Source organism: Winslowiella arboricola, assembly GCF_025527015.1.
Classification (GTDB): domain Bacteria; phylum Pseudomonadota; class Gammaproteobacteria; order Enterobacterales; family Enterobacteriaceae; genus Erwinia; species Erwinia arboricola.
In genome coordinates this window covers 1,094,150-1,207,816 of record NZ_JAODIM010000043.1, presented here as the reverse complement: position 1 = coordinate 1,207,816, position 113,667 = coordinate 1,094,150, and the positions used below count along the sequence as shown (strand labels likewise).

At 52.2% G+C, this 113,667-nt stretch carries 114 protein-coding genes, 5 tRNA genes and 3 pseudogenes (2 of these 122 only partly in view); 58 read left to right on the top strand and 64 right to left on the bottom strand.

What is annotated here, in order from left to right:
• Together hspQ and rlmI are read right to left on the bottom strand one after the other, a co-directional pair.
• Positions 1-46, bottom strand: the 5' portion of a protein-coding gene (hspQ, locus tag N5923_RS23125; protein ID WP_267144404.1) for a heat shock protein HspQ. 272 nt of this gene lie to the left of the window's left edge; only the first 46 of its 318 coding nucleotides appear in the window; it begins with the start codon at positions 44-46; the stop codon falls past the left edge of the window.
• Between the two features lie 61 nt (positions 47-107).
• Positions 108-1,298, bottom strand: coding sequence for a 23S rRNA (cytosine(1962)-C(5))-methyltransferase RlmI (gene rlmI, locus N5923_RS23120; protein ID WP_267144405.1), 1,191 nt, complete (start codon positions 1,296-1,298; stop codon positions 108-110).
• A 150-nt stretch (positions 1,299-1,448) separates the two neighbouring features.
• On the opposite strand from rlmI, the gene yccX reads away from it, so the two are divergent.
• A complete protein-coding gene (yccX, locus tag N5923_RS23115; protein ID WP_267144406.1) occupies positions 1,449-1,736 on the top strand; it encodes an acylphosphatase in 288 nt (95 codons plus the stop codon).
• Position 1,737: 1 nt separating this feature from the next.
• Here yccX and tusE read toward each other — a convergent pair whose 3' ends face one another.
• The gene (tusE, locus tag N5923_RS23110; RefSeq protein ID WP_267144407.1) at positions 1,738-2,064 is read right to left on the bottom strand and encodes a sulfurtransferase TusE; all 327 of its coding nucleotides are present in this window, start codon (positions 2,062-2,064) and stop codon (positions 1,738-1,740) included.
• A gap of 104 nt (positions 2,065-2,168) precedes the next feature.
• Positions 2,169-2,825 carry an FtsH protease modulator YccA gene (yccA, locus tag N5923_RS23105; RefSeq protein ID WP_017802514.1) on the bottom strand — a complete coding sequence of 219 codons (657 nt, stop codon included), beginning with the start codon at positions 2,823-2,825 and terminating at the stop codon, positions 2,169-2,171.
• 218 nt (positions 2,826-3,043) lie between these two features.
• Between yccA and N5923_RS23100 the strand changes: the two genes are divergently transcribed.
• From N5923_RS23100 to agp, 6 genes are all read left to right on the top strand, one after another.
• Positions 3,044-3,131 (top strand) — tRNA-Ser (locus tag N5923_RS23100).
• 402 nt (positions 3,132-3,533) lie between these two features.
• Complete coding sequence (locus tag N5923_RS23095) at positions 3,534-4,301, top strand: helix-turn-helix transcriptional regulator (protein ID WP_267144408.1); 768 nt, start codon at positions 3,534-3,536, stop codon at positions 4,299-4,301.
• Positions 4,271-4,654 carry a VOC family protein gene (locus N5923_RS23090; protein ID WP_267144409.1) on the top strand — a complete coding sequence of 128 codons (384 nt, stop codon included), beginning with the start codon at positions 4,271-4,273 and terminating at the stop codon, positions 4,652-4,654. Before N5923_RS23095 ends, N5923_RS23090 begins: the two co-directional genes overlap by 31 nt.
• Position 4,655: 1 nt before the next feature.
• Positions 4,656-5,873 carry an MFS transporter gene (locus N5923_RS23085; protein WP_267144410.1) on the top strand — a complete coding sequence of 406 codons (1,218 nt, stop codon included), beginning with the start codon at positions 4,656-4,658 and terminating at the stop codon, positions 5,871-5,873.
• A 197-nt stretch (positions 5,874-6,070) separates the two neighbouring features.
• Positions 6,071-6,158 (top strand) — tRNA-Ser (locus N5923_RS23080).
• A gap of 325 nt (positions 6,159-6,483) precedes the next feature.
• A complete protein-coding gene (gene agp, locus N5923_RS23075) occupies positions 6,484-8,088 on the top strand; it encodes a bifunctional glucose-1-phosphatase/inositol phosphatase (protein WP_267144411.1) in 1,605 nt (534 codons plus the stop codon).
• A gap of 207 nt (positions 8,089-8,295) precedes the next feature.
• Here agp and N5923_RS23070 read toward each other — a convergent pair whose 3' ends face one another.
• The 3 genes from N5923_RS23070 to wrbA all read right to left on the bottom strand — a co-directional run bounded on the left by N5923_RS23070 (position 8,296) and on the right by wrbA (position 10,614).
• The gene (locus N5923_RS23070; RefSeq protein WP_267144412.1) at positions 8,296-9,672 is read right to left on the bottom strand and encodes an NAD-dependent succinate-semialdehyde dehydrogenase; all 1,377 of its coding nucleotides are present in this window, start codon (positions 9,670-9,672) and stop codon (positions 8,296-8,298) included.
• Positions 9,673-9,761: 89 nt separating this feature from the next.
• Positions 9,762-9,992, bottom strand: coding sequence for a YccJ family protein (locus N5923_RS23065; RefSeq protein ID WP_267144413.1), 231 nt, complete (start codon positions 9,990-9,992; stop codon positions 9,762-9,764).
• Between the two features lie 22 nt (positions 9,993-10,014).
• Positions 10,015-10,614: an NAD(P)H:quinone oxidoreductase gene (wrbA, locus tag N5923_RS23060; protein ID WP_267144414.1), complete on the bottom strand. Its 600-nt coding sequence runs from the start codon at positions 10,612-10,614 to the stop codon at positions 10,015-10,017.
• Positions 10,615-11,144: 530 nt separating this feature from the next.
• Between wrbA and N5923_RS23055 the strand changes: the two genes are divergently transcribed.
• Both N5923_RS23055 and N5923_RS23050 read left to right on the top strand, forming a co-directional pair.
• The gene (locus N5923_RS23055; protein WP_071590531.1) at positions 11,145-11,309 is read left to right on the top strand and encodes a con-10 family general stress protein; all 165 of its coding nucleotides are present in this window, start codon (positions 11,145-11,147) and stop codon (positions 11,307-11,309) included.
• A 140-nt stretch (positions 11,310-11,449) separates the two neighbouring features.
• On the top strand, positions 11,450-12,379 hold the full coding sequence (locus N5923_RS23050; RefSeq protein ID WP_267144415.1) for a DMT family transporter: 930 nt from the start codon (positions 11,450-11,452) through the stop codon (positions 12,377-12,379).
• On the opposite strand, the gene rutG is transcribed toward N5923_RS23050, so the two are convergent.
• The 7 genes from rutG to rutA are packed head-to-tail and all read right to left on the bottom strand — an operon-like array spanning position 12,376 to position 17,949.
• The gene (gene rutG / locus N5923_RS23045; protein ID WP_267144416.1) at positions 12,376-13,707 is read right to left on the bottom strand and encodes a pyrimidine utilization transport protein G; all 1,332 of its coding nucleotides are present in this window, start codon (positions 13,705-13,707) and stop codon (positions 12,376-12,378) included. The two genes, N5923_RS23050 and rutG, sit on opposite strands and share 4 nt — an antisense overlap.
• 47 nt (positions 13,708-13,754) lie before the next feature.
• Entirely contained in the window at positions 13,755-14,279 is a 525-nt protein-coding gene (gene rutF, locus N5923_RS23040) for an NADH-dependent FMN reductase RutF (RefSeq protein ID WP_267144417.1), read from the bottom strand.
• Positions 14,280-14,289: 10 nt separating this feature from the next.
• The gene (locus tag N5923_RS23035) at positions 14,290-14,880 is read right to left on the bottom strand and encodes a malonic semialdehyde reductase (RefSeq protein ID WP_267144418.1); all 591 of its coding nucleotides are present in this window, start codon (positions 14,878-14,880) and stop codon (positions 14,290-14,292) included.
• Positions 14,865-15,692 carry a pyrimidine utilization protein D gene (gene rutD, locus N5923_RS23030; protein ID WP_267144419.1) on the bottom strand — a complete coding sequence of 276 codons (828 nt, stop codon included), beginning with the start codon at positions 15,690-15,692 and terminating at the stop codon, positions 14,865-14,867. Before rutD ends, N5923_RS23035 begins: the two co-directional genes overlap by 16 nt.
• Before the next feature lie 11 nt (positions 15,693-15,703).
• Positions 15,704-16,090 carry a pyrimidine utilization protein C gene (gene rutC / locus N5923_RS23025; RefSeq protein WP_267144420.1) on the bottom strand — a complete coding sequence of 129 codons (387 nt, stop codon included), beginning with the start codon at positions 16,088-16,090 and terminating at the stop codon, positions 15,704-15,706.
• Between the two features lie 21 nt (positions 16,091-16,111).
• A complete protein-coding gene (gene rutB, locus N5923_RS23020) occupies positions 16,112-16,858 on the bottom strand; it encodes a pyrimidine utilization protein B (protein ID WP_267144421.1) in 747 nt (248 codons plus the stop codon).
• A complete protein-coding gene (gene rutA, locus N5923_RS23015) occupies positions 16,858-17,949 on the bottom strand; it encodes a pyrimidine utilization protein A (protein WP_267144422.1) in 1,092 nt (363 codons plus the stop codon). Before rutA ends, rutB begins: the two co-directional genes overlap by 1 nt.
• Positions 17,950-18,257: 308 nt before the next feature.
• Between rutA and rutR the strand changes: the two genes are divergently transcribed.
• Both rutR and N5923_RS23005 read left to right on the top strand, forming a co-directional pair.
• Positions 18,258-18,893 (top strand): HTH-type transcriptional regulator RutR, encoded by a 636-nt coding sequence (gene rutR, locus N5923_RS23010; protein ID WP_267144423.1) that lies wholly within the window; start codon positions 18,258-18,260, stop codon positions 18,891-18,893.
• Between the two features lie 16 nt (positions 18,894-18,909).
• The gene (locus tag N5923_RS23005; protein ID WP_267144424.1) at positions 18,910-19,890 is read left to right on the top strand and encodes a metal-dependent hydrolase; all 981 of its coding nucleotides are present in this window, start codon (positions 18,910-18,912) and stop codon (positions 19,888-19,890) included.
• Positions 19,891-19,932: 42 nt separating this feature from the next.
• Here the strand turns inward: N5923_RS23005 and cycA are convergent, their stop codons facing one another.
• Positions 19,933-21,327: a D-serine/D-alanine/glycine transporter gene (cycA, locus tag N5923_RS23000; RefSeq protein ID WP_267144425.1), complete on the bottom strand. Its 1,395-nt coding sequence runs from the start codon at positions 21,325-21,327 to the stop codon at positions 19,933-19,935.
• Between the two features lie 329 nt (positions 21,328-21,656).
• Here cycA and N5923_RS22995 point away from each other — a divergent pair, with 329 nt between their 5' ends.
• From N5923_RS22995 to N5923_RS22985, 3 genes are all read left to right on the top strand, one after another.
• On the top strand, positions 21,657-22,355 hold the full coding sequence (locus N5923_RS22995; protein WP_407704517.1) for an extensin-like domain-containing protein: 699 nt from the start codon (positions 21,657-21,659) through the stop codon (positions 22,353-22,355).
• A 759-nt stretch (positions 22,356-23,114) separates the two neighbouring features.
• The gene (gene sdiA / locus N5923_RS22990) at positions 23,115-23,837 is read left to right on the top strand and encodes a transcriptional regulator SdiA (RefSeq protein WP_267144666.1); all 723 of its coding nucleotides are present in this window, start codon (positions 23,115-23,117) and stop codon (positions 23,835-23,837) included.
• A gap of 126 nt (positions 23,838-23,963) precedes the next feature.
• The gene (locus N5923_RS22985; RefSeq protein WP_267144426.1) at positions 23,964-24,578 is read left to right on the top strand and encodes an autoinducer synthase; all 615 of its coding nucleotides are present in this window, start codon (positions 23,964-23,966) and stop codon (positions 24,576-24,578) included.
• On the opposite strand, the gene N5923_RS22980 is transcribed toward N5923_RS22985, so the two are convergent.
• The gene (locus N5923_RS22980) at positions 24,579-24,914 is read right to left on the bottom strand and encodes a GlpM family protein (RefSeq protein ID WP_267144427.1); all 336 of its coding nucleotides are present in this window, start codon (positions 24,912-24,914) and stop codon (positions 24,579-24,581) included.
• 76 nt (positions 24,915-24,990) lie between these two features.
• Positions 24,991-25,215, bottom strand: coding sequence for a DUF2594 family protein (locus N5923_RS22975; protein ID WP_267144428.1), 225 nt, complete (start codon positions 25,213-25,215; stop codon positions 24,991-24,993).
• Between the two features lie 430 nt (positions 25,216-25,645).
• On the opposite strand from N5923_RS22975, the gene uvrY reads away from it, so the two are divergent.
• From uvrY to N5923_RS22940, 7 genes and pseudogenes are all read left to right on the top strand, one after another.
• Positions 25,646-26,305 (top strand): UvrY/SirA/GacA family response regulator transcription factor, encoded by a 660-nt coding sequence (uvrY, locus tag N5923_RS22970; RefSeq protein ID WP_267144429.1) that lies wholly within the window; start codon positions 25,646-25,648, stop codon positions 26,303-26,305.
• Positions 26,298-28,130 carry an excinuclease ABC subunit UvrC gene (gene uvrC / locus N5923_RS22965; protein ID WP_267144430.1) on the top strand — a complete coding sequence of 611 codons (1,833 nt, stop codon included), beginning with the start codon at positions 26,298-26,300 and terminating at the stop codon, positions 28,128-28,130. Before uvrY ends, uvrC begins: the two co-directional genes overlap by 8 nt.
• 71 nt (positions 28,131-28,201) lie before the next feature.
• Positions 28,202-28,750, top strand: a complete 549-nt coding sequence (gene pgsA, locus N5923_RS22960) for a CDP-diacylglycerol--glycerol-3-phosphate 3-phosphatidyltransferase (RefSeq protein ID WP_267144431.1) — start codon at positions 28,202-28,204, stop codon at positions 28,748-28,750.
• A 164-nt stretch (positions 28,751-28,914) separates the two neighbouring features.
• Positions 28,915-28,990 (top strand) — tRNA-Gly (locus tag N5923_RS22955).
• 53 nt (positions 28,991-29,043) lie between these two features.
• Positions 29,044-29,117: transfer RNA gene (locus N5923_RS22950), tRNA-Cys, on the top strand.
• 11 nt (positions 29,118-29,128) lie between these two features.
• Positions 29,129-29,214: transfer RNA gene (locus N5923_RS22945), tRNA-Leu, on the top strand.
• A gap of 219 nt (positions 29,215-29,433) precedes the next feature.
• Positions 29,434-30,715, top strand: a pseudogene (locus N5923_RS22940) (tyrosine-type recombinase/integrase).
• A gap of 77 nt (positions 30,716-30,792) precedes the next feature.
• Here N5923_RS22940 and N5923_RS22935 read toward each other — a convergent pair.
• Together N5923_RS22935 and N5923_RS22930 are read right to left on the bottom strand one after the other, a co-directional pair.
• The gene (locus N5923_RS22935; protein ID WP_267144488.1) at positions 30,793-31,392 is read right to left on the bottom strand and encodes a hypothetical protein; all 600 of its coding nucleotides are present in this window, start codon (positions 31,390-31,392) and stop codon (positions 30,793-30,795) included.
• Between the two features lie 196 nt (positions 31,393-31,588).
• Positions 31,589-32,443 carry an alpha/beta fold hydrolase gene (locus tag N5923_RS22930; protein ID WP_267144489.1) on the bottom strand — a complete coding sequence of 285 codons (855 nt, stop codon included), beginning with the start codon at positions 32,441-32,443 and terminating at the stop codon, positions 31,589-31,591.
• A gap of 98 nt (positions 32,444-32,541) precedes the next feature.
• Between N5923_RS22930 and N5923_RS22925 the strand changes: the two genes are divergently transcribed.
• Positions 32,542-32,904 carry a winged helix-turn-helix transcriptional regulator gene (locus tag N5923_RS22925; RefSeq protein WP_267144490.1) on the top strand — a complete coding sequence of 121 codons (363 nt, stop codon included), beginning with the start codon at positions 32,542-32,544 and terminating at the stop codon, positions 32,902-32,904.
• 231 nt (positions 32,905-33,135) lie between these two features.
• On the opposite strand, the gene N5923_RS22920 is transcribed toward N5923_RS22925, so the two are convergent.
• The 4 genes from N5923_RS22920 to N5923_RS22905 form a co-directional block, all read right to left on the bottom strand.
• Positions 33,136-33,540 carry a hypothetical protein gene (locus tag N5923_RS22920; protein ID WP_267144491.1) on the bottom strand — a complete coding sequence of 135 codons (405 nt, stop codon included), beginning with the start codon at positions 33,538-33,540 and terminating at the stop codon, positions 33,136-33,138.
• 663 nt (positions 33,541-34,203) lie between these two features.
• A complete protein-coding gene (locus tag N5923_RS22915; protein ID WP_267144492.1) occupies positions 34,204-34,923 on the bottom strand; it encodes a PAS and helix-turn-helix domain-containing protein in 720 nt (239 codons plus the stop codon).
• Between the two features lie 378 nt (positions 34,924-35,301).
• Positions 35,302-35,595 (bottom strand): hypothetical protein, encoded by a 294-nt coding sequence (locus N5923_RS22910; RefSeq protein ID WP_267144493.1) that lies wholly within the window; start codon positions 35,593-35,595, stop codon positions 35,302-35,304.
• Between the two features lie 94 nt (positions 35,596-35,689).
• Positions 35,690-36,361 carry a glutathione S-transferase family protein gene (locus N5923_RS22905; protein ID WP_267144494.1) on the bottom strand — a complete coding sequence of 224 codons (672 nt, stop codon included), beginning with the start codon at positions 36,359-36,361 and terminating at the stop codon, positions 35,690-35,692.
• A gap of 338 nt (positions 36,362-36,699) precedes the next feature.
• Here N5923_RS22905 and N5923_RS22900 point away from each other — a divergent pair, with 338 nt between their 5' ends.
• Positions 36,700-37,614: a LysR family transcriptional regulator gene (locus N5923_RS22900; protein WP_267144495.1), complete on the top strand. Its 915-nt coding sequence runs from the start codon at positions 36,700-36,702 to the stop codon at positions 37,612-37,614.
• A 400-nt stretch (positions 37,615-38,014) separates the two neighbouring features.
• Here the strand turns inward: N5923_RS22900 and N5923_RS22895 are convergent, their stop codons facing one another.
• The 3 genes from N5923_RS22895 to N5923_RS24885 form a co-directional block, all read right to left on the bottom strand.
• Positions 38,015-38,392 carry an Imm10 family immunity protein gene (locus tag N5923_RS22895; RefSeq protein ID WP_267144496.1) on the bottom strand — a complete coding sequence of 126 codons (378 nt, stop codon included), beginning with the start codon at positions 38,390-38,392 and terminating at the stop codon, positions 38,015-38,017.
• 157 nt (positions 38,393-38,549) lie between these two features.
• Positions 38,550-38,813, bottom strand: coding sequence for an immunity protein TriTu family protein (locus N5923_RS22890; RefSeq protein ID WP_267144497.1), 264 nt, complete (start codon positions 38,811-38,813; stop codon positions 38,550-38,552).
• Positions 38,804-38,935, bottom strand: a complete 132-nt coding sequence (locus N5923_RS24885) for a hypothetical protein (RefSeq protein ID WP_456119824.1) — start codon at positions 38,933-38,935, stop codon at positions 38,804-38,806. The genes N5923_RS22890 and N5923_RS24885 overlap by 10 nt, the downstream gene beginning before the upstream one ends.
• A gap of 140 nt (positions 38,936-39,075) precedes the next feature.
• Between N5923_RS24885 and N5923_RS22885 the strand changes: the two genes are divergently transcribed.
• Genes N5923_RS22885 through N5923_RS22875 form a run of 3 tightly spaced genes read left to right on the top strand, consistent with a single transcriptional unit; the run spans position 39,076 to position 39,996 of the window.
• Positions 39,076-39,297 carry a hypothetical protein gene (locus tag N5923_RS22885; RefSeq protein WP_267144498.1) on the top strand — a complete coding sequence of 74 codons (222 nt, stop codon included), beginning with the start codon at positions 39,076-39,078 and terminating at the stop codon, positions 39,295-39,297.
• 46 nt (positions 39,298-39,343) lie between these two features.
• Positions 39,344-39,583 (top strand): type II toxin-antitoxin system VapB family antitoxin, encoded by a 240-nt coding sequence (gene vapB, locus N5923_RS22880; RefSeq protein ID WP_267144668.1) that lies wholly within the window; start codon positions 39,344-39,346, stop codon positions 39,581-39,583.
• Entirely contained in the window at positions 39,580-39,996 is a 417-nt protein-coding gene (locus N5923_RS22875) for a type II toxin-antitoxin system VapC family toxin (protein WP_267144499.1), read from the top strand. Before vapB (N5923_RS22880) ends, N5923_RS22875 begins: the two co-directional genes overlap by 4 nt.
• A 269-nt stretch (positions 39,997-40,265) precedes the next feature.
• Here N5923_RS22875 and N5923_RS22870 read toward each other — a convergent pair whose 3' ends face one another.
• The 4 genes and pseudogenes from N5923_RS22870 to N5923_RS24745 form a co-directional block, all read right to left on the bottom strand.
• Positions 40,266-41,735, bottom strand: coding sequence for a glycoside hydrolase family 1 protein (locus N5923_RS22870; protein WP_267144500.1), 1,470 nt, complete (start codon positions 41,733-41,735; stop codon positions 40,266-40,268).
• An 11-nt stretch (positions 41,736-41,746) separates the two neighbouring features.
• Positions 41,747-43,690 (bottom strand): beta-glucoside-specific PTS transporter subunit IIABC, encoded by a 1,944-nt coding sequence (locus N5923_RS22865; protein ID WP_267144501.1) that lies wholly within the window; start codon positions 43,688-43,690, stop codon positions 41,747-41,749.
• A 105-nt stretch (positions 43,691-43,795) separates the two neighbouring features.
• A complete protein-coding gene (licT, locus tag N5923_RS22860; RefSeq protein ID WP_267144502.1) occupies positions 43,796-44,641 on the bottom strand; it encodes a BglG family transcription antiterminator LicT in 846 nt (281 codons plus the stop codon).
• A gap of 262 nt (positions 44,642-44,903) precedes the next feature.
• Positions 44,904-45,109: pseudogene (locus N5923_RS24745) on the bottom strand (IS256 family transposase); the annotation flags it as partial.
• A 225-nt stretch (positions 45,110-45,334) separates the two neighbouring features.
• On the opposite strand from N5923_RS24745, the gene vapB (N5923_RS22855) reads away from it, so the two are divergent.
• The 4 genes and pseudogenes from vapB (N5923_RS22855) (at position 45,335) to N5923_RS22840 (ending at position 47,526) form a co-directional block, all read left to right on the top strand.
• A complete protein-coding gene (vapB, locus tag N5923_RS22855; RefSeq protein ID WP_026111953.1) occupies positions 45,335-45,562 on the top strand; it encodes a toxin-antitoxin system antitoxin VapB in 228 nt (75 codons plus the stop codon).
• Positions 45,562-45,960 (top strand): type II toxin-antitoxin system tRNA(fMet)-specific endonuclease VapC, encoded by a 399-nt coding sequence (gene vapC, locus N5923_RS22850; protein WP_267144503.1) that lies wholly within the window; start codon positions 45,562-45,564, stop codon positions 45,958-45,960. The genes vapB (N5923_RS22855) and vapC overlap by 1 nt, the downstream gene beginning before the upstream one ends.
• Positions 45,961-46,325: 365 nt before the next feature.
• Positions 46,326-46,967: pseudogene (locus N5923_RS22845) on the top strand (transposase); the annotation flags it as partial.
• A gap of 286 nt (positions 46,968-47,253) precedes the next feature.
• Positions 47,254-47,526: a hypothetical protein gene (locus N5923_RS22840; protein WP_267144504.1), complete on the top strand. Its 273-nt coding sequence runs from the start codon at positions 47,254-47,256 to the stop codon at positions 47,524-47,526.
• A gap of 287 nt (positions 47,527-47,813) precedes the next feature.
• Here the strand turns inward: N5923_RS22840 and N5923_RS22835 are convergent, their stop codons facing one another.
• The 7 genes from N5923_RS22835 to N5923_RS22805 all read right to left on the bottom strand — a co-directional run bounded on the left by N5923_RS22835 (position 47,814) and on the right by N5923_RS22805 (position 54,559).
• Positions 47,814-49,424 (bottom strand): FAD-NAD(P)-binding protein, encoded by a 1,611-nt coding sequence (locus tag N5923_RS22835; RefSeq protein WP_267144505.1) that lies wholly within the window; start codon positions 49,422-49,424, stop codon positions 47,814-47,816.
• A 628-nt stretch (positions 49,425-50,052) separates the two neighbouring features.
• Positions 50,053-50,265, bottom strand: coding sequence for an EexN family lipoprotein (locus N5923_RS22830; RefSeq protein WP_267144506.1), 213 nt, complete (start codon positions 50,263-50,265; stop codon positions 50,053-50,055).
• Between the two features lie 351 nt (positions 50,266-50,616).
• The gene (locus N5923_RS22825) at positions 50,617-51,510 is read right to left on the bottom strand and encodes an alpha/beta fold hydrolase (protein WP_267144507.1); all 894 of its coding nucleotides are present in this window, start codon (positions 51,508-51,510) and stop codon (positions 50,617-50,619) included.
• A gap of 3 nt (positions 51,511-51,513) precedes the next feature.
• On the bottom strand, positions 51,514-51,957 hold the full coding sequence (locus tag N5923_RS22820; RefSeq protein ID WP_267144508.1) for a DUF1330 domain-containing protein: 444 nt from the start codon (positions 51,955-51,957) through the stop codon (positions 51,514-51,516).
• Positions 51,958-52,004: 47 nt separating this feature from the next.
• Complete coding sequence (locus tag N5923_RS22815; RefSeq protein WP_267144509.1) at positions 52,005-52,610, bottom strand: DUF2239 family protein; 606 nt, start codon at positions 52,608-52,610, stop codon at positions 52,005-52,007.
• Positions 52,611-52,949: 339 nt separating this feature from the next.
• Positions 52,950-53,585, bottom strand: a complete 636-nt coding sequence (locus N5923_RS22810) for a carbonic anhydrase (RefSeq protein WP_267144510.1) — start codon at positions 53,583-53,585, stop codon at positions 52,950-52,952.
• Positions 53,586-53,881: 296 nt separating this feature from the next.
• A complete protein-coding gene (locus tag N5923_RS22805) occupies positions 53,882-54,559 on the bottom strand; it encodes an RraA family protein (protein WP_267144511.1) in 678 nt (225 codons plus the stop codon).
• A gap of 293 nt (positions 54,560-54,852) precedes the next feature.
• Here N5923_RS22805 and N5923_RS22800 point away from each other — a divergent pair, with 293 nt between their 5' ends.
• On the top strand, positions 54,853-55,746 hold the full coding sequence (locus N5923_RS22800) for an ABC transporter substrate-binding protein (protein WP_267144512.1): 894 nt from the start codon (positions 54,853-54,855) through the stop codon (positions 55,744-55,746).
• A gap of 100 nt (positions 55,747-55,846) precedes the next feature.
• Positions 55,847-57,034, top strand: coding sequence for an NAD(P)/FAD-dependent oxidoreductase (locus N5923_RS22795; RefSeq protein ID WP_267144513.1), 1,188 nt, complete (start codon positions 55,847-55,849; stop codon positions 57,032-57,034).
• A gap of 82 nt (positions 57,035-57,116) precedes the next feature.
• Here N5923_RS22795 and N5923_RS22790 read toward each other — a convergent pair whose 3' ends face one another.
• Positions 57,117-57,578 carry a MarR family winged helix-turn-helix transcriptional regulator gene (locus tag N5923_RS22790; RefSeq protein WP_267144514.1) on the bottom strand — a complete coding sequence of 154 codons (462 nt, stop codon included), beginning with the start codon at positions 57,576-57,578 and terminating at the stop codon, positions 57,117-57,119.
• 98 nt (positions 57,579-57,676) lie between these two features.
• Here N5923_RS22790 and N5923_RS22785 point away from each other — a divergent pair, with 98 nt between their 5' ends.
• Both N5923_RS22785 and N5923_RS22780 read left to right on the top strand, forming a co-directional pair.
• Entirely contained in the window at positions 57,677-58,255 is a 579-nt protein-coding gene (locus N5923_RS22785) for a UbiX family flavin prenyltransferase (RefSeq protein ID WP_267144515.1), read from the top strand.
• A gap of 11 nt (positions 58,256-58,266) precedes the next feature.
• Positions 58,267-59,721, top strand: a complete 1,455-nt coding sequence (locus N5923_RS22780; RefSeq protein ID WP_267144516.1) for a UbiD family decarboxylase — start codon at positions 58,267-58,269, stop codon at positions 59,719-59,721.
• Positions 59,722-59,753: 32 nt separating this feature from the next.
• Here N5923_RS22780 and N5923_RS22775 read toward each other — a convergent pair whose 3' ends face one another.
• On the bottom strand, positions 59,754-60,752 hold the full coding sequence (locus N5923_RS22775) for an AraC family transcriptional regulator (RefSeq protein ID WP_323372752.1): 999 nt from the start codon (positions 60,750-60,752) through the stop codon (positions 59,754-59,756).
• Between the two features lie 63 nt (positions 60,753-60,815).
• Here N5923_RS22775 and N5923_RS22770 point away from each other — a divergent pair, with 63 nt between their 5' ends.
• The gene (locus tag N5923_RS22770) at positions 60,816-61,565 is read left to right on the top strand and encodes an SDR family NAD(P)-dependent oxidoreductase (RefSeq protein ID WP_267144670.1); all 750 of its coding nucleotides are present in this window, start codon (positions 60,816-60,818) and stop codon (positions 61,563-61,565) included.
• A gap of 55 nt (positions 61,566-61,620) precedes the next feature.
• Here the strand turns inward: N5923_RS22770 and katG are convergent, their stop codons facing one another.
• A complete protein-coding gene (katG, locus tag N5923_RS22765) occupies positions 61,621-63,795 on the bottom strand; it encodes a catalase/peroxidase HPI (protein ID WP_267144517.1) in 2,175 nt (724 codons plus the stop codon).
• Between the two features lie 163 nt (positions 63,796-63,958).
• Positions 63,959-65,470 (bottom strand): anion permease, encoded by a 1,512-nt coding sequence (locus N5923_RS22760; RefSeq protein WP_267144518.1) that lies wholly within the window; start codon positions 65,468-65,470, stop codon positions 63,959-63,961.
• Between the two features lie 490 nt (positions 65,471-65,960).
• Here N5923_RS22760 and N5923_RS22755 point away from each other — a divergent pair, with 490 nt between their 5' ends.
• Positions 65,961-68,738, top strand: coding sequence for a flavocytochrome c (locus tag N5923_RS22755; RefSeq protein WP_267144519.1), 2,778 nt, complete (start codon positions 65,961-65,963; stop codon positions 68,736-68,738).
• A gap of 44 nt (positions 68,739-68,782) precedes the next feature.
• On the opposite strand, the gene N5923_RS22750 is transcribed toward N5923_RS22755, so the two are convergent.
• Genes N5923_RS22750 through tkt form a run of 4 tightly spaced genes read right to left on the bottom strand, consistent with a single transcriptional unit; the run spans position 68,783 to position 72,956 of the window.
• Positions 68,783-70,147 (bottom strand): PTS ascorbate transporter subunit IIC, encoded by a 1,365-nt coding sequence (locus tag N5923_RS22750; protein WP_267144520.1) that lies wholly within the window; start codon positions 70,145-70,147, stop codon positions 68,783-68,785.
• 28 nt (positions 70,148-70,175) lie between these two features.
• Entirely contained in the window at positions 70,176-70,451 is a 276-nt protein-coding gene (locus N5923_RS22745) for a PTS sugar transporter subunit IIB (RefSeq protein ID WP_267144521.1), read from the bottom strand.
• Positions 70,452-70,501: 50 nt separating this feature from the next.
• Complete coding sequence (locus N5923_RS22740; protein ID WP_267144522.1) at positions 70,502-70,948, bottom strand: PTS sugar transporter subunit IIA; 447 nt, start codon at positions 70,946-70,948, stop codon at positions 70,502-70,504.
• Positions 70,949-70,961: 13 nt separating this feature from the next.
• Positions 70,962-72,956: a transketolase gene (gene tkt, locus N5923_RS22735; RefSeq protein WP_267144523.1), complete on the bottom strand. Its 1,995-nt coding sequence runs from the start codon at positions 72,954-72,956 to the stop codon at positions 70,962-70,964.
• Positions 72,957-73,301: 345 nt separating this feature from the next.
• On the opposite strand from tkt, the gene N5923_RS22730 reads away from it, so the two are divergent.
• Positions 73,302-74,036 carry a GntR family transcriptional regulator gene (locus N5923_RS22730; protein WP_267144524.1) on the top strand — a complete coding sequence of 245 codons (735 nt, stop codon included), beginning with the start codon at positions 73,302-73,304 and terminating at the stop codon, positions 74,034-74,036.
• Positions 74,037-74,077: 41 nt separating this feature from the next.
• On the opposite strand, the gene N5923_RS22725 is transcribed toward N5923_RS22730, so the two are convergent.
• Complete coding sequence (locus tag N5923_RS22725; protein ID WP_267144525.1) at positions 74,078-74,962, bottom strand: substrate-binding domain-containing protein; 885 nt, start codon at positions 74,960-74,962, stop codon at positions 74,078-74,080.
• Between the two features lie 98 nt (positions 74,963-75,060).
• On the bottom strand, positions 75,061-76,512 hold the full coding sequence (locus N5923_RS22720) for a sugar porter family MFS transporter (RefSeq protein WP_267144526.1): 1,452 nt from the start codon (positions 76,510-76,512) through the stop codon (positions 75,061-75,063).
• Between the two features lie 241 nt (positions 76,513-76,753).
• Between N5923_RS22720 and N5923_RS22715 the strand changes: the two genes are divergently transcribed.
• Positions 76,754-77,638: an Rpn family recombination-promoting nuclease/putative transposase gene (locus N5923_RS22715; protein ID WP_267144527.1), complete on the top strand. Its 885-nt coding sequence runs from the start codon at positions 76,754-76,756 to the stop codon at positions 77,636-77,638.
• A 49-nt stretch (positions 77,639-77,687) separates the two neighbouring features.
• On the opposite strand, the gene N5923_RS22710 is transcribed toward N5923_RS22715, so the two are convergent.
• Positions 77,688-77,912, bottom strand: a complete 225-nt coding sequence (locus N5923_RS22710) for a helix-turn-helix domain-containing protein (RefSeq protein WP_267144528.1) — start codon at positions 77,910-77,912, stop codon at positions 77,688-77,690.
• Between the two features lie 110 nt (positions 77,913-78,022).
• Between N5923_RS22710 and N5923_RS22705 the strand changes: the two genes are divergently transcribed.
• On the top strand, positions 78,023-78,244 hold the full coding sequence (locus N5923_RS22705; protein ID WP_267144529.1) for a helix-turn-helix domain-containing protein: 222 nt from the start codon (positions 78,023-78,025) through the stop codon (positions 78,242-78,244).
• Between the two features lie 91 nt (positions 78,245-78,335).
• Here the strand turns inward: N5923_RS22705 and N5923_RS22700 are convergent, their stop codons facing one another.
• Entirely contained in the window at positions 78,336-79,550 is a 1,215-nt protein-coding gene (locus N5923_RS22700; RefSeq protein ID WP_267144530.1) for a sugar transporter, read from the bottom strand.
• Positions 79,551-79,740: 190 nt separating this feature from the next.
• On the opposite strand from N5923_RS22700, the gene N5923_RS22695 reads away from it, so the two are divergent.
• From N5923_RS22695 to fetB, 4 genes are all read left to right on the top strand, one after another.
• Positions 79,741-80,475, top strand: a complete 735-nt coding sequence (locus tag N5923_RS22695; protein WP_267145271.1) for a YoaK family protein — start codon at positions 79,741-79,743, stop codon at positions 80,473-80,475.
• A gap of 133 nt (positions 80,476-80,608) precedes the next feature.
• The gene (locus N5923_RS22690; protein WP_267144532.1) at positions 80,609-81,301 is read left to right on the top strand and encodes a DUF421 domain-containing protein; all 693 of its coding nucleotides are present in this window, start codon (positions 80,609-80,611) and stop codon (positions 81,299-81,301) included.
• Positions 81,302-81,391: 90 nt separating this feature from the next.
• Positions 81,392-82,060, top strand: coding sequence for an iron efflux ABC transporter ATP-binding subunit FetA (fetA, locus tag N5923_RS22685; RefSeq protein WP_267144533.1), 669 nt, complete (start codon positions 81,392-81,394; stop codon positions 82,058-82,060).
• Positions 82,047-82,814, top strand: a complete 768-nt coding sequence (gene fetB, locus N5923_RS22680; protein WP_267144534.1) for an iron efflux ABC transporter permease subunit FetB — start codon at positions 82,047-82,049, stop codon at positions 82,812-82,814. Before fetA ends, fetB begins: the two co-directional genes overlap by 14 nt.
• A gap of 47 nt (positions 82,815-82,861) precedes the next feature.
• On the opposite strand, the gene N5923_RS22675 is transcribed toward fetB, so the two are convergent.
• A complete protein-coding gene (locus N5923_RS22675; RefSeq protein WP_267144535.1) occupies positions 82,862-83,194 on the bottom strand; it encodes a hypothetical protein in 333 nt (110 codons plus the stop codon).
• Positions 83,195-83,558: 364 nt separating this feature from the next.
• Between N5923_RS22675 and N5923_RS22670 the strand changes: the two genes are divergently transcribed.
• On the top strand, positions 83,559-83,726 hold the full coding sequence (locus tag N5923_RS22670) for a con-10 family general stress protein (protein WP_267144536.1): 168 nt from the start codon (positions 83,559-83,561) through the stop codon (positions 83,724-83,726).
• 229 nt (positions 83,727-83,955) lie between these two features.
• Here N5923_RS22670 and N5923_RS22665 read toward each other — a convergent pair whose 3' ends face one another.
• A complete protein-coding gene (locus N5923_RS22665; protein ID WP_267144537.1) occupies positions 83,956-85,773 on the bottom strand; it encodes a glycoside hydrolase family 15 protein in 1,818 nt (605 codons plus the stop codon).
• Positions 85,774-85,938: 165 nt separating this feature from the next.
• On the opposite strand from N5923_RS22665, the gene N5923_RS22660 reads away from it, so the two are divergent.
• Complete coding sequence (locus N5923_RS22660; RefSeq protein WP_267145270.1) at positions 85,939-86,442, top strand: CinA family protein; 504 nt, start codon at positions 85,939-85,941, stop codon at positions 86,440-86,442.
• Between the two features lie 19 nt (positions 86,443-86,461).
• On the opposite strand, the gene N5923_RS22655 is transcribed toward N5923_RS22660, so the two are convergent.
• Positions 86,462-86,857: a YgiW/YdeI family stress tolerance OB fold protein gene (locus tag N5923_RS22655; RefSeq protein WP_267144539.1), complete on the bottom strand. Its 396-nt coding sequence runs from the start codon at positions 86,855-86,857 to the stop codon at positions 86,462-86,464.
• 408 nt (positions 86,858-87,265) lie between these two features.
• Here N5923_RS22655 and N5923_RS22650 point away from each other — a divergent pair, with 408 nt between their 5' ends.
• Positions 87,266-87,520 carry a YdgH/BhsA/McbA-like domain containing protein gene (locus tag N5923_RS22650; RefSeq protein WP_267144540.1) on the top strand — a complete coding sequence of 85 codons (255 nt, stop codon included), beginning with the start codon at positions 87,266-87,268 and terminating at the stop codon, positions 87,518-87,520.
• A 105-nt stretch (positions 87,521-87,625) separates the two neighbouring features.
• Here N5923_RS22650 and ptrR read toward each other — a convergent pair whose 3' ends face one another.
• The gene (gene ptrR / locus N5923_RS22645) at positions 87,626-88,489 is read right to left on the bottom strand and encodes a putrescine utilization regulator PtrR (RefSeq protein ID WP_267144541.1); all 864 of its coding nucleotides are present in this window, start codon (positions 88,487-88,489) and stop codon (positions 87,626-87,628) included.
• Positions 88,490-88,591: 102 nt separating this feature from the next.
• Here ptrR and N5923_RS22640 point away from each other — a divergent pair, with 102 nt between their 5' ends.
• The gene (locus tag N5923_RS22640; protein WP_267144542.1) at positions 88,592-89,983 is read left to right on the top strand and encodes an aldehyde dehydrogenase family protein; all 1,392 of its coding nucleotides are present in this window, start codon (positions 88,592-88,594) and stop codon (positions 89,981-89,983) included.
• Between the two features lie 54 nt (positions 89,984-90,037).
• Here N5923_RS22640 and N5923_RS22635 read toward each other — a convergent pair whose 3' ends face one another.
• The 3 genes from N5923_RS22635 to ycgZ all read right to left on the bottom strand — a co-directional run bounded on the left by N5923_RS22635 (position 90,038) and on the right by ycgZ (position 91,041).
• Positions 90,038-90,292, bottom strand: a complete 255-nt coding sequence (locus tag N5923_RS22635; RefSeq protein WP_267144543.1) for a biofilm/acid-resistance regulator YmgB/AriR — start codon at positions 90,290-90,292, stop codon at positions 90,038-90,040.
• A gap of 85 nt (positions 90,293-90,377) precedes the next feature.
• Entirely contained in the window at positions 90,378-90,671 is a 294-nt protein-coding gene (locus N5923_RS22630) for a hypothetical protein (protein ID WP_267144544.1), read from the bottom strand.
• Between the two features lie 124 nt (positions 90,672-90,795).
• Complete coding sequence (gene ycgZ, locus N5923_RS22625; RefSeq protein ID WP_267144545.1) at positions 90,796-91,041, bottom strand: regulatory protein YcgZ; 246 nt, start codon at positions 91,039-91,041, stop codon at positions 90,796-90,798.
• 261 nt (positions 91,042-91,302) lie between these two features.
• On the opposite strand from ycgZ, the gene N5923_RS22620 reads away from it, so the two are divergent.
• Together N5923_RS22620 and N5923_RS22615 are read left to right on the top strand one after the other, a co-directional pair.
• On the top strand, positions 91,303-91,518 hold the full coding sequence (locus N5923_RS22620) for a hypothetical protein (protein WP_267144546.1): 216 nt from the start codon (positions 91,303-91,305) through the stop codon (positions 91,516-91,518).
• Positions 91,519-91,785: 267 nt separating this feature from the next.
• A complete protein-coding gene (locus tag N5923_RS22615) occupies positions 91,786-92,334 on the top strand; it encodes a DcrB/PsbP domain-containing protein (protein WP_267144547.1) in 549 nt (182 codons plus the stop codon).
• Between the two features lie 494 nt (positions 92,335-92,828).
• On the opposite strand, the gene N5923_RS22610 is transcribed toward N5923_RS22615, so the two are convergent.
• From N5923_RS22610 to N5923_RS22600, 3 genes are read right to left on the bottom strand one after another with little or no spacing between them, the layout of a single operon-like run.
• Positions 92,829-94,178 (bottom strand): NAD(P)/FAD-dependent oxidoreductase, encoded by a 1,350-nt coding sequence (locus tag N5923_RS22610; protein WP_267144548.1) that lies wholly within the window; start codon positions 94,176-94,178, stop codon positions 92,829-92,831.
• Positions 94,175-95,677, bottom strand: a complete 1,503-nt coding sequence (locus N5923_RS22605; protein WP_267144549.1) for an aldehyde dehydrogenase — start codon at positions 95,675-95,677, stop codon at positions 94,175-94,177. The genes N5923_RS22610 and N5923_RS22605 overlap by 4 nt, the downstream gene beginning before the upstream one ends.
• Before the next feature lie 10 nt (positions 95,678-95,687).
• Positions 95,688-96,590, bottom strand: a complete 903-nt coding sequence (locus N5923_RS22600) for a dihydrodipicolinate synthase family protein (protein ID WP_267144550.1) — start codon at positions 96,588-96,590, stop codon at positions 95,688-95,690.
• A gap of 408 nt (positions 96,591-96,998) precedes the next feature.
• Here N5923_RS22600 and yddG point away from each other — a divergent pair, with 408 nt between their 5' ends.
• Both yddG and N5923_RS22590 read left to right on the top strand, forming a co-directional pair.
• Positions 96,999-97,907 (top strand): aromatic amino acid DMT transporter YddG, encoded by a 909-nt coding sequence (gene yddG, locus N5923_RS22595; RefSeq protein ID WP_267144551.1) that lies wholly within the window; start codon positions 96,999-97,001, stop codon positions 97,905-97,907.
• A 193-nt stretch (positions 97,908-98,100) separates the two neighbouring features.
• Entirely contained in the window at positions 98,101-99,483 is a 1,383-nt protein-coding gene (locus N5923_RS22590; protein WP_267144552.1) for an MFS transporter, read from the top strand.
• 54 nt (positions 99,484-99,537) lie between these two features.
• On the opposite strand, the gene N5923_RS22585 is transcribed toward N5923_RS22590, so the two are convergent.
• Positions 99,538-100,560 (bottom strand): GlxA family transcriptional regulator, encoded by a 1,023-nt coding sequence (locus N5923_RS22585; protein ID WP_267144553.1) that lies wholly within the window; start codon positions 100,558-100,560, stop codon positions 99,538-99,540.
• 228 nt (positions 100,561-100,788) lie between these two features.
• Here N5923_RS22585 and hcp point away from each other — a divergent pair, with 228 nt between their 5' ends.
• The 7 genes from hcp to N5923_RS22550 all read left to right on the top strand — a co-directional run bounded on the left by hcp (position 100,789) and on the right by N5923_RS22550 (position 111,610).
• Positions 100,789-102,441, top strand: a complete 1,653-nt coding sequence (gene hcp / locus N5923_RS22580; protein ID WP_267144554.1) for a hydroxylamine reductase — start codon at positions 100,789-100,791, stop codon at positions 102,439-102,441.
• A 4-nt stretch (positions 102,442-102,445) separates the two neighbouring features.
• On the top strand, positions 102,446-103,471 hold the full coding sequence (gene hcr, locus N5923_RS22575; RefSeq protein ID WP_267144555.1) for an NADH oxidoreductase: 1,026 nt from the start codon (positions 102,446-102,448) through the stop codon (positions 103,469-103,471).
• Between the two features lie 156 nt (positions 103,472-103,627).
• A complete protein-coding gene (locus tag N5923_RS22570) occupies positions 103,628-105,370 on the top strand; it encodes an IucA/IucC family protein (RefSeq protein WP_267144556.1) in 1,743 nt (580 codons plus the stop codon).
• On the top strand, positions 105,370-106,317 hold the full coding sequence (locus tag N5923_RS22565) for a GNAT family N-acetyltransferase (RefSeq protein WP_267144557.1): 948 nt from the start codon (positions 105,370-105,372) through the stop codon (positions 106,315-106,317). Before N5923_RS22570 ends, N5923_RS22565 begins: the two co-directional genes overlap by 1 nt.
• The gene (gene iucC / locus N5923_RS22560) at positions 106,317-108,065 is read left to right on the top strand and encodes an aerobactin synthase IucC (protein ID WP_267144671.1); all 1,749 of its coding nucleotides are present in this window, start codon (positions 106,317-106,319) and stop codon (positions 108,063-108,065) included. The genes N5923_RS22565 and iucC overlap by 1 nt, the downstream gene beginning before the upstream one ends.
• The gene (locus N5923_RS22555; RefSeq protein WP_267144558.1) at positions 108,062-109,387 is read left to right on the top strand and encodes a lysine N(6)-hydroxylase/L-ornithine N(5)-oxygenase family protein; all 1,326 of its coding nucleotides are present in this window, start codon (positions 108,062-108,064) and stop codon (positions 109,385-109,387) included. Before iucC ends, N5923_RS22555 begins: the two co-directional genes overlap by 4 nt.
• Positions 109,388-109,417: 30 nt before the next feature.
• Positions 109,418-111,610 carry a TonB-dependent siderophore receptor gene (locus N5923_RS22550; protein WP_267144559.1) on the top strand — a complete coding sequence of 731 codons (2,193 nt, stop codon included), beginning with the start codon at positions 109,418-109,420 and terminating at the stop codon, positions 111,608-111,610.
• On the opposite strand, the gene N5923_RS22545 is transcribed toward N5923_RS22550, so the two are convergent.
• The 4 genes in view from N5923_RS22545 to N5923_RS22530 are tightly spaced (at most 1 nt apart) and all read right to left on the bottom strand, a layout consistent with a single transcriptional unit that may run on beyond the window.
• Positions 111,611-112,573 (bottom strand): HesA/MoeB/ThiF family protein, encoded by a 963-nt coding sequence (locus N5923_RS22545; RefSeq protein ID WP_267144560.1) that lies wholly within the window; start codon positions 112,571-112,573, stop codon positions 111,611-111,613.
• The gene (locus N5923_RS22540) at positions 112,570-113,334 is read right to left on the bottom strand and encodes a thiazole synthase (RefSeq protein WP_267144561.1); all 765 of its coding nucleotides are present in this window, start codon (positions 113,332-113,334) and stop codon (positions 112,570-112,572) included. The genes N5923_RS22545 and N5923_RS22540 overlap by 4 nt, the downstream gene beginning before the upstream one ends.
• Position 113,335: 1 nt before the next feature.
• Positions 113,336-113,533 carry a sulfur carrier protein ThiS gene (gene thiS, locus N5923_RS22535; protein ID WP_267144562.1) on the bottom strand — a complete coding sequence of 66 codons (198 nt, stop codon included), beginning with the start codon at positions 113,531-113,533 and terminating at the stop codon, positions 113,336-113,338.
• Positions 113,533-113,667, bottom strand: partial view of an FAD-dependent oxidoreductase gene (locus N5923_RS22530; RefSeq protein WP_267144563.1) — the 3' portion only. 795 nt of this gene lie beyond the right edge of the window; only the last 135 of its 930 coding nucleotides appear in the window; its start codon lies beyond the right edge, outside the window; its stop codon occupies positions 113,533-113,535. The genes thiS and N5923_RS22530 overlap by 1 nt, the downstream gene beginning before the upstream one ends.

Below are 113,667 nucleotides of genomic sequence, written 5' to 3'. Positions count from 1 at the left end.
GCCGGTGGCGGACTTGTTGGCCGATACCAAATTTACTGGCAATCATTGTGACCTCCTGAGAAACATTGCCCTGTCACCAATATGGGGACAGGGACCTTGTTTTCAAGTCACAGAACGCGACAGGCAAAGCCCTTCAGATACATACCTTCCGGATAGCTGGCGATCACCGGATGATCAGCCGCCTGACGGAACTGCTCTATAAATTGTACATCACGGCGCGCATCAAGGGCGGCGTCCGCGATAATTTTTTGAAATAAATCAGTTGCCATTAAGCCAGAACAGGAGAAAGTCAGCAACATGCCGCCCGGATTAAGCAGCTGCATTGCCAGCATATTAATGTCTTTGTAACCGCGGCAGGCACCCGCCAGCTGATTTTTGTTTTCGACGAATTTCGGCGGATCCATCACGATCAGATCGAACTTCTCGCCGCTGTCACGATAAGTACGTAAAAGTTTAAACACATCATCGCGCAGGAACTGGGCTTTTGACACATCAAGGCCATTCAGTTCGACATTCTGTCGGGCGATATCAAGCGCCGCCTGCGAGGTGTCAACGCTAATCACTTCGCTGCAGCCGCCCATCAGCGCAGAGACTGCAAAACCACCGGTATAGGAGAAACAGTTAAGCACGCGGCGATCTTTGGCATAACGACGTGTCGCCAGACGGCTGTCGCGCTGATCCAGATAGTAACCGGTTTTATGACCGCCCTGAATATCCACCAGCAGCTTCATACCGTGTTCGGTAATCGGCAGCAGCGGCGGTGGCAGTTCACCTGAAACCACGCCCTGTGTCAGCTCCAGCCCCTCTTTCTTACGTACCGATACATCCGAGCGATCGTAGATGGCGCAATGCGGATAACACTGCGTCAGTGCGGCAATCAGCGGCGCACGCTGGTACTCTGCACCGGCAGAGAGCAGTTGCAGCACAAGGAAGTTGCCAAAGCGGTCAATAGTCACACCTGGCATACCGTCGGATTCACCCGCAATCAGGCGATAGCTGTCGAGATCGTCACGCTGGGCCAGCCAGTCACGCAGCAGCTGCGCCGCCTGCAGGCGTCGGACAAAGAAATCGATATCAACAGACTCGTCCTGCTGCCAGCTCCAGACGCGCGCGCGGATTTGTGAGTGCGGCGAATAAGCCGCACGCGCCAGCCATTTACCCTGGCTGTCGCAAACATCAATGGTTTCGCCACTGGAGGCCTTGCCTTCCAGACGCGCGACAGCGCCGGAGAATACCCATGGGTGACGACGTAACAGGGATTTTTCACGGCCCTTAGCGAGAATCAAACGAACGGTCATATTTTGCTATGCTTACCTGGAGAAAATTTGGCGCCATTGTCCGGTGCTGGCCGCAAAAATGCAATAATTGCCGTAGTTGCAATGAGCATGCTGCGTCGGGCGACGAAAGGTGTCAGTTCAGGGTATTAAATCGCGTAACCGGAGGTCTGGATGAGTTCAGCGGACAATAAGTGCATCAAGGTATGGGTGCATGGCATGGTACAGGGTGTCGGCTTTCGTTATACCACTCAGGCGCAGGCAAAAACGCTGGGGTTAACCGGCTATGCGCGCAACCTGGATGATGGCAGTGTAGAGGTGCTGGCATGCGGTTCGCTGCCGCAAGTGGACGAGCTGGTGGCCTGGCTGAAGGCGGGCGGGCCACGCAGCGCGCGGGTCGATAAAGTGCTTACCGAGCCGCATCAGCCCGCTGAACTGCCGCGCGGCTTTACCACCGGTTAACTCAGAGACATTTTACCGGTTTAGGCAGGCCAGCAATTTTGGTTGCCTGCTTTGCCGGGCCTTCCGGGAACAGACGGAACAGATAACGGCTGTTGCCTTTCTCTTCACCAAACTTATTTGCCATCGCCTTGACCAGCATCCGCACCGCAGGTGAGGTATTGAACTCCAGATAAAATTCGCGCACAAAGCGCACCACTTCCCAGTGAGCATCGGTCATCGCGATCGATTCTTCTGTGGCGATATACAGCGCCAGCGCCTCGCTCCAGTCGCCGACATGTTTCAGATAACCCTGCGCGTCGCGCTCAATCTCTTTACCTTCAAATAACACGCTATTGCCTCGTTAACCGTTTACGTCGCGCAGTTTAGCAAACTTTTTCGCAGGCAAAAATAAAGCCCCGCATTTGCGGGGCTTTATCTGTTTATCAGGCTGGATTAGTTGCTACGGGCGAAGCCGAGAATACTTAACAGGCTGATAAAGATATTGTACAGCGAGACATACAGGCTGACGGTGGCGCGGATATAGTTAGTCTCCCCGCCGTGGATGATATTGCTGGTTTCCCACAGGATGGCGCCGGCGGAGAACAGAATAAACATCGCACTAATTGCCAGATGCAGCGCCGGGATTTGCAGGAACAGGTTAGCCACCACGGCCACCAGCAGCACCACAAAGCCTGCCATCATCATGCCGCCGAGGAACGACATATCTTTGCGCGTAGTCAGCACATAGGCAGAACAGCAGAAGAACACCAGCGCCGTACCGCCCAATGCCAGCGCAATGGTATCGCCCATGCCGGCGCTCAGGTAGCTGTTGAGAATCGGGCCGAGGCAGTAGCCAAGGAAGCCGGTAAAGGCAAAGGCGGCCAGAATACCCATCGGGCTGTCAGCCAGCTTGTGGGTCAGGAACATTAAACCGTAAAAGCCAACCAGCATCAGAATCAAGCCTGGCGATGGCAGAGCAAACACGGTGCTGGCAGTTGCCGTAATGGCCGAGAAAGTCAGCGTCATGCCCAGCAGGAAGTAGGTATTGCGCAGGACTTTATTCGTACTTATTAGCGAACTTTCGCGTGTGGAAGTAACAATGCGATCCATAAAGAGCCTCTTATCAGGTCACAAATATAGCTGTGACAATAGGGATTCAGGATAAACAAAGGAAGCCGTTTTACCCTTCTTTACGCGTTAAACCGCTGATAATCCGCACGTGGTGGCGATATTTGCGGCAAAAAAGCCGCGACTGGTGATTTTTCAGGCGAACGAATGAAAACAGGCTTTACAACTCTGAGGCACATGTTTATAGTGCGCCTCATTGCGGAGGGGTGGCCGAGTGGCTGAAGGCACCGGTCTTGAAAACCGGCGACGGGAAACCGTTCGAGAGTTCGAATCTCTCCTCCTCCGCCATCTTCTCTTAGCGTCCTGCTAAAATTGCATAATTCCTGAATAAACTCCTGAAATCATCCGCGGTACCACATCCGCAGCATACGCTCTTCAATGCAACCTTCTGCCTCTGCAATAAAACCCCTTTTTTGTTATATCAACTTCCCTGGTGCTGGCGACAGATAGCAACGGGCTACACTGTATAAAACCATGATATAACCCGTGATGAAAATTCGCATGTGGGGTAATTACCCCCTGTTCATGGCGTAAATAATCTGCTATAGAAATATTAAAGTAGCCGAAACTTAAAAAAGTTTAAGTATTTGTCTGGGTATGATATCAAGATGTTCTGCCTGTGTAATGTGGTTGTCTTTATCAATATTATAACTTTACTATAAGTTATCTCTCTAAGGATGGAGAAAGACAATGGAAATTCATACCCTCCAGCAAGCCAGCGCATCGTCAAAATTCCGTAATATAGTCAGCAACAGTGTTGATTTGTCTTATTACGACATTTCGTTCTCAATAATTGATACAGACTCATTGAGTGTGGTTGCGGTTACCTCAAATTATGAATGGCATCTCTGTTACTGGGGGCATGATCTCGATAAAGGATTAAACCAGCGGCTGATTACCGGTGTCAAAACGTGGAGAAATTACGATATCAACCACGCGAATATTTTTGCAAAATTTTTTCCTGAGAGAAAAACGAAAATAGATATCTGTACCCGGCATGGCGCTTGCTATGAAATTATGTCTGTCAGTAGTGGCAACGAACTGGAGTTTGCTCAGGTCGTCAGCCTGCTGCGACTTAAGCCTGCCATTAGTGCGGTGGCAAAAAATCTGTGCAGAAAAAAACAGGATGAGCTATCACTGCCTTTGCGCGCACATAAAGTAGAGAGCGTGGCTGGGAAGGTGACCGATTTCTCCCGGAGTAACCCGGATATCTGGCAATTTGGTCATCTCACTTTCACCAGTCTGGAAATGGATACTATCCGTCTGTTATTGATGTGTCGTTCGATGAAAGAGATTGCCTGGCTTCACCAATGTAGCGTAAAAACAGAACATAACCGGCTTAATAATATTAAAATGAAAGCCGGTTGCCCGCATCATCCCAATTCATCATTATTTGATATATTAAACCGCAATGGAGTGACGCAGGCATGTCTGGAAACCTTCACCATATCTCGTTAACCTGTCGCGATTTACTTGCCTCACAACTTTTCTATCAGCTGTTTGGCTTTGTCGCCGATAAAAAATACGAAGATGAGACGGTTATTATTTTGCTGCTTAAAGACGAGGACGTATTTATTGAGCTGTTTCACTTTAAGCGCTTAATTCAGCGTGCTGCTCAGGCAAAGAATCTGCAAAATATTGGTTTCACCCATCTGGCATTTAAAAGCCGTTGTCTGAGCGCGACGCGTCATCTGCTGGAGCAAAAGGGATACCTCTGTCAGGAGGACCGCATCGCCAGAGTGAGTAACTTTCGTTACTTCTTTACTGCCGATCCGGATGGGAATTTAGTCGAGATCGTTGAGGAGCAGTAAGATGAAATGGAGACAAAGGATTGGTGTCGTGGCAGGAAATGCGCTGGAGTTTTATGATATCGCGGTTTATGCCGCCATCTCCGGGTGGTTGTCGTTGCTGTTTGAACAACAGGGAGTACAGCATGGCACCGCGATAGTCTGGGGGATATTTGCCCTGCGCTTTCTTATCCGGCCACTGGGGGGAATCGTTATCGCCCGCTATGCAGAAAAACATGGCAGGAAAGCGGCATTGATCTTTACCAGTACCTTAACCGGCGTGGCGACCTTTACCATGGCCTTTCTGCCAGTAGAGTTTCTCGGACGTGCGGTTATTTTCGCTTTTCTGCTATTGCAAATGCTGCAGGCCTTCTCCTTCGGCGGTGAATACCCCACGGTGATTAACTATTTACTCCGGGATGCGAAAAGTGATCACTTCGGCAGAATCAGTGCCCTGATTGTTGGCAGTTCGCTGGTCGGTGTGATCGCTTCTGTCAGTATTGTGCTGATGCTTAGCGCGATCCTGAGTGATGAACAGATGCTTGATTATGGCTGGCGAATTCCGCTGATGATTGGCGGCCTCAATATTGTTATCAGTTTCTGGTTTCGTGCCCGCCTGCCATTTCAGAATCCCGAGGCGAGGGCAGAGCAGAAAAATCGTTTACTGAACAAACACACCCTGTTGATCTTCCTGATCGCTATTCCCGGAGCAGTGGTGTTTTATATGCAAAATATGGCCAGCACACTGATTGGTAACGCGCTACTGATCGGCGAGATGAAAGCGTATTATCCCATTTTCAATTCACTATTGTTAATGATGATGGTGATAACCGTTGGCATCTGGGTGGATAAGTTCTCCACTCCACTAAAAAACTTTACTCTGGGGGCGCTGCTATTACTGTTGCTGGCAACACCGCTCTACTGGCTGATGGATAGCCAGTCACTGTTGGTGATGGTGCTGGCTGCTCTGTCCTTATCGTTTATTGCAGCCCTGATACTGGCTAATCTGGCTGCGGTATTATGGCAGCAGGCAGGCGACCGGGATCTGGCGCTTGGCTTCGGTTATAATCTGGCGCTGTCAATTTTTGGTGGTTTAACCCCGGTCATCATTAACGCGATAATCCCTTATGGTTTTCTCTTTGCGGGTCTCTATGTTGCGGCATCGGTTTTTCCACTGTTTCTGATGAATAAATATTGTGCTGTCAGCGCCAAAACCGGAAGAATCCTGAGCCCGGATAAATAGCTGTCGCGAAAAACAAGTACAGATTTCCAGCATAACGACTTAAAAGACAAGCAATTAGCGCATATTTTCGACGGTTGGCAACAATAGCGCTAATTGCCTGTTGCTCTCATACAATCAAACTACTACACTGCTACGCATCTTGAAGACCTGAGCCAGATATTACAGGGTTTTGAGATGGCTTTAGTAATGAAGTCTGCGGAGGGGTGGCCGAGTGGCTGAAGGCACCGGTCTTGAAAACCGGCGACGGGAAACCGTTCGAGAGTTCGAATCTCTCCTCCTCCGCCATCTTTATTCCCGCTTGTATCATGAACGCTTCTGTTCAGACTCTCTTTGTTATACTCCCTCAATACTTTGTCTGTACGCTACCTCAACCTGTGGTTGCCACTTCACTGATTCTGAAAAACATCCTGTTGCTTTTCAATCTGCTATTGGCACTAAACCGTTGCCGTCAGAGTCTGCTATATTGCTAACATTATCTGCGTCACTGCAAACGTCCGGGGCTTTTCGGTACTGGGCAGGTTATGATGTTCCGATATTTTTCGTTGTCCGCTCGCGGGCAGCGTGTTTGATAGCCGGGATGTTTATCATCTGAATCAATGGAATATGCACAATGATCAAAAAATATACTCTCTGCGCGTTGTCCGTACTGGCCGCTTTACCTGTCGGATTCTCCGCCATTGCCGCGGATGGCGATTTGCAGTTACAGCAAGTATTGATGATGAGTCGCCATAACCTGCGTGCCCCGCTGGCGGATAACGGCAGTGTTTTAGAGCAATCGACGAAAAAAGCCTGGCCGCAGTGGGATGTTCCCGGCGGTCAGTTGACGACTAAAGGCGGTGTGCTGGAAGTTTACATGGGGCATTACACCCGTGAATGGCTGGCGCAGCAGGGCCTGGTAAAAAATGGCGAATGTCCGGCGTCTGATGAGGTGTTTGCCTATGCCAACAGCCTGCAGCGTACCGTGGCCACTGCCCAGTTCTTTATTAATGGTGCTTTCCCCGGCTGCGATATCGCTGTCACTCATCAGGACGAGATGGGCAGTATGGATCCGATCTTCAATCCGGTGATCACCAATAGCAGCGAAGAGTTTAATAAGAAAGCGCTGACGGCCATTAATGCCGCCGGTGAAAAGCTGAGCCTGAAGCCAGCATTCCAGCGTCTGGAAAAGATCATCGATTATAAAAATGCCCCGGCCTGTAAAGATAACAAGCAGTGCAGCCTGAGCGGCGATAATCAGAATAAATTCAAAGCGAATAATGGCGAAGAGCCGGGCGTTGCCGGTCCGCTGCGCGTGGGCAACTCGCTGGTTGATGCTTTCACCCTGCAATATTACGAAGGCTTCCCGATGGAGCAGGTGGCCTGGGGGCAGATTAAGACCGCTGAGCAGTGGAAAGAGTTGTCGACCATTAAAAATGGTTACCAGGATGCACTGTTCACTTCAGCTGATGTCGCGCGCAATGTTGCCGCGCCGCTGGTGGACTATATCCGTAGCCAGTTGATCGATCAGGACAAAGCCTCGGCACCAAAAGTGACGCTGATGGTCGGTCATGATTCTAATATCGCTTCACTGCTGACCGCTCTGGATTTCAAACCTTACGAGCTGCCTGGTCAGAATGAGCGTACGCCGATTGGTGGCCAGGTGGTGTTTGAACGCTGGCATGATCCCAAGACTGATAAAGACCTGGTGAAAGTGGAGTATGTTTACCAGAGTTCTGAACAGCTGCGTGATGCTGAACCGCTGACGCTGAAGAATCCGCCACAGCGTGTGACGCTGCAGATGAAAGGCTGTGATACCGATGCGAATGGATTCTGTTCATGGGAGCAGTTCACCCAGGTGCTGAATACCGCAGTGCAGGGTACCTCAATGCAACGTGCGGCACCGGCGGCTGCTGCTCAGCCTGCCGCGGCGCCAGCTACAGAGCAGGATGCTGCGAAAGTTGCGGCAGATAAAGCCGCTGCCGCCAAAGCTGCGGCGGAGAAAGCGACGGCTGACAAGGCCGCCGCTGATAAAGCTGCACAGGAGAAAGCGGCTGAAGAGAAGCTGGCGGCAGATAAAGCTGCTGCTGCCCAGGCTGCTGCGGATAAAGCGGCCGCTGACAAAGCTGCAACCGATAAGGCTGCAACCGATAAGGCTGCAGCTGACAAAGCTAAAACCGAGAAAGCAGCCGCTGACAAAGCCGCTGCCGACAAAGCTGCAGCAGCTAAACCGCAGTAAACCTCCTGGCGGCGAGAACGCCGCCCCTACGATCATATGGGTGTAGGGGCGGCGTTCTCGCCGCCCGTGTTGCGGGTTTGCACAATGGTGATGACGGCGTACTCGCCGCCGTGCAGATCGTCTGCATGATATTCAATGACGACCTGTGACCAATAAAAAAAGGGCCGACAATTGTCGGCCCTTGTTATTTCTGGCAACTAATAACGTTTACGCTTTCGCCACCACCACCAGTTTCTGGTTCACGAACTCTTTGATACCGAGGTCGGACAGCTCACGGCCAAAGCCGGAACGTTTTACGCCACCAAACGGAAGCTCCGCAGCGGTATCAGTCATCGAGTTGATATACACCATGCCGGTTTCAATCTGTGAAGCCAGCTTTTTACCGCGCTCGATATTGCTGGTAAACACTGAACCGCCCAGGCCGTAATGGGAATCGTTGGCCAGCTGCACCACTTCGTCATCATCTTTGACGACATAGACTTGCGCCACCGGACCGAAAAACTCTTCGAAATAAGCCGGATTATCACGCGTAATGCCGGTGAGGATCGTCGGCTGATAGAAACAGCCTTCGCCTTCCACTACCTTGCCGCCAAAGTGCAGTTTCGCGCCATTACTTACTGCAGCTTTCACTTGCTTATCCAGTGTATCGCGCGCGCCAGCGGAAGATAGCGGACCTAAAGTCGTGCTCTCATCCAGCGGGTCGCCCAGCTTCGCCGCTTTAAATGCAGCGGTAAATTTCTCAAGGAAGGCATCAGCCACTTTCTGATGGACAATAAAGCGTTTAGCCGCGGTACACACCTGACCGGCATTATTGAGGCGCGCCTGCGCACCCTGTTTCACAGCCTCATCGAGGTTGCAGTCATCCAGCACCACAAACACATCGTTACCGCCCAGCTCCAGCGTCGATTTTTTCAGGTATTTTGCCGCCTGTGCAGCAACGACGCTGCCCGCTTTTTCCGAACCGGTCAGCGCGGCGCCCTGAACGCGATCGTCGGCAATCAGCTCCGCTACCTGGTCGCTGGAGATAAACATATTGGTCCAGGCGCCTTTTGGCGCACCGGCATCCAGCACCATCTGCTCGAAGATGCTGGCGCAGTGCGGCACGATACCGGCATGTTTGGCCAGCACCGGATTCCCAGCAGCAAGATTTGGCGCCAGCACGCGCATCAGCTGGTAATAAGGGAAATTCCACGGCTCTACCGCCATCAGCACGCCTATCGGATGGTTTTCAACCCAGGCTTCGCCGAGGTCGGTAGGATAACGGGTCGGTTGCAGGAAACGTTCAGCATTTTCGGCATAATAGCGGGCGATTTGCGCACAAAGCTTCACTTCGCCGCGGCTCTGGTTAATCAGTTTCCCCATCTCAACGCTGGCAATTTTCGCCAGTTCATCAACACGGCTATCAATAATATCGGCCAGTTTTTTCAGCACCTGCAGACGCGGCTGAATATCACCTTTCGACCATGATGATTTATACAATTTGGCTGCCGTATCCAGTGCTTGCTCCACTTGCTGTGGGCTGTGATCCGGCCATGATTTAATCAGCTTGTTATTCGCCGGATTGATGGTTTGATATGCAGACATAGATTTACTCCTTGGTAACAAGCCAGCTAAAAAACTGGAAATAAAAATTGTTTGCCGGGCAGGCAATTTCCCACCCGGACAGTGCCGATTCAGACGTTTTTACGGTCGACCACTTTGTCATCCCAGGTCAGTACGTCTTTATCGGTTTTCTCAAAAGCGCGCAGTAACACATCATCACTGCCTTGTTGCTCCCAGATTTTTTCAGCGAGTTTTTCGTCATACGCCGCGATTTCAAAAATCGCTTCGGCGATTTCCGGTGAGGTATGACGCAGGCTTGCCCATTCTCCTACACGATGTGCTTTCGACTGTTGCGTTGCCATGTTTGCCTCCTGAAAGGTGAGATTAGCCGTTAAGTTTTGCCGCCAGTCTGGCGACATGCTCGCCCTGATAACGGGCAATAGTGAGTTCTTCTTCGCTGGGCTGTCGTGAGCCATCACCGCCAGCAATAGTGGTGGCGCCATATGGGGTGCCGCCACGTACCTGGCTGATATCAAACAGCTCTTTGGTGCCATAGCCAATCGGGACGATCACCATGCCGTGATGCGCTAATGTGGTCCAGGTCGAGGTAATAGTCTGTTCCTGACCGCCGCCGGTGCCGGTTGAGGCAAATACGCTGGCCAGCTTGCCGTACAGCGCGCCCGAGGCCCACAGCCCACCGGTACGGTCAAGGAAAGTGCGCATCTGGCCAGCCATATTGCCGAAGCGGGTTGGCGTGCCGAAGATAATCGCGTCGTACTGCGGTAATTCGTCCGCGGTAGCTTCCTCTGCCGCCTGCTGGGTTTTGCCGCCCACTTGCGCAAAGCGTTCTGCGTCCATCGTTTCTGGTACGCGCTTGATGGTCACTTCCGCACCCGGAACCTTGCTGGCGCCTTCTGCGACCGCTTTGGCCATGGTTTCAATATGTCCGTACATTGAATAGTAGAGCACAAGAATCTTCGCCATTGATTATCTCCGTGGTGGATGGATGGTTGCAGCAAAAAAGAACTCGCTGACCCGGGACGGGCCAGCGAGTGAGTCAGAGTTTCTTCCGGGGTTTTTGTGGCATTTTGTCGCCTGATTCAGGCGCATTTTTGGGATCATCTTTTGCCGGACGGGGCTGTGGTTTTGCCATCATATGTCTCCTGCATTGTGCTGCGATTGATGAGGCGATTACTAAAGTATAGAAGAGAAAGTCACATTTTGCCGGAGGCGTCCGGGCATTGAAGGGAGACGGCAGCAGCGTCGATTGTCATGAGGCTAATTCAATAATGCTTATAATGGCTTAAGTGAAGTCTGTGGCATTAAGCGAATTTAATAGCCGATTGTTTGTTTCTAAATATAAATGAGCGGCAGAAAACAGGTCGTTTCGTCTAAACTGGAAGTGGTGGTGACGACAAGCGGGCTTCTTCCTGTTGCCCGATTCCGCCACCTCCTTTCGCCACCGGCGGAGGGGGCGTTAGCAATATGATGGCTTAACTATTCGGAGGTAAGAAATGGCAGAACATCGTGGAGGCTCTGGTAATTTCGCTGAAGACCGTGAGAGAGCATCAGAAGCTGGCCGTAAAGGGGGCAAAAGCAGTGGGGGAAACTTCAAGAATGACCCGCAGCGTGCTTCCAAAGCAGGTGAAAAAGGGGGACGGAGCAGCGGCAAGAAATAACAGCCTGCTGTCTGCACTATAAGCATTACCCCCAGCCGCCGGGTTATCCCCGGCGGTTTGCCGGATTAATTAACTCCCCCCATTGACCTGGTTATCTCCTCAACGCACACTGGCGCCCAATTTATTCAGTGGATCGGGCTATGTCGGCATTTCTCTCGCGTTATAAATTCAGCATCAACCTGCCGGAAATGGTGTTAATCCTGATCACCATGCTGTGGGGCGGCACCTTCCTGGTGGTGCATCACGCGATGAATGTCAGCGGCCCGTTCTTCTTTGTCGGCCTGCGCTTTGCCACTGCCGCGCTGCTGCTGGCGCTGGTGTCGTGGAAGGTTCTGCGTGGATTACGCTGGCAGGAGGTGAAGGCCGGTGCGTGGATTGGGCTGGCGATTGCCGGTGGCTACGGCCTGCAAACCTGGGGAATGCAGAACATCTCCAGCAGTAAATCCGCCTTTATTACCGCCATGTACGTGCCGCTGGTGCCACTGCTGCAATGGTTGTTTTTGCGTAAAATGCCGGGGACGATGGCGTGGACTGGCGTAATTCTGGCGTTTAGCGGTTTGCTGCTGCTGGCCGGGCCGGAGGGCGACACGCTGGCGTTTAGCGCAGGCGAAATCGCCACGCTGCTCAGTACGCTGGCGATTGCCGCCGAAATTATTCTGATTAGCGCCTGTGCCGGTAAAGTAGACGTGCGACGCGTTACCATTGTGCAACTGGCGGTCGCCTCACTCTGTGCCTTTGTTTTTATGCTGCCCAACGGTGAGTCGGTTCCGGCGTTTTCTCCCTACCTGCTCTACAGCGCAATCGGCCTCGGCGTCGCCAGCGCACTGATCCAGGTCACCATGAACTGGGCGCAGCGCAGCGTTTCACCGACCCGCGCCACGGTAATTTATGCCGGCGAGCCAGTGTGGGCGGGGATTGTCGGACGTATTGCCGGTGAACGGTTGCCTGGTATCGCGCTGCTCGGCGGCGCGCTGATCGTGCTGGGGGTATTAATCAGTGAACTGAAGCTGAAGCGTAAAAAAAAGGCGAAGATCAAACCTTCGCCTGAGCAGGTGACGCAAAACCGTTAACTGTCCTGGGGCAGTGCTTTGCTGTCGCTAAGCGCTGTCGCCCGGCGGTGGCTCAGAATCGCATTAAGGATAATTGCGCCAAAGGTGGCAGTGCCGATGCCACCAAGGGTGAAGCCGCCGATATTCAGGGCAAAATCACCGGCGCCCAGCACCAGCGTGACCGCGACCATAATCAGGTTGCCGTTCAGGCTGAGATCGACACTGTTCTGCACCCAGATACGAGCGCCCGCGACGGCAATCAGGCCAAACACCACAATTGATGCCCCGCCAATCACCGGGCCGGGGATGGTATGAATCAGCGCGCCAAACTTCGGTGAAAAGCCGAGCAGCATCGCAATCACCGCCGCCGCCACAAATACCAGCGTCGAATAGACTTTGGTCACCGCCATCACACCAATATTTTCCGCATAGGTGGTCACACCGCTGCCGCCGACCGAACCGGAAAGCATGGTCGCCAGACCGTCACCGACAAAAGCGCGCCCCATATAAGGATCAAGGTTGCGTCCGGTCATCCCGGCGACCGCTTTGAGATGTCCGAGGTTCTCCGCCACCAGAATTACCGCCACCGGTGCAATCATAAATATCGCCTGCATACTAAAGGTTGGTGCGGTAGTTTGCGGCATGCCGAACCAGGGAGCACTGGCCAGCAGGCTGAAATCCACCGGTTTGCCGAAGCCCAGCCCGTTGGTAAACAGCGCATAGATCGCCCAGGCCAGCATCAGCCCGACAAGGATCAGCAGGCGCTGCACCATACCGCGGGTAAATACCGCGACCACGCCGATACACAGCACCGTCATCACCGCCATCCAGCTGTCAAACATTGAAGCCGAAACGCTGCGTACCGCAATTGGCGCCAGATTGAGGCCGATGGCCATTACGACCGCGCCGGTGACGACGGGCGGCATCAGGCGTTCGATCCAGCGGGTACCTGCTTTCATTACCACCAGACCCACCAGGGTGTACAGCAGACCACAGGCGATAATGCCGCCCAGCGCCACGCCCAGGTGAGGATTCAGTCCCTGGCCATTAAAACCGGTTACTGCGATCACCACGCCGACAAAGGCGGCGCTGGAACCGAGATAACTTGGCACCCGGCCACCGGTAATCAGGAAGAACAGCAGGGTGCCGACCCCGGACATCAGAATTGACAGATTGGGATCAAGCCCCATCAGCAGTGGCATCAGCACCGTCGCGCCAAACATTGCCACCGCATGTTGCAGGCCCATAATAATGGTCTGCCCGGCAGGCAGGGTTTCATCAGGGGCAACTAAGCCATTGTCAGTCACTGCCGATTTTTTACGCCATTGTGGAAACCAGGAACCAGACATCGTTTTCTCCCAACCCTAAGCATTAACAGAGGCCGCCAGATGGCGGATTAACTGGCTTCCTGCCGCATCAGATGATGATATCCACGATCGAAATAGATCAGGCCGTGTGTATCGTCGTTACACACCAGCGCCTGTGCCTCACAGAACAGAATGTCATGGGTGCCCACGCTGACCACCTGGGTGACTTTGCAGTCAAAAGAGGCCACCGCGCCGGCGAGGATCGGCGATCCGGTCACCAGCGTTGTCCATTCGGCGGCGATAAAACGTTCCGCCATCGGCGTCTTACCGCCAAAGAGCCTGGAGAGGGATTCATGACCGGCAGCCAGCGTATTGACGCACAGGGTCTGATTTTCACTGAACACCGGATGTACCGATGCTGAACGGTTCAGACAGACCAGCAGCGTCGGCGGGCTGTCGGTGACGCTGCATACCGCCGAGGCGGTAAAACCGGCGCGACCGCCAGGACCGTCGGTGGTGATAATATTCACTGCCGCGCCAAGCCGAGACATGGCATTACGGAATTCCTGTTTTTCTACGCCGATAGCAGCCAGCGGCAGGGTATGCAGCGACATGGTTTTCTCCTTATCCGAGCACGCAGGCGTCGGCAAAATCGAGGCGCGGCAGGCGGCCATACACTTTACTGACATCGCCGTAGCCGATATTAATCAACAAATTGCTTTTCCAGCCGTTGTCGGCAAAAAAGGCGGCATCCACTTTGGCGCGATCAAAACCGGACATCGGCCCGGTGTCGAGGCCGAGCGCACGGCAGGCGGTAATCAGATAAGCCGCCTGCAGCGAGCTGTTACGAAAAGCGGTCTCTTCCGCCAGTTCCGCACTGGAGGTAAACCACGAGCGTGCATCACCATGGGGAAACAGGGTTGGCAGTGCATCATAGAACTGCGGATCCCAGGCGACAATCGCGGTGACCGGCGCACTCATCGTCTTCTCCAGATTGCCGCTGGAGAGGGTGGGACGCAGTTGCTCTTTGCCTTCCGCACTGCGTACAAACAAGAAGCGCGCCGGGCTGCAGTTGGCCGAGGTTGGTCCCATGCGCAGCAGTTGATAAATTTCCGTCAGCTGCGCGTCTGTAACTGGCTTGTCCTGCCAGCCATTGTGGGTACGTGCGGCGGTAAACAGGGTGGCGAGGGCTTCGTTATTCAGTGGTTCTGCCATGATGGCTCCATTAAAGGGGAAGTTGCCGCTGCCGGATGTGGGATGTTCAGCCACTCCATTAGCATCAGATTAAACGTCTGGCTGTCGGTCACGCTCATCGCATGGCCTCCCCACTGCATTTTTTTCAGCGTCGCATTGGGCAGGGCAGCGTGCAGCGTTTCCGAGCAGGTCCAGGGCACCAGAAGATCGTCCTGGGAACAGATCAACAGCACCGGCTGCGTGATATGCGCCGCTGTGGTGCTGAAATCAGTGTCCATCAACGCATGCAAACGGCGCAACAGGTTTTCCATCCCCTGGAAGTGAACAACATTCAGCGTATCTTCCGCTTCAATGCGCGCCTGGTTCTCGGATAACCAGTCAGCGGGATAGAGAAACAGCGGCTGGGCGCGTACAAAGGCTTCGATACCCACATTCAGCAGCAGATCGCGGCGGACATGAAAGCAGCGCCGGGTATGGGCATCGAGACTCAGCCAGCCGTTGACCACCACCACGCGCGATACCAGCTCGGGATAATCGAGCGCCATCTGCAGGCCGATCAGACCGCCCAGCGCATGGCCCACTACATCACATTGTGTGATGCCATTTTTCGCCAGTGCAATCGCCAGTTCCGCGGCCATGTCCTGCATGCTGTAACCATCAGGCAGCGTGTCCGGGCTGCGACCGGTACCGCGTTGGTCATACACCACGACACGATACTGCTCGCGCAGCGCATTTAACTGCGGCAGCCAGAAGTTGCCCGAGCCGCCCAGACCGGCAGAGAGCACCACGGTTTTCGCCTGCGGATGTTGCTGACCTGATAGCTCGATAACCATATCGCTGCCCCTTATTTGCCAATATGCGCCACAGTGGCGATCTCGATCAGTGCGTCAGGTTTTACCAGCCCGCACTGAATGCAGAAACGCGCCGGTTTATCGCCAGGGAAGTACCCGGCATACACCTCATTGACCGCTGCGTAGTTGTTCCAGTCGGTGATGAAAATTGAGTTAAAGGTGACATCATCCATGGTGCCGCCAGCGGTTTCGATCACGCTTTTAATCGTCTCCAGCACGTGACGGGTTTGCGCCGCTGCATCGCCGATATGCACCACATTGTTTTCTTTATCGAACGGCAGAGTGCCCGAGACATACACCACGCCGTCGGCGAGTGTGCCGGGAACAAACGGCGCGATGGGAATGCTGGTACCTGGCGGCGTGATCACGGTTTTTGGCATAGCAACGTCTCCTTAATGGGGTCAGGCCTGACGCTTAAGCGGCATGGCGGGGGATTGCAGGGTGCTGCAAAAACTGTCGACATCGGATACCCAGCCAAAGAAGGTTTCGATATTGAAAATCGCCGCCTGCTGGGCAAAAGCCGGACCGGCCTGATGGGTTGCGTCTTCCAGCACCACACCAAAATATTCGAGGAAAAAGCCATCGCGCAGCGTCGACTCGACGCAGACATTGGTGGCGATGCCGGTGAAAATCAGATGACGAATACCGCGACTGCGCAGCATGCTGTCCAGTGGCGTATTGAAAAAGCCGCTATAGCGCGGTTTCGGCAGCACGATATCGCCGGCCTGCGGTTGCAGCTCATCAACCAGCTGGTAATCCCAGCCGCCTTTCGCCAGCAGCGTGCCCTGGCGTTCGGGATGTTTGCGCATGGTTTTCAGCGCATTGGATTTATGGAAATTTGGCGAACCGGCGCCCCCGGCTTCGACGTACTGGTCGTCCCAGCCGTTCTGGAACCAGATAATCTGAATGCCAGCGGCACGCGCAGCGGTCACTGCAATCTTAATTTTCTCAATGACCGGTTTGGTGGCGGAGACATCAAAGCCGGCGAGGTCAAGATAACCGCCCTCGGTGGCATAGGCGTTTTGCATATCAACCACAATCAGCGCCGTTTGCTGCGGCGGAAAAAAGATCGCTTCCGGGCGCGCAGGCAGCGTCAGGTTGTTTTCCGCCGCAGCGGTAGAGCAAACCACGGTGTCAGCTGTCTTCATCAGGCTACCTCTTTTGCGGCATCAATCACGTCAATGCGGCTGGTCATCAGGGGCTGGATACGTTCGCCGAAGGCTTCGATACCCTGCAGGAAATCATCAAAAGTCAGCAGTACGCCCTGGGTGCCGTCCACCGTAGCGACGTCATCCAGCATGCGCGCCACAGTGGCGTAAGAACCGACCAGCGTGCCCATATTGATATTGACGGCAGACGTCGGATCCGCCATCTGGCGTACATTGGTATCACTGCCGGAGCGCTTATCCTGCTGGCTCTGGGTGGTGAGCCACGCCAGCGCTTCTTCATCGGCGCCCGCTTTGTAGTGTTCCCATTTGGCGCGTGCCGCTTCATCGGTTTCGTCGGCAATAATCATAAACAGCACATAGGTGCCAACATCGCGTCCGGTGGTTTCAGCGGCGGCTTTCATACGGCTGGCGGTCGGTGCAAAAGCGGTTGGCGTATTGACACCCTTGCCGAAGCAGAAGTTGTAGTCGGCATATTTGGCGGAGAATTCCATACCCGCGTCGCTCTGGCCAGCGCAGATGACTTTCATCGGTTGCTGCGGCTGCGGACTGAGGCGGCAGTCGTTCATGGTGAGGAATTCCCCTTTTAAATCGGACTTGCCCGTACCCCACAGATCGCGCAGCACCTGCACATATTCTGTCAGGTAGTCATAACGGCGTGAGAAGTACTCATCTCCCGGCCAGATGCCCATCTGGTCATACTCGGGTTTCTGCCAGCCGGTAACCAGGTTGACGCCAAAACGGCCATTGGAAATCGAATCGATCGTCGATGCCATGCGTGCGACAATAGCCGGAGGCAGCGTCAGGGTGGCGGCGGTGGCATAGATTTGAATGCGCGAAGTGACAGCGGCAAGGCCCGCCATCAGGGTGAAAGACTCGAGATTGTGATCCCAGAACTCGGTTTTGCCACCAAAGCCGCGTAATTTGATCATCGAAAGGGCAAAATCAAAGTGATAGTGCTCAGCTTTCTGCACGATGGCCTTGTTAAGCTCGAAGGTCGGCATATATTGCGGTGCATTGGTTGAGATCAACCAGCCGTTATTGCCGATAGGGATAAAAACACCAATTTTCATGTGAAACCCTCTGTTTAGCGATGGACGTGGTTCACGCGCTGCGGTGCATCCTGCAATTTCCCTCGAGGCGGCGCTCATGATCCAAATTGCAAACGCTGTGCCAGAAATTAAAAGCTGTTTGTAAACAGGGTGTTGGTTAATAATCACTGTGTTGTTACAGAGCAGGTGGTCTGAAACAGACCGTTTGGTAAAAAATAAATGCACAATAAAAACGCACAGATGTCTCATTTGAGTGCATTACCGCGCATTAGGTATGGGTAAATCGCTTTGCTATCATGAACCGATGATTTGATGGAGAAGGAATTACAGTGAAGTCTTCTGAAAAAGCCCCGACGCGCCGTTCGCGCGCCGTTGCCGCAAAACGTGAGGCGATCCTTGGCGCCGCTCTGGAGTTTTTCTCTCAGTTTGGTATCCACGGTACCAGTCTGGATAAAGTGGCGGAGCGGGCTGACGTATCGAAAACCAATCTCCTCTACTATTTCCCGTCGAAAGAGGCGCTGTATATTGCGGTGCTGAAAAATATTCTGGATGTCTGGCTGGCGCCGCTACGCGCGTTTAGCGACGATCTGCAGCCGCTGGAAGCGATTCGCGAGTATATTCGCATGAAGCTGGTGGTTTCCCGCGATCACCCGCAGGCATCACGGCTGTTCTGTCTGGAAATGTTGCAGGGCGCACCGCTGCTGAAAGGCGAGCTGGAAGGCGCGCTAAAAGTGCTGGTGGATGAGAAGTCCGCAGTGATTGAAGGCTGGATCGAGCAGGGGCGTCTGGCGCCGGTGGAACCGCACCATCTGATCTTTATGCTGTGGGCCACCACCCAGCACTACGCTGATTTCGCCACTCAGGTTGAAGCGATTACCGGACAAACCCTTAGCGACGACAGCTTCTTCAATCAGACGGTTGAGAATGTGCAGCGCATGGTGATTGAAGGTATTCGCGTTCGCTAACTCACCGGGAGAAAATATGGATTCGGTCTCGCAACTGGTTCTCGGCGCCTCAGTCTCGATGGCGGCGATGGGGCGTAAAGCGCCGTTATGGCAGGCGGCATTAGTGGGCGCTGTCTGTGGCACGCTGCCGGATATGGATGTGTTCGTTGACCATGGCGATGCCATCCGCAATATGACGCTGCACCGCACCGAAAGCCATTCGCTGTTCTGGCTGACGCTGGTGTCGCCGATACTGGCGTGGCTGATGGCTGGCGTATTTGGTCAGCGGCAGCAGTGGGTGCGTTGGTGGGTAGCGGTATGGCTGGCGTTAATTACCCATCCGCTGCTGGATTTAATGACGGTATATGGCACCCAGCTTGGCCTGCCGTTTACTGATTTCCCGTATGCCATCAGCAGTATCTATATTGTCGATCCACTGTATACCCTGCCGTTACTGATCTGTCTGGTAGCAGCACTCTGCCTGCGTGGCAAACGCGGTTTGTGGTGGAATACATTGGGGCTGACGCTGAGTACGCTTTATCTTGGCTGGAGTATGCTTGCGCAAAGTTACGCCACCCATCAGATCAAAGCGGAAATAGCGCGGCAGCATCTGGCGGCTGAACAGTTGCTGGTGACGCCAACTGCGTTTAATACGCTGGTATGGCGCGTGCTGGTGATGACGCCAGAGGGGTATGCCGAGGGCTTCTGGTCACTGTTGTCGCCGCAGCGTCCGTTGCAACTGAGCCATCACCCTCGCGGCGCTGAATTGTATCAGCGTTATAAAGGTGACTGGTATGTGGAGCGTGTCGCCTGGTTCAGTCACGGCTTTTTTGCCATGCGCGAACAGCGGGGACATCTGCTGATTACCGATCTGCGGATGGGTGAGGATCCGCGTTACACCTTTACCTTTGACCTCGGGAAACCGGTGCAACAGCAGCAGGATGTGGCAGCGACGCGTCAGGAGATGCCGCGCGCGCCGTTAGCCAGCTCATTTAATCTGTTATGGCGGCGGCTCTGAGATTTATACGGGCGGCGCCAGTCAGCACCGCCCGTTTACCGATTATCCCGCTTTACGTTTACGGAAAAACCAGCCAATCGCCAGCAATACAAACCACAGTGGCGTAACCATCAGCGCCTGGCGGGTATCCTCTTCCAGCGTCAGCAGCACCAGCACAAACACGAAGAACGCCATACAGGCCCAGCACATAAATTTGCCCAGCGGCATCTTATATACTGACTCGGCGTGCAGCTGGGGACGCTTTTTACGATACACCAGATATGAGCAGAGAATAATGGTCCAGACGAACATAAACAGGATCGCGGAGACGGTAGTCACCATGGTAAATACTGTCATCACATCCGGGATAAGGTAGATCAGCGCCACGCCGCCCAGCAGACAGAGGCAGGAGAAGAACAGACCGTTAGTCGGCACCGCACGGCGTGACAGGCGGCCAAAGCCACGATGCGCCACGCCCTGCTGCGCTAAGCCGTACAGCATGCGGCTGGTGGAGAAGATGCCGCTGTTTGCTGAAGAGGCCGCAGAAGTCAGCACCACAAAGTTAACGATACTGGCCGCCGCAGGCAGACCAATCAGCACAAACATCTCGACAAACGGGCTGCGGTCAGGCATCACCTGGTTCCATGGCGTCACCGCCATAATCACTATCAGCGCCAGCACGTAAAAGAAAATAATACGAATCGGAATGGCGTTGATCGCGCGTGGCAGCACAGTTTTTGGATCGTGAGTTTCTGCCGCGGCAGTACCCACCAGTTCAATCCCCACAAAGGCAAATACCGCGATCTGGAAGCCGGCAAAGAAGCCGCTCAGCCCTTTCGGGAACATACCGCCGTGATCCCAGATATTGGATAACGCTGCGGTACTGCCCGCGGATGAAGGATAGTGAATCGCCACCAGCACAATGCCGGTCACAATCAGCGCCACGATGGCGACGATTTTGATAATCGCGAACCAGAACTCCATTTCACCAAATAACTTCACCGTTGCGATATTCAGTGCCAGGAACACCACCACGCAGAGCAGTGCGCTCATCCAGATCGAGAAATCAGGGAACCATAGCTGAAAATAGGAGCTGATGGCCACCACATCGGCAATGCCGGTGACCACCCAACAGAACCAGTAGGTCCAGCCGGTAAAATAGCCTGCCCAGGGACCGAGCAGATCCGCGGCGAAATCGCTAAACGATTTATATTCGAGGTTAGAGAGCAGCAGTTCGCCCATTGCCCGCATCACGAAAAACAGCATAAAGCCGATAATCATATAGACGAAAATGATGGAAGGCCCGGCGAGGCTGATAGTTTTGCCTGAGCCCATAAATAAGCCCGTACCGATGGCGCCGCCGATAGCGATAAGCTGGATGTGACGATTATGAAGATTACGCTGTAGCTTATCCGGCTCTGCGGATGTCAGCTCTGTCTCTTTTGATTGGTCAACCATAGCAATTCTGTTCCTGTCAGTGATGTGTGTCAGCTCTGCTGGCTGTTATTTAATCCGGTCCGTAACCAGATAAGTTGGCATAAGATAGTGTAATAAGCTGGTTAACAGGTAATTTTTTTTGTCTTCAATCGGCAATATTGCGCTCATTTTAGCCGGTCAGGCTGCTGCTGAAACCAGACCGGCAATATTGGTGTTTTTATCAGCAATGCGCAGGTAAAGTTCGGTATAAATAGCCGCCAGGCTGTTCGCAATCTTCGCAGCCAGGCTATTGTTGATACTGGCTGCGCATACTCGCGTGTAAAACCTGTCGGTTGAGGAAATAGTCATCAGTGAAATTTTTGGCCGCGATAGTCATTATTATTCTGGGCGTGACTCTGGCAATGCCGTGGATAAAACAGCATCTGCCTGCCGAATATAATCCATTTACGCCGCTGGCGGTTACCGATCCTCCTAATATTATTACCCGCTATAAACTGCGTCAGCTGGCAACAGATCCACAGGCTTGCCTGGCAGTGATGGAGCGCGCGCGTGACGCCGGACTGGTTTCATTTAGCCGACCCGGGGTGATGAGCGGCCAGTGCCCGCTGGAGAATGCGCTAAGCATTCAGCGCTATGGTGATGTGCAGTTAAGCAGCCGTTTTCTTGCCAGCTGTCCGCTGGCGGTGAGTAGCGTGATGTTTGTATTACGCGTACAGGAACAGCGTGGTGGCGGCCCGTTAGCGTCGCCGCTGGCGCGCATCGATCACCTGGGAAGTTACGCCTGCCGCAATATTTATCATCGTGCGCAGGGACGGTTAAGTGAACATGCCACGGCGGATGCCTGGGATATCGCTGGCTTTCAGTTAAAGAACGGTCAGCGCATCACTGTATTAAATCACTGGCAACAGCCGCCTGAGAAGGCATCCTGGCTGCATCAGACCTTTCAGCAGAGCTGCAACTATTTTGGTAATTCACTCGGCCCGGATTATAACGCCGCCCATGCCAACCACTTTCATCTCGGTATGCGTGGTTTTGGCGTTTGCCGCTAATGGGTTACAGCCGCGCTGCAGGAAAATAGTGCTGGCAGGCCATACAACGGTGATCCCGCTATCATGGCAAACTGGCCGGGCAGGGCTGATAAGGTTTAATTACTGCAAGTGGTGGTTTTTGTACTAAATTCAATGAGTTGAATTAAACCCCTGTTTTGGGCAGAGAAAGGTTTTTTAGCTTATAACCGATTATGAGTCAGTAATAATAAAAAGGAATAATCCATTTTTGCCGATGAACGTTGATGGTAAAAAGGATAAAAAGGGTATTAATCAATATTGATTTAAATCGGCGGCCGGTTATGATGAACTTAATCCTGTGATTGTTGGTATTTTTGTTGTATCTTTATGTTTTTAAAAGATTTTTTAGTTGGGTTCTTTTTGGTTTAACTTAGGTTGTTTACTGTAAAAAAATAGCGAAAGAATTAAACCAGAAGCGGGGCAAAAATATTGAATCCTGATAAGAAAAATCTTATTCTTTACCATTGCGATAAATGAAAACCGTGGATGTCTGGCAGTGCAGTGATAACTATATGCTGATCATCAACGGCGCCTGCTATTTATTTTTATTTTAAATGATTCGAACTTTCCTTTCGTCCATGAATAATTTTCATTACTACCCTGTGCTATTGCGGCAGTTTTTTCTGTTGCCAATTGCAGATAATGCGCCATTTTCGCGTATAAGATCTTTTTTTTACTCCGCCATTCACCAGCATAATTATAAGTGTGGCGCGAATGACACTGCGTATCGATGAGGCATTGATGACGTCCGAAAATTATTTCAGCTGGTGTGGGGAAGTCGGGGTTCTTTTCCATAATGCGGCTGAAACTGGTCAGTTGACCCATATCGTTCAGCAGCAGATTGAGCAGCTCGGCTTTGACTATTTTGCCTTGAATATCTGGCACCCTGTGCCCTTTACGCGACCTGAAACGCATCTGTTTACCACCTTTCCCGCACGCTGGGTCAGCCATTATCGACAGAAGAAATATGTCGAAGTAGACCCTATTGTGCGAATGCGCCACTCGCCGGGAAAAATAGTGCAATGGAGAGAAGAAATTTTTGTCGATTGCGGGAGACTCTGGCGTGAAGCAAATGATTTTGGCCTGCGTGCCGGGTTTTCCTGTTCTATAATGGCAACTAACCGTGCCACCGGCATATTGTCTGTGTCATCACGCATTTCTTTAAAAACCATTGATGTCGATCCGACCTTCCAGATGAAATTCCAGCACCTGACGGAGCTGTATCTGATGGCGCTGATCCGCCTCGGAGACCGCTCTATGTCGGTGCTCGATATGGTGTTTAGTGAGCGGGAGCTGGAAATAGTGAAATGGACCGCTGAAGGAAAAACCGCCGCAGAGATTTCGCTGATTCTGGGGATTTCGCAGCACACCGTCAATTTCCACCAGAAGAATATGCAGAAACGTTTTAATGCGGCAAATAAAACTCAGCTTGCCTGTTATGCCGCAGCCACAGGACTAATTTAAACAAACGCAACTACCAATATTGGTAGTTACATCTCGCTAGTCGGTTGTCTACCCTGCGCCCAGGGTAACAAATCTGCTGATGCCGCGACCTCGCGGCATTTACGAGGGATGCGACAGGGGACAGTGATGAAGATTATTCAAACCCAGCTAAAGGACATGCCATCCTCGTTGTTGGCGGAATTAGGCAGTTATCGCTACAACGTATTTGCCCGCGGAGAAGGTTGGTCTATTCCATCGCGATTGCGGACGCCCGGCCAGGAGTATGACCGTTTTGACCGTTCGGATGTCAGCTGGTTAATAGCATGGAGTGCAAAACATGGCATCAGTGGCTGCGCGCGACTGATGAAATGGCAGGATACGGAGGTCAGTGAGGGGATCACTGTGCCATTTAATGCTGATGCGACCTGGGAAATGTCGCGTTTTTCTGCCCGACTGGAGATCGATAAAGAGTTGCCACTGAATATCTTGTGGCATGCGCTGCAGATGGCGGAAAATGTCGGTATTGAACATGTGGTCAGTGCGGCAACGCCGATGCTGGAAAAAATGTTTGAACAATATCAGGTGAATTATGAGCCATTAACACCTGGACTGATTCACTCTGAAGATAATTTATTTGCGGTGAAAATTCCGGTTGACCAGCCAACGCTGGCTGATAAATATCATGGCGCGCGTCGCTTTAGCCCGGAAGAAGTGCTGCCTTCACTGGGCGTTTCGGTGAACTGGCATGCGCGCGGCCGCTAATTAAGCCCAGCGCGACCACAAGCTAATCAGCAGCCAGGCGGCGAGGATCCAGCAAAGCACCGCGCAGCCTAAGGCGAAGGGCAGGCGCATGATGCCCACGAAATACCATAAGGATAATAAGTACAGGAAGTAGGGCAGGATCGCCCACATGCCGAACACAATAGTGGTGCGTAGCGCTTCAATACCGCGCTCTGTCACCACAATGTAATGGGCAATCAGCGCAAAAGTAGGGAACAGTGGTATCAGCCCGGCAATGTAGTAATTGCGCGTTTTTGCCAGGAAACCAATTAACACCACTACCGCCGCACCCAGTATTGCCTTGATAAGTAAGCCCATTGTTTCGCTCTGTCAAACCCAAAAGGCTAACATGGGCTAATTAAGGCGTAAAATCAATGGGCTTGCCGGATAAGCGCTACTGGCGGTAGGCGAATTTGATCTGTTTGATGGTATTGCTGAACACCTCTGCCTGGTTCTGATCTTCCAGCTGCTCGATAAATCTCTCCATATTAATGATGACTTTGCCCGCGTCTGCCTGACCCATGCCTTTGAGCATCAGGGTCACCATCGCTTTAAGGCAGGCAACCTCATCGGCCAGCGCCTGAGTATGTTGTGAAGTGGTAAAGTCGATCTGGCTCATTGCTATCTCCCTGGACATGTATTTTGCTTATAACCATGATGTTATGTAAATAAAAACACTTTGAAGTATATCACAACTCAGCAGCCGGCTAACCCTGCTAACCGCTGGTAATTTAACAGTCAGTAAACGACTATTAATTGATGTTAAAATGATAACAAATGTTACAAATTTAACGTTTTGATTATTATGGTTTTAATGTTTTTTGTAATATATTTAACATTGATATAATTAAGTATGATTATATAAGCGCGCCAATTGAGCTTAAAAACACTTGTTGATCAACATAATTATTTCATCCTATAAATAGCATAAATCATTACAGTATAAACGGTGATTTATGTTCATTCCTCGCCGAAAAAAGAGTAACATTGGCAGTTAAATTTTCCCGTGTACTCTACTTTCACCTTCGACCATTCTGGAGAGATCTCTTTTGATCAGCGTTCTTCTTGTTGATGACCACGAACTGGTACGCGCAGGGATTCGTCGCATACTGGAAGATATCAAAGGCATTCTGGTTGCCGGTGAAGCGAACTGCGGCGAAGATGCAGTCAAATGGTGTCGCGCCAATAACGTTGATGTCGTGCTGATGGATATGAATATGCCCGGCATCGGCGGCCTTGAAGCCACGCGTAAAATCGTGCGCTTCAATCCCGATATCAAAATTATTATGCTCACCATCCACACGGAAAATCCGTTACCGGCAAAAGTGATGCAGGCGGGCGCTGCTGGCTATCTGAGCAAAGGTGCTGCGCCGCAGGAAGTGATCAGTGCGATTCGTTCGGTCAATGCCGGCCAGCGCTACATTGCTTCTGATATCGCGCAGCAGATGGCGCTTAGCCAGATAGAACCACAAAAAGCGGAATCGCCGTTCAGTTGTTTGTCTGAGCGTGAATTACAGATTATGCTGATGATCACCAGGGGACAGAAAGTCACCGAGATTTCCGAGCAGCTGAGCCTCAGCCCGAAGACAGTTAACAGCTATCGCTACCGTATGTTCAGTAAACTGAATATCAGTGGCGATGTTGAGTTAACGCATTTAGCCATTCGTCATGGCATGTTTAATGCGGAGTCGTTGATTAGCAGTGAATGAAGCGTTTGAAGCAAAATCCTTTCTGAAGACCGTTACCAGCCAGCCGGGCGTTTACCGGATGTACGATGCTGGTGGTACGGTTATCTATGTCGGTAAAGCCAAAGATCTGAAAAAGCGTCTCGCCAGCTATTTTCGCGTCAACCCGGGCAGTCGTAAAACAGAGGCGCTGGTAGGGAATATCTGCCAGATTGATGTCACCGTCACCCATACGGAAACCGAAGCGCTGCTGCTGGAGCACAACTATATCAAGTTGTATCAGCCGCGCTATAACGTGCTGTTGCGCGACGACAAGTCTTACCCCTATATTTTTCTCAGTTCGGATGCCCATCCGCGACTGGCATCTCATCGCGGTGCTAAACATGCGAAAGGGGAGTACTTTGGCCCGTTTCCCAATGGTTACGCGGTGCGTGAAACCTTAGCGCTGCTGCAGAAGATTTTCCCGGTGCGTCAGTGTGAAAACAGCGTCTATCGCAACCGCTCCCGTCCCTGTCTGCAGTATCAGATTGGCCGTTGTCTTGGCCCCTGCGTTAGCGGGCTGGTCAGCGAAGAGGAGTATGCGCAGCAGATAGAATATGTGCGTCTGTTCCTCTCCGGAAAAGATGATCAGGTGCTGAATCTGCTGGTCAGCCGCATGGAACAAGCCAGCATGGCGCTGAAATTTGAAGAAGCGGCGCGGCTGCGCGATCAGATTCAGGCGGTGCGTCGCGTGACTGAGAAGCAGTTTGTTTCTAATCAGGGTGATGATCTCGATGTTATCGGTGTGTCCTTTGATTCCGGTATGGCCTGTTTACATGTGCTGTTTATCCGTCAGGGCAAGGTACTGGGTAGCCGCAGTTATTTCCCGAAAGTACCTGGCGGCACCGAGCTGGCGGAAGTGGTGCAGACCTTTGTCGGCCAGTTTTATCTGCAGGGCAGTGAAGCGCGTAGCCTGCCATCGGAGATATTGCTTGATTTCACTCTGCCTGAACGCGAACTATTATCCGATTCTTTAACTGAGCTGGCCGGACGACGGGTTAATATTCAGAGCAAACCGCGTGGCGACCGTGCACGCTATCTGAAACTGGCGCGCACCAATGCTGCTACCGCGCTGGTCACCCGTCTGGCGCAGCATTCAACCATTCATCAGCGGCTGTCGGCGCTGGCGGAAACGCTTAAGCTGCCTGCGATCCGGCGGATGGAGTGTTTTGATATCAGTCATACCATGGGTGAGCAAACCATCGCTTCGTGTGTGGTGTTTGACAGCAATGGCCCGCTGCGCGCCGAGTATCGTCGTTATAATATCAGCGGCATCACACCGGGTGATGATTATGCGGCGATGGATCAGGTTCTGCGTCGTCGATACGGTAAAGCGCTGGAAGAGAGTAAAATTCCTGATGTTATCCTGATCGATGGTGGTAAAGGGCAGCTGACGCAGGCCAAAAACGTATTTGCCGAACTGGATGTGCCCTGGGATAAACATCATCCGCTGTTATTAGGGGTAGCGAAGGGTAGCGATCGTAAGGCCGGGCTGGAGACGCTGTTTCTTGAACCGCACGGCGAAGGTTTTTCTCTGCCGCCGGACTCGCCTGCATTGCATGTCATCCAACATATTCGTGACGACTCTCACAATCATGCAATTACAGGACATCGTAATAAACGCGCGAAAGTGAAGAACACCAGCGCGCTGGAATTAATTGAAGGAATCGGGCCGAAGCGCCGCCAGCAGCTGCTTAAGTACATGGGGGGACTGCAACCTCTGATGGCCGCAACGGTTGAGGAAATAGCCAATGTGCCGGGTATTTCCCATGCTCTTGCGGAAAAAATCTTCCATTCACTGAAACACTAGCATTGAATAGCGGGGAGCAATGTTGCAACATACAGGTAAATCCTACTCCGGCCAGACAGTTACCGTAGCATATGCAATTTAATATTCCGACGTGGCTCACCCTGTTTCGTGTCATCCTGATCCCGTTCTTTGTGCTGGCATTCTATCTGCCATTTCATTGGGCTCCTCTGGCTTGCGCGCTGATTTTCATTTTCGCCGCGGTTACCGACTGGTTTGACGGCTTTCTTGCCCGTCGCTGGAAGCAAACCACGCGTTTTGGCGCCTTTCTTGATCCTGTCGCCGATAAAGTAATGGTAGTGATGGCGATGGTACTGGTTGCCGAACACTTTCACGCCTGGTGGATAACCCTGCCGGCAGCGACTATGATTGCCCGTGAAATTATTATTTCTGCGCTGCGCGAGTGGATGGCGGAAATTGGTAAGCGCAGCAGTGTGGCGGTGTCCTGGATTGGTAAAGTTAAAACTACGGCACAGATGCTGGCGCTGTTCGCCTTATTATGGCGTCCGGACGCCATGGTAGAAGGGATTGGCGTGGCTGCACTCTATATTGCGGCGGTGCTGACTTTCTGGTCAATGTTCCAGTATTTAAGCGCTGCGCGCGGCGATTTGTTTGAACGCTGATCGATACGATTTAAAAAGCAGCAAACGGACACGGAGTGAGGATAATTCTGTTGACTCATTTCCTCAGGTCAGTAGAATGCAACGCATCGAACGGCAGCTCAGCGCCAGAAGATAAATTAAATCAGCAGGTTCGGAAGAATTTCTTAGTTAGTTAGCTGATAATTGCGGGAATAGCTCAGTTGGTAGAGCACGACCTTGCCAAGGTCGGGGTCGCGAGTTCGAGTCTCGTTTCCCGCTCCAAATTAGGTTATCAGAAATCATCTGATAACAGCCTGAAAAGGCAACAGAATTAAGGCGCGTTGGCAGAGTGGCCATGCTGCGGATTGCAAATCCGCCTACCTCGGTTCGACTCCGGGACGCGCCTCCAATTTACACCCTGCCCGGGTGGTGAAATCGGTAGACACAAGGGATTTAAAATCCCTCGGCTTATGGCTGTGCGGGTTCAAGTCCCGCCCCGGGCACCATGCTTCAGAAAAAAGTCACCCCGCGGGTGACTTTTTTTTCGTCCGTAGTCTTCCGCAGCGGTGCATAACTTCCTGTTTCTTCTCTTAATCTCCGGCTGTAAACCCTTTATCAACAAAAGTCATTCAGTGCATGATGGTGCATATCTGCGTGTTGAAATCCGCGCCATTTGGGGGCCAAAATGGGGGCTGGTTCCGGTTAGGTTTTTGTGAGGCCCCCAAATGCCGTTAACTAATCGTACTATCATGCACTTAAAGCCCGGTTTAAAGGCATATAAGCAAAGCGATGCGTACGGACTTTACCTGGTGATAAATCCCAGTGGGTCTAAGCGGTGGTACTTAAAATATCGCTTTGCTGGTAAAGAAAAGAAGCTGTCTTTTGGTGCTTATCCTGCGGTGACTTTAGCTGATGCCAGAAGGCTTAGAGAAGAAGCCAAAGCATTGTTAGCTTCAGGGGCCGACCCCCGGCGAAAAACGTAAGCAGGAAAAGCTCAACCCAGTACCTCAGCACACGTTTCAATCCGTAGCGCTTGAGTGGGTAGCGAGTAAAGTAAGTAACAGTATCTGGTCTGCTGAACATGCATTGAGGGTTAAGCGTTATTTCGAGCTATATGTATTTCCAGTTATCGGAACATATGATATCGAAAAACTTAAACTGCCTCATCTCGTTGAACCCATCAAGGCGGTGGAGAGAGCCGGAAAGATAGATGTCGCTCGCCGGCTACAACAGCGCACAGCGGCAGTAATGCGTTACGCTGCACAGAACGGCATTATTGAATACAACCCTGCGCAGGATCTCACAGGTGCCGTTGCGCCATCTGAAACCCATCACCATCCCGCACTTGATTTGGAACAGATACCCGAATTCCTGAGACGTATAGATCACTACAAAGGTCGTGAGCAGACCAGACTAGCTTTGCAGCTAACCCTGCTGATTTTTATCCGCTCCAGCGAGCTGCGCTTTGCCCGCTGGGAAGAAATCGATTTTAAAAGAGCGATATGGACCATTCCGGCCAGAAGAGAACCGATCGCAGGCGTTAAGTTTTCTGAGCGTGGTGCCAAGATGCGCTCACCTCATCTGGTGCCTTTATCCCGTCAGGCTGTCCTGTTATTGCAACTCATCCAGCAGCTACAGGGAGATGAGCAATTTCTGGTCTTCCCAGGAGCTCGTAATCTGAAGAAAACGATGAGTGAAGGCACCATTAATAAAGCTCTGCGGCTGATTGGGTATGACACTCAGAAAGATGTCTGCGGGCATGGTTTCCGCACTATGGCATGTAGCGCGCTTGTCGAGTCTGGCAAATGGTCATGCGAAGCTGTTGAACGCCAGATGAGCCATCAGGAACGTAAAAAGGTCCGTGCAGCTTATATCCATAAGGCTAAGCATATTCATGAGCGCGAGAAGATGATGCAGTGGTGGGCGGATTATCTGGATGCTAACCGGTCGGGGTGGGTGAGTCCTTATGATTATGCTAAAGACCAGGCGTTAAAGCTAAATTTCTGACGTTATTATTCAGGCAAATAGCACTTACGATCAACGCTGAAAGTTCACCTGCCATACCCTGGCAGGTGTTAACACTATTAGCGTTTCAATCCCTGCTGAGAGGTTTTTAACAGCTTGCGCCAGGCCCGGTTATGCAATGTATAAACCAGCATTTGATAAAACGTCTTTGAATTGATGCAAAAGAAACTGATGCTAATAAATACCAGCCCTAAAATCGCGCTGAGCAGATGCACTCCTGCCGATGGCTCACTGCTCAAAAAACCAGTTATAGATTTTGCCAGATGGATGATGCACAAAAATACCGTAAAGAGAGCCAGTGCAATATGCACTTCAACAGCTTTCATCACTCCCTTGCCTGCCAGAAACAGCGCCGCGGTATTGACGACCATAAAGACAAAACTGGCAGCGAACACCCATGCCAGCACGGTATAGGCTGGTAATGAGAACCATGCAAGCACAGTTGACCACAGTGATAGCTGCGTCATAGCAAATCCCAGAATCATAAACAGCATACTGATGACTATTGGCAGTCCTGTCGTGTGCTTGCCAATCGGGAGGCCCATTTCATCCATCAGATCTTCCTTGATATCGGAGAGCTCCTTGCCTGTAGCCATTTTGATACTTTTTTCGGCGGATTTACAGTTCTGAAATCTGGCTTTGAATTCTTTCGTTAACACTATATTTCCTCTACCCGGCAACAAAAGACTGAATGGTGCCAATGATATATTGCCCGCTCTGCTTCAGATTTTGCGGATTACGGATGGTTCCGGTCAAAGCGCTACCGGCGAAAGCCGATGTATTCATCACTACACCTCAACCCCCCTTATTGGGAAGAGCGAGCCGCTTCCCAGATTTGCGGAGGTCGTTTGGCGATCACGCTATGAAGCCACGAATAGCAACGGCGAGGGCTTGCGGCTGTTCAAGTGGTACCAAGTGGCCGCAATTTTCAATAACGCCTGTCGTCAGGTCTGCCGAGACTGGCCGGAGCTGGTTAGCGACCGCAGTGCCAACAACACCTCCTGCAAGTGCGAGTATCGGAACCGAAAGCTTGGTTTGGGCTACCGCCTCAACCAATTGCCTCGCACCGACAGGAAAAGCACGGTAATGCTTAAACCCACAGCGCAATCTCTCGCGCGTTTGGTAAGCTGTGACGAATGCATCGCGAATTGCAGGGTCTATGCCTTTGCGATCTGCAGTCCCGTTAATCAGGAACCAGTCGATGTAGCGGTCGGCGTGATCCTCGAGGACGGATTCGGCCAGGCCTGGTGTCCCATGGAAGCCGAACCACCATGGGGCGCCGTTGGCCAGGAAGGCTTCAGCGCCAGGCAGCTTACCGACCAGCCCCTCGGTGACAATGAGATGGCGGGTGCGCGCTGGATGGCGCAGCGCCAGCATCGTTGCGATCGAAACGCCGAGGTCGATACCAACCACGCTCGCTTGCTCAACATCAAGTGCCTCAAGCAATGCCGCCGCGTCGTCTGCTAATGTGTGCAGGTCATAGCCGTTGTCCGCCAGTGTCGTTGCACCGATTCCGCGCAGGTCGGGCGCGATCACGCAATAATCCGTGGTAAGAAATGGAACCAGGTTGCGCCAAAGCTGCCAGGTATGTGGCCAGCCGTGTAGCAGCAGGACGGCTGGACCTGTGCCCGATGTGGCGACATTGATGGTAATGCCATTCACCTCGACGGTACGTATGACAATATTCGGATAGTGAGTAGATTCGATCACAGCTTTCTCCTTGGTTTTCTTCTTGACGAAAGGTTGATACTCAATGAGACTGGTGTCAATAAGATACCAACACCACCCCAAGTAACCTGGAGGTAACAATGGCAGATCTTTCTGGCCCTTTCATCGCGACCTGTCCTACTCGTATGCTGCTTGATCAACTCGCTGACAAATGGTCAGTTTTGTTACTCATTGCAGTGTCTGAGAATCCAGTACGTTTCAACACGTTGAAACGTCAGATCGAGGGGATCAGTCAAAAGATGCTCGGCCAAACGCTTCGACGCTTGGAAATGAACGGACTGGTACGACGCGAGGCGTTCGCAACGGTTCCGGTGACGGTGCAATATGGGATTACGCCACTCGGGGTCTCCCTCGTGCCGATTGTTGACGCGCTTCGCCAGTGGTCAGTTACACACGTTGCAGAAATTCTTGCGGCGAGAAATTCGTTCACCAGCGAAAACTAAAGCTTTAAGTCCTGATTTGCGACCAGCCCGCTTCGTGCCAGAAGCGGATATTGCTACTGTGTTAATCAATAGGAATCAGGTCAGGAGCTGCATTAATTAATTGATGCCTGGTCTCAGAGTCTCATTATCACTTGACCTGATTCCCTCAAGCTCTAGAGAGGCACTATTGATGTTATGCATAATACCCTTTTTTGATAGGGTTCATTCAGACCTGTAAGACAAACTGCGCCATTATTCTTTTTTGACTCTGTCCACAATCAGATCTTTGATGGAAACACCGTCATCTTTTGCTCGATGATATAATATATAAAATGTTTCCTCATCAATCCTGATAACGAAAGTGCGTTTGATGATCCTGTCATAAACGTATGCGCCTGATAAAATAAGCAAGAAAGTAAGAGAAGTGATTAATAACACACCAGTTCCTTTATCAAAATAGGAAGCAAGGAGAATACCCACAGGAGCAAGGAATAAAGCAATATGAACCGCCAGGAAAAAAGCTGCAAAGCCAAGCCCACTTTTCTTGAACTCATTTCTCGTTTTTATCATTACAGCTTTAGATACAAGGAAAAAAGGAATCAGAATTAACCCGACTCCCATATATTTTAGATAATCCAACGCAGTTAGATCGAGCATTAGCTGTTCCTGACAGGGGCTAGAGAGCACTGAAAGCAAAAGCCCGGTTACAGGGATGTAAGGCTTCGAAAATTCTGAAATAAAGCAATGCTAAAATGACTCTCGGACATGAGGAAGATCCATATTGCCGGATTGCAGCCATTTATTTTTGTTTGTTATTATTGTATTTCCCCGTTGCCGGCTTCATTTATAAGGTCGCTTATTCCTGCGTCACATAAGGAGTCAGGAAGCGACCTTTGTAAATTTTATAATATATGGGAAGCACAGGGACGCTATACCGGCAGCCATAATTAACTCTGAGACGAGCAGGTCAGAAAACAGGGCGCATACAAAAAGCACTGACCCCAGAGTCACTGCGCAGCCGGTATTTCTCATAACAGAAATACGGGTCAGTTTCTCATCTGACCTGAGTGTGCCGGAAAGAAATCCCGCAAAACAGATCACAACAGTTATCAGTAAAACAGATATTCCATGTATGCTTCTTAAACCCAGGAAATTAATCATAAAATAAACACCCTAAAAACAGGGTAAATAATAGTCAGTTTTACTGGGAAAGAAAGGTATAAACCACCCAATGTTTCGGGTAATTTATACCCATGCGCAGTGAATATGATGCAGTGTCACAGCGGCTGATGTATGCCGCTGCCATATGGCGAGGAAAAATCAGTCAAGATAGTAATCGGCATCATCGCTGGTATCGAATCCGAGGCGTTTTTTTACCAGAAACTTCTGCGGCAGATACCGGTGAAAATCTCTTTTTTCACAGTAATCTATAAATTCGTCGAGATGGTTAACGCCGGCTTTGTTATACATCCTTTGCATCGAGTTTTCTATTGTGCGGCTGGATCGGTAGAGCACATCAGCAATATTTCTGTTTGTCATGCCCTGCAGTTTAAGAAAAATGATTTCGCATTCCCGCTCATTAAAAATATCGCCTGGTCTGTTGAGTAACAGTGAGCCGGGCAGCCGTCCCCTGACGAAGTCATTGGGCCGGAAGACCTCGAGATATTTTATGTGGTGCACTGAACCGACGCATTCCCTTTGCCCGTTGAAAAGCGGCATTTTGGTACAGATAAAGGGGGATTCAGTGCTGCCGGGGTGTATTTCAAGCATTCTCAGTTGAATAGAAGGATTATCGAGAATTTTCTTATCTTGTTCCTTCCAGTGATTTCTGGATTCTTCATCCTCAAACAGCTTTGACTGTACCTCTTCATACTCCTTTCCGTTCAGAAATGAGTTACCGGGTACGTTGCACAGCCTGGCAAGAGCCGGATTGGCATGTATGATGCGGGAATGTTTATTGACGATAGTAACGGGGTCGGCCAGTAAGTCAAAAGTTTGTGTCATCATTGCAGGTATAAGTATTTCTGTGTCATCTTTCATAGTTTTATCCTCTCCGGGTTTATGACTGTTCACATTTAAGTCAACTCTACCATGGTCCAGGTTTGACGCTGAATAAGACCGGTCAAAAAATGTATTTGAAGTAGAAAATGCCCGGACAAATAATAATTATTAAAATAATGATCTGTATAATCATTGTGTGCCTATGAGGTATTGTTCGCTTTTACATTTTATTAAAAGAAGGTTGTTATATTTAATGCTGCATTCAGGAATAAAAACAATATTCTTCGAGCCATGAGTGAGCGTGAGTATCAGCAGTTTTCGGATATGTAATATCTCTGGTGATAATGAAAGCTGGTAAGATATAAAAGCTCTGCGGGAGGCCTTTCAGTTAGTTCAGGAAGATGAGAAAACAGTCTTTTAAAAAAGTTTTCTTAATTCTCCATCTGGCGTTACACAAGCAGAAGTCCGTATATCTGGAGGAAAAGCAGGAGAGACATCAGCTGTGATGGGAAGGATGCATTCACAAATGCCGTCAGAAAAAAAATCATTCAAAATTGTTTTCTTCTGAAAAAAGGGGGCGCCAATCTTATCTGAAGTTACATCTGATTTGACGGATGTCCTCTTTTTTTGCCGGCCGGGCACCCGGCGCCTTCTGACGGATAAAACCGACCGCAGATGCGCCCCCGCGCCGCACTGAGGCTTCACCGTCATGAATATTTCCTTATCCGGACAGCATTCCCGCCGCCAGCACGTCAGTGAACGTGATGAACCTGCATAAAGGAACCCGGCGCGCTGGCCCTGAAGCTTACAACCTCACGCCGACGCTCTTCAGGAAGCTGTCAAAACGGTTGTCAACCTCAGCCTTCGTCTCCGCCCACTCCGGGATAGACCGGAGCAGATTGTCGTGCCAGGCCATGAGGTTTGGATAGTCCCGGAGGGGAGGCTTTGAACGATCGATCTGGGAGAAGGGTCCCGCAATATCGAAATCAGCAAGGGTCAGAGACTGGCCAACCATGAATTTGCGGCCTTCAAGATGCTGATCGAGCACCTTCGCCGCAGCGCGAAACTTGTCCTCAGCAAACGCAATCACCGGTTCGTTCTTCGGCTGACCCGTGACCGGCTTCCCGACCCGCTCATCGAAAAGGGTGGTTGCGAAGATGCGCCATTGCTCGCCCGACCAGAACATCCACTGAAGAACCTGAAACCGATCTTTCTCCGTGGTTCCGATCAGCGGGGAGTTTACCTTACTGGCCAGATAAAGATTAATCGCAGCGGCTTCATAGAGAATGAAATCGCCATCTTCCAGAACCGGCGTTAAACCGTGGGGATTGAGACGTGATTTGAATTCGTCGGTCTGGCTTTCGCCCTTAAACAGATCGACGTTCACGCGTTCGATTTCAACGCCCATGATCTTCGCGGCGGTGGTAACGCGACGCAAGCTGCCCGAGCCGGGATCGCCATAAATCTTGATCGTCATAACTATTCCTTTCCGCTGGAGGCCCGTGACCGGGCGGTCGAATAAATATACCCATATTCCCCCAGAGAATGATATTGACCTATATGGCATACCATCTATTCTTTTTAATAATTTATCGATAAATATGTGTAGGATGAATTGTGGACTGATCAGTAAGCCCGATCGACGCCCTTTAGGGATAAACAGCGTGGCAGTACGCGATGTTGCCAACCGTCCGCAGGGAACTTGCCGGTCCAGGAGCTGGTCATAAAGTATCCTTTCGCCCGCCAGTTAAAGTCATTAAGCAAATCAGGTAAAACCGGAAATCATTATGTCTTCTATTCTTTTGCGGAATGAAAGTGGTGGATAAATTAGGCGCAATGCGGATGTTCGCGCGCATCGTCGAAAGTGGAAGCTTTTCGCAGGCAGCGCGGGATCTGAACGTAAGCCAGCCGACCGCCAGCAAACAGCTCGCTGTGCTTGAAGCGCGGCTTGGGACGCAACTCCTTGCGAGAAATTCACGTTCCCTTGCAGTGACGCCGACAGGGCAGGATTATTACGAGGCCACCGTCCGCATCCTTCAGGATCTCGACTCCGCAGAAGAGAAGATCCTTGAAGGGCAATCGACACCCTCAGGGCTGGTCCGCGTGACCCTTCCGCCAGCCTTCGGGAGAATGTTCGTCATTCCGCGGCTATCCGATTTTAGGGACTCTTTCCCGGACGTCGCAATCGAGATGGAAGTCTCCGGGCGGCACGTTGACCTTATCGGGGAGGGGATAGACGTCGCGGTACGGATCGGTCGGCTTTCGGATTCAGCTCTCTTCGCCCGACGCATCGGCGACATGCAGATGATTACCATGGCCTCCGCCAGCTATCTTGCTCAACACGGTACACCGCAAACGTTAGACGAACTGCGCAATCACCAGCGTATCAGCTATATCTACCAGGGTGATGTCACAGGGTGGGATTTTCATTTAGACGGCCGGCAGGTCACGATCGACGGTGCGGGAGCGTTCCGCACAAATGACGCCGAGCATGTCCGCGGCGCGGTCCTCGCAGGTCTCGGCATTGCCCATCACGCGAGCTGGTTGTTTACGGATGTGCTGGCCTCCGGTGAGGTCAAACGAATTCTGAACCAGCATGCGCCGCCGTCCTTTCCGATCAACGCAGTTACAGCTGCCGGACGGCGCATTCCCTCCCGGGTGCGGCATTTCATCCATTTCCTTGCTGCGATTTGCGCCGAGGTGCCGGAATTAAGGACAGGTGTCAGCTAGCCGTCATGGTTCGGGCGGCACCGGATTGGCGCGGAACAGGAGAGGACTGAAAGGGACCAGAGCATGCCCGCAAGTGGCGAGGTTTTGAGGGAGTCGGATGATGCAGGAAGTTAATCGCACCTTCCTGCATTGATTAACGCCGCAATCACATTGTGGAATACAGTCTCGCCATTAATCATCTGAAAAGGAAGGGTCTGGATCTCAACGGGCAATTGCTGGCATACCTGCGGACGCTGGGCTGATAATGCTAAAAAAGCAGGATCAAATCTTGGCTGGTGGAACGGCGGAGAATGGAAGCTACCAAGAGTCCCCACATTCAGCCAAGCCTGTTTTATATACGGGCACGGGGCACTCCATGCTGGAGCTCCCCAATATTCCTCTACGAAGGTAGCGTATGCTGTTATCGAAGTGTCAATTTCACACGACTTCCGTCAAATATCTCAGTGAGATAAATTTTAAGCTTGGTTAGATCATATTTCTCGGGTAATAGAGCTTCGAACTCTTTGTTACCTGCCTCTGCTTCACCCTTGCTATTAATAGTTACAGATAACTTATCAGCTGTTAATACTACTGACTCAATAGATCCTGCAACTTCAAAATTTGTCGCCTCAGTCTGAAAACCGATGCACTCATCAACCGACAAATCATCTTCATCAAATCGTCCGATCATGAAAAAGTTTTTTGGATCCTGATCATCATCACCGACACCGATGGTCAGCACATCATCTTCATTAGTACAATTTACACATTTTGCGGTAAATTTTTTTGTGTTTGACATAGGGTTATCCTGAACAATTTCTTTTCCCAGGTGCTCGTTTACCTGCGGCTTACCAGGTATTGGGAGCACCTTCTTCGGCAGGCCAGTTATAGACTATATCTGCACCTGTACTTACTGCGAAGGTGTTTATTTTTCCCCGGAGCGAGGCTTAATAAAATTACTTTAATAACTTTTTAAATTTATTGAATAAATCTGTAAGTTCCTGGAGGTTTGATATGTCATATCTTTCATTGATAATATATCCATCATTGTCAATATCAATTATTTCTAACATGCAGCTATTGTCATCCCAAGCGGTGAAGCGAGCAATGTTATTATCATCATCAATATCAATTACTAAACTGTCACTAAGCTCGTTTTTATTAATGACGACATTGTAGTTAGTGTTTTCTTTAAGCCATAATTCAAATTCTAAGAGCATTTTTTTATCCCCGTTTCGGTTTTATGCGCTTTCACGCCTATATTTTCTGCTGTTGGCATTTCAGGTACAGGAAGGTTTTTGCGTTTAGCTAATCGTCCTTCTAATGAGTCAGGACCAGCTATTCGGGCTGCGAGCGCGCTACCTTGCGCCCTGGCGCACCTGGCTCAGCAACGGGGACAGTGAGCAGATACAGTTTAATCGGAAATGGTATCGCCTCGCCTGGTGGAGTTTTATCTGCGTTTCACTGCCTGTGAGCACGATAATGACGCTTCTGCTGACCCTGCTGCTTGCACAGCATTTCGGGTATGAGTTTTCTGCTCTCATACTGCTGCTGATAGTTTCTATATTTTGGTTCCCGTGGCTGCTTTTCACAAGCGTTCCGTTCCCGTCAGTAACGCGGGAAATGGAAGCACGCCTGAATGAATTTAATCAACAGCCATCTGAAGAACCGTCAGCTGAGCAGAAACTCAGTCCGGGCGCGTAAACCGCTCAGGAGCTGAGGATCTGAGGATCTAAAAAATACGCGGTTTCTGCACTTTACTGTAAACGTATCTGCCTTTAAAAACGGCAATAACCGCGCCATCCTTCTGCCCCGCGATCTGGACTTTGACGGCGTCAGCGAGCTGGAGATCGTCCGCGAAGGCGACACCATCATCCTGCGCCCCGTCCGGCCCACCTGGCGCTCGTTCAGCCAGCTGGAAAGGGCCGACGCGGACTTTATGGCGGAGCGCGCGGGCGTAGTCAGCGATGAAGAAAGATTTGACCTGTGAATAAAGCGTATATGCCGGATACCTGCATCTGCTCCTGCATCATGTGCGAGCAGCCGGAAGCGGTTCAGAACCGCCTGGAGCAGGCGGTGCTGCGCAACCACCGCATCATGGTGTCGGCCATCACCTATGCCGAAATGCGCTTCGGGGCGACAGGAAAAAAGGCTTCCCCGCGTCACGCGCAGCTGGTTGACGCGTTCTGCGCCCGACTTGACGCCGTCCTGCCCTGGGATCGAGCCGCGGTGGACGCGACCACAGAAATCAAAGCCGCACTGACCGCTGCCGGCACGCCTGGTGGCCCGAACGACACGCCCATTGCCGGACATGCCGTTGCCGCCTGCACCTTTCTGGTGACAAATAATGTGAGAGAGTTTACGCGCATACCGGACCTGAAGCTGGAAGACTGGAGCCGGTGACAGCCTGTCACGATATGACCCGGACAATATCCGGGCAATATCACCCCTGGGGGTATTCCAGCTCAGCCGATCTGGCAATAATTTCGGTCTGGATATGCGTTGAAATCCGCGTCATTTGGGGAGCAATTGGGTGGCTGGCTGGTAAGGTGCTGTAGCCCATGAATTCAATACAACCCGCCAGACTATACTCAGAGCTTTAAAGGCCTCGCTTTAAATTAGGTCAATGACCTGTAACAGGGCTGCAAATCGCTGCCCTGTTACAGGCTGGATTAACTGAGGTCGCTTCCGTTAGAGGCAATGACTTTCTGATACCAACTAAAACTCTTCTTACGGGAACGTTTAAGCGTTCCATTACCCATATCATCCTGATCAACATAAATAAAACCGTAGCGCTTGGACATCTGCGACGTACTGGCGCTAATCATATCAATCGGGCCCCACCAGGTATAACCAAACAGGTCGACCCCATCGCTGATGGCTTCATTCATCTGTTTGATGTGCAGGCGCAGATAGTCGATGCGGTAATCATCCTGCACAATGCCATTCTCATCCGGGATGTCCATTGCACCCAGACCGTTTTCGGCAACGAACAGCGGCTTCTGATAGCGATCGTAGAGCTGGTTTAGCGCAAGACGAAGCCCTTTAGGATCGATTTGCCAGCCCCAGTCGCTTTCCGGCAGATGCGGATTACGGATACCACCAGTAATAAGATTACCCTGAACGCCTTCCAGCTTCTCAGGATGAGCACTGATGGTACTAGACATGTAATAGCTGAATGACACGAAATCGACCGGATACTGGCGCAGGATCTCATCATCACCTCGCTCTTTTATCAGCTTCACTCCTTTAGCATCGAACATACGATCGCTCCAGGCCGGATAAGCTCCACGCGCCTGAATATCACTGAAGAATAACGATACTCGCTGCGCTTCTTCACAGGCCTGGAGGTCGTCAGGATGGCAGGTATGCGGATAAAGTATCTGATAGCTGATCATGCAGCCTACCTGCGAGCCCGGAATGGTTTCGTGGCAGGCTTTGGTTGCCAGTGCGCTGGCAACAAACTGGTGATGCGCTCCCTGATATTTTGCTTGTTCAAGGTTGGGATGATTCTCTTCTATGACGCCAACACTGACGTACGGATGGTGCTTGACGCAGTTGATTTCGTTGAACGTCATCCAGTATTTCACCTTGCTGCGATATCGCTGGAAAACCGTTGTGGCAAACTGCAGATAGAAATCGATTACCTGGCGGTTGGTCCAGCCACCGTATTCGGTAACGAGCGCCAGTGGCATCTCATAATGGGAAAGAGACACAACGGGTTCTATGTTGTGACGGCGCAGCGTATCAAACACGCGGTCGTAAAATGCCAGACCCGCTTCATTAGGCTTGGTTTCATCTCCGCGCGGGTAGATGCGCGTCCATGCAATTGACATGCGGAAGCATTTAAATCCCATATCCGCGAACATTGCGATGTCTTCTTCATAATGATGATAGAAGTCGTTACCCCGGCGTTTAGGATAGTATTTTTTACTATGAGGATCCTGCGCTTCAGCTACTTGCGCGTGCGTCATGCCAGCCCACTGATCGAGCCAGCGTTCTTTGGGTGCCTGGCTGTCAAAGATAAACACGTCAGACGCAGATAATCCTTTACCATCAGCGTCAAAAGCCCCTTCAAGCTGGTTAGCCGCGGTGGCACCACCCCACAAAAAATTCTCCGGAAACGATTTTGTAAAAGTCATTTACTCTCCCCTTATGCAGCCGTCGCTGCCAGTTTTAAAAATTCGTCGCGCGTTTCCACATGCCCATTAGAAATCAGGCTGATATCGCCGTAGTTGTCGGTATTCGTCACGATGACAATGACGCTGGGATCAATGTTTTCTGCGATGAGTGCATCAAGATTAAAGTTGATGAGAGGCTGCCCGATAGTGACTTCCTGACCGTCCTCGACAAGCCTTGTGAAGTGTCGCCCATTCAATTTGACCGTGTCGATGCCGATGTGGATTAACACCTCCGCCCCCGAATTACTCTCCAGTGTAATTGCATGATTCGTAGCAAAGACTGAACCCACACGACCGTTAACCGGTGACACCAGTTCTCCATTCAGCGGGACGATGGCAATTCCCTTGCCGAAAACTTCATCAGCAAATACCGGATCGCTTAATTCACTGAGTGGCGTAAGCTGGCCTGAACATGGTGCAAACAGCCGCTCAGAAGGGCTGGCGCTGACAGGACTGACCCCAGCATGTAATGTTTCGTTAGCTGAAAAGGCAACAGCATTGTTCAGTGGCATTGCTGTCGTAGCTGCCTGAGAAGACACTGATGCTTCGGGTGCTGACTGCTCAGGTTTTTCCTCAAATCCCAGCACCACCGTGAGTCCGGCTGCAACCGCAAAGGCAAGGGCCATACTCGCCAGTGCCCAGACGAATCCTTCTCCTGCCAGTGACGGCAATCCGGACAACCCTGCCAGTGCATAGGCGTAAGCCTTGGCACCCATCGTCATAGCCAGGCATCCCCCAGCAGCCCCTCCAATCAGAGCAGCGGCGAATGGCTTCTTGAAGCGGATATTAATGCCGTACATGGCCGGTTCAGTTACCCCCATCAGGGCGCTGAATGACGTGGAAAGTGCGAGTGATTTGGTCTTTTTACTGCGCGAGCGCAGGAACACACCGAATGCAGCTCCGGCCTGACCAAAGTTGGCTGCAAACATGATGGGCTTAATAGGATCGTAACCCAGGCGGGTAATATTGTTGATGATGATGGGTACGAGCACATAGTGCATGCCGGTTATGATCATCAGCGAGAGTGTGCCACCGACAATAATTCCGGCAAACGGTCCCATGTTATTCACCAGCCAGATAATTCCGCCAGACAGCGCATTACCTACCGATATACCCGCCGGGCCAATAACAATCAGCATCAGCGGCGCAACAACCATCAGGCTGAGCAGGGGCGAAAACATTGTTCTGACAGCCGCAGGAATAATGCGATTAAAGAAGCGCTCAACGTAACTCAGCACCCATACTGACAGCACGACAGGAATGACTGAGTTGGCATATGACACCGGCGAAACGCTCAGACCAGCAAAGGAAACCGGATCACCGGTGCGGAAGAGGGCAGATAATGTCGGATGGAAAAGCGTAGCGGCCAGCGCAACGGACAGATACGGGTTAGCCCCAAACTTCAGGCCCGCGCTGAAGGCCAGCACCATCGGCATAAAATAGAAAACAGCATCACTGATGGCGACCATTATCTGGTAGGTCTGATTTGTCGCTTCGACCCATCCCAGTGTGACAAACAGTGACAGAATCCCTTTCAGAATACCTGCACCGGCAATAGCCGGAATGATGGGAGAAAAAATGCCTGAAATGATTTCAAACGCCAGCGATACTGGGTTACGGCGCTTTTTCTGTGTAGTATCCACACTTTCCTGTTTTTCAGCGGCGGCCAGCGCAGGCACTTCATCCTGAATCGCCCTGTATACCTGCGTCACCTTATTTCCGATGATTACCTGGAACTGATCGCCAGACAGGTTAACGCCCATCACGCCGTCCAGGTCTGCAAGCGCGTTTCGGTCTGCTCTGTTGTTGTCCTTCAGGCTAAAGCGCAACCGCGTAATGCAGTGAAAAACGGAACTGATATTGGTTGCACCACCGAGATGCTCAATAATACGGCGTGCTGTTTGTTGATAATCCACTGATTGATTCTCCAGATTCTGGGCAACAGATGCCCGTAAACAATCGCCGGTATTAACCGGACACCTTGCTTCCTCTGGGGTTTGCCTGATTTAACAGTAACAAGCCTAAATGGAATTGTTCTGACGACTGATAACGTTTCCGATATGCACCGTCAGGTATAACTTCTCTGAATTACTCATGTTATGGCGGTAATTTTTCGCCACAAAATCGCCGATCGCCTGAACGCAGTTCATTGTTTTCTCATACCGCTTCGGCATCTGATCAAACAGTTCAGCATCGTCATTATCGAGGATTTCCCCGGTCATCACGCGCTGGGCAAAAAACTTCAGGTGCGTCACAAAACGCTGATAATTCAGGCTCTGGTCATCGATGGAAATTGTGAACCAGTATTTAACGATGTTCTGTATCTGAAAAATCAACCGGGTGATTTCCATCACCTGACCGTCTGGCGTATTCATTGCTGCATTGACGAGGTGCAGCGCGATACTGGACGCCTCCGCATCGGGCAAAAGCTGCCCGGTACGTGAAGCAATCAACGCCAGAGCCTGTCGACCAATCAGATATTCTTTGCGATAAAAATGCCGGACTTCCCATTCCAGCGGATTGTGGATCTCCTGGCCGTCCTGGTGGCGTTTAAGCGCAAAATGCAGATGGTCAGCTAGTGAGACGTACAGTGTTTCGCTTAGTTGATGGCTCAGCGAACTTTGTGCCTGAGTAATGATGTCGTCCGTGAGCTGAATGATTTCCACAGGCACTTCGTTCAGCAACACTTTGAAGCGGTCCGAGACGGTATGGCTGCTTAGCCTGAAGGTCTTTTCAACCTTATCAGCATCAACGATATCTCCTGCCGAGGCGTTAAAACCCAGTCCCCGCCCGGTCAGAATGTACTCCCCCCCATTGGCATCGGAAACGCTGACGACGTTGTTGTTCAGAATCTGTTTTATAAGCATCGCCAACTCCAGAAAACAAAAACGGGCAAAACATAAGCACAGCCAGGGAATTAACCCAGTAGCTGCATTTACGTTTTGCCCGCCGAACGGTAACAAGCTGCTTTATGCAATACGGGCAAAATATCCGGTTCGCATGTGTGAGTCAACGTTGGCGTAAGTTCCTGCCAGAGAAGAATGCAAAACCGTGATCAAACCGACTTAATTCTTTCGATAACAGTCAGCTCCAGTTAAATTCAGGTTCAGCAATTAATCATTCTGATCGGGTACCGTTGCGGTCACGCGGAGTGTTGAGTCCAAAGCAGCCTGTGGTGGATTTAACGGTTTTAGCGGTGGAACCATTCTTCCGGTTGGTCTGAACATCCTGAGGCAGATTAGAACCTCGCTCGCGGCCAGTGTGGCTTCGGTAATTTATTTGATGAGCGGCGTCAGAATGCCGTCTTTACCGGTGAGTGCCTGTCCATCCTGCATTGCTTTAAGCGCTTTATTGTTGTTGGTGTACGACAGAATTGTGCTGTCATTAGTGGAAAATCGGGGGAGAAAGTGGCCAGACAATGAAACTGCGGCATGCAGATATTGAGCAGATTTTTAGCGGCACTCCACCATTTCTTTGGCGAATAAAATCTTATCTCTTTGACAATTTTCGCTGAAAAATTATACTGGATATACATCGTGTATATCCCAGTGGAGGTCTCTGTGGAAACAACCGTTTTTTTGAGTAACAGAAGCCAGGCGGTGCGTCTGCCGAAAGCTGTTGCTTTACCCGATGACGTCAAGCGCGTCGAAATTATTGCCGTTGGCCGAACCCGGATAATCTCACCGGCGGAAGAGTCATGGGACAGCTGGTTCGATGGCGAGACGGTCAGTGCGGATTTCATGTCAGATCGGGAACAGCCCCAGCCCCAGGAACGTGAGGGGTTCTGATGATAAAGTACATGCTGGATACCAATATCTGTATTTTCACCATCAAAAACAAACCTGCATCCGTCCGTGAGAAATTTAATCTTCACAAACAACAGTTATGCATCAGTTCGGTAACGCTGATGGAACTGATTTATGGTGCAGAGAAAAGTGATGCTCCCGAACGTAATCTTGCAGTTATTGAGGGGTTAACTGCACGGCTTGAAGTTTTAACTTACGGCCCTCAGGCTGCTGCACATGCCGGGCAAATCAGGGCTGAACAAGCCAGGCAGGGGCGTCCAGTCGGGCCTTATGACCAGATGATTGCTGGTCATGCCCGTAGCTGTGGGTTGATAGTTGTTACCAATAATACCCGTGAGTTTGAGCGAGTCTCCGGTCTGAGAATAGAAGACTGGATTTAGCTATTCCAGCAGATATCAGCTTTCAATTCAGCAAAAGATAATTTCATTAATCAAAGCAAAAAAGTTTGGGGCATAATTGGGGGCTTTAAAGTGAGTTATCCAAAATTAAATTATATAAATCAGGTTATTACCATGAAGTTCAAGTCCCGCCCCGGCGCCATATAAAAGCAGAAATAAATCAATGTGTTATGTTGGTTTAGCAGAGCCACCCATCGGGTGGCTTTGTGCTTTTAAGGTGCTTTCATAATATCCCTTCATAATATCCCTTCATAATATTTTCAGGTTTGACCCTGACCCGAAATCCTGCCCCATTCAGAAACAGAATTCCGGCATGATACATACTCCCCTGAACGGTGGTGGTGCTGATGAAAAAATCACGATTCACCGAAGAGCAGATTGTCTTTGCCCTGAAGCAGGCTGAGCTGGGTACGTCAGTGCCGGAAGTCTGCCGCAAACTGGGTATATCCGACGTCACTTTTTACACGTGGCGCAAGAAATACGGCGGGATTTCTCCCTCAGAGCTGAAGCACATGCGTCAGCTGGAAGAGGAAAACCTGCGGCTGAAGAAACTGGTGGCCGATCTGAGTCTCGACAAGACGATGCTGCCGGACGTGCTGGCAAAAAATAACTGAGGCTGGCACGGCTGCGTGAATGGGTCAGGAAGCGGCAGGCGCGTTATGGGCCAGCGAACGACAGGTCTGTTTTGCTCTGCAGGTCAGCCGCAGTTCGTTCCGTTACCGCTCTGTGGCGGCCAGTGACAGCGCGCTGCGCCTGCGTATCCGCGAGATGGCGGAAATCCGCGTGCATTACGGTTACCGGCAGGTTGGGATAATCATAAACGCATTTACCGTCTCTACCGCGAGCAGGGACAGTCCCTGCGCCTCAAATGCCCCCATCGCAATAAATCCGCACAGCGGCGACAGCCGCAGCCTCAGGGCCTGTATCCGGACCATGTCTGGGGCATGGATTTTGTCTCTGATGCGCTGTTTGACGGCCGCCAGCTGCGTCTGCCAGAGTTGTCCCCATTCTGCACTGGGGTGGATGACCCCATCAGAATTTGCTGAGAAGTCTGCCGGTTGCCAGAATACGTAACCAACATGAAGCCGGTTATTCCTGATTACGGCGGGATCATATTCGTGGTCAGGATCAAAACCGTAAGTTAATAATGTAAGACATTGATCTCATGTTGGGGCTGGCCTCCTTCCACCATCATGATATTCGTGCTATCAAAAGAAAAATCTGCCCGATACAGCATAATTTTTTATCATAGAATGGAGCTCAGAAAGGGGGTGAATGATGCATGGAAAAAAAACGTTTAACCTCAGCTATGATGAACTAACCTTTGCGATTGAAGACCATATCCTCGACTGTCTGGCTCAGATCAACGAGCAGCAGCCCGATCCTAAACTATGGCTGGAGAGTGCAAATACTGCAGTGGGCATCTGGTATAGTCTGACCTGTATTGGCGCTGGTATCCCGGAAGAGACAAAAGAAACTGATCATCTCCGACTTATGGGAATTATTCAAAATGGTTTGAAGCGTATTCGACCAGATTTGAACATATGAGGAGGATGTTGCAAATAATCAGGCGTAACAAGTTTAGCAGAGAGGCAAAATTCGAAACTCACACTGATATATCCAAGTTATAATTTATATCGAATATATTATGAGTATATTTCGGTAAAGATATTTTATGGGAAATACGGATTTTTAGAGTAACTACAGACTGGCAATTCACCTGCCAAAAGCGGTAGCACTACCGGACGTTTTAGATCCGAAATCATGTATGCCAGCGCGGGCGCAGCGCCCGGATCGATCGATCAGCGATAAAACTTTGCGACAAGCTTTTCCTGCTACAAATCTGTAAGTGGCAGTCGTCGGCGAATGCGCGATGCAGATTTTATCGTGGCCTTTGCTATAGCCGCACCTATTTCTGCACAGACGGTAAGACCCTGGACGAATGGCTGGTCATACATAAGATAGGGCAGTGCGCCCAATGCAATCCTGCCTCTGGCGGAAGCGGGTGCCATCAGTGTGTAGTCATCACCGAGATCAGGAATATCATCGCCCGAAGCCTGCAGTTGCTTTCTTAACGTCGGAAATGGCAGGTCTCTGGTTTTTAATGGCTGCTGTCCGCGAGCATCAATAAAAACATCAAAACTTTGTGAATAAGCATCGACGTAAATCACCGTTTCATTCTCTTTTATATCCATTCTGTAGTCCGACCCGAGTGTGAGAATGCTGATTATTCCGGCCTCACGTAATGCCAGTAAACGGCGAATGGATTCTGAGGGAACCGCTGCATAATTGTCAATAAATACCCGGGCGAGGCCGGCATTAAATCTTTCACTATCATGTTGATTAAGATAAGGGACAATTTCCTGGACAGCTTCGTGTAAACGAAGGATGGTATAACGCCATGGAATTGTCCGTTTGTCGTGTTTATTGCGTTCGACTTCATCAAGATTTGATTTGGCCCACAGAAACGGATCGCGTTTTTTTCTGTCAGAAAACCAGGCGTCTGAAAACGTGTCGGCATTAAGCGTTTGCAGGGAAATATCTTTGCTCCATGCCGGATCAGCACATTCTATTTCCTCCACAATCAGCCTGAATATCCGGTTTAGCAAACCGTCGGATCCGCTGGCTATTTCATTTTGGATCGCCTCTTGCGTTGCTATACGCAAAGGTTCATAAGGAATTGGACAGTAGAAATCCGCTTCCGGAATAATGCCCGTTCGCGACATTAATACAATCTTCAGCGCCTCGCTTCCATCGTCACACATAAACTTAACATGTTTATCATCAGTTTCAAGGAAAGCGCCATGCTGCACCGCCACCGCCATTGCTGCATCAAAGGCGCTCAAAGAAGTACCCATTATTCCGACTTTACAGGCGCGAATTTTTGCGTCCATCAGTCCAGACCATGGGCTTGGGAAAAATGTGCGCGTCGATTCCTTCTCGTCAGGCCAGACGTGGCCGGTCGCGATAACGGCGAAATCAAACTGAACCGGTGCCGACGCGCCCTCTGTCCATAACCCTATGCCTTCTGAAGTTGCTTCAAGATCGGTTACCAGACAGGACTCATGTACTTCAACCTCAAAACCGTGCTCTTTCGCGTACGCGACGAGCGCCAGAAACTGATTGCGAAAATAATCTCCGAGAAGAATACGTGGCAGAAACTGCCTTACATGAAGTGAAGATAACTGGACATCATAGCGGGACAGATACTCTTCACTCTGGCTTCGCAGCCAGTCGATGTAACTCGAAAAAACAGGCGGGATTTCAATGCTGGCAATGTTAGCCAACATTATGCTCGAGTTTTCTTCATTACTGTAAGGCATGCCAACCCCAGCTTCTTTACCTTGTTCATAGACAGAAACTGAGAAAGGTGTCCTGTTGTTTATTATGGAGAAAAAGGTATAGATTCCTGTAGGCCCTGCGCCAATAATAGCAATCCTTTTCATCGGTACTCCCCCATCCTTTCTGCACCAGCTCTGGTGAAATGCGTAATCTGATCACGTTGCCAGAAGTGATATCATCAGCTCAAAACAATAACGGGTGACACCCTGAGCAACTGTAACAGACCCTATTTCAGCCCCGGGTCACGCGCTAAGCTCTCCTTCAGAGCTTTTCAGGCCATATGATGACCGCTATTTATTGGCCTTCCACACACTTGATGTGTCCAGTTCTGCCAGAACATAAGGTTTTCCTGAGATGGCTCAACATCAAAATTATAGTCCAAAACAGAAGGGTGATTATTTTGTCGAAAATTTTTGAGACATTAAAATTTGTTGTGCTACTTATTGATTAATTTCACTTTTGGCGATTCGATCACCGATGATGACAGCTCCATGTTTAATCACAATGACCGCTGGCCTCACCGGGCGACTGCTTGAGGCCGGTGGTTCGTCGGTCGCTGTACTCAAAGGAAATATCAGCCCTGATAACCGCATACGGGGCCGCGCAGAAGCAATCCGCCACGGATGGGGAATGCTGCCTGATTTCATGGCGGCTTCAGAGGTAACTTTCGGCGCTGGGGAAAAGAGTCGGGTTATGCGCCTGTTGTGAGGCGCATAAGCGAGTTAAATAAACTCAGTGGGGCACTTTTGCATTGAGCTGATTATCTTTATATATTGCGGCTTTCGCATTGGTGCAATTTTGTCCGGTTATATCACCCGCCTTACATTTGTTTCCGACATCACGCGCTTCATCAAGGTTCTGATAGAAGTACTCTTCATCATGAACTTTATCGTTGCATGCAACCAGAGTTAACGCAACTGCTGAAATAATAAACATTTTCTTCATGAATTCTCCATACTGTTTAACGCTACTTTCAGCTTAGACGTTAAAATTTGAAATGCGAAAATTCTGCCTGAATAAAGTTGTCAGGCGGTTTTCTTAGTTAAATGACGATTTTTTTAGTCTTTTAATTTATCAGCGCGAGTTATAAGACTGAATTGCGCTGGGTATTTTACGTTCCGGTTCGATTCTTTCCCGTACGTAATTAAATCCGCGAGTAACAATAATTTATTTATCAGTTCAGACCCCTGCCACGATAAAGGGAGGATCGGTGCAAATCTCCTGATAAGTCCCTGGTATCAATCGGCTGGTGTCAGAAGCAAAGTTGAAGTGCCGATGACAGGACGGATGGCTCTTTTAAGTCTGTCGGCGCATGTTCTGAAAGATTGCATCGCATATCGGTTCGTAAAGCGCCGCAGGCAGGTCATGGCCCATGCCAGTGATAAGCAGAAGATCCGCGTTGCGGACAGACGCCACCGTATCTTCGCCACAGGCAGCAGGGATCAACGCATCTTCAGTGCCATGCACAACCAGGGTTGGAGCACGAATATGCGAAAGTTGTGGCCGGATGTCCCCGGTAGCAGCAATTGCGGCAATCTGACGACCAAATCCGCCAGGATCGTATGCGCGACGGGCTTCTGCCAAAATAATGGCGCGGTGCGCTTGCTCATCAACAGCATAGCCGGAACCGCTAATGCGTTTTGCAAACGCCAGACCATGCGCAACGAATCGCTCTTTCTCTTCAAAAGGGTCTGGCGCAGGCTTCATCAGCATCGCCATAATGTCAGGTGCAGCAGACGCAAGACTGAGATTCCCCGTACCGGACATGATGGAGCAAAGAGACAACACTCGCTGAGGATAACCGCTGGCCAGCAGTTGCGCGATCATACCGCCCATTGAGCGCCCGACCACATGTACCTGATTGATGGACAATGCATCCAGCAACCCAACTGCATCTGCCACCATATCATACAGCGTGTAAGGAACGTTGAGCTTCCGGCCTGCTGCAATAGCATTTGCCAGTGCGACAAAATCCGCTGAAGGGGACGTTGTGAAATGTGTCGACAGGCCAGCATCCCGGTTATCGAAACGGATGACGCGAAAACCTTCTGCCACAAGGTGCTGGCAGAAGGAATCCGTCCAGCGGATCATCTGGGCGCCGAGACCGGATATTAACAGGATAACCGCGGCGTCTTCGTCGCCAAAGCTGTCGTAGCTGAGGGTGATGCCATTGGCCGTCAGGGATGTCATTTTTTAACCCGTCGCTTCGGTTTGCGTAAGCGGAAGGAGGCGTGCATCTTCGATTGCCGCAGTTCTGTGACCCATGCCAGCGAGATATTCCACATTGTCTGCGAATGCGAGGAAGGCGCTGACACTGCTTTGCCTGACCAGCATGGCAAGATCCCATCGTTCATCTTCCGGGCCGATCAATAGCGGGCCTCCTGTGCCCAGGAACATCAGATTTCCCCCGCTTTCATGCAGAAATGGCCGTGTGTGCTGGATATAACGATCAAAGGCTTCGGCGCCGGTGATCGGTTTTGCTGGCGCCAGTTCTGGATTTGCGCAGTAATCGGCAATTTCGCGAAAGCGTAGCAGATTCAGCATGACGATATTTCCCTGCATTTCTCTCATAACGAACGCGCGCCCAGACTGTTGTGTCGGCGCCAGGTAACGAACGAATTGAGTGGTAAATTCCATTTTAAAAATTCTCCTGTCTGATCAATGTCTAAAAGCCGTTGCTGGCATTAGCTGCCAAAGGCGAGCCGTATGGCGTGTTCACGTACATCCTGAGGCCAGCTGGCAAGAATTTCGCTGACCCGAAGAGCGTCATTGGCGAATAATGCTCGTATCGCCTCCTCAAAGCCGGGGAGATCGCCGCCAATGGCCTGCATAAAATGATACGCCCTCTCATGCGCCATTCGACGTTTGTCTTCGCTGGCGCCGGCGCGCCGGGCTTCCTCGACCAGCTTCCTGAGGACAATGGAAGCTCCGCCGGGTTGGGTAGCGAGCCAATCCCAGTGCCGGGGAAGCAGGGTCACTTCGCGTGAAGTAACCCCTAATCTGGGGCGTCCGCGGCCTCTGGAAATCAAACTTTCCGGCGTCTTCGCCTCGTCATCAGGCACCTTTTCAACAGGCGCTTCATTAGCGAAGCGAGCTGCGATATCTTTGTCCGTTCCCCGTATATCAACATCAACAGCACGGCCTGTCGCATCATCAAAGATTAGAACCTGCCCGGTCGGGTTGTCTTCACGTGCTTTCCAGCTTGCCAGGGCATTTACTTGCAGCGAGCCTGAGGCAATAAGGCGGTGCCCGGCGAAAGTGGTGTAAGAGTCAAAAGATGTTTCTGTCATGAAGATTCCGTATGATCGCAGTGAAAGCTAATTTTACCCGGGTAATATTCACAGTCAATATTACCCGGGTAAAATATTGCCTGATTTGTGATCGGTGTTTGTATTCATGCCGGAAGTGTTAACCGAAACACAATACCTGGAGAACCATCACAATCTGAGAACGGTGAGGCAGAAAATTCTGATAACGGGCGGTGAACAGGCTGCAGTGGGAGATGAGACCGGAACGATAAGAAAACGGCGACTTACAATCGTGTGACAGCCGATGGCGGATATAATGCGTGGTTAATACCGGTCAGGGCATCATCTGTCTGTTACTCTGACCGGTGGCAAATTTGCATTTTACTCGAAGCAGGCATCCGGGTTTTCGGACAGGGAGACAAACTGTTTGCTGTTTTTATCGAGTGCGCGAACCGCGCCGCTTTCAATGTCATACACCCAGCCATGCAGGCGCAGCGCATTATTTCGTAATCCGACGGCGACAGAAGGGTGAGTTTTGATATTGTTTAACTGTGCAATGACGTTCTCTTGCACCATTGCGTTAACTTTCTCATCTTCACTGGCATACGTTTTCTTCTCAACCACGGCCTTAGCCGCATCAGCATAGTGCAACCAGTGAGCCACTGCGGGCATCGGGTCAAGGCACTGGCAGGAAGCAATCGCTTTCATCGCGCCACAGTTAGAGTGGCCGCAAATAACAATATCAGTTACTCCTAACGCCACAACGGCATATTCGATGGTAGCGGAAACGCCGCCCGGCTCCGGTCCAAACGAAGGCACGATGTTACCCGCATTTCGAATCACAAACAGCTGCCCTGGATCCTGCTGAGTAACCAGTTCCGGGACCAGACGGCTGTCTGAACAGGAGATAAATAAGGCTTTTGGATTCTGGCTGGAAGCCAGACTGCGAAACAGCTCTTTTTGCTGGGGGAAAATATCTTTCTGGAAGTTTAGAAAACCTTCAACAATATGTTTCATAACGGCAACTTTTCCTCGCTTCAGAGCATAAATTAAATTGCATTATGGCATCGTCATAACGGCAGGTTCAACTGGCTTAATGTCAGGAAAGGTATGCAGTGAATGGCGCAGGAGCCAGATCGCGGGCCACACAAGAGGATTCAGCGCCGGCCGAGGGTAAAAAGAGTTTACTGATTCAGCTGAACACTGCGCAGGCCAGACAAGAAAATATCAGGAAATTATATGAATCATTTTCTGATAATGAGCGAGTTATCAGGCGTAACAGGTCTCGCCTGGTCGCCATGCGGCACATCAGGTCACTCCGGCAGCTCGCAGCCCAGCGCCTGCAATTTTTTTAATACCCAGTCACGGTTATTATGGCCGTCGGCGATGGCTTGTAGTTTGACGATTTCACTGGCATGGCGTTCGCTGGCCAGTGAGTATATGCGCTCGACCTCTGCCAGCGGCACACACAGCAGGCCATCTTCATCGCCAACCATCAAGTCACCGGGTTCAATAACCATGCCATCAATCGCAATGGTGACATTGATCTCGCCTGGCCCGTCTTTATAAGGGCCGCGGTGCGTGACACCGGCGGCATAGACGGGCAGGGGGTTAGCCCGGATGCTGCGGATATCACGTACCGCACCATTGATCACTACGCCGGCCAGCTGCTTCTTTGCCGCATAAGCCAGCATAAGTTCACCCGTTATGGCGTTAGTCAGGTCTCCCCCTGCATCGACCACAATAACATCACCCGGTTCGGCGATATTGAGGGCGTAATGCATCATCAGATTGTCACCTGGCCGACACCTGACTGTCAGCGCTGTACCCGCCATCTGCCCGCCGGCATGCATTGGTCGAAGGCTGGCGCCGCCGGCACTCATCCGCTGCATTGAATCGCTGATATTCGCCACCGGCAGATCACGATAAGCCGCAATCTGCTCTGCACTGGCTTTCCGTTTGCGGTGTAGTACCCGAAACCCTGTCGGCATGGCTGATCCTGGCAAGTAGATGGAAGAGTGCAGAGGACTATATGGAAGGCAGTACGGGAACTGAACGCTGAATATTTCATATGCTTATGTGAGTTAAGCATAATCACTGAACTGACGGACAAGGGTATTTCAGCTTTTAACCGTCATATGCTTAATTTGATTAGAGATAGAAATTTATCTGCTTTTCCTTTTTTTAGACGATATTTTATTATATATCAGCGTATTAGATTGCTTTATTCAGGGTGAGAGCGATTTTCCTGGCAGTTATCAAATCAAATTATATGGATTAAAAAATGAAAGCCTGTATTTATCTGCTACCGCTGCTTTTTTCTGTCATTCAACAGAACGCTATTTCTGCTGAATCAGGTGTGCCGTTCAAAACCTATTTTAATGTGGATAAAGATGAGGGTTTAAACCGTCAGCTTCCCGTGGATATTATTAACAGAGGCACTATTATCGCCGGGACGAATCCTAACACGCCACCGACCACCTTCTTTATGGAAGATAATAAAACCCTGACTGGCAGAGAAATTGACCTGATGACGGCGATTGGCCAGCGGTTGGGTGTTAAAACGGTCTGGCAGGATACCGGAGGGTTTGACAATATAATCCCCGGTCTTAAAGCGGGTCGCTATGATGTGGCCATTTCAAATATCAGAGCCACACCAAAACGGTTTAAGCAGGTTGATTTTATCAGCTATTTTAATACCAGTCGGCAGGCAGTCATCTCCCTTAAATCCTCCGCTATTTCCCCTTTCACCGATCTTATTTCTCTCTGTGGTAAAACAGTGGGTGCAGGCGTGGGAACGGCGCAAATAGATATTCTGAATAAAACCAGCAAAGTGTGTGAGGCGAAAAAGCAACAGCCGATAACCGTTGCGGTTTTCCCTGACCGGCCCGCTGGCGTGGTCGCAGTATTAAGTGGCCGGGTGCCGCTGTTCTATGGCCCATGGGAAGGGCTGGCGTGGCAGGTTTCGAAACTTGATAAACTCACGATATCCGGTCAAATCAACGTTGATGAACCGCCGATGTCGATTGCGCTGGCGAAAGACTCGCCGCTTGAACCTGCTATTCTTGCTGCACTTAACACTTTAATCAAAGACGGCACCTACCAAAAAATTCTCGATCACTGGCAGGTTGGCTATGGCGCATTACCTGAAGCAAAAAGTAATCAGGCTATTTTTTAACGCAAACTGCGACCAGCCTCGTCAGGCTGGTGGATACGCGGAGTCGGAAACAACATGCCGGACGGGCGCGAGTTAAGCCGCCTGCCGTAAGGAGATTGATGTGACACAAAATAAGCGAGTGGCTGTTATTGGTGCGGGTGTTTTAGGGCTTTCCGTTGCCCGTTCACTGGCGCTGGCTGGCGCAAAGGTGACGATTTTTGAACGCGACCATATCGGCGCCGGAACCAGTACCACCACCTATGCGTGGGTAAACTCAAACGGGAAATCCCCGGAGAGTTACCATCACCTGAACGTGGCAGCGATGCACGAACATCAGAAGCTGCAACAGCAGGCTTCGTCAGAAGGGCGCTGGCTGATTAAATCGGGCACCTGTGAATGGGCAACCGACGCGGCGCAACAGGAGAAGCTGCATACTCGCGTCAGCAAGCTGTTAAAACTGAATTATCCGGCTCAGGCCATCTCCCGTGAGCAACTGAAAACCAGAGTACCTGAAATACGCCTTGAAGCCCGCGCGGGGGAAATATGGCATTTCCCTGAAGAGTGCCTGCTCTTTCCAACCATCTTTCTTGCCCACTTGTGGGAAGAAGCCCGCCAGCATGGCGCGCAGCTGCATACAAACTGTGATGTGATTGATATTCAGGAAAACGAGCAGGGGGCGAAACTCGAGCTGGCCAATGGGGAGATCTGGCAGGGAGATAGTGTGGTGCTGGCGACCGGTCGCTGGTCGCAGGCGTTGATGGCCAGCCTCGGGCTGCAACTTGCTCTGATCGATGCCAACCAGCCGAACAAAATCGCCTGTGGCTTTATCGCCACAACGGCTCCACTGCTGACGCAGTTGCAGACAAACCTCATCACTCCGGCGTTAAATGTCAGGCCAGATGGCGGCGGCAGACTGTTATTGCAGGCACCAGATTTGGATCATCTGGCCAACCCCGCCGCGCCACCCAATGCGGAGGGCTGGATCGGGCAAGAGATGCTTAGCCGCTTACGCCGGACGTTTGACAATATGGATTCTGCCCGCATTGAACGGATCGCCATCGGCCAGCGTTCCCGTCCGGCAGACGGCCTGCCGGGCATTGGCTATGTAACGCCACAGCGACGGGTCTATCTGATGGTAACGCACAGCGGAATGACGCTGGCCCCGTTGCTGGGAAGACTTGGCGCGGAAGAGGTGATTCACGATCGCCGTTCTGCGTTGCTTGATGACTTTGCACCGGACCGTTTACTGGGTAAATCAGCACAGGATTTCCCGGCATTTTCCACGCTGCATTTTCCGGCGGCGCAATAGCGACTATTTTTGCCTGTACTCTTTGTTTCCCGGCAGAGTGATGATGTGTTTACACTCTTTTAGCGCCCATACTGCAGGGGCGCTACTGTTCCTGCAAACCGGTTAGCCTGGTTAACAGAACCTTCAGCGTATTCACTTCTTCCGCAGACAGATTCTCGCTGAACATCGCTTCGGCGGCGCGCGCTGCGGTTGCCATTCTCTCCATCACTTTCTCTCCTTCGGCGGTCATGGTTACCAGTTTGCGCCGACGGTTCGCCGCATCCACTGCGGTGACAATAAGTCCGCTGTTAACCATACGATCAATCACATAGGTGCCTGTGGCTTTATCAAAACCGGCGCGCATTCCCAGCGTTTGCTGATCGCATTTCTCACATTCCGCGAGGATAACCAGGATGGCGTACTGCACAGCCGAAAGCCCGGTATCAATGCTGGCGGCCCAGCACGCGGTAGTGCGCTGAGAAGCCCGGCGCACCAGATGCATCAGTGAGGTATCCCCGTGCGGCCACAGGGGGGTGGAGCGGGTTAAGTTTTTACTCTGATCCATTTTTGATCCTTGACGCCTTTGTGGGTGATCTCTATAGTTCGCAATCAAACAGTTTGTGTTCAAACTATAACATAAAACCAGAAATTAAAGGAACAACAATGAAGCTTGTTGTCGCAATCACCGGCGCTACAGGGGCAATAATCGGCGTGCGTTTGCTGCAGGCTTTGCGTGAGCTGGAGGTGGAAACTCACCTGATCCTCTCTAAATGGGCGCGGGCCACCATTCAGCTGGAAACCGACTGGCAGGTGAAAGATGTGCTGGCTCTGGCGAGTAAAACCTGGAACGAACACGATCAGGCTGCCGCCATTTCCAGCGGATCCTTTCGCATTAATGGCATGGTGATTGCGCCATGCAGCATGAAAACGCTGGCGGCAATCCGCAGTGGTTTCGCTGATGGGCTGATTGCGCGTGCAGCGGATGTGGCGCTTAAAGAGCAGCGCAAGCTGGTACTGGTGCCGCGCGAATCGCCGCTGAATGCCATTCACCTTGAAAACATGCTGGCCCTGACTCATGCCGGCGCCATGATGCTGCCGCCGATGCCGGCGTTCTATAACAAACCGGCCACCACCGGCGATATTGTTGACCACTTCGTTTCACGCATTCTCGATCAGTTCGGTCTGGATAATGACTTCACAAAACGGTGGGGCGAGTCCCATCCGTCTTCAGCAACGGCTTAAGGAATAGTCAGATGAAATATTACGGCGATTTAAGAAGTTACATTGATGCCCTGGATGCCATGGGGGATATCATGCACGTGCGCCGCGAAGTTGATGGTGATTTTGAACCGAGCGCGATTACCCGCCGCAGTTATGAGATCCAGTCGCCCGCGCCACTGTTTTATCAGGTCGCAGGCGTTGAAGCTGGCTTCCGGCTTTTCGGCGCACCGGCAGGATTGTCATCGCGAACTGATATGCCGTATGCCCGTGTTGCCATGTCGCTGGGCTTAGCAGCGGCGTCCACCGGCCCGGAGATTGTGGAAGCACTGTCAGCGGCACGCCTTAAGCCAGGTATCCCCCCGGTGAAAGTGGGTTCTGCGGACGCGGTCTGTCATCAGAATATTTTACGTGGCGAAGATGCCACTCTGGATCGTTTCCCGATTCCTTTTGCCCACGATAAAGATGGCGGCCGTTATGCCAATACCTGGGGCACGCTGATTGTCAAAACGCCGGACGGAAAGTGGGTTAACTGGTCGATCGCGCGCGTGATGAAAGTCGATGGCAAACGGATGGTGGGACTGATTGTGCCAAGCCAGCATATCGGCCAGATCTGGGCTGAATGGGTTAATATTGGCCAGCCGATGCCTTATGCGCTGGTGCAGGGGCCTGCGCCTGCCATCTCCTGCGTATCCGGTATTCCAATCCCGGCGCATGCAGATGAAGCCGATTATATTGGTACGCTGGCGGGCGAGCCGGTGCCGGTGGTTAAGGCGATCAGCATTGATCTTGATGTTCCCGCCACCGCAGAAATCGTGATTGAAGGGCATGTGTCCATCATCCGTGACTGTATGGAAGGGCCGTACGGCGAATATGGCGGCTACCTTGGTTCAGGCTCCTCCGCGCAGCCGACCTTCCATGTAGAGACCATTACTCATCGCGATAATCCGATCTGGCCGATGTCGGTGACCGGACGTCCGACAGATGAATCCCATACGCTGTGGGCAATGGGACTGGCGGCCGATGCGCTGACGTATTTGCGTGAGGCGCAGCTGCCGGTTAAAACCACCTGGATCCCGGAAGACTCAACGGTGCACTGGTTGCTGGTGGTGATGCCGCAAAACTGGCGGGAACTGCTGCCGGGTGTATCCAGTGAACAGCTGTCCCGGCGCATCGGTGAAGTGCTGTTTAACACTGATGCGATGGTATTTATCCCGAAAGTTTACGTCGTGGATGACGATTTTGACCCCACTAATTTACGTGAAGTGGTGTGGGTGCTCTCCACCCGCGTTCACCCGGCAGGACGCCGCGTGGTGTTTGACGATCAGCGCGTTATACGTCTGCCTCAGTGCTATGAAGAGGAGGAGTATGTGGCAGGGAAAGGCGCCAAAGTGGTGTTTGATACGCTGCAAAGCGTACGCCATCTTCATGCCTCGTTTGAGCAAGGCTATCCGCCAGAGGTTCGTCAGCGCGTGCTTGATAACTGGTAATTCAGCGCCATACGCGTTTATTGATGGCCACCTTATGGGGTCGGCAATCTGAACCTCGCTGCATCCCGTGCCGGAGGCATGCCATACAAACGGGCATATTCACGACTGAATTGTGATGCGCTTTCATAGCCGACGGAAAAGGCAATGGAGGCCGCATCCCCTGGTTCGAACAGGAGAAGCCAGCGCGCCCTGATCAGGCGCAGCTGCTTTTGGTATTGAATGGGGGTCATGGCGGTGATGGATTTGAAATGGCGATAGAAAGCCGCGACGCTCATACCGGCCATGGCAGCAAGTTGCTCAACGCGAAAAGGTTCAGTGTAATGCTCGCGGATCCAATGAGTAGCGCGGCGTATCTGTGATAAATGTCCATCCGGACGAGCGATCTCACGCAGCATATCACCCATCGGGCCTTGCAGAACCCGGAACAGAATTTCGCGTTCAATCATTGGGGCCAGCACAGCAATTTCTGCTGGCCGGTCCATCAGTCTCATCATTCGCAACCAGGCATCGAGCAATTCAGCTGTCGCGGCGACTGCGGAAAAACAATAGCAGTTTTGCCGCTGATTAAACCCGCTATCTCCAGTGAGTAACGAGGCAATAATACCGGGATCAAGAGCCAGGCTGATCGCCAGAAAAGGCAGGTCTGATCCCAGGGGGGAAATTTCCCCTGTTGCAGGTATATCAACCGGAACCACGAAATAGCTCGCTGCGCCATAGTCAAAAATCTGATCGCCAACAGACAAACGCTTACTGCCCTGTAGCACCAGGTGCAGCATTGGCTGGTAAACCTGGTTCGCACAGGCTTCGGCCCTGACCATTGTTACGCGTGGGATATTGGTATCTGTCCAGGTATTATCGGCGCGCATCACGATAGCGCGCAGCTCATTCATTGCATTGTTCATGTCGTCGAGCATAGGGCTGAACTGATGGCAAAACAAGCAGAGTGAGAAGAACAGGCAAGGAAAAGAGAAGAATGGGTACGTGTGCGGGGCGCTGTTGCCCGGATACTGTTTGCAGGCGGAATATGGCATTCAGCTTTCCTGATGACATGCCATCCCGTGCAAAACATTCTCAATGCCATAAAGGGTAATAAAATGAAATTAAACGGGAAAATTGCTGTGGTCACAGGCGCGTCTAAAGGCATAGGCGCCGGTATCGCCCGCGCATTAGGTGCGGCGGGGGCTACGGTGATCGTGAACTATGTATCTGGCAAAGATGACGCCGGGGCGGTTATTGCTCAGATCCATGAGCTGGGTGGAAGAGCTTTCGGTATTCAGGCCGATATGAGCAAAGCAGCTGATGTCACACGCCTGTTTGACACCGTCAGGAGGGACTTCGGCACGTTGGATATTCTGGTGAACAATGCGGGTGTCGCAATATTTCAGATGATTGAAGACCTCACCGAGGAAGCATTTCATCAGCAATTTAATGTCAATGTGTTGGGGTATCTGCTGGCGACGCGCGAAGCAGTAAAACTGTTTGGCCTACGGGGTAGCATCATTAACATCAGCTCGATCCTCAGCACTGACCCTTATCTGGCATCAAGTGTGTATTCGGCAACCAAAGGTGCAGTGGATACGCTGACTTTCGCATTAGCCAGAGAGCTTGGGCCACGCGGTATCAGAGTTAACTCTGTTCTGCCCGGTCACACCAATACACCAGGCACTGACGGTAACTTCGCCGGAGATCTGGGAGAAAAACTTATCGCGGGCACCCCTCTGGGCCGTTTTGGTGAACCCGAGGATATTGCCCCGGTTGTGGTATTTTTAGCCTCCGATGATGCACATTGGGTAACCGGTGAATCTCTGCGGGTGTCCGGCGGCGTGCGCGGCGTCGGTTACTGAGCTTCGCTGCACCGGTAAACCGGGGAAGGAGAACATTCCTTCCCCGGAGTGTGCGTTATGCTAAATCGAAGCGGTCCAGATTCATCACTTTGCTCCATGCAGCAACAAAGTCTTTTACGAACTTCTCTCTGGCATCGCTACTGGCGTAAACCTCCGCCACTGAACGCAATATCGCATTCGAACCGCATACCAGATCTGCCCGGGTGGCGGTGAATTTCACCTCTCCGCTCAGGCGGTCGCGTCCCTCAAACAGCTCCGCAGAAGCATCTGTGGCTTTCCACTCGGTACGCATATCCAGCAGATTGACAAAAAAGTCATTGCTGAGCGTGCCCACATGATCGGTGAAAACGCCATGCTGGCTGCCATCAAAGTTAGCACCAAGCACGCGCAGGCCACCCAGCAATACCGCCAGCTCGGGAACCGTTAACGTCAGCTGTTGCGCCTTATCTATAACCAGTGCTTCAGTGGCAGTACCATTGCGCACACCGCGATAATTACGCAGGCCATCGGCGGCCGGTTTAAGCAGTTCGAAGAGTTCAATATCGGTCTGATCCTGACGCGCATCGACACGGCCAGCGGTAAACGGAACCGTAATCGCTACACCCGCGGCTCTGGCCGCTTGTTCAACACCGACCACGCCAGCCAGCACAATAATATCGGCGAGGGACGCTTTGCCGGATGCCTGCTGAATAGCTTCCAGCACCGGTAGCGCACGGGAAGCTATCGCGTTAACTTCCCAGCTTCGCTGCGGAGCGAGCGCCAGCCGGGCACCATTGGCTCCGCCACGCTTGTCGCCACCACGGAAGGTTGACGCCGAGGCCCAGGCAACGGAAACCAGTTCACTCACCGTAAGACCTGAATGGGCAATCTCGGTTTTAAGCGCGTCAATATCGGCAGCCGATGGATAAAAGAGTGGCTGTGGCAGCGGATCCTGCCAGATCAACTCTTCGTTTGGCACTTCCGGGCCAATGTAGCGTGCTTTTGGTCCCATATCTCTGTGGGTCAGTTTGAACCAGGCGCGGGCGAAAGCCTCATTAAATGCCTGTGGATCATTGAGGAAACGACGTGATATTTTCTCAAATTCCGCATCGAACCGCAGTGTCAGGTCGGTGACCAGCATGGTTGGCTTACGTTTTTTTAACGGATCAAACGGGTCAGGAATAATTTCAGGCGCGTTAGTCGCTTCATACTGGATAGCGCCTGCAGGGCTGCGCGTCTGCACCCACTCGTATTTAAACAGGTTCTCAAAGAAGTAGTGGCTCCACTGCGTGGGCGTCTGCGACCAGGCGACCTCCAGACCCGAGGTAATGGCATCAACGCCTGCGCCGCTACCGTGACTGCTTACCCAGCCAAGGCCCTGAGCTTCGATTGGGGCGGCTTCAGGATCAACCCCGACGTGGCTGGCGGCAGCTGCACCATGGGTTTTGCCCAGCGTATGACCGCCAGCAATCAGCGCTACGGTTTCCTCGTCATTCATTCCCATATTGCCGAACGTTGCGCGAATGGCCGGGGCAGCTGAGGCTGGGTCGCCACTGTTATTCGGACCTTCAGGATTGACGTAGATCAGACCCATCTCGGTTGCGCCTGTTGGCGCCTGGGCCAGAGATTCCGGATGGCGGTGTGCCAGCCAGGTTTTCTCGTCACCCCAGTTAACATCAAGATCGGGTTCCCAGACATCTTCGCGACCGGCGCCGAAGCCAAAGGTACGGAAACCGGAGTTTTCCAGCGCGACATTACCGGCGAGAATATACAGATCGGCCCAGGAAATTTTTTGGCCATATTTCTGCTTGACGGGCCACAACAAGCGCCGAGCTTTATCGAGGCTGACGTTATCGGGCCATGAGTTTAACGGCGCGAAGCGCTGCTGACCACGCCCGGAGCCGCCACGACCATCGACGGAGCGATAGGTGCCCGCGCTGTGCCATGCCATGCGGATAAAGAGGCCAATATAACTGCCCCAGTCGGCGGGCCACCATGGCTGCGAGTCAGTGAGCAGTGCTTTGAGGTCGGCTTTGAGTGCGAAATAATCTAATTTACTGAATTCTTTACGGTAGTTGAACTCTTCACCCAGAGGGTTTGAGCGATTTGAGTGTTGATTCAGCAGGTCAACGCGCAGCTGCTCAGGCCACCAGTCACGACTACTGGTGCCACCGCCGGCACTTTGGTTACCCTGGTGAAAAGGACATTTTCCTGCAGATAAGGCATTGTGGGTATCAGTTGGCGTGCTCATTTTTTGCTCCGTTTTTTAGCGTTCTGCCCTAACATTAATCCCCTCTGTTAATAAGTCATACCTGAATTAACCTACAGATTTGATAGTTATTTCCTTTCAATAAAAACCGGCGGTAAGGCCGCCGGCTGATAAGCTGATTATTTAACGCAAACAGGCTGGCGAATCAGAACATCATCACCATCCACGGATAAGCAATCAGCATCATTGAGCACAGGAAGATGGCGCCGAAAATGGTGCCCAGTCGCCAGTAGTCCTTTGTTGGCAAATAGCCACTGCCGTAGTAAATCGGGCTGGGGCCGGTGCCATAAGGCGTGATAATCCCCATTACACCCAGTGACGTCACCATCATCAGACAGAACACCGGCATATTGATGCCGGGAATTGACGCGGCAATGGTCAGCATCGCGGGCAATAGCGCGGTGGTATGCGCGGTGGTGCTGGCAAACAGATAGTGCAACAGGAAGAAGGCGATCATCAGCACCACTGCTGAAACTTGTGGATCGTAACCCTGCAGCAGTACGCCTCCCTGTTTACCCAACCAGGCGATAAAGCCGACGCGCGCCAGGCCATCAGCCAGCGCCACCAGCGTGGCAAACCAGGCAAAAGTATTCCAGGCGGGTTTATTACTGGTGATGTCATTCCAGTTCAGCACGCCGGTCCACAGCATTAGCACCACCACCAGCAGAGCCGCCATCGCCGGTTCGATCCATGCGGTGGCAAAAATCCACATCAGCAGCGCGCAACAGACAAATAGCAGCAGCAAAATCTCGTGACGCGACAGCTTACCCAGTTTCTCAAGTTCATTACTGGCCCAGCGCGGAACTTCATCGTTAATTTTCACTTCCGGCGGATAGAACCAGTATGCCAGCAGAGGCATGGTGAGGATCAATAGCACCCCAAGCGGCAGGAAGGCGAGAAACCAGGCGCCCCAGGAGATCTCAAAACCAATGATGCTTTTAACCAGCGCCAGCGCCAGCAGGTTCGGCGCCAGCGCGGATAAAAACATGGAGCTGGTGATACAGGCCGCAGTGATCGCTACCCACATCAGATAGGAGCCAATTCTGCGCGCGCTGGGATCGTTAGGTTTGGAGTCATACAGTGGTGGCAGATTAGCAATGATCGGGTAGATAGTTCCCCCGCTGCGCGCTGTATTCGACGGTGTGAAAGGAGCCAGCAGCAGGTCGGCGAAGGTGATGGCATAGCCCAGCGTCAGGCTACGCCGTCCAAGATACTTCACCAGAATCAGCGCCAGACGGCGGCCGAACTGCGTTTTGTCATAGCCGGCAGCGAACATAAAGGCGCCGAAAATCAGCCATACCGTCGAGTTGCCAAAGCCGCTTACCGCCCATTTAAATGATTCGGTGGCGAGCTTAAATTTCGGGTTGGCCAGTTCTGCCGGACTGAAGAGCAACCACTGGCTGAACAGCGCAATCACAACCACGCCGGTCAGGCCAATCACCGCACCGGGCAAGGGTTCAAAGATCAGCCCGATAATCACACCAGCAAAGACGGCGAAGAAATGCCAGGCATAGGGTTCCAGTCCGTCAGGCACCGGAACCAGCAGTAACAGCACGGCCACCAATACGGGCAGGAACAGCAATATCAGGCGTTTTTTTTGCCCCGAAGAGGCAGTAGCGGCCTGCGCGGGTTCACTTATCGTTGATATTTGTTTCATAGTATTTGTCTGTAAATGATGGAGGATATGTTTGACGTTCCGCTGTTCTGGAAACGCATTTGATTATTTCTCTGACTGTTAAACCATAACATCTGAAATATTTTTCTGACTGTTAAGGAACGCACTTTTCTGTATTTATTTAACGATATTCAACCCGCAAAGGGTTGTTATCTGAATCCTTTCTTAATCCTTGAAGATAGTAGTTTTTTTGCTAAAAAAAGCCAATATTATTTATAACTACATGATATTAATGGTTTTATTTTGCATGTAAATGAAGGGTTGCTTTTTGTTGTGTATTGATTAACAATTTATAAGACTCTTTATATACTCTGTAATATAAAACACTATTTGTTAAATTCAATAATTAAATAGAGTGATTGTGCAAGTGAAAAGGTTGATGTGTTAGCAAAATAACCTTGCCTCTGTTATCTGATCGCTATGACGCGCCCGCGAAAGTAATAAAGACTTTTCAATTTTGGAGTTGATCATAATGCCTACGCTCACCCCGATACTTAACCCTCTCACCCTGCCGCGCGGCGCGGTACTAAAAAACCGACTGCTAATGGCGCCGATGACCACCTGCACCGGTTTTTATGACGGCACCGTTACCCGTGACCTGGTGGAATATTATCGTGACCGGGCTGGCAGCATTGGGACGGTGATTGTCGAATGCTGCTTCATTGATCCTAAGGGGCCAGCTTTTCCGGGAGCCATTGGCATTGACAGCGATAACAAAATCGCGGGCCTGACAAAAATTGCGAACGCCATCAAGTCCAGAGGATCGAAAGCGATTCTGCAGATTTATCATGGTGGCAGGATGGTGGAGCCGGAGCTGATTGGCGGCAGAACCCCGGTCGCTCCCAGCGCGCTGGCGGCGCCGCGTGAGGGCGCTACGACGCCGCAAGCCCTGAGTGCGGAAGAGGTCGAGGTGATGATCACCAAATTCGGTGATGCGGTAAACCGCGCGATCAAGGCCGGATTTGATGGTGTTGAAATTCATGGCGCGAACACCTACCTGATTCAGCAGTTTTACTCACCGAACTCCAATCAGCGTGACGATAAATGGGGCGGCAGCCGCGATAAGCGTGCGCGCTTTCCACTGGAAGTGCTGGAAATTACCCATAAAATGGCGGAGCGCTTTGCTGCCCCTGACTTTATTATCGGTTACCGTTTCTCGCCGGAAGAGCTTGAAGTGCCGGGTATCCGTTTTGACGACACCCTGTACCTGCTGGAGAAACTCGCCGCGCGCGGGCTGGATTATGTGCATTTCTCCGTGGGTCAGCTGCTGCGTCCTTCTATCGTCGATATCCGCGATTCCACCCCATTAATCACTAAATTTCTCGCTATGCGCTCAGAAACGCTGGCGAAAATTCCGGTGATCGGTGTCGGTGGTGTGCTGAACAAAGCCGATGCCGAAAGCGCGCTGGAGCACGGCTTTGATCTGGTGGCGGTGGGCAAAGCCTGTATCGCTTACCCGGACTGGGCTGATCGTATTATTCATGATGAACATCTGGAGCTGTTTATCGACAGCACCAAACGCGAAGTGCTGAATATCCCGGAACCGCTATGGCGCTTCTCGCTGGTGGACGCCATGATCCGCGATATGAGCAGTAGCGGTCGTAAATATAAAGCCGGGGTCTATCAGGAGAAAGTGGAAGCCGAAGCGCTGAAGCTGCAAATTAACGTCACGCTGGATACAGACCGCATCACTGATATTGTGCTGGTGCCGGACGATACGCTGGATGTCGATTTCACCACCACGTTTGAAAGCCTGCGCTCACGCATTCTGGTGGCCAACAGTCCGCATGTCGATGCGATTACCGGCGCCACCACCCAGAGTGAGGCGTTGAAGAAGGCGGTCTCCCGCGCGCTGGCGACTTCCAGCAAAGAGCATGTCATTGAAGAGGGGGGGAATCCACAGGCCCCACAAAATTACGATGTGGTGGTGGTCGGCAGTGGCGGCGCCGGTCTGGCGGCTGCCATCCAGGCCTTTGATGAAGGCGCCCATGTGGTAATTATCGAGAAGATGCCAACCATCGGCGGCAATACCATTAAGGCTTCGGTTGGGATGAATGCGGCGGAAACCCGTTTTCAGCAGCTAAAAGGGATCAAGGACAGCAAAGATCTGTTCTATGACGAAACGCTGAAAGGCGGCAAATTTAAAAACAACCCACTGTTACTGCGCGAGTTTGTCGAACTGGCACCGGAAGCGGTTGAGTGGCTGGATACACATGGCATTCAACTGAACGATATTACCATCACCGGTGGTATGAGTGTTGATCGTACCCATCGTCCGGCCGATCGCTCTGCGGTCGGCGGTTTCCTGATCAGCGGCCTGGTGAAAAATATCAATCAGCGCAATATTGAGGTGCTGCTGGAAACGTCGGTCGCCGAAATTCTGACGGACAACGGCAGTGTTAGCGGTGTGAAGGTGGTGGATGAGTATAATGACAGCCGTATTCTGAATGCGAAAAGCGTCATTGTGGCGACCGGCGGTTTTAGCGCCAACCGTGAGATGGTGGTGAAGTATCGCCCGGAACTGGATGGCTTTGTCACCACCAACCATAAAGGTGCCACCGGCAGCGGGATCGCGATCCTGCAGCAGATTGGCGCGGATACGGTGGATATGGGTGAGATTCAGATCCACCCAACGGTAGAGCAGACGACCTCATATCTGATCTCTGAAGCGATTCGCGGCGGCGGCGCGATTCTGGTCAGTCAGGCCGGTAAGCGTTTCTATAATGAGATGGAAACCCGAGACAAAGTCTCTGCGGAGATTATCGCGTTGCCGGAGAAAAGCGCGTGGGTCATCTTTGATGAGCAGGTGCGGCTGAATAATAAAGCCGCCGATGAGTATATCGCTAAAGGCTTTGTGGTCAGTGCCTCTTCACCGCAGGCGCTGGCGGTGAAACTGAATATGGATTATCACGCGCTGCTGGCGACGCTGGAACGCTATAACCTGTTTGTCGGGCAGCAGAATGACGAAGATTTCGGTCGTCAGACCGCGCTGCGTCATCCGCTGAATCAGGGGCCATTCTATGCTATCCGCGTTGCGCCTGGCGTGCATCACACGATGGGTGGCGTCACCATCAATACTGATACCGCAGTGCTGGACACACAAAAACAGGTGATTAAAGGTGCCTGGGCGGCAGGGGAAGTGGTCGGCGGCATTCACGGCGCGAATCGTATCGGCGGCAATGCGGTGGCGGATATTATTATCTTCGGCATACTGGCTGGCCGCAATGCCGCTGCACTGGCGCGGCAGTAGAGAGAGAAAAAGGATGGGCTGATGCCCATCCTGAAGCCATCAGATTATGACTCTCTGACTGCTTTGCGCGCTGCCAGCAGATTGTGAATAACCAGCACCATAAACAGGCCGGTGATGGCGGCGGTGATGGTATTTTTATCCAGATGCTGCACCATAGTGCCCAACGCAATGCCCACAACGCCGAAATCGGCATCGGAGAAGGTGGTGTTGGAGAAGCCCAGTGCGCCCAGTACCGGCAGCAGCGCCACAGGTAGAAACGTAATCAACAGGCCATGCACAAATGCGCCAATGACTGCCCCTCTGCGACCACCGGTTGCATTGCCAAACACGCCAGCTGTCGCACCACAGAAGAAGTGCGGCACTACCCCAGGCAAAATCAGCACCAGATCGAGATGTCCGAGGATCAACAACCCCACCAGTCCCCCGACAAAGCTGGAGATAAAGCCAATCAGTACCGCATTGGGCGCATAAGGATAAATCACCGGGCAGTCCAGCGCCGGACGGGCGTTGGGCACCAGTTTCTCGGAGAAACCGGTAAACGCCGGTACAATCTCGGCAAGGATCAGACGAACACCCTGCAAGATAATATATACACCGGCGGCAAAGGTGATGGCCTGCACCACGGAATAGACCAGGTAATTTTGGCCGTTGCTGAAGTTCGCTTCCACATACTCTTTACCTGCTGACACTGAGAGGATCAGGTAGATAATCATCATGGTCAGAGAGATGGAGATAGTGCTGTCGCGCAGGAAGCTCAGGTTCTTTGGCATGTTCATTTCTTCCGTTGAACGTGAACCTTTGCCAACCAGTGAACCAATCCAGCCCGCCAGAACATAGCCGACGGTGCCAAAATGGCCTAACGCCACCTGATCATTGTCGGTGATTTTCTTCATATGCGGCTGAGCGAGGGCAGGGAAGAACGCCATAATCAGTCCCATGCTTAATGCGCCAGTGTAAATCAACTGGATACCGCTGAAACCTGCGACCGACAGAATAATCGCCACCATGCAGGCCATATAGAAAGTCACATGCCCCGAGAGGAAGATATATTTCAGGCTGGTAAATCTGGCAACGACAATGTTAGCCACCATACCAAAGGCCATGATCAAAGTGGTTGATGCACCGTAATTTGTCAGACCAATAGAGACGATAGCTTCGTTATTTGGAATAATTCCCTGAACATTAAAGGCGTGCTTGAAAATATCACCTAAGGGGGCAAGGGAGCCGACCAGAACCGTGGCACCTCCTGCCAGTACCAGAAAACCCAGAATGGTTTTAATGGTGCCTTTGACGACATCGGGGAAACTTTTTTTCTGGGCGACAAGTCCAAAAAACGCAACCAGTCCGACAAGGATTGACGGCACTTTAAGGATATCCACCACCAGGGATAGAATATCTTTGATTATCATAATAACCTCAGCGGTAAGATGTTTATTGTTATTTTCCGGCGTTAAACCAGGCGGAGATTTTGTCTTCAACCTCTTTGAGGTCAATAATATTATTAATAATAATCACTTTGTTTTCCGGCAGGTTAGCGCTGTAGGCAATATCCTTAGCCATCACAAACACATCTGCTGCATCCGGCGTAACCGAGCCAAGATCGGAATGGTCAACATCGGCTGTAATTTCCAGTTTTTTAAGCACCTTTTTGATGTTCATTTCCATCATAAAGCTGCTACCCAGACCTGCTCCACAAACCGCCATAATCTTCATATCAAACCTCGTACTCTCGTTGTGTGAATAAATAACTGTTAATACTGCGGTCAGCTGACCAGCAGTTCGATCAGCTGCTGCTGGTTCTGCGCCTGATAAAGTTGTGCCATCACTTCTTCATCGGAGAGCAGCTCTGCCAGCTGGGAGATCATTTCGATGTGACTGTTACTGTCCGGCGCGGAGAACATAAAAATAACATCGACCGGATCGTTCTCTTCCGAGTCAAAATTAATCCCCTGTTTAAGCTTCAGCAGTGAAAGGCCCAGCGCCAGCGCACCCTCCTCTGGACGCGCATGCGGCAGGGCGATTCGTGGCGCAATCACAAAATAAGGGCCAAGTTGCTCTTTTTGCTTAATGATTGATTGCACGTAACTTTCGCGGATGACGCCACGATCAATCAGCGGCTGGCCCGCCTGCCGGATAGCGGACTGCCAGTCGGTGATCGTGTCGCTGAACTGAATACAATCCACGGTCAGCCATTGAGAAAGAGTAAACATAATATTGTCCTGATTAACGCAACATGGTGCGCGCGACACTGAGCGCGTTGTCTTTGCTAAAACCGAAATGCTCGAATAGCACTGCGGCGGGGGCTGATTCACCGAAGGATTTCATGCCGATTACTTTGCCATCGAGGCCGGCATAGCCCGTCCAGTAACCCTCAATACTTGCCTCGATAACCAGACGGTTGCGCAGGGCGTTCGGCAGCACCCGATTTTTCCATTCCGCATCCTGTTTTTCGAAACGCTCGGTGCAGGGCATCGACACCACGCGAACCTTTCTGCCCTCTTTTTCCAGCGTTTCAGCAGCAAATACCGCCAGCTCGATCTCCGAACCGCTGGAAATAATCACCAGCTCCGGGGTGCCGCTGGCTTCACGCAAGATATAACCGCCACGGGCAATATCGTCGAGCTGCTGCCCGGTTCGTGGCTGCTGCGCCAGTGGCTGACGGGTAAACACCAGCGCGCTGGGGCCATCGGCACGCTCAATCGCCTGTTGCCAGCTGACCGCGGCTTCAACCTGATCGCATCCGCGCCAGGTTTCCATATTTGGCGTCAGACGAAGGGCAGCAAGCTGTTCGACAGGCTGATGAGTCGGGCCATCTTCACCCAGTCCGACGGAATCATGCGTATAAACAAAAATGCTGCGCTGTTTCATCAGTGCGGCCATACGCACCGCATTACGGGCATATTCCATAAACATCAGGAAGGTGCCGCCGTAAGGAATAAATCCGCCGTGCAGCGCAATGCCATTCATCATTGCCGACATACCGAATTCCCGCACGCCGTAAGAGAGATAGTTACCGGCGGGGTTCTCCGCAGTGATATCTGTGGCCTGGTTGTGACGGGTAAGGTTGGACGGCGAGAGATCGGCAGAGCCGCCCAGTAATTCCGGGAGCGTGTGGATAAAATGATTCAGCGCGCGCTGACTGGCCTGACGGGTGGCAATATCCGCAGGCGTGTTTTGCAGTTCACGGATATAGGCCTGGCTGACTTTATGCCACTCCTCCGGCAGCTGTTTATTGCTGCGTCGCAGCAGTTCCGCCGCCAGTTGCGGATGCTGTGCCTGATAGCGGTCAAAAAGCGCCTGCCACTGATGTTCTGCGTTTGCCCCCTTATCGGTTGCCTGCCACCGGGCGTAAATATCCTGCGGGATGACAAACGCCGGGTGTTCCCAGCCTAAGGCTTCACGCACTAACGCCACTTCTTCGCTGCCTAATGGCGAGCCATGACAGTCGTGGCTGTCCGCTTTATTCGGCGAGCCGTAACCAATGGTGGTTTTACAGCAAATCAGCGTCGGGCGGCTGGTCTCTTCGCGCGCGGCAAGGGTGGCCGCCCGCAGCTGTTCGGCTGAATGGCCGTCAATATCCGCGATAACATGCCAGCCGTAAGCGCGGAAGCGGGCGGCAGTGTCATCGGAGAACCAGCCATCGACGTGGCCATCAATAGAGATATTGTTATCGTCCCAGAAGGCGATCAGTTTGCCGAGGCGCAGGGTGCCTGCCAGCGAGCAGACTTCGTGCGAGATGCCTTCCATCAGGCAGCCATCGCCCATAAACACATAAGTGTAGTGATCGACCACCGGCAGGTCATCGCGGTTAAACTCTGCGGCGAGGGTCTTCTCCGCCAGCGCCATGCCGACGGCATTCGCGATGCCCTGACCCAGCGGGCCTGAGGTGGTTTCCACCCCTGGGGTGTAACCGTATTCCGGATGCCCCGGGGTTTTCGAATGTAATTTGCGGAAGTTTTTCAGGTCATCGATGCTGACATCGTAGCCGGTCAGGTGCAGCAGGGAGTACAGCAGCATTGAACTGTGGCCATTCGACAACACAAAGCGATCACGGTTAAGCCAGTTCGGATTGGCAGGATTGTGTTGAAGAAAATCATGCCAGAGAACCGTTGCCATATCCGCCATGCCCAGTGGGGCGCCAGGGTGGCCGGAGTTGGCATTTTGCACGGCATCAATACTTAAAAACCGCAGCGCATTCGCTAATTGTCTGTTTTCCATCTGGGGTCCCGGTGTCTGTTAAACGTTGCGCAATGACATGATGATGTCTGGACATCATTTCTGCCGTTCAGAATGTCGCTTATGTTCATTACAGTTAACTTGCTAAGAAATTTATATTTTATTAAGTATAGACAGGTTAAATGTGTATAGTCATCTTTAGAATGCATCTCGACGTGTATGGATACAAGAGGTAAAATAAGAAAGGTGAACAGACAGCATTATCTGATTTATAAAATGTTAACTTGATCACATTCCAATGAGTGCGATCCGTAAAGATGGTTTTATCCTCAGGTCCGGCGTGCGGACCCGTCAGTATCAGCCCACCCGCTATCAGGAAGGATTTCGATGACAGACAGCATTACAGAAAAGCAAAAAGAGGTTGTCGATTACATCCTCAGGAAGATTAAAACGGAGGGGCTGCTGCCGGGGGACAAGCTTGATACTGAAATCGCCATCGCCAAAAATATTGGCATCACCCGGGCGACGGTGCGGGAAGCAACCAGAATTCTGATTGAGCAGCAGCGGATTTATCGGGTTAAAGGCTCCGGGCTTTACGTTGGCGCTATCGGCAAAAGCAATCACGCGGGTAAATTTCATGCGCTGTCCCCTTTTGACTATCAGGCGCAAAAAGGGGGCTATAAAGGGATCAGGAAGGTGATTTCGGTCAGCCTTATTAAGGTGCCTTCGGCCTCCATGGCGCATGCCCTGAGAATCAAGAACAGTGACTCGGTGTATAAAATCGTGCGTTTAATGTGCTTCGACGATATTCCCGTGGCGCTGGAAAATATCCATTTCCCGGTCAGCATGTTTAGCAGCATGGAGTTCAGCCAGCTTGAGATCTCGAAATACTCTTATATTGAAAAAATCACCGGCAAGAGCGTACAGCGCAGGGAGCAGAACCTGAAGGCAGTTAACCTCACGGATGAAGAACAGATCAGATTACTTCAGCTGCATGAGCATGCAGCGGTGATGGAAATTCAGGAAACGGTTTATCTTGATGATGGCGTGCCTTTTGAAGTCAACATCGCCATTATCAATACCAGCCTGTTGCAGCTGCGGCAAATCACCGAGCGCAGTTAATTGCGGTTGATGATTCGCCTCGTCAGCTTAAGGGATCTTTATCAGTGGCGACTGGCGCAGCCGCATTTCGCCATTTCGCCAGGCACTTCTTTACCCAGGTGCGAGTGCCTGACCTGCAGCTCTCCCTGCCGCCATCCGCCGTGATTATCAGAACGATTATCCAGCAGTCGGTTAAGCGCCTCAGCAATCTGTAAGTCACCGCGTGGCGCCCAGCTGGTCAGATGCCAGGTAGATGATCGCGCCTCATCCACATCATCATAACCGACCACACCAATATGCACCGCCTGACCAAAGTCGCGGATGGCCTGCATCGCGCCAAATGCCAGCAGGTCATTCTCACAGAATAGTGCATCAATACGTTCCGAAGCCCGCGCCTGCTTCAGGTAGGCGGTCATCGCCTGATACGCCTGTTCGCGATGGTTGCTGCCCGCCACCAGTACTTTATCCAGCGTTTTATGCGCTGCATCTAAGCTGCTGATATAACCCTCCAGCCGTTGCAGATGCGCCGGGGAATCGTCCTGTTGTTGCATAAAGCCAAAGCGCTGATGCCCTTGTGACAACAGCAGTTGTCCAATCTCCACGCCTGCAGCGTAATCATCCGCACTAACGACATCCATATCGCCATTGTGGTGGCTGTTGCCGAGGCAGATAGCAGGAACATCAGGTAGCCCGACAGCGGTGGTAATCAGTTCGTCACTGGAAAGCGGGGCAAGGAATACCAGCCCGTCAATCTGTAACGGCCTGGCCATTTGCAGCAGCTGACGAAGGCTATCCCGTGTGCCGATATTCAGTAACAGCGTGATATAACCACGCGCATTAAGCTGACAGGTCAGCTCATTCAGCATCTTTACGCTGTACGGATTGCTGAACGTATTACTGACCACTCCGATGATATTGGCCTTCTGCTGTTCTGTGGTGTTATTCATCTCTGTTTACCTGGCTCCTCATCATGGTGCATATCATCGGCACGGGCGCCGAGAACGCCGCCCGTGGATAAATCTATGAATTTCTGTAGCTACTGCCTTTAACTTACGCTGGCGCTTTCGGTTTTTTGGCCAAATTCTTCACGCATATGCTGCTCGATTTCTTCGAGGCTTTTACCACGAGTTTCCGGCAGCATTAAGGCGATAAACGCCAGTGAACCCACGTTGATAACGGCAAAGATAAAAAAGGTCTTACTGCCGGCATAAGCCATCAGCGGCGGGAAGCCAAAGGCCACAATTGCATTGAATAGCCATTGTAACGATACCGCCGTCCCGGTCAGGGCGCCGCGTAGCTGCATCGGAAAGAGTTCCGACATCAGCAGCCAGTAGACTGGCGAGATACACATCTGCATAAAAAACAGGAACAGAAGAATCAGCGCCAGCGCCATATAACTTTGGGTCAGACTTGCAGGCATCAGGGTCAGAACCAGTCCCAGCAATATCTGGCTGGCGATGACAAACAGCAGGCCGGTCATCAACATCTTGCGCCGCGGGAAACGACTTACCGCCCAGATCCCTGTGCAGGTCGCGATAACCGAGACTACGCCGTTGCCAATGGTCGCCGCAATGGCTGCGCTGGTGCCAAGTCCGGTCGATTTCAGGATAATGGGGGTGTAATACATAAAACCATTAACCCCGGTAAACTGAATCACGAAACCGAGACCTGTACCAAGCAGCAGCAGCCGCAAAACCCATTTTTCTTTAAGCAGAGTATAAACGTCCGGTCCGCGTTCAGCTTTACGCGCCTGTTTTTTCATCTGTTCGAGTTCTTTGCGCACTTCGCGCGGTGTTTCTCGCAGGTATTTTAGTATTTTTTTGGCTTCTTTCAGCCGCCCTTCAGCTACCAGCCAGTGCGGTGAAGCTGGCACAAAAAAAGTGCCAATAAACAGCAGCAGGCCAGGGATCATGGCGATGGCCAGCATATAACGCCAGAGATGCTCATCGTGCAGCAGGTAACTGAGTAAAGTACTCGCCACATAAGCCACCAGTTGTCCGGTGACAATCATTAATTCATTACGGCTGACCAGCGGCGCCCGCAGCTTTGGGCCGGCTATCTCAGCGATAAATACCGGTACAGTGGCAGATCCGCCGCCGACAGCGATCCCCAGCAGAAAACGCATCGCCACCATAACGGGTACGGATGGCGCCAGCGCGGTTCCCAGAGAACCCAGCACAAACAGCACCGCAAGACTTCGCAGAGTGATACGGCGGCCAAATTTGTCGGAGAAAAACCCGCTCAGAAACGAACCCAGTGCAGCGCCAAAAACCAGCGAAGATGCCACCAGACCTTCAGTAAATGAGGTTAACCCCAGCCCGCCCTGAGCCACCGGTGAGGACATATAAGGTAAGGCGCCTGAAATAATGCCCGTGTCATAACCAAAAGCCAGCGCCCCCATGGTGGCGACCAGCACCACAAAAAAAATTCTTTGCCTGACAGTAACCGCAGATGGAGACTCGTCTGTTGCAGATGAGTCAGTCGATGTTGAGTTCATAGTATCCCTGAATTAAGTGAAATATTACCAAGTCGCCTCACGCTTAAATTTAAAATCACAGGTTTATGTGGTGAGGTGCGCGGCAAGTGTAGATGACAAATCCCTTTCTCACGAATCCATCGACAAAGTAATGATTAGACAGGAAAACAGATAGCGGAAATACGCTTCGCCATCGCTCTTTTTATCCACAAAATAGCTGTGATAAATTCCGCGCAGGGCAGACAGTGACAGGAGTCAGGGAATGGGTGCCACCGCCACACCGCATGATGCGATATTTAAACAGTTTCTCACTTACCCTGATGCCGCCAGGGATTTTCTGCAAATCCATCTGCCGCCAGGGTTGCTGAAGTATTGCAATCTGGACACTCTCCAGCTGGAGTCATGCAGCTTTGTCGAAGAAGATTTACGGGCGTTTTACTCAGACGTGCTCTACTCACTGAAGACAGTCAGCAGGGAAGGATATGCTTACTGCCTGATTGAGCATCAGAGTTCGCCGGATAACAATATGACTTTCCGCCTGATGCGCTACGCCATTGCAGCGATGCAGCGCCATCTGGATGCCGGGCACGAGCGCCTGCCGCTGGTGATCCCGATCCTGTTCTACCATGGCAATATCAGCCCTTATCCTTATCCGATGAACTGGCTGCAAGGCTTTGATGATCCACTGCTGGCCGCGCAGGTCTATGGTAACGATTTTCCATTGGTGGATATCACAGTGATCCCCGACGGGGAAATTTTGCGCCACAGAAGAGTGGCGCTACTGGAGTTCCTGCAAAAACATATTCGCCACCGCGATCTGATGATGCTCCTTGAACAGTTGTCAATGCTGATAAACAGCGATTACACTACCGATAGTCAGGTGATTGCGGTAATGAACTATATGCTGCAAGTGGGCGAAACCGCAGACCCTGAATCATTTATCTGCGCACTGGGAGAGCGCGCAGGTCAACATAAGGAGTTTATGATGACGATTGCAGAAAAACTCGCTCAGAAAGGGCGGCAGGAAGGGCGGCAGGAAACAAAATTAGAAATTGCCTTCAAAATGCTGGCTGAGGGGTTGAAGCCTGCTGCGGTGATGAAAATGACCGGCCTGACGAAAGCTGAGCTGAAACAGATTCATCACTGAGATCGCTAGTTTGTCTGGCCCGGTTTGGTTACAGAAGCAGCAAATGAACTTATTGCGTTGCTGAGGGCGCTGGGTAGCGACTTGGCCAGATCTCAGAAGGGTGTTTTGACAGGGCATCAGCAATAAGCCACTCCCCCTTAGGCCATGGTCGCAGCAGGGTATTCCTCAGCGTCGAAGTGGCCAGCCCTGCTCTCCTGGAAAGTCCGGACATCGTCAATCCTCTTTTTCTTAATTCTTTCTGTATCTCTGCTGAATTCCAGTCTTGGCTATCCATCGCAAACACTCCTTTTTTGTTGCCTATGAGTCACATGATATAAGTTAGCATCTTTTTTTTGTGACTCATAGTCCGTGGACTGATAAGCATCAGTGAGTCATGTTACTCGGATGCATAATACAGAAACCATTCAGGCTCGCTTTGGTGAGCGCATCAGATCACTCCGCACGCAGTCAGGCATGTCACAGGAAGTTTTTGCCGACAAGTGTGGATTGGATCGCACCTATATCAGTGGAATTGAACGTGGAGTCCGAAATCCTACCCTGTTAGTTATCAATGTGCTGGCTAAGGGGCTGGATGTTAAGTTAAAGACGCTGTTTGACTGGTCATAACCGGACAAGAACAAAAAAAACGCCTGATGAACTCATCAGGCGTTTATGATTTAACGCGATGCAAAACAGCCTGCTGCTGTCTGCAACGGGGTTATTCGACTTCCGTAATCAGTGGATGTTCTTCCTGAACCGGCTGGCCGCTGCCTTTGCGGAACATCCATACCGCATATATCAGCGCCATCACTGCCGGAACTGCACCGACATAGCCTGTTGATGACATTGATAATTCTGAGCTGACTTTATTACCCAGCAGCGCACCGGCGCCAATGCCAATATTGAAGATGCCTGAAAACATCGCCATCGCCACATCCGTAGCATCCGGCGCCAGAGTCAGAACCTTCATCTGCATTCCCATGCCAATCATCATAAACGCAATGCCCCATAGTGAGCAGAGCACGATCATTGCTGTTTCACTCCCCGCCGCCGTGGACAGCATCAGCAGACACAGAGATAACAAAGCAATTGCGCTGGCAAGAACGACATTCAGATTAGCTTCGCCATACTTGCTGAAAATAACACTACCGGCAATCCCGGCAATCCCCAAAACCAGCAGCAGCAGGGTGGCGAAATTCTGGCTGAAACCTGCGACTTTTTGCACAAAAGGTTCGATATAGGTAAAAGCGGTAAAATGCGCCGTTACCACTGCTACAGCCAGAGCGTAAAGTCCCAGCAGTGCCGGGCGGCTCAGCAGTTCCGGAAGATTCCTTATCGATCCCGCGTGTTCTGAAGACACATTCGGGATAATTTTCACAATCAGCCATAACAGAACAAAGGCTACCGCTGCGATGACGAGGAAAGTAGCGCGCCAGCCGAAACCCTGACCAATGATTCTGCCCAGCGGTAAACCCAGTACCGACGCCAGCGCGGTGGCGGTGGCAATCAGGCTGAGTGCGCGCGCACGGTTACCTGCAGGCGCCAGCCGTATGGCCAGCGACGCAGTGATCGACCAGAACAGGGCATGCGCCAGCGCGACACCGGCGCGGCTGATCAACAACACGTCAAAATTCCACGCAAAAAATGACAGCAGATGGCTGCACATAAATAAGCCGAAAATAGTGATCAGCAGGGTACGACGATTGATCTGGCTGGTCATCAGCATCAGCGGCAGTGACATCAGCGCCACTATCCAGGCATAGACGGTCAGCATAATACCGGTCTGTGCTGACTCCATGCCGAAACTACCACCAATATCGGAGAGTAATCCAACCGGGATATATTCTGTGGTGTTAAAAATAAATGCGGCCACAGCGAGTGTCATTACGCGTGACCATGCGGTCTTACGTGAAACAGCGTTGATATCAGACATAGACAATCCGCTCAGGTGGTGAAGAAGAAAGCGCAAGAGTCTAGATACCTGTGCGCAGAATTCAACCCGAATGTGATCTATGTCGCATTTTTGGCTAAGCTGTAACTCTGTAATGAAAAATTTTTATCGTCGGAGCGGGTAATCATCCTGCTTATCTCAACGGAATCAAACCCATTAACAGGGGCATAATTTGCTGATAAAAAAGAAGAAAACCAGATCACACACTGAAGACCGCTCTCTGGCGTTGGTGCTGGCCACCACGGCGGGTACATTGAATGCGATGGCCTTTGGCGCCTTTGGTTTTTTTCCATCCCATATGACCGGCAACGCCTCACAAATTTCAGCGGAAGTGCCTGGTGCGCAATTTCATGAGCTGTTTTTTCTGGCCGTACTGATCATGGCCTTTATTGTCGGGTCGACAATGGCACGCTGCGTGGTCATTAGCGGACTGAAGAAGAATCTGCGGACGATTTACTGCTTTATCCTGCTGGCGGAAGGGGTGGCGTTAATGCTGGCATCGCTGTTTGAGACCGTCTTTTACTCGGTTAAAAATAACGGGGAAGTGCTGGTGTTGCTGGGATTCCTGATGGGAGTGCATAACTCAACCTCGACCCAGCTTTCAAACGGTCGGGTTCGCTCAACGCATGTCACCGGCACGCTGACCGATGCCGGCATTGCATTAGGTTCGTTTATGTCCTCGTTTATTTTTAGTGATAAACCGGCTGAGCGGCATTTTTACCAGAAGCAGCTGCATACGCATCTGACGACCATCATCTCCTTTCTGACGGGCTGTATTGCCGGGTATATGCTGTTTCAGTCATTTGGTTTCACAGCGATGATTGCGCTGGGCATTGTACTGATTATGGTTGCGGTGTTTTCCATCGCTGCGACCGTCAATACGGCACGAGCCCGCAAAGTGACATAGGTATCAGCGGCGCCGTTTACTGCTCAGTCGCGCGCGCCGCTGCAAATTTTTTTAAACGTGATAAAGCTAAAAATACAATTGGCCGCTGCGCTGGTAAACTCAGGCTTTCTGATTACCGGATGATCCTGTTCCTATGTTTACCATTGACTGGCAACGTATTTTCCTGAATGACCTGTCGACGTCATTTCTGGCTGAAGTGGCTGTACGTGTCCTCTTTGCCTACATTATTGTTTTTATTTTTTTAAAAGTTTCCGGCAGACGTGGTATCCGGCAGCTGTCTCTGTTCGAGCTGGTGATCATTCTTACCCTCGGTTCGGCGTCGGGTGATGTGACTTTTTATGATGATGTGCCCATTTTGCCCGTCGCGATGGTATTTATTGTGCTGCTGGTGCTCTACCGGCTGACCACTTACCTGACTGCCCGCAGCCCGCGGCTTTCAAAATGGATCGAGGGCGATGTTGTTACGCTGATTAAAGACGGGGCGTATGTGCTGGAAAGTCTGCACGGACTGAATATCTCCGAAGACGAATTTTTTATGGAACTGCGGCAGGAAGGCGTCGAGCATATCGGCCAGGTCCGGCTGGCGCTGATTGAAGTGGATGGGCAGCTGAGTACTTATTTTTATTCGCATGATGATGTCAGGCCCGGCCTCTCGGTGCTTCCTCCTGAGCACCGTCATGACGTTATCCGCGTGCCTGAAGCGGGCTTATATGCCTGTAATCACTGCGGGCTGACGACGCAGATCGCCGCCCAACAAACGCTGAGCTGCCCCCGATGCCAGCGGGAATCATGGTCACTGGCCTTAATAACCCGACGCTCGCAATAACCCCGGACCCGTTTACCTGCAGAAAGGCCGCAGCCTGTGCTGTTTTAGCGTTATGATTTTGCAGAAAATTCAATTGATGGATAGAGCATAATGTCAACCGTTACTCCTCTGCTGGATGTGCAGGATGTGAGCTATGCAGCCGAAGGGCGTCAGTTACTGGCTCCGGTTTCACTGACGCTTAATGCGGGTGAGTTTGTCCTGCTGACCGGCTCCTCTGGCAGCGGAAAAAGTACTTTACTGAAAATCATGGCTTCGCTGCTGTCGCCTTCTGCAGGCGATATCTGGTTTAAAGGTGAGCCGATTACTGCGCTGAAGGCGGAAAGCTATCGCCAGCAGGTCTCTTATTGTTTCCAGACGCCAGCGTTGTTTGGCACGACGGTGTATGACAACCTCGCTTTTCCATGGCAAATTCGCCAGAAAAAGGCCGACAGGGAAGGGCTGAAACACTGGCTGAACAGGGTCAATCTGCCTGCGGAGAGTCTGGATAAGAAAATCGGTCAGCTTTCCGGCGGCGAAAAACAGCGGGTAGCGTTGTTGCGTAACCTGCAATTTCTGCCACAGGTCTTGCTGCTGGATGAAATCACCAGCGCGCTGGATGAAGAGAACAAGCAACTGACTCACCAGCTGATTGCTGCGCTGGTGAAAGAGGAGGGAACCGCCGTGGTATGGATTAGTCACGATAGCGCCGAGATTAGCCAGGCGCAACGGGTCGTGACGCTGACGGCGCCGGTTTCCGGGAGTCACCATGAACCAGCATAATATTACCAATCAATCACTGGCTTTTGCGCTGCTGCTGGTGGTGATTGCGCTGCTGATCAGCCAGAAAGAGAAGCTGGGTCTGGGTAAGGATATTATCTGGAGCGTGTCGCGCGCCGTTGTTCAGCTGATTATCGTTGGCTATGTCCTGAAGACCATCTTCAATCTGAACAATGGCTGGCTGACGGTATTAATGGTGCTGTTTATCTGCATCAATGCTTCGCTTAATGCCCGCAAGCGCAGCCGTAATATTGATAACGCATTTATCATTTCGTTTATCGCCATCACGGCTGGCACCACGCTGACGCTGGCGATCCTGGTGGTCAGTGGTTCGATTGAATTTATGCCCATGCAGGTGATCCCGATTTCCGGGATGATCGCCGGTAATGCGATGGTCGCCGTCGGATTGTGCTACAGCAATCTTAACCAGCGTTTCGCTGATAACCGGCAAAAGATCCTTGAGATGCTGAGCCTCGGGGCCTCAATTAAAATGGCTTCCGGCACGCTGCTCCGCGAGAGTATTCGCGCCGCGATGATCCCGACCGTGGATGCGGCGAAAACTGTCGGGCTGGTCAGTCTGCCCGGCATGATGTCCGGGCTGATTTTTGCCGGGATTGATCCGGTAAAGGCGATTAAATATCAAATAATGGTGACATTTATGCTGCTGGGGACGGCCAGCCTGTCGACCATTATCGCTGGCTATCTGGCCTGTCGTCGCTTCTATAATGCGCGCGCCCAGCTGAAAACGCTGAGTTAGCGGATATTCGCAACCCGGCCAGCTCGCCTGAACAGCTTAAAACCTGTTCAGGCGCCATTGAGCTTTTTATTAAGAGCTTGCTGGCAGCCGCTCGGGGTAGTGGCCTGCTGGCGCTGTTCGGGAGTGAGTGACTGCCAGCCTTCAATAACTTTTTCCGCAATATCCTGATCGAATTCGGTTTTATTCAGCGATGATGAGGACTGGCCACGCATCGAACTATTCTTGATCTGTTGCAGATAGAACTCTCTGGATCCATCAGGTTTATCAATCGCCGCGCTGCACAGATGGCTAATGTAGTTTTCTTGTGGCTGTTGTTGTGGATCTTCAGCTGTAGCGGTCCCGGCGATAAGCAGGGTAATTAGCAGTAGTGAACTTCTCATGTTTACTCCTTATGTGAACTTTTTAAAGATAGATGAGAACGCGAAAACCTTCCATTAATGGGCTTATTAAAAAATATTTTATAAATCAAGGTGTAAAAAACGAGACTATTCTCTTAATTAAATATATGGTTTTCGTTTTGCAAAATTAACAATAAAATATCTGTCGGTGTAACTATTTATTGACAATTACCAGCTTTGATTGATATTTACCGATATTTCAAGGTGTTGTGAATGTCGCTGAATATGGGGTTTTAAATAGTGATAAAAACTTGCGGATATTGCTTTTGCTGCCATGCTTTATACAGCAAGACGCCCACTGAGAAATGATTCTGAGTGGTAATTTAAAGCACGTAGAGGAAATGTTATGACTGAACATCGTGGTGGATCAGGAAACTTTGCCGATGATCGTGGAAAAGCATCAGAAGCCGGTAAAAAAGGCGGTCAGAAAAGTAGTGGTTCATTTAAAAATGATCACGAAAAAGCCTCCGAAGCAGGGAAGAAAGGTGGGCAAAGTAGCGGTAAAAAACCGTAACTTGTGCATTAATTAAATATTCCGTCGGCAACTGTATGCCCGTTATACTTCTGGTGTGGCGGGTATATTTATATCCGGCCCAGTAAAATATATTCAGCATGATAAAAATACAGCGCTTCGTTATCATTTTTTAGCAAGTACAGCTGGGCATTCTGGCTATTCCGCGGAAAAGCAAAAGAGTTACATGGCCATTTTTCACCTCCCCGCGCCCTGGCAGAAAATGGCTGCACTACTTTTCCGTCGCGGTAAGCGCCTGAGACGCGCAAATCAGCGCCAGGTGGCTCAGCCCTTGCGGAATATTGCCGCGCCAGCTGTTGGTGCGTACATCAAACATCTCGTTAAATGTCTCAACATTGCCTTCCCCACACAGCGTCTCAATAATTTCCTTCATATGAGTTTCGGCCTGTGCTGCTTCACCCATTGAGGCCAGAGCTTCTACCAGCCAGAACGCGCAGGCGACAAAAGTGCTCTCCTCTTTTTCCACATTGCTGTAGCGATAAAGCATGGCCGTGCCATGTCCTAAATCGGCAATGATCGCCTGCAAGGTGGCCAGCATGCGCTGCCGGTTAACTGCATTGCCATAATGGTGAACCAGCGCCAGTGCAGCATCCAGCTTATCTTCGCTGCCGGGATAGAAGAGATAAGCCTGTTTACTTTCGGACCAGCAGTGGGTTTCAACCCAGTCACGAATACGATCACGCTCCCGCTGCCAGCGTCCCACCCACGTAGGTTCGATATGTTGTTCATTCGCCATTGCCACTGCCCGATCAAGCGCCAGCCAGCAGGCCATTTTAGAATGGGTATAGTGCTGGTTTTCAGGCAGCTCCCAGATGCCGGAGTCTTTCTGCCGCCAGTGATCGGCGCAGCAGTTAGCCAGTTCGCCAAGCATACGCGAAGTGGCAAGATCGAGAATGTGCCCGGCTTCAATAAACAGTTGTGCGGTGGCAAGCATATCGCCGTACATGCTCAGCTGCAGCTGATCGCGGGCATTATTGCCGACACGAACGGGTTGCGAATGCTGATAACCCTGTAAATCCGGGTAGCGCTCCTCTGGCACCACCTCGCCTTCAAGGGTGTAACAGGCATGGAGCCTGACCCCGTGGCGAATAATGGTTTTCGACAGCCATGAAAAAGCCGCCTTACAGTCTTCAAGCGCACCGAGATAGACAAACGCCTTAATGATCAGGCAGGCATCGCGTACCCAGGCATAGCGATAATCGTAGTTTTTTTCACCACCGATGCCCTCGGGCAGCGAAGTTGTGGCGGCGGCGGCCAGTGCGCCAGTCGGCGAGTACCAGAGAAATTTCAGCGCCAGCGCTGAACGCATCACCTGAGTTGCATAACGTCCCTGATAGCTGAGGCTTTTTGCCCAGTCGCACCATGCAATATGGCTGGTTTCAATTCTTTCATCAATTGCAGTAAGCGCCGGTACCGCCAGCGGCTCTTTTTCCGTTACCAGCAGTGCCACCAGCGATCGTGAACCGGGCGCGGTGGTGAGCAGGCCGGTGACCTGTTCATCTTCACAGTGCGTAATCTCAATATCATCGCTGGTCCGCAGCATCGCCATCATCTCAGCGATATGAAACACATTTCCCTGCGCGGTATTCGCCATCCACGGCGATCGCGTTTCTGCGGCGGTGCCAAAGCGCAGACGTAAATTGAGTTCGACATGCCCCTTCAGCCCTTCGACGCGCCGTGCCAGTTCGCTCCATGGCAGCCTGCCAGCCAGTGTGCTGTTAATCGATTCCGTTAATAATACTGAACCGCTTTCCGTTTCAAACCGCGTTTCCAGCACATTGCTTTGCTCACGATAGTGACGGGTTACGCTGTAAGGTTCGCTGGGCTCCAGCTGAAAAAAACCGCCAATCGCCGTATCAAGGATGCGATCAAACAATGGCTGCGAATCGAGATTGGGCGCACACCACCAGTCAATTGCGCCATCCGGGGCAATCAGCGCAACGGAACGCCCTTCACCAATCGCAGCATAGTCGCCCAGCCCGGCAAAGCCGTCCTTTCTGACGGGGGATCGATAGTGCTTATTTTTCATCAATATCTTCCTTGTTGTTTATTTTAATCCTGGCACAGATGTGATGATTGTCACATTCTGGCGGAAGATTGATTTAACGATAATCGCAGGCTGGCGCAGAGGTGGAGAATTCTGCCGTTCAGGGCATACACTATGCATATTATTGTTCACGCCGGAGGAGGGACTATGGATAAACAACTTGCAGACGCCGCACAGGCGCTTGGCGATATCCTGTTAAAGCTGGAATTGAAGCTGACGACGGCCGAATCGTGCACCTCAGGTCTGGTCAGTATGACGATGGGATCCACCCACGGCAGCGCCGATTTTTTTACCACTGGGATCGTTACCTATTCCAATAGCGCAAAGCAGCGAATGCTTAACGTCTCCGAACGAACTCTGCGTATCGATAGCGCAGTCAGTGAAGCGGCGGTGCGGGAAATGGCAACGGGCGCGCTGGCTTTATCCGGCGAAGATGTCAGCCTGGCGATCAGTGGGTATGCCGGCCCCGATGGCGGGGAAGATGGCACACCGGCAGGAACAATCTGGTTTGCATGGCAGCTGCCGCATCAGCAACTGTACAGTACGGTGCGTTTAATCGAAGGCGATTGTGAACAGGTGATTCGCGATGCCGCGCTGTTCTCACTCCAGACGTTAACGCAGTTACTGCAAGCGTTTGCGGCCACTCGCTAAATGGCCCGGGTGCTGGGTATCAAGGTTCACTGATCTGCTCGACGTTGATGATGGTACTCTTTCCCTGACCATGCACCCGTCCACTGATGCGCACCAGATCCTCAGCGCCAAACTCTTTACCTTTCCATGCAGACTGAGGAACCACGATGTCAATGGTTTCGGTCTTATCACGAAAAGCATAGCGCTCCTGCTGGTGCTGCTTAATAATATTCCCTTCCAGAGTGACCCATGCGCCATCCCGTAAATCACGGATGCGGTTAACCGTATTCTCACGGGTATCCTCCGTGCCTTTATATCCCGCGTCCTGCTCGTGCTTCGGCGGCGGTGTATCGCCAGCTTTAAATCCGCCGGTTTCTGCTGCGACGACCGAAAAATTAAGTGCGATTAATGAGGCGATCAGAAACGATTTTTTCATTAGTTCTCCTTGCGGCGCGAATCAATATGGTTCATAGCGTGCTTATTAAGCCTGGCAGAAACTACAGAATAGTGTGAACAAAGCGCCAGTGCTGAGCGAATGTGCCTTAAACTCTTGCCTGAATGCTTATACATTCAGTTTGCGATTTTGCAGCCACGCCATCTTCGTCGGCACGCGATGAGAACCCGGCAAGGGGTGAATATCTTTCTCACGTAATGAGCTGGAATTATCAATAGCGCGACAAAATGAATAAATTTTTATATCAAGATAATGTAATTTTTACTCTTTACAGGAAATGGCGATTATATTTATCGCCGGACCAGCAGGTAAGGTTTCTGTAAGTTTTTTTCTCTTAAGGTAGCCCGGTCAGCAATATGGCTGGCGTGTTTAACTTAATGAGGTGTAAATATGCGTTTGAAAAAATTCATTTTGCCACTGTTGATCTTAGGAAGTTATTCAGTAAATTCTTTTGCCGTAAGAGCCGTAAATTCTGATGAAGGTCTGACTAAAATAGGAACTATTTCAGCATCGGGAGCAACCACACTTTCCGGTCTCGAAAACAGACTGGCTCTGAAGGCGGAAGAGCGCGGCGCCAGCGCTTACCGTATTATCTCCGCAGGGGGTGAGAACAGGCTTTATGGCGTTGCGGTGATTTATAAATAATTTGTAGTAAAGTCCAGGGAGGAAGGTTTTCCCTGGACCCATAGCGGTTTTACACTCAGTCGCGACTTGAGCAGATATGCCAGCTTTAACCCGCTTAGCTAAACACTATTCTCTTTCAGCAGGCAACAGCCTGATTAATGCCTCCAGCTGCGGTGTTTTGGCGCCACGCCGCCAGATAAGCCAGGTATTCAGCCAGCGCCAGTTCTCATCAGGAACGCAAATTGTCACCTGTTCATGGCCAGGCATGCTCTCCAGCATGCTGCGCGGCAGCATCGCCATGCCGGCGCCAGCGATCACGCAGGCCAGCATGCCGTGATAGGACTCCATCTCGTATATTTTACCCGGTGTGGCCTGATCGCCAAGGAACCAGTTTTCAAAGTGTCGGCGATAGGAGCAGTTCTCGCGGAAGGCATAAATATTATGACCACTCACATCGCGCGCACGGTTAACTACCGCAGAACCGGCAGGGGCAATAATCACCATCTCTTCCAGAAAAACCGGCATTCCTTCTATCGCCGGATGCATCACCGGTCCGTCAATAAAAGCTGCTGACAGATCGCCTGCCAGCACCGCATCCAGCATGGTGCCGGACGGACCGGTACTCAAATCCAGTTGTATCATCGGGTAACGCTGATGGTACTGGCCGAGGATGCCAGGGATCCGTACCGCGGCGGTGCTCTCCAGCGAACCCAGGCTAAAGATACCCTGCGGCTGCTGCCCGGTGACCGTCTGACGGGCTTCAGCCACCAGAGCGAGAATCTGACTACTGTACTGCAGCAAACTGTGGCCCGCAGGTGACAGTCGCAAACGCTGGCTTTCGCGGATAAACAGTTCCACTCCCAGATCAGCTTCCAGCTGGCGAATGCGGGTGGTGACATTGGACGGCACCCGATGCACCCTGCGCGCCGCTTCAGACACGCTACCGGTTTCAGCCACCGCGGAAAACATCTCAAGTTGGGAAAGATTCATGCCGTTCTCATTTAGTGAAAGGTTGCAGCTCAATTATTCACTTTTCTGATGGCCCTCACAAGTCCAGAATACCCTCAACGCAAATTGACCACGGACATTACTATGACCATTAGCCATCTGACTCATGCCATTTCACTCAATCCGGCCAGCGCGGAAAAACTGGCTGACTATCCCTTTGATACCACCGCCCAGGTTGATCAGGCGATTGCCGTTTGTTACAACGCGGGCAAGCAGTGGGGCGCGCAGAGCGTCGCACAACGCGCGGATAAACTGCGCGATCTGGGCAATGCGTTACGTGAAAACCTCGAACAGCTGGCACAGCTGATCAGTCAGGAGATGGGTAAGCCGATTAAGCAGGCTCGCGGGGAAGTAGCAAAAAGCGCCAGCCTTTGCGACTGGTATGCAGAACACGGACCGGCAATGCTGGCGACCAGGCCGACGCTGGTTCCTGACAATCAGGCGGTAACCGAATTTCGTCCGTTAGGCACCGTTCTGGCAGTTATGCCGTGGAATTTCCCGCTGTGGCAGGTAATGCGCAGTGCAGTGCCGGTGATGCTGGCCGGTAACAGTTACCTGCTGAAACATGCGCCAAATGTGATGGGCAGTGCTTATCTTATCCAGCGCATTGTGGCTGCGGCAGGCTTCCCGCAGGGGGTGTTTACCGTGATTAATGCCAGCAATGAAGGGGTCAGCCAGGCGATTACTGACAACCGCGTGGCGGCAGTAACCTTTACCGGTAGTGTCAGGGCTGGTGCGGCGATTGGTGCTCAGGCCGGAGCGGCACTGAAGAAATCGGTGCTGGAACTGGGCGGCTCCGATCCCTTTATCGTGCTGAAAGATGCCGATCTGGATCAGGCGGTTAAAGCAGCAGTCGCGGGTCGTTATCAGAACAGCGGGCAGGTCTGCGCCGCGGCAAAACGCTTTATTATTGAAGAAGCGATTGCCGACGCGTTCACCGCGAAATTTGTCGCTGCCGTCGAGGCGCTGAAAACCGGTGCGCCAGATGACGAGGATAACTATGTCGGCCCGATGGCCCGCTTCGATCTGCGCGATGAACTGCATGGCCAGGTAGAAGCAACGCTGGCCGAAGGCGCAGTACTGCTGACCGGCGGTTACAAAGTACCGGGCAAAGGTAACTTCTATGCGCCAACGGTGCTGGGTAACGTCCAGCCGCATATGACTGCTTTTCGCCAGGAGCTGTTTGGTCCGGTAGCGGCGGTGACCGTGGCGCGTGACGCCGATCATGCGGTGACGCTGGCTAATGACAGTGATTTTGGCCTGTCTGCCACTATCTACAGTGCAGACGAAGCGCTGGCGAATGAAATAGCCTGCCGACTCGAATGCGGCGGCGTATTTATTAATGGCTACAGCGCCAGTGACCCGCGCGTGGCATTTGGTGGTGTGAAGAAGAGTGGTTATGGACGTGAACTGTCAGTGTATGGACTGCATGAGTTCTGTAATATTCAGACCGTATGGAAAAACCGTCAGGGCTAAGCGCTAACGGGTGAGCTGACCAGAGGGATCTCTGGTCAGCATGGAGGATGCAGGCTAGTAGTCAGGATCATCGGGTGTGCGGCTGACAATCAGTTCAAGCGCAAGGCGGTAAATATCCTGAGTAACCACATCGGCGGTGGTTTCAAGTTTTTCAATCAGCTTCAGAATAATACCTTTATGGGTGACATGGTTGCCGGAAGCAACGATCTCCTTAATGACGGCGCCGATAACTTCTGCTTCGGACGCATAAATCTCACCGGCTTCACTCAAATATTGAGAAAGCTGAGATTCCGTCGACAACTCCTGCATGGTTGTATCCTCTTAAATGGGTCTGGCAGCTGAATAGCTGGCACTATTTTTCGGGTAAAGCATAGAAGAGAATTACCGGGACTGCTCAGTGTTTTCTCGAGCCGTCAGCTGGCCCTTCGTTGGTGAAAATATGCACCACATTGTCGGTGTCACGAATCTTCTGCGTCACCCGCTTACGATTTTCCGGCATATTACCGATCACTTCATGTATGGCGCGCTTACAGGCCCGGCACCTGGCAGGGTCACTCTCCTGTTTCGCCATGGTCTGCAGTTGCTTGATCAGCGAAGCGTTGTTGATTGCTCCGCCTGCATTTATCAGCGCCAGCACCGCTTCACCCATCATAATATCGATTAGTTTTTCTTCGTCACTTCTGGTCATAACAGCTTCTCTGAATCAGTAATGCATCCTGCAGTGGGCAGGAGGCAGAGACTTCAACGGGCTGTGCAGTCCAGTCAGGGGTAAAAGAAATACCAGATATCTGGTTAGCATAAAAACGTATGACTTAGTCTCTGCGTCCAAACAACATGCCAATCAGTTGCTGATAGTGCTTTTCCTGCTCCTTACTACTGGACAGCTCGAGGCGGGTCAGCAATTTGGCGCAAATCGCCTTACGATTGATACTTTTACCCGAACGCAGGATCTCCACAACAATCTGCCCCAGCGTCTCCTGCTGAGACGGCAGCGTGGCCTCGTTAAAATAGTGGGCGATATCTTGATCTGTTTTAGTGTTATATCCATCCTGATGCATGTCACTGCCCTCAGCGGTGAAAGATTAATATGTGCCCAATAATTCCCGGGGATCAAGTTATACAGTTTCCAAAAACATGTACAGAATATTGCTGTGCCTGCGAAGGTTTTTTTTGGCAAAAAGTGCTATTCACTTAGCTGAAAAGCTGAATTCTTATGCAATTAGTCAACTTGTTCCGAATTGTGGACGTCTCAGGGCGTCGCGACTGGCAAATTTCTGACAGCTGTTATACTGGGTATATCGCCACAGAAAGGAGGTGAAGTGCCCGACAGATATAAAGAAGACCATAAAGAAATTTGTGCAGTAATCGGTAATGCGGTGTTTGACCTGATTAAAACCGGGCAGGCGCTTGAAGTGCGCAACATTATTCTGGCGTTACAGCTCAAGGGTGCGCAGACCTCCAGTGAGCGGCTGAAAAATATCTATCTGCTGGCCAGACACTACGTGACGCAAAATGCCGCAAAAGACAACAACTGAGGGCCGTGATCGGTTTACGCCTGGTCTCACCGGCGAAAAAAGGTATTTTAACCACCGGCTTTTAAACTCAGTATGGGTAAATTCAAGGATAGTGCGGATGATAGCCTGGAATGGCTTCGGCTTTTTTATTCCTGTCGCTTACTGGTCAATAATCCTGTTTTTACCGGGTGTGGGACTCTGTATTTACCATCTGAATAAATAATCAGATCTTTCTTGTCGACATCGTGGATAATTGACAATTCTGTTAAAAATGGAGATAGCGTTATTATGGCAATTAAAAAGACACTGGGCATGCTGAGCCTGGTTGCAACTTTATGTGGTGCCAGCACTATGGCGGTTGCGGCTCAGACTGCGACGCCTGCTGCCAGTGCACCCGCAGTGCAAAAGATCTCGCTGCTTAACGGCAAATTTGCTTTTGATCTCCAGGGTTATGAAGTGCAGCCTGTTCCGGGCGGGGCGCCGGGTAAAATGTACGTTAACAAGCAGGACAAACGCGTACTGATTATTGGCGAAGAGCCGGTGCCGGCGGTTGCGCGTGGTGGCAGCGATGCTGATTTCCTGGAAGGCATGAAGGATATCAGGGATAAACAAAAGCAGGTTTCGCCTGATTATAAGGTGATTAGCGAAAAGACTGAGAAGGTTAAAGGGCTGGATGTTTACCATATTGAAGCCACTGATATTCAGGGTGACAGCCATGTGATTCAGACCACTCTGCTGGCGGTTGCCGACCACAAATTCACCGTTATCCAGATCTTTTCTGGCGTCAGCAATAAAGCTGCGCATCAGCTGATGGTCAATAAGATTCTGGCTAAATAATCCGCAGTAACAACTCAGGATGGTCTGGCTGCTATCCTGAGTCAATAGCGCTCACCCGCGGCTCAGACTGACCGGGTTAATGACGGCATCAACCGGCGAAGACATTGACCCTGATACCAGATATTTTGCAGCATCGGCTCAGCGTCAATATTTATGCCCTGCTGGATAATCTTCTCTTTAAGCCATCTTATTTCGTTAATCAGTTCCGGGCTGAATGTTTTTTTACATTGCGCCTTATTCAGCCACAACAACAGAAATTGATTCTTTTTTAACGGTAAATAAATACCCTGGTAGCGACTGGCTAACTTCAGGGCAATGATTGCACAGAAATAAAAGTGCAGTCGTTTATTAAGTTGTTGCTGATTTATCATAGTCACTTAATTTTTCAGATTGGTTTACTTAAGCAAAGGATGGATCTGCACGAAAGGGCGAAAAGTGATTAATTAATCACTCCATCCTTTAGGTGATAAAGCGTTTTATGATTTAAGCCTGACTTACCCTTCGCGACCGGCGCGAAATTCCTGCCAGCGAATGACCGAGTTTATTCCCACCCAGGCAAACGGATTCGGCGGAATACGTCCAGGGGGCGCCTGCGTCTGATATTTCTGTAAGCTCTCTGAAGCGGTTTGTGTTGCCATCTCCGCCACCATTACGCCCGCAAGGGTGCTTTTCACGGTTCCCAGCCCATTTTCACAACAGGCTGAATAGAGGTTTTCCTCAATTTCACCGAAAGCTGGCACGCTATTGACGCTCAGGCATAATCTGCCGGCCCAGCTGTATTCAAAGGGTAAATTCTTCAGCTGGGGATAGCGTGCTTCCATTGAGTGGCGCTGCTCTGCGGCAATCGATGCCACCCGTTGTGTTGATACCTTGATACCGGGATCGTAGGTGAAACGGGTGCGAATAACGATCCGCGACTCACCGTGGTCGGTGGTGATTTTACGCAGCGTAGCGCCCATCGGATCGGCCGGTAACAGCGCCCAGTTTTCCTGCCCGGTTGCTAAGTGATTAAACTGATCCTGACGGAACCCCCGGGTCATGGAAGCATAGGTAAAGACATGCATCAGCCGTCCGCGGAAATGACCGAAATCTTCGATATGTCCGTTTACGCCGAGAATCACTTTGGTTGCGGTGATGGTGCCGCGTGGCGTGCGCGCACGCCAGTACTGGCCGCTACGATTAAGCTCCACCACCGGCGTATTTTCGTACAGTTCGGTTTTATCCTGTAATCCCGCCGCCAGATCGCGAATATATTGGGCGGGCTGAATTAATACCGCGCCAGGCGTATACAGTCCGTCGTGAAAATAGTCTGAACCGGTGATCTCTTTCATTTCGGCAGCATCCAGCCGCTTAAATGATTCACCGATACGCTGCAGTGACAACGCGTAATTCGCGTTTAATTTTACCCCGCGACCGGTTGCAGAGGCATTGATCTTGCCACAGGGATTAAAGGTGCCGGCCGCCATGCCATATTCCTGCGCCGCCGAGCGGGCAAAGTCGATTGCCAGGCGGTTTTGCGCAATCTCAAAGGCGGTCTCATCTTCACCGGCAACCGAGTACTCACCGGAAGAGAGACTGTGCGGTACGTCAATCATAAAGCCGGAGTTGCGACCCGCCGGGCCGGTGGCAATCTCGCGCGCGTCCACTATCACGATTTTCTCACCCGGTCGCAGCTGCGACAGCCTGCGCGCTGCCGACAGACCGGCAAAACCCCCGCCAATAATCAGCCAGTCGGCGCTGATATCACCATCCAGGCTACGGACGGGGGTGTTACGTTGCGAAATCGCTTCCCAGCCCGACCGGCCGGTGTCGACCGGCAACCGCTTAATCATATGATGACTCATAATGCGCCCTCATCAGGGGCTGACAGGTCAATCCAGATGGTTTTCAGCTCGGTGTACTGATCGTGAGCGAATACCGATTTGTCGCGTCCGCCAAAGCCGGACTGTTTGTAGCCGCCGAACGGTGTGCTGGCATCGCCTTCACCAAAGCAGTTAACGGTCACGGTGCCGGCGCGAATCGCTTTCGCCACGTTTAGCGCATTACGCAGATTGCCGCTGTAAACCGCGGCGGCCAGGCCATAAGGCGTATCATTTGCCAGCGTGATGGCTTCAGCGATGCTTTCAAAGGGGGTTACGGTCAGCACCGGGCCAAAAATCTCTTCCTGAAAAATCGCGCTGTCGCGGCTGACGCCATCAATAATGGTTGGCTGGATACAGACACCTTGTTCGCTGTCGCCGCCATGCAGAATAGTCAGGTTTTCTGCTCTGGCCAGCGCCAGATAGCTGTTAACTTTGTCAAAATGCGCCTTACCAATTAGCGCACCCAGTCGGCTGGCAGGATCCAGCGGGTCACCCATCTTCCACTCGCCGATTTGTGCAGCGATAGCGGCAAGTAATTTATCCTTCACGCCGGAATGCACCAGCAAGCGTGAAGTGGCAGAGCAGTTTTCGCCCATATTCCACAGCGCGCCATTCAGAATATGGCCTGCGACCTTATCCAGATCTTCGGCGTCCTCCAGCACCACCGCCGGGTTTTTGCCGCCGCACTCCAGCACCACGCGTTTAAGATTGGAATCCGCCGCATAACGCAGGAAACGGCGGCCAGTGGCGGTGGAACCGGTAAAGCTGACCATATCAATATCAGGATGCAGGCCTATCGGCTCACCCACCTCGCGGCCGGTGCCGGTCACGATATTCAGGATCCCGGCGGGCACGCCCGCTTCAGTCGCCAGCTGTGCAACGCGCAGAGCGGTCAGCGAGGTCTGTTCAGCCGGTTTTACAATCACCGAGCAGCCCGCTGCTAACGCCGGGCCTATTTTCCATGCCAGCATCAGTAACGGGAAATTCCACGGTAAAACACAGCCCACGACGCCCACCGGTTCGCGAATGATCATCGCCATTGCCTGATTGCCGGCGGGCGCTGTCTGGTCATACAGCTTATCGATGGTTTCTGCATGCCAGCGCAGAATATGAATAGTCTCGGGAATATCCACCGCCAGGCATTCACCGACCGGTTTACCGCTGTCAAGACTTTCCATTACGGCCAGCGGATGGCTGTTATCTTCCAGCAGTGACGCCAGTCGCAGCAGAATCGTTTTTCGCTCTGCAGGCGCCAGCAGACGCCAGCGTCCGTCGTCAAAAGCGGCGCGCGCTTTACTTACCGCATAATCCACATCGCGGTTGTCGCAGGCCGTGATGCGGCTCAGCAACTCGCCAGTGGCCGGATTCGTGGTATCAAAGGTAGCGCCTGAGAGTGCGCTGTAATCTTCACCGTCAATCCAGGAGTGATGCGGAAAAATCATGCTGCGCGCCAGCGCAGCGTGGTCTGAAATAGAATTCATCGCCATCTCCTTAAATAACCGCCACCGCAGCCACGTTGCGTTTTACCTCTTTGATAATGCTTTGCAGCGTCTGCTGCTCTTCCTCATCCATTGGCAGTAATGGCGAACGCACCGGACCCACTTGCAGTCCCTGCAGCTCGCAGCCAAATTTGATTGACTGCACAAACTTGCCGCCATCAAGGAAATTCATTAGTGGCATCAGTGCGGACATAATTTTGCGCGCCTTCGTAAAATCTTGTTCAACCACTGCCGCCTGATACAGCGCCACATGTTCACGTGGAATAAAGTTGGAACCGGCGCATACCCAGCTGCGCGCACCCCAGGCGAAGAACTCTAACGCCAGATCGTCCCAGCCGCAGGAGAGGGCGATATGGGGGAATTTCAGCGCCAGCAGGTGAAGGTTGTTCATATCGCCGGAACTTTCTTTAATCGCCGCCACATTGGCTGAACGGCTGACCGCAGTGAAATAGGTTTCGCCCATGCTGATACCCATGCGCGCCGGGTAGTTGTAAAGCATGATCGGCAGGTCGGCGGCTTTATCCACCGTCAGCGCGTGATGCGCATTTTCCGTTTCCGTCGGCAGGGCGTAAGGCGGTGAGGTTACCAGGATGGCGTCCGCTTTAATCTGTTTCGCATGTCGGGCATATTCCACGGCATCTTCCGTGCGGGTGGCGCCGGTGCCAACGATAAGCTGTGTACGGTTGCCGATCACTTCGCGCGCTAACGCCGCCAGCGTGAAACGCTCTTCTGCACTCTGCGAATAATATTCCCCTGTCGAACCGCCAATAATAATGCCGTGCACACGCGCTTCGATTAACGATTCCAGCACTTCAGCGAACTTATTTTTGTCAATCTGTCCGTCAGCGGCGTACGGGGTAACAGCAGGGGTGTAAATACCTTCAAATTTAATCACGGTTTCTCCAGATATCAGTTTTCAGAACCATTCAGCAGTGCAGCGGCTCGCCGTTTCTGTCGGCAGCCAGGTGGTGTTAAATATTTGCACGCAAAAATTAAAGGGGTCAATGCAGGTTTTTTTTTGCCTTAACGGAAAATAAGATGCATATACCGTAAAATAGTATATTTATACATTGAGTGAAAAAATTACCGTTATAAATCATGTTGTTGAGTTAATTTTTATGCTGTTATAATTTTCTATTATATTTTTTAAATGGATCACAAATCAGCAGGATTTACCCTCACAGCCTATTTACAGCTTGCCGGAATAGGCTTAATTCTATGGCGTGGTTTTAACCTTTAATTAACACCCGCCACTTATCATCGCGTGAGTATTTCAGGGCATAATCAAGAGGTAGCAGGGGATATGACACAAAAAAAAGCAACGCTGATCGGTTTAATCGCCATTGTGCTGTGGAGCGCCATCGTCGGATTAATCCGCAGTGTCAGTGAGGGATTCGGCGCCGTCGGCGGAGCTGCATTAATCTATACCTTGAGTTCGGCGTTATTGCTGGTTACGGTCGGTTTCCCGAAAATAAAAACCTTTCCGCGCGCCTATCTGGTTATCGGTAGCCTGTTGTTTGTCTGCTATGAACTCTGTCTGTCGCTGTCGCTTGGCTATGCCGACAACAACACCCAGGCGATTGAAGTGGGTATGGTGAATTACCTGTGGCCAGGTATGACGATTCTGTTATCAGTGCTGGTTAACCGCCAGCGGGCCAGCATTATCATTATTCCCGGCATACTGCTGGCGATAGCCGGAATCTGTCGGGTGCTGGGTGGCAGTCATGGTTTTTCGTTTAACGAAATTGCCAGTAATATTACCTCCAATCCCCTGAGTTATGGGCTGGCCTTTACCGGCGCGGTAATATGGGCAGTCTACTGTATTGTCACCAAAAGAATTGCCCGTGGCAGTAATGGTATTACGCTGTTCTTTATGCTGACGGCGGCAACACTGTGGATAAAGTTTCTCTCCGCACCGCAGCCTGCTTTCGCGGTCAGTCTGCCTGTTATCGTGAATCTTATTCTGGCCGCGGCGGCGATGGGGTTTGGCTACGCCGCGTGGAATACCGGTATTCTGCATGGCAATGTCACGGTTCTGGCCACCGCATCCTATTTTATTCCGGTGATTTCGGCACTGCTGGCGGCGTTTATTCTTGGCTCAGTGCTGACACTGTCGTTCTGGCAAGGGGCGGCGATGGTCAGCCTTGGCTCACTGATCTGCTGGTGGTCGACACGAACCATTGAGGTTGAAAAATTATCGCGACAGGCTTAATCAATCATCGGGCCAGGCGTCAATGCGTTTTGCCCGCTTCCGATAAAGGTTAATAACACAGATCATATTTATTATTTTTCAAACAGGTTAAATAGCAAATATAACAGTCAGTGCGGATATTAACTGGCGCTGTCAGTGGTATGTTGTGCTCGCTATTTTCTCTGCACCCTAAAAATAAAAGACAGGAGTTAATATGTCTGATACGGTTTCCATCGAGGACGTACCACTCAGCCGATTCCATCAAATATTAACCGTGCGCTCTGGCGGTGGATCATTTGTCGATGGCTATGTGTTAAGTATTATCGGTATTTCAATGACCAGGATTGCGCCGGCGCTTGGCTTAACCAGTTTCTGGGAGGGCATTATTGCGGCATCTGCGCTGATTGGTATTTTCTTTGGCGGATTTATCGGCGGTATACTCACCGATAAACTCGGCAGGCGGATCCTCTATTTTGTCGGGCCGGTGTTATTTATTGTCTGCTCAATTGCCCAGTACTGGGTAGAGAGCGGCACCACGCTGTTTATATTACGCTTTTTAATTGGCGTGGCGGTGGGGATTGAATATCCGGTAGCCACTTCATTCCTCGTCGAATTTTTACCGAAAAAATACCGCGGACCGCGGCTGGCAGCGCTGACTATTCTGTGGTTCGCCGGTGCGGCCAGCGCGTATCTGATCGGTGAAGCGATTCTGATTACTGGCGGAGACGATGCATGGCGGCTGGCGCTGGCCAGCACCGCAGTGATCGGCGCATTGCTGTTTATCGTGCGGATTGGCACGCCGGAATCGCCGCGCTGGCTGCTGAGTAAAGGCCGCCATGATGAGGCTGATCGCACCATTAAACAGGTCTATGGCCCTGAATTTGGCCTGCAGAATTTGCCGGAACAGAATCACAGCGTGAAACTGTCGTTTGGCAATCTGCTGCATTCCGGCTATGGCAAAAGAATGATTTTTGTCAGCATATTCTGGACCTGTTCGGTTATTCCGGTATTTGCCGTGTATGCTTTTGCGCCGAAAGTATTGCAGGCATTGCACCTGAGCGGCAGCTGGGCCTCCTATGGTTCAGTTACCATTACGCTGCTGTTTGTGGTGGGTTGTCTGATTGCCACCCGACTGGTCAATACTCTTGGACGCCGCAGTTTACTGATCCATAGCTTCCTGTGGTCCGGTCTGGCGTTACTGATGCTCGGCTTTTTCCGCGACGGATCGCCGCTGGTGACTTTAGTGATGTTCGGCGCTTACGCGCTGTTTATTGGCGGTGCCCAGGTGCTGCAGCTGGTCTACCCCAATGAGATCTTCCCGACCGAAATCCGCGCGGCGGCGGTGGGTATTGGCACATCGCTGTCGCGCATCGGCGCGGCGATCGGCACCTGGCTGGTTCCGCTGTCACTGAGCAGTATCGGTATTGGTCATACGATGTATATCGCCGCCGGCATTACACTGATTGGCCTGGTGACCGCCTGGTTTATGGCGCCGGAAACGCGTTCCCTCGATCTGCATCAGGCATCAGCCTTACCCGAGGCTGAAGATGCGGGCCAGCAGATAAAAGTGGTCGACGCCGAACGCCATCACATCTGACACCGCCATACTGAAAAGCGCTGCGCAGGCGATGTCTGCGCAGCGCTTTGCTTTTCAGGATTTCAGCAGGCGCTCTACATCGCGGCGGCGCTTGCGGTAAGCGGACGGTGTTTCACCATACTGTTTACGAAACCAGGTAATAAGATGCGAAGCATCGGCAAATCCGCTGGCGCTGGCGATGGCATTGATACTGTAACTGGAGTTGGACATCAGCTTGCGTGCATGATCCAGCCGCAGTTTACGCCAGTAAGCAGATGCTGTTTCGCTGGTGCCAAGAATAAATGCACGATTGAGCTGGCGCGTATTAACGCCAATAAACTCGGCGACCTCAGTCAGGGCAACCGGTGAGTCAAGGTGATGTTTCATAAACCCGATGGCGCGCAGAACCAAATCATTCTCGTAAACATCCTGGCTGGCTTTGGCCTCGCGATTTTTTTTCGCGGTTTTTCTGCCGCTCTCTTCATCGACTAACAGATATTTTAGCCCTTTTTGCGCGCGGATCTCGCCGCAGTGCCAGCGAATCAGGTCGGCAGCGAGGTCGATCGCCGTGCCGCCGGGACAGGTAATAATCCCCCGGTCATTGATATAGCTTTTATCAATCACCGTGGTGACCTGGGGAAAGCGCTGCCTGAACTCGTCGCGGGTGGTGAAATGGATGGCGCACTGTCTGCCATTCAGCAACCCGGCATTGCCAAGGATAAACGCGCCACTGCATAAAGTGATAATGGGAATTTTTCGGGCATGAATCTGCCTGAGCGCATCCAGCAGCCAGGCTGGCGGATTGCGCGTCTCTTCCAGCAGTCCGCCAGCCAGTACCAGATAATCCCAGTTAAGTTCCAGATTTAAGGGGGCGGTGGGTGACACCTTCATGCCGCAACTGGCGGTCACCGGCTGGTTGTCACAGGTCATCCAGTCCCACTGACAGAAGATCTGTCGGCTGGAAAAAGACTCATCTGCGGCGAAACGCAGGGATTCAACCAGCCCTGCCACGGAGATCAGGGTGAAATGGTTCATCAGCAGAAAACCCACCCGCAGATCGGGTTTCAGCGGTGGGGCGGCGGACTGTTCAGCGATCATCTCTTATCTTTACCATCAGGCTCAATGAGTTACTGAAAATTATAGGTTAATTGCGTCCTCATTGTTGTGATCAAACGAGGTTTTTCCACCGCCGGGATCGCCTGCCAAAGTTTGCGCTAAATCAAGCGGGCGTCACTTTGTCAGATAAACGCATTCACTTCTGCAGCTAACCGTTTTAGGCTGCATTAAAACATGCATTTAATATGCAACTTATAAAGGGATCCGACTATGTTTTGTGTGCAATGTGAGCAAACCGTCCGTACACCGGCGGGCAATGGCTGCGCTTATGCGCAGGGAATGTGTGGCAAAACCGCAGAAACCTCTGATTTACAGGACTTGCTGGTCGCTGCATTGCAGGGCTTATCCGCCTGGGCGCTGGTCGCGCGGGGTTACGGTATTGTTGATGATGTGATCGACAGCTTTGCGCCGCGCGCCTTCTTCTCCACGCTGACCAACGTTAATTTCGACTCCGCGCGGATTGTCGACTATGCCCGTGAAGCGATTCTGCATCGTGAATCGCTGGCGGTTCGTTGCCGTCTGATCGATGCGGAAGCCAGCACCGGCCACCCGCTGGCGGCATTGCAGCTGGTCAGCGATAACCTCAGCGCGCTGCAACAACAGGCACAGCAATTTGCACTTAACAGTGATAAAGCGCAGATCGGTGACGATATCCACGGCCTGCGCATGCTGTGTCTCTACGGCCTGAAAGGCGCCGCGGCTTATATGGAGCATGCCTATGTGCTGGGGCAGGCGGACAGAAGTATTTATGCCGAATATCACCGGTTGATGGCCTGGCTTGGTGCGCGCCCGCAGGAGATGGGTGAGTTGCTGGCAAACGCGATGGCAATCGGAAAAATGAATTTCGGCGTGATGGCGATACTGGATAAAGGTGAGACCGATGCTTACGGCCATCCACAACCCACATCGGTGAATGTCCGCCCGCAGGCGGGTAAAGCGATCCTGATTTCAGGCCACGACCTGAAAGATTTGCAGCTGCTGCTGGAACAGACCGCAGGTACGGGAATTAACATCTATACCCATGGCGAAATGCTGCCCGCCCACGGTTATCCGCAGCTGAAGAAATACCCGCATCTGGCCGGTAATTACGGCAGCGGCTGGCAAAATCAGCAGGTTGAATTTGCCAGATTTCCTGGGCCGGTGGTGATGACCTCCAACTGTATTATTGACCCGAATGTGGGCAACTACGGCGACCGCATCTGGACACGCAGCATCGTCGGCTGGCCGGGCGTACAGCATCTGGAAGGGGACGATTTTACCGCGATCATCGCTCAGGCGCGGCAGCTGGCAGGCTTCCGTTACAGCGAAATAGAGCAGCAGATTACGGTCGGATTCGGTCGTCAGACATTGCTTAACGCCGCCGATACGGTGATCGATCTGGTTGCCAGCAAAAAGCTGCGCCATATCTTCCTGATTGGCGGTTGCGACGGCAGCCGCGGTGAGCGCAGCTACTTTACCGATCTGGCGTGCGCAGTGCCGCAGGATTGCCTGATCATGACGCTGGCTTGTGGCAAATACCGCTTTAATAAACTGGATTTCGGCACCATCGAAGGCCTGCCGCGCCTGCTGGATGTGGGTCAGTGTAATGATGCCTACTCTGCGATTATGTTAGCGGTCAATCTGGCGGAGAAGCTGGGGTGTGGCGTCAATGATTTACCGCTGAGTCTGGTGTTGTCGTGGTTCGAGCAAAAAGCCATTGTGATCCTGCTGACGTTACTGGCGCTGGGCGTAAAAAATATCGCTACCGGGCCGACCGCGCCGGCTTTCCTGACTGACAATCTGCTGGCGATCCTGCAGGAACAATTCGGGCTGCGGGCGATCACTTCGGTTGAGCAGGATCTGCAAACCATGTTGCCGGAGTAACCTGATGACTACTTTTCCTCTGTTTCCCGATCAGCCTTCAGCGCTTTGTCCGCACCGCATGCAGGTGTATTCGATGGTGCGTGAAACCCCTGAAGTCTGGACATTATCGCTGATCAATCATGATCTCTATCACTACCGTGCCGGCCAGTTTGCACTGGTGAATATTGGTGATAGCGGTGATATTCAGCGCGCCTATACCCTCTCCTCAACACCGGGGCGCAGCCGCTTTATTACCCTGACGGTACGTCATATCGCCGATGGCGTCGGTTCCGGCTGGCTGACACAGCAGGTAAAACCCGGCGATTATCTCTGGCTCTCAGAAGCGCAGGGCGACTTTGTTGCTGATGCGCAAAACGATTCGCGGCCTTTGCTGCTGCTGGCAGCCGGTTGTGGCGTAACACCGATGATATCTATGGTTCGGCAGCGGCTGGCGCAGCATCCGCGCCAGCCGCTGCAGCTGATTTACTGCGTGCGCACCCCGCAGGAGATTATTTTTGCTGCAGAATGGCAGCAGCTTACCGAGCGCTGGCCGCAGTTTAGCCTGACGCTGCTGGTCGAGCAGGCTGCGCAGGCGGGCCAGATAGCCGGACGTCTCAGTCAGGATTTGCTGCAAAATCAGGTAACGGATATCCGAGCCTGCCGGGTAATGATTTGCGGCCCGGCGCCCTGGATGACACTGGTCGAGAACTGGCTGTCGGCGCTGGGCGTTGCGCCGCAAGATATCATTCAGGAACGCTTTCAGCTGCAGGAGGCGCCAGTTTCAGCGGATCGCCAGCTGACGCTGACGCGCCTGACACCGCTGGAAAACTATCGGGTGGCAGTTGGTTCGACCCTGCTGGCGGCGATGGAGCTGCATCGGCTGCCAGTGACCGTCGCCTGCCGTGCCGGAGTCTGTGGCAGCTGCAAAACACGTATTGTGGCCGGTAAATACACCACCAGCAGCAGTATGACGCTGAGCACAGAGGAGGTGGCTCAGGGCTATGTGCTGGCATGCAGCTGCCAGCTTACCGGTGATGTGACACTGGCCTGATGGGGAGGCTGCGTACCGTGATTATGTAATTATATTGATCAGTGTTTGTTGCTGACTATCACTAAATGAAACAAAATATTGTAATAATTATTGCAAAATCAAATCAGACTTCTATATTGGCGATAATCATTATCAATGGATGGATAAGATTATTTTATGATTTCACAGCATCAATCAACCGCAACGGATGTGGCCGCACAGTGTTTTCTGAATGCTTTATTGCGTGAAACCAGCCCCTGGCAGGTTGTTGAACCGCAACATGCAGATCAACTTCCCTGCCTGCTTATTCCGCTGACTGACAATACCGATCTCCGTATCGCGCTGCGCTATTTTTCTCTCTGCGGCCATCATCACTACCAGTTTCCGGCATATTTATGTCCAACGGGAGAGTCGCAGGGTGAAGCCATCGATTTCGTTACGCTGGTGGATGCGTTATTACAGCAACCCGCGATTGTCGGAGAATTGCCCGCAGAAAGCGTGGCGCGTTTTCGCCAGCGGGTGACTGACAGCCACCGCAATACTCACGAAGCTATCGCCGCCCGTCCCGCCTGGCGACAGCTGCGTGATAAGGCGCTGAATTTCGCCGCAGCGGAGCAGGCGCTACTCTGCGGGCACGGGTTTCATCCGGCGCCAAAATCTCATGAACCTTTTGATACTGAGCAGGCGCGCCGCTATCTGCCTGATTTTTCTGCGCGCTTTCCACTGCGCTGGTTTGCCGTCGCCAGGCAAAATATCGGCGGTGACAGCCTGGGTCTGACGCTGCAACAGCGCCTGCAACGGCTGGTGGCGGAAAGTGCGCCGCAACTGCTCAGCGAAGTGACGGAAAATGTCTGGCTGTTGCCGATGCACCCGTGGCAGGCCGACAGGTTATTGCAGCAAGCCTGGTGCCAGCGTCTGGTGGCCAGCGGTGCGGTGCGCGACCTCGGCGAGGCTGGCGCAAGCTGGCTTCCGACCAGCTCTTCGCGCTCGCTGTATCAGGAAAACTGCACCGATATGCTGAAATTTTCACTTAGCGTACGCCTGACCAATTCGCTGCGCACTCTGTCGCTGAAAGAGGTCCGGCGCGGCATACGGCTGGCCCGCCTGGCGCAGACGCCGCAGTGGCTGGCGTGGCAGACGCGCTACCCCACGATGCGGGTGATGCAGGAGGATGGCTGGGCCGGGTTGCTGGATGAGCAGGGCAATCTGCAGCAGGAGAGCCTGCTGGTACTGCGCGTTAATCTGCTGCAAGACCGCAGCCAGAGCCAGACAAATGTGCTGGTCGCACTCACGCAAAGCGCGCCAGACGGTGGCGACAGTCTGCTGGCAGCGGCGGTCCGGCGCCTGAGCGCGCGCCTGGCGATTACGGCGCGACAGGCTGCCCGTTGCTGGCTGGCGGCGTACTGTCACCATGTGCTGGTGCCGCTGTTCAGCGCCGAAGCTGAGCTGGGTATGGTGCTGTTGGCCCATCAGCAGAATATCCTGCTGGAGATGCAGCAGGATCTGCCTGTCGGGCTGATTTACCGCGATTGTCAGGGCAGTGCTTTCAGCCGCATTGCCCAGCCGTGGCTGGAGACGCTGGGGGAGGGCGAGGCGGAAAATCGTTTTAGCGAGCAGCAGCTGCTGCGTTACTTCCCCTACTATCTGCTGATCAATTCCACCCTGGCGGTGATCGCCAGCCTCGCCGCCGCCGGGCTGGCGACTGAGGAATCACTGATGGCGCAGGTGCGTGACGCGCTGACCCGGCTACGCCATACGGTGCCTGACACCACCTGCCTCGATTATGTACTTAACAACCTTTACTGGCAGTGTAAGGGCAACTTTTTCTGTTGTCTGGACGATCACAACGAAAACACCATTGCCGATCCGGCGGTGATCTACTTTGATTTCGCCAATCCGCTATATATCGGAGGTTACTGATGTCTGCTGCCCACATTATTCATGCTGCGGGTGGTTTTCACTGTGGCCGGCTGGAAAAGAATTTGCCCCTGACACTGGGGCTGGACAGCAGCGCCATACTGCAACGCCCTGGTACGCTGCCCGCCGGCTGGCTGGCGCAGGCGATTGATCAGTTACTGATTGCTGCGCCGCAGTTAACCGGTGTCACGCTGCCCTGGGAGCAGTGGTGCGACGAACCGCAAGCGCAGGCGTTGCTGGCGCTGGCGCACGCCGATTACCTGGCGCGGGAAACATTCTGGCAACTGCCGCTCTGGCTGGCGGGGGAGCGACCGGTGGCGGTGCAGGGGATGCAGTATGACGCCGGCCGTCAGCTGTGCTGGCCGCAGCGTCCGCAGCGCCCGGCAGGCGAAGTGTATCGCCGCTACGACCCACGTATTCAGCGCATCCTCAGCTTCCGTTTGCCGGATATTGCGCAGGATGCATCCGCGTTTAGCCGCTGGATGAACAATCCGCGCGTGGCGGCCTTCTGGGAGATGAGCGGTACGCAGCAGGAGCATGAAGCTTACCTGCAACGTCAGCTGGATAACCCAGCCTGCTATCCGTTAATCGGTTGTTTTGACCAGCAGCCATTTGGCTACTTCGAAGTGTACTGGGCAGCGGAAGATCGCATTGGCCGCCACTATCGCTGGCAGCCATTTGATCGCGGCATACATATGCTGGTGGGAGAAGAGCGGTGGCGCGGGGCACACTTTATTCGCAGCTGGCTGCGTGGTCTGAGCCACTTTCTGTTTCTTGATGATACCCGTACCACCCGGCTGGTGGCGGAGCCGCGTTTTGATAATCAGCGCTTATTTCGCCATCTGCCGCAGGCCGGATTTAACACCCTGAAAGAGTTCGATTTCCGCCATAAACGTTCACGTTTGATTAGCAATACCCGTGAAGCGTTTTTCCGTGAGGTGGGGTTGTGATGCGCTTTCAGCACCCGCACTGGCAACGGGTAAATCGCCTGATGGTCGCGAGGATTATTGCTGAGCTGGAGTATGAGCAGGTACTGCGGGCAGTGCCAGATGGCGGCGGCTGGCAGCTGAAGCTGGCTGACTGCATCTACCGCTTTCAGGCGACACGTGGCATCTGGGGCTGGCTGCTGATTGACGCAGCAACTCTGCAGCGCGGCGATGCCAGGCCCGTTATGGCTGACAAAGCGCTGCGCCAGCTGGGTGTGGTGCTTGCGATGAATGACGCGCAGCTGGCGGAACATCTGGAGGATCTGTATGCCACCCTGCGCGCCGACCTGCAACTGTTGCAGGCACGCGCCGGGATGAGTGCGCATGACCTGATTCGCTTATCGGCGGACACTCTGCAATGCCTGATGGCGGGCCATCCTAAGTTTATTTTTAACAAAGGGCGTCGCGGCTGGGGGCTGGAGGCACTGCATCGCTATGCTCCGGAGTATCAGGGCCAGTTTCAGCTGATGTGGCTGGCGGTACAGCGTGACCATTTTGTCTGGCAGGCGGATGAGCCGTGCCGGATTGATCGCCTGCTTAATGCCGCGATGGCGGACGAAGAGCGCCAGCGTTTTGACCGTCAGTGGCAGGCGCTGGGTCTCGATAATCGCTGGTTGCCGCTGCCGGTGCATCCGTGGCAGTGGCAACAGAAAATCGCAATGCACTTTCTGCCGCTACTGGCGGAGGGCATCCTGGTGGAGGTTGGCAGCTTTGGCGACAGCTGGCTGGCGCAGCAGTCGCTGCGCACGCTCACCAATGCCAGTCGCCAGCGGGGCTACGATATCAAACTGCCGCTGACTATTTACAACACCTCCTGCTATCGCGGCATCCCCGGCAAATATATTGCCGCCGGGCCGGCCGCTTCGCGCTGGTTACAGCAGCAATTCGCCAGCGACAAAACCCTGCTTGCGAGTGGCGCGCAGATTCTTGGTGAACCTGCCGCCGGTTATCTGGCGCATCCGCTCTACAGCCAGTTAGCGCATGCGCCTTACCGCTACCAGGAGATGCTGGGTGTGATCTGGCGCGAACACCCTTCGCAGTATCTGCAACCCGGTGAGCAGGCGCTGCTGATGGCCGCGCTAATGGAGAGTGATAATCAGGGCAATCCGCTGATCGGCGCCTGGATCGCTGATTCCGGCGTGACGGCAGAAGCCTGGCTCAGTCAGCTGTTTCGCTGTGTGGTGATCCCACTCTACCACCTGATGTGTCGCTATGGCGTATCGCTGATTGCGCATGGTCAGAATATTACGCTGGTAATCAAAGATTCACTGCCACAACGCGTGCTGCTGAAAGATTTCCAGGGCGATATGCGCCTGATAGATGAGGATTTTCCGGAAGCAGCGACGCTGCCGCCGTCGGTAAAAGCGGTCACCGCCAGACTCAGCGCTGACTACCTGATTCATGATTTACAGACCGGTCATTTTGTCACCGTGCTGCGATTTATTTCACCTCTTACCTGTCGGCTGGGCGTCAGTGAAATTCGCTTCTGGCAGCTGCTGGGCGCGGTATTACAGCAGTATATGGCTGCACACCCGCAGCTGGCGGCGCGTTTTGCGCAGTTCGATCTGTTTAAACCTGAAATCATTCGCGTGGTACTCAACCCTGTCAAGCTCACGTATTCAGAGCAGGATGGCGGCAGCCGCATGCTGCCAGCGTACCGGCAGGATCTCTGCAACCCGCTGTATCTGGCTATCCAGGAGGTAATGCAATGACCCAGCCTTACGATTTTATCGGTATCGGTATTGGCCCGTTTAATCTCAGCATCGCGGCATTAAGTCAGCAAATTCCTGACTTCTCCTGCCTGTTTCTTGAACAGAAGCCGAAGTTCTCGTGGCACCCGGGGATGATGGTGCCGGACTGCCAGATGCAGACCAGTTTTCTGAAAGATCTGGTCAGCGCCATCGCACCCACCAGTCCCTACAGCTTTATCAGCTATCTGGTGGATCGTAAGAAATTTTACCGTTTTCTGACCACCGGGCAGCGTACCGTCAGTCGTGAAGAGTTTGCTGATTATCTGCACTGGGCCGCCGAGCGTCTCGACTGTCTGATGTTCAGTCAGCAGGTCAAACACATCACGTTTGACCATCATCAGCGCCTGTTCACCATTATCACCCAGAGTCGCCGCTATCAGGCGCGTCATGTCTGCCTCGGAATAGGCAAACAGGCGCGTCTGCCCACCTGTGTAAAGGAGCGCAGCGACAGCTGTTTTCACGCCAGCGAAATGGTGTTCCGCAATCCCGATCTGCGCGGCAAGCGGGTGGTAGTGGTGGGTGGCGGCCAGAGCGGCGCTGACCTGTTTCTCAATATTTTGCGCGCAGAGTGGGGGCAACCACGGCAGCTGAACTGGATTTCGCGGCGCAATAACTACCATGCGCTGGATGAAGCGGCGTTCGCCAACGAGTATTTCACGCCCGAATATGTCAGCAGCTTCGCCACGCTCAATGACGATGCCAAACGTCAGATGCTGGATGAGCAGAAAATGACCTCGGACGGCATTACCAGCGAATCACTGCTGACCATTTACCGCGCCCTGTATCACCGTTTTGACGTGCTGGGCGAAACGCCGTGGGTCAGTCTGCAACCGAGCCGTTCTGTTACTCGCATCACTACCCTCGGGCAGGGTTATCGTCTGACCATGCGCCACCATCTGGATTATGGCAAACAGCAGCTGGAGTGTGATGTGGTGATTTTCGCCACCGGTTATCAGGCGGTGCAACCGGCATTTCTCAATCCGCTGGCGGAGTGTTTGCAGACCGATGAAAACGGCGCTTACCGCGTTGATACCGACTTTACTCTCGACTGGCAGGGGCCTGAGGATAACTGCCTGTTTGCCGTTAACGCCGGAGTGCACAGTTTGGGCATTGCGGAGCCACAGCTGAGTCTGATGCCATGGCGTTCCGCACGCATTCTTAATCGCGCCTGCCCGCATCATCAGTTTGAACTCAGCCTCTCCCCGGGGGTAATTCAGTGGCGTAGCCCGATGGCAGCAGTGGCGCAACCGGTGAGAAAAGCCTCAATGATTACAGGACTGTAATGGATACAACACCAGGGAAAAATTAAAAAAATGAAATCCGAGTATCTTTTGGCGCTCTATCCCTTTCTGCTGGCGATGATCAGCAGCTGCGCTTATGCCGCAGGGGAAAATGGCGATCAGATGGTAGTGTCTGCCAGCCGTACCCACCGTACGGTGGCGCAGATGGCCAGCACCAGCTGGATTATTGAAGAGGATGAACTTGAGCAGCAGGTACAGGGCGGCAAAGAGTTCAAAGATGTGCTGGCGCAACTGATCCCTGGTATGGATGTCAGTAGTCAGGGGCGCACGAACTACGGCATGAATATGCGTGGCCGTCCGATGATGGTGATGATTGATGGCGTCCGTCTGAACTCATCCCGTTCTGACAGTCGTCAGCTGGACGCTATCGATCCGTTTAATATTGCGCGGGTAGAGGTGATCTCCGGCGCCACCGCACTGTATGGCGGCGGCAGTACTGGCGGTCTGATTAATATCGTCAGCAAAAAAGGTCAGCAGGAGAAACAGGCCGACGTTTCGCTGGGGGGCAAAAGCGGTTTTAACCATTATCACGATCATGATGAGAATGTGGCGGCAGCGCTCAGCGGCGGCAGCGACCGCGCTGCTGGACGCTTTGCCGTCTCTTATCAGCGTTATGGCGGCTGGTATGACGGCCATGGCAGCGAGGTGATGATCGACAATACCCAGACGGGTCTGCAGTACTCGGACCGTCTGGATATGATGGGCAGCGGCACGCTGGAGATTAACGAACATCAGCAACTGCAACTGACCACCCAGTATTACCGCAGCCAGTCTGATGGCGATCACGGTCTGTATCTGGGCGAAAATTTCTCGGCGGTTACCGGCGACGGACCAGCGCGTAATGCCGGCAATCTGAACTCGGATCGTGTTCCCGGCACCGAACGCCACCTGATTAACCTGCAATACTCCAACACCGATTTCGCGGGTCAGCAGCTGGTGGCGCAGCTTTTTTATCGCGATGAACAACTGACCTTTTACCCTTTTCCGACCCTTACTGGCGGCAGCGTGACCAGCATTGGCGCTTCGCAGCAAAACACCCACTTCTGGGGCGGCAAGCTGACCCTTAACAGCCAGCCGCTGGAGGATCTGAGTCTGACCAGCGGGCTGGATGCGGAGCATGAAAGCTTCGATGCCAACCAGCAGTTTTTTGATCTGGTTACCGCCAGCCAGTCCGGCGGGATGACGCTGAAGAATAGCTTCAATGTCGGGCGTTATCCGGCCTATTCGATCACCAGTCTGGCGCCGTTCCTGCAGGCCAGTTATGACCTTAATCCGCGCTTCACCCTGAGCGGCGGCGTACGCTATCAGTACAGTGAAAACCGGGTGGATGATTTTGTCGGTTATGCGCAGCAGCAGGGGATAGCCAACGGGCTGGCCAGCTCTGCCGACGCGGTGCCGGGCGGCAAAACCGGTTACCAGAACTTTCTGTTTAATGCTGGCCTGCTGGCTCATCTGAGTACACGCCAGCAGGCGTGGCTGAATTTCTCGCAGGGCTTTGAGATGCCGGATCTGGCGAAATATTACGGCTCCGGCAACTATCAGCTGCGCGACGGTCACTACCATCTGCTGAACAGCATCAACGTCAACGACTCCACGCTGGACGGCATCAAAGTGGACAGCTGGGAGCTGGGCTGGCGCTATACCGGCGATGATCTGCGCACTCAACTGGCGGCGTATTACTCGCTGTCGGATAAAACCATCTCGATCAACAAAACCGATATGACCATTAATCTGGATGATGATAAGCGGCGTATTTACGGTCTGGAAGGGGCGGTGGATTACTTTGTGCCGGACAGCGACTGGCGTACCGGAGTCAGTTTTAACTGGATTAAGTCGGAAACCCGTCAGCAGGGGAAATGGCAAAAAATGACCACAGACAGCGCCAGCCCGGCGAAAATAACCGCTTATATCGGCTGGGTGCCTGATGAATGGAGTCTGCGCTTGCAGTCGCAGCAGACATTTGATCTCTCTGATGAGGAGGGCAAGCGGCTTGAGGGTTATAACATTCTCGATTTTCTCGGCAGCTACAGGCTGCCGGTGGGCAAGCTGAGCTTTAGTGTCGAAAACCTGCTGGATAAAGCGTACACCACGTTATGGGGACAGCGCGCACCGGGACTCTACAGTCCAGCTTATGGCAGCCCGTCACTGTATCGCTATCAGGGCCGTGGCCGTACCTTTGGGCTGAACTATTCGCTGCTGTTTTAATTACCCGGCCGCCAGAATCGCCAGCCGGAGATAACCGCGCTGTTCCAGCTCGGCGGCGGCGCGTGCGGCGCGTATTCCGCTGGCGCACACCAGCACAATGCGTTGATCGGCAGGCGGCTGCCAGTCAGCTATCTGCTGAGGCAGCAGCCTGATGGCATGCCCGGCCACGCTTTGCGGTGCTTCTTCAGTGCCGCGCAGCTCAACAACACAGTCTTCGGCGGTTAACCGCTGGGCATCAATAAACGGAGTCTGCGGGCCGACCGGTTCCGGCGCGCCATCAAAACGGAACTGACTGAAATGCCAGCGGGCAAAGTCACAGTTCACCATGCATCCCAGCGGCGAAGGGGACAAATCCAGCAGGATACTTAGCGCCATCTGCGCCTGAATGGCGCCCAATGTGGCGACCGCAGGTCCCATCACCCCGGCGGTATTACAGTTTGCCGCCGTTGCCGGCAGGCTGGGGAAAATGGCACGATAGCTGGGAGCGCTGGCGCAAAATCCGCCGACATAGCCGCGTAGTCCAAGTACCGATGCGCTGATCAGCGGGATAGCGCGTGGCTGGCAGGCATCGGATAATTGATAGGTCACCGCAAAGTTATCCGCCGCGTCGATCACTAAATCGATATCGGTCAGCGCTTCCGCCAGGTTATGCAGCGAGAGTCGCTGTTGCACCGCATCAACCTGGCATTCAGGATTAAGTTGCTGTAATGCACGGCTGGCACAAAGCACCTTCGGTAACTGGATATCGTCCATGCTATACAGCGTCTGGCGATGCAGGTTATGCACTGCCACCTGGTCAGCATCATAGATACGCAGATAGCCGACACCCGCACCCGCCAGCAGCGGCAGTAAGCTGCAGCCCAGACCACCGGCGCCCACCACCAGCACCCGCGCCTGCGCCAGACGTTGCTGCCCCTGCGCGCCAATTTCCGGCAGCATGGTTTGTCGCTGATAGCGCGTCATTGGCCGAACTCCGCGAGACCGAAAATCGGCGTGGAGGCCACCGCCATATCGCGTTTTTCCATCAGACCTGCCTGCCATGCCTGCTGACCGGCGCGAATGGCCTGCTGAAACGCTGACGCCATTTGCACCGGATCGCCTGCTTTAGCCACCGCAGTATTGAGTAAAATACCGTCAAAGCCCAGCTCCATCGCCAGCGCCGCCTGACTGGGGGCGCCAATACCGGCATCGATAATCAGCGGAATATCCTTAAACCAGGCGCGCATGGTGCGCAAACCGTCAATATTGCGCAGTCCCTGGCCGGAGCCAATTGGCGCTCCCCACGGCATCAGCAGCTGACAGCCCGCTTCGAGTAATTTTTCGCCAATTACCAGATCTTCAGTGGTATAGGGGAATACCTGGAAACCGTCATCCGACAGAATACGCGCCGCTTCAACCAGCGCAAACGGATCGGGCTGCAGGGTATCGGCATGAGCAATCACCTCAAGTTTGATCCAGCGGGTATTAAACAGTTCGCGCGCCATATGGGCGGTGGTCACGGCCTCTTTTACCGTATGGCAACCTGCAGTATTGGGCAGCACGCGGGTATTCAGCTGTTGCAGCAGTTCACGGAAAGCCCCGCCAGCTGCGCCTTCTCGTCGCAGACTGACGGTGATGATTTCGGTGCCGGAGGCGATAATCGCCTGCTGTAATATCTCTGGCGACGGGTAACCGGCGGTGCCTAATAAAAAAGGCGAGGCAGGCGACAGATCATAAAATGGCATCTCAACCTCCCTGCATGGGTGACAAGACTTCGACCTGACAGCCTTCGGCAATCTGGCTGCTGTCGTAAAGTCCGCGCGGAATAAAATCGCCGTTTAATGCACAGGCTACGCAGCTGATATCAATCTGCTGGTCGCGTAATAGTTCGGCCAGTGTGGTGGCCCCGGTCATCATTGCCTGACCATTCAGTTCAATTTTCATTACAGTGTCTCCTGCGCCAGTTGTTGCATCAGTTTTTCCGCCATTACCGGCGCCAGCAAAAAGCCGTGCCGGTACATGCCGTTAAGATAAAACACGCCATTCTGATAGCGGATTTCCGGCAGGTTATGGCGATA

Coding starts and splice junctions, on each gene's coding strand:
- rlmI (WP_267144405.1), bottom strand. CDS start 1,298: ATGACCGTTCGTTTGATTCTCGCTAAGGGCCGTGAAAAATCCCTGTTA.
- yccX (WP_267144406.1), top strand. CDS start 1,449: ATGAGTTCAGCGGACAATAAGTGCATCAAGGTATGGGTGCATGGCATG.
- yccA (WP_017802514.1), bottom strand. CDS start 2,825: ATGGATCGCATTGTTACTTCCACACGCGAAAGTTCGCTAATAAGTACG.
- N5923_RS23095 (WP_267144408.1), top strand. CDS start 3,534: ATGGAAATTCATACCCTCCAGCAAGCCAGCGCATCGTCAAAATTCCGT.
- N5923_RS23090 (WP_267144409.1), top strand. CDS start 4,271: ATGTCTGGAAACCTTCACCATATCTCGTTAACCTGTCGCGATTTACTT.
- N5923_RS23085 (WP_267144410.1), top strand. CDS start 4,656: ATGAAATGGAGACAAAGGATTGGTGTCGTGGCAGGAAATGCGCTGGAG.
- agp (WP_267144411.1), top strand. CDS start 6,484: ATGATCAAAAAATATACTCTCTGCGCGTTGTCCGTACTGGCCGCTTTA.
- N5923_RS23070 (WP_267144412.1), bottom strand. CDS start 9,672: ATGTCTGCATATCAAACCATCAATCCGGCGAATAACAAGCTGATTAAA.
- N5923_RS23065 (WP_267144413.1), bottom strand. CDS start 9,992: ATGGCAACGCAACAGTCGAAAGCACATCGTGTAGGAGAATGGGCAAGC.
- wrbA (WP_267144414.1), bottom strand. CDS start 10,614: ATGGCGAAGATTCTTGTGCTCTACTATTCAATGTACGGACATATTGAA.
- N5923_RS23055 (WP_071590531.1), top strand. CDS start 11,145: ATGGCAGAACATCGTGGAGGCTCTGGTAATTTCGCTGAAGACCGTGAG.
- N5923_RS23050 (WP_267144415.1), top strand. CDS start 11,450: ATGTCGGCATTTCTCTCGCGTTATAAATTCAGCATCAACCTGCCGGAA.
- rutG (WP_267144416.1), bottom strand. CDS start 13,707: ATGTCTGGTTCCTGGTTTCCACAATGGCGTAAAAAATCGGCAGTGACT.
- rutF (WP_267144417.1), bottom strand. CDS start 14,279: ATGTCGCTGCATACCCTGCCGCTGGCTGCTATCGGCGTAGAAAAACAG.
- N5923_RS23035 (WP_267144418.1), bottom strand. CDS start 14,880: ATGGCAGAACCACTGAATAACGAAGCCCTCGCCACCCTGTTTACCGCC.
- rutD (WP_267144419.1), bottom strand. CDS start 15,692: ATGGTTATCGAGCTATCAGGTCAGCAACATCCGCAGGCGAAAACCGTG.
- rutC (WP_267144420.1), bottom strand. CDS start 16,090: ATGCCAAAAACCGTGATCACGCCGCCAGGTACCAGCATTCCCATCGCG.
- rutB (WP_267144421.1), bottom strand. CDS start 16,858: ATGAAGACAGCTGACACCGTGGTTTGCTCTACCGCTGCGGCGGAAAAC.
- rutA (WP_267144422.1), bottom strand. CDS start 17,949: ATGAAAATTGGTGTTTTTATCCCTATCGGCAATAACGGCTGGTTGATC.
- N5923_RS23005 (WP_267144424.1), top strand. CDS start 18,910: ATGGATTCGGTCTCGCAACTGGTTCTCGGCGCCTCAGTCTCGATGGCG.
- cycA (WP_267144425.1), bottom strand. CDS start 21,327: ATGGTTGACCAATCAAAAGAGACAGAGCTGACATCCGCAGAGCCGGAT.
- sdiA (WP_267144666.1), top strand. CDS start 23,115: ATGACGTCCGAAAATTATTTCAGCTGGTGTGGGGAAGTCGGGGTTCTT.
- N5923_RS22985 (WP_267144426.1), top strand. CDS start 23,964: ATGAAGATTATTCAAACCCAGCTAAAGGACATGCCATCCTCGTTGTTG.
- N5923_RS22980 (WP_267144427.1), bottom strand. CDS start 24,914: ATGGGCTTACTTATCAAGGCAATACTGGGTGCGGCGGTAGTGGTGTTA.
- N5923_RS22975 (WP_267144428.1), bottom strand. CDS start 25,215: ATGAGCCAGATCGACTTTACCACTTCACAACATACTCAGGCGCTGGCC.
- pgsA (WP_267144431.1), top strand. CDS start 28,202: ATGCAATTTAATATTCCGACGTGGCTCACCCTGTTTCGTGTCATCCTG.
- N5923_RS22925 (WP_267144490.1), top strand. CDS start 32,542: ATGGCAGATCTTTCTGGCCCTTTCATCGCGACCTGTCCTACTCGTATG.
- N5923_RS22920 (WP_267144491.1), bottom strand. CDS start 33,540: ATGCTCGATCTAACTGCGTTGGATTATCTAAAATATATGGGAGTCGGG.
- N5923_RS22915 (WP_267144492.1), bottom strand. CDS start 34,923: ATGAAAGATGACACAGAAATACTTATACCTGCAATGATGACACAAACT.
- N5923_RS22910 (WP_267144493.1), bottom strand. CDS start 35,595: ATGACGGTGAAGCCTCAGTGCGGCGCGGGGGCGCATCTGCGGTCGGTT.
- N5923_RS22905 (WP_267144494.1), bottom strand. CDS start 36,361: ATGACGATCAAGATTTATGGCGATCCCGGCTCGGGCAGCTTGCGTCGC.
- N5923_RS22895 (WP_267144496.1), bottom strand. CDS start 38,392: ATGTCAAACACAAAAAAATTTACCGCAAAATGTGTAAATTGTACTAAT.
- N5923_RS22890 (WP_267144497.1), bottom strand. CDS start 38,813: ATGCTCTTAGAATTTGAATTATGGCTTAAAGAAAACACTAACTACAAT.
- N5923_RS22885 (WP_267144498.1), top strand. CDS start 39,076: ATGACGCTTCTGCTGACCCTGCTGCTTGCACAGCATTTCGGGTATGAG.
- N5923_RS22870 (WP_267144500.1), bottom strand. CDS start 41,735: ATGACTTTTACAAAATCGTTTCCGGAGAATTTTTTGTGGGGTGGTGCC.
- licT (WP_267144502.1), bottom strand. CDS start 44,641: ATGCTTATAAAACAGATTCTGAACAACAACGTCGTCAGCGTTTCCGAT.
- vapC (WP_267144503.1), top strand. CDS start 45,562: ATGATAAAGTACATGCTGGATACCAATATCTGTATTTTCACCATCAAA.
- N5923_RS22840 (WP_267144504.1), top strand. CDS start 47,254: ATGATGCATGGAAAAAAAACGTTTAACCTCAGCTATGATGAACTAACC.
- N5923_RS22835 (WP_267144505.1), bottom strand. CDS start 49,424: ATGAAAAGGATTGCTATTATTGGCGCAGGGCCTACAGGAATCTATACC.
- N5923_RS22830 (WP_267144506.1), bottom strand. CDS start 50,265: ATGAAGAAAATGTTTATTATTTCAGCAGTTGCGTTAACTCTGGTTGCA.
- N5923_RS22825 (WP_267144507.1), bottom strand. CDS start 51,510: ATGACATCCCTGACGGCCAATGGCATCACCCTCAGCTACGACAGCTTT.
- N5923_RS22820 (WP_267144508.1), bottom strand. CDS start 51,957: ATGGAATTTACCACTCAATTCGTTCGTTACCTGGCGCCGACACAACAG.
- N5923_RS22815 (WP_267144509.1), bottom strand. CDS start 52,610: ATGACAGAAACATCTTTTGACTCTTACACCACTTTCGCCGGGCACCGC.
- N5923_RS22810 (WP_267144510.1), bottom strand. CDS start 53,585: ATGAAACATATTGTTGAAGGTTTTCTAAACTTCCAGAAAGATATTTTC.
- N5923_RS22805 (WP_267144511.1), bottom strand. CDS start 54,559: ATGCCGACAGGGTTTCGGGTACTACACCGCAAACGGAAAGCCAGTGCA.
- N5923_RS22800 (WP_267144512.1), top strand. CDS start 54,853: ATGAAAGCCTGTATTTATCTGCTACCGCTGCTTTTTTCTGTCATTCAA.
- N5923_RS22790 (WP_267144514.1), bottom strand. CDS start 57,578: ATGGATCAGAGTAAAAACTTAACCCGCTCCACCCCCCTGTGGCCGCAC.
- N5923_RS22785 (WP_267144515.1), top strand. CDS start 57,677: ATGAAGCTTGTTGTCGCAATCACCGGCGCTACAGGGGCAATAATCGGC.
- N5923_RS22780 (WP_267144516.1), top strand. CDS start 58,267: ATGAAATATTACGGCGATTTAAGAAGTTACATTGATGCCCTGGATGCC.
- N5923_RS22775 (WP_323372752.1), bottom strand. CDS start 60,752: ATGCCATATTCCGCCTGCAAACAGTATCCGGGCAACAGCGCCCCGCAC.
- N5923_RS22770 (WP_267144670.1), top strand. CDS start 60,816: ATGAAATTAAACGGGAAAATTGCTGTGGTCACAGGCGCGTCTAAAGGC.
- katG (WP_267144517.1), bottom strand. CDS start 63,795: ATGAGCACGCCAACTGATACCCACAATGCCTTATCTGCAGGAAAATGT.
- N5923_RS22760 (WP_267144518.1), bottom strand. CDS start 65,470: ATGAAACAAATATCAACGATAAGTGAACCCGCGCAGGCCGCTACTGCC.
- N5923_RS22755 (WP_267144519.1), top strand. CDS start 65,961: ATGCCTACGCTCACCCCGATACTTAACCCTCTCACCCTGCCGCGCGGC.
- N5923_RS22750 (WP_267144520.1), bottom strand. CDS start 70,147: ATGATAATCAAAGATATTCTATCCCTGGTGGTGGATATCCTTAAAGTG.
- N5923_RS22745 (WP_267144521.1), bottom strand. CDS start 70,451: ATGAAGATTATGGCGGTTTGTGGAGCAGGTCTGGGTAGCAGCTTTATG.
- N5923_RS22740 (WP_267144522.1), bottom strand. CDS start 70,948: ATGTTTACTCTTTCTCAATGGCTGACCGTGGATTGTATTCAGTTCAGC.
- tkt (WP_267144523.1), bottom strand. CDS start 72,956: ATGGAAAACAGACAATTAGCGAATGCGCTGCGGTTTTTAAGTATTGAT.
- N5923_RS22730 (WP_267144524.1), top strand. CDS start 73,302: ATGACAGACAGCATTACAGAAAAGCAAAAAGAGGTTGTCGATTACATC.
- N5923_RS22725 (WP_267144525.1), bottom strand. CDS start 74,962: ATGAATAACACCACAGAACAGCAGAAGGCCAATATCATCGGAGTGGTC.
- N5923_RS22720 (WP_267144526.1), bottom strand. CDS start 76,512: ATGAACTCAACATCGACTGACTCATCTGCAACAGACGAGTCTCCATCT.
- N5923_RS22715 (WP_267144527.1), top strand. CDS start 76,754: ATGGGTGCCACCGCCACACCGCATGATGCGATATTTAAACAGTTTCTC.
- N5923_RS22710 (WP_267144528.1), bottom strand. CDS start 77,912: ATGGATAGCCAAGACTGGAATTCAGCAGAGATACAGAAAGAATTAAGA.
- N5923_RS22705 (WP_267144529.1), top strand. CDS start 78,023: ATGCATAATACAGAAACCATTCAGGCTCGCTTTGGTGAGCGCATCAGA.
- N5923_RS22700 (WP_267144530.1), bottom strand. CDS start 79,550: ATGTCTGATATCAACGCTGTTTCACGTAAGACCGCATGGTCACGCGTA.
- N5923_RS22690 (WP_267144532.1), top strand. CDS start 80,609: ATGTTTACCATTGACTGGCAACGTATTTTCCTGAATGACCTGTCGACG.
- fetA (WP_267144533.1), top strand. CDS start 81,392: ATGTCAACCGTTACTCCTCTGCTGGATGTGCAGGATGTGAGCTATGCA.
- fetB (WP_267144534.1), top strand. CDS start 82,047: ATGAACCAGCATAATATTACCAATCAATCACTGGCTTTTGCGCTGCTG.
- N5923_RS22675 (WP_267144535.1), bottom strand. CDS start 83,194: ATGAGAAGTTCACTACTGCTAATTACCCTGCTTATCGCCGGGACCGCT.
- N5923_RS22670 (WP_267144536.1), top strand. CDS start 83,559: ATGACTGAACATCGTGGTGGATCAGGAAACTTTGCCGATGATCGTGGA.
- N5923_RS22665 (WP_267144537.1), bottom strand. CDS start 85,773: ATGAAAAATAAGCACTATCGATCCCCCGTCAGAAAGGACGGCTTTGCC.
- N5923_RS22660 (WP_267145270.1), top strand. CDS start 85,939: ATGGATAAACAACTTGCAGACGCCGCACAGGCGCTTGGCGATATCCTG.
- N5923_RS22655 (WP_267144539.1), bottom strand. CDS start 86,857: ATGAAAAAATCGTTTCTGATCGCCTCATTAATCGCACTTAATTTTTCG.
- N5923_RS22650 (WP_267144540.1), top strand. CDS start 87,266: ATGCGTTTGAAAAAATTCATTTTGCCACTGTTGATCTTAGGAAGTTAT.
- ptrR (WP_267144541.1), bottom strand. CDS start 88,489: ATGAATCTTTCCCAACTTGAGATGTTTTCCGCGGTGGCTGAAACCGGT.
- N5923_RS22640 (WP_267144542.1), top strand. CDS start 88,592: ATGACCATTAGCCATCTGACTCATGCCATTTCACTCAATCCGGCCAGC.
- N5923_RS22635 (WP_267144543.1), bottom strand. CDS start 90,292: ATGCAGGAGTTGTCGACGGAATCTCAGCTTTCTCAATATTTGAGTGAA.
- N5923_RS22630 (WP_267144544.1), bottom strand. CDS start 90,671: ATGACCAGAAGTGACGAAGAAAAACTAATCGATATTATGATGGGTGAA.
- ycgZ (WP_267144545.1), bottom strand. CDS start 91,041: ATGCATCAGGATGGATATAACACTAAAACAGATCAAGATATCGCCCAC.
- N5923_RS22615 (WP_267144547.1), top strand. CDS start 91,786: ATGGCAATTAAAAAGACACTGGGCATGCTGAGCCTGGTTGCAACTTTA.
- N5923_RS22610 (WP_267144548.1), bottom strand. CDS start 94,178: ATGAGTCATCATATGATTAAGCGGTTGCCGGTCGACACCGGCCGGTCG.
- N5923_RS22605 (WP_267144549.1), bottom strand. CDS start 95,677: ATGAATTCTATTTCAGACCACGCTGCGCTGGCGCGCAGCATGATTTTT.
- yddG (WP_267144551.1), top strand. CDS start 96,999: ATGACACAAAAAAAAGCAACGCTGATCGGTTTAATCGCCATTGTGCTG.
- N5923_RS22590 (WP_267144552.1), top strand. CDS start 98,101: ATGTCTGATACGGTTTCCATCGAGGACGTACCACTCAGCCGATTCCAT.
- N5923_RS22585 (WP_267144553.1), bottom strand. CDS start 100,560: ATGATCGCTGAACAGTCCGCCGCCCCACCGCTGAAACCCGATCTGCGG.
- hcp (WP_267144554.1), top strand. CDS start 100,789: ATGTTTTGTGTGCAATGTGAGCAAACCGTCCGTACACCGGCGGGCAAT.
- hcr (WP_267144555.1), top strand. CDS start 102,446: ATGACTACTTTTCCTCTGTTTCCCGATCAGCCTTCAGCGCTTTGTCCG.
- N5923_RS22570 (WP_267144556.1), top strand. CDS start 103,628: ATGATTTCACAGCATCAATCAACCGCAACGGATGTGGCCGCACAGTGT.
- N5923_RS22565 (WP_267144557.1), top strand. CDS start 105,370: ATGTCTGCTGCCCACATTATTCATGCTGCGGGTGGTTTTCACTGTGGC.
- iucC (WP_267144671.1), top strand. CDS start 106,317: ATGCGCTTTCAGCACCCGCACTGGCAACGGGTAAATCGCCTGATGGTC.
- N5923_RS22555 (WP_267144558.1), top strand. CDS start 108,062: ATGACCCAGCCTTACGATTTTATCGGTATCGGTATTGGCCCGTTTAAT.
- N5923_RS22550 (WP_267144559.1), top strand. CDS start 109,418: ATGAAATCCGAGTATCTTTTGGCGCTCTATCCCTTTCTGCTGGCGATG.
- N5923_RS22545 (WP_267144560.1), bottom strand. CDS start 112,573: ATGACGCGCTATCAGCGACAAACCATGCTGCCGGAAATTGGCGCGCAG.
- N5923_RS22540 (WP_267144561.1), bottom strand. CDS start 113,334: ATGCCATTTTATGATCTGTCGCCTGCCTCGCCTTTTTTATTAGGCACC.
- thiS (WP_267144562.1), bottom strand. CDS start 113,533: ATGAAAATTGAACTGAATGGTCAGGCAATGATGACCGGGGCCACCACA.